This is a genomic window from Aliiroseovarius sp. D2-2, assembly GCF_055809455.1.
In genome coordinates this window covers 1,368,525-1,483,867 of record NZ_CM147913.1, presented here as the reverse complement: position 1 = coordinate 1,483,867, position 115,343 = coordinate 1,368,525, and the positions used below count along the sequence as shown (strand labels likewise).

General features: G+C 55.9%; 102 protein-coding genes and 9 pseudogenes (2 of these 111 cut by a window edge). 40 read left to right on the top strand and 71 right to left on the bottom strand.

What is annotated here, in order from left to right:
• The 3 genes in view from nuoF to AC0L6A_RS07325 are tightly spaced (at most 9 nt apart) and all read right to left on the bottom strand, a layout consistent with a single transcriptional unit that may run on beyond the window.
• Window positions 1-564: the 5' end (the start) of an NADH-quinone oxidoreductase subunit NuoF gene (nuoF, locus tag AC0L6A_RS07335; RefSeq protein WP_473293178.1), read on the bottom strand. The gene continues 732 nt to the left of window position 1, outside the view; only the first 564 of its 1,296 coding nucleotides appear in the window; it begins with the start codon at window positions 562-564; its stop codon lies off the left edge, out of view.
• A gap of 6 nt (window positions 565-570) precedes the next feature.
• Window positions 571-795 carry a DUF5337 domain-containing protein gene (locus AC0L6A_RS07330; protein ID WP_473293176.1) on the bottom strand — a complete coding sequence of 75 codons (225 nt, stop codon included), beginning with the start codon at window positions 793-795 and terminating at the stop codon, window positions 571-573.
• 9 nt (window positions 796-804) lie between these two features.
• A complete protein-coding gene (locus AC0L6A_RS07325) occupies window positions 805-1,071 on the bottom strand; it encodes a hypothetical protein (protein WP_473293175.1) in 267 nt (88 codons plus the stop codon).
• Between the two features lies 1 nt (window position 1,072).
• Between AC0L6A_RS07325 and AC0L6A_RS07320 the strand changes: the two genes are divergently transcribed.
• Window positions 1,073-1,663: a hypothetical protein gene (locus tag AC0L6A_RS07320; RefSeq protein ID WP_473293173.1), complete on the top strand. Its 591-nt coding sequence runs from the start codon at window positions 1,073-1,075 to the stop codon at window positions 1,661-1,663.
• Window positions 1,664-1,938: 275 nt separating this feature from the next.
• On the opposite strand, the gene AC0L6A_RS07315 is transcribed toward AC0L6A_RS07320, so the two are convergent.
• The 19 genes and pseudogenes from AC0L6A_RS07315 to AC0L6A_RS07225 all read right to left on the bottom strand — a co-directional run bounded on the left by AC0L6A_RS07315 (window position 1,939) and on the right by AC0L6A_RS07225 (window position 20,541).
• The gene (locus AC0L6A_RS07315) at window positions 1,939-3,138 is read right to left on the bottom strand and encodes an NADH-quinone oxidoreductase subunit E (protein ID WP_473293172.1); all 1,200 of its coding nucleotides are present in this window, start codon (window positions 3,136-3,138) and stop codon (window positions 1,939-1,941) included.
• A gap of 259 nt (window positions 3,139-3,397) precedes the next feature.
• Window positions 3,398-4,618, bottom strand: a complete 1,221-nt coding sequence (locus AC0L6A_RS07310) for an NADH-quinone oxidoreductase subunit D (RefSeq protein ID WP_473293415.1) — start codon at window positions 4,616-4,618, stop codon at window positions 3,398-3,400.
• Window positions 4,618-5,229, bottom strand: coding sequence for an NADH-quinone oxidoreductase subunit C (locus AC0L6A_RS07305; protein ID WP_473293171.1), 612 nt, complete (start codon window positions 5,227-5,229; stop codon window positions 4,618-4,620). Before AC0L6A_RS07305 ends, AC0L6A_RS07310 begins: the two co-directional genes overlap by 1 nt.
• A gap of 3 nt (window positions 5,230-5,232) precedes the next feature.
• Window positions 5,233-5,767, bottom strand: a pseudogene (locus tag AC0L6A_RS07300) (NuoB/complex I 20 kDa subunit family protein).
• The gene (locus AC0L6A_RS07295; protein ID WP_133489503.1) at window positions 5,758-6,123 is read right to left on the bottom strand and encodes an NADH-quinone oxidoreductase subunit A; all 366 of its coding nucleotides are present in this window, start codon (window positions 6,121-6,123) and stop codon (window positions 5,758-5,760) included. Before AC0L6A_RS07295 ends, AC0L6A_RS07300 begins: the two are co-directional and overlap by 10 nt.
• Before the next feature lie 288 nt (window positions 6,124-6,411).
• The gene (locus tag AC0L6A_RS07290; protein WP_473293169.1) at window positions 6,412-6,801 is read right to left on the bottom strand and encodes a hypothetical protein; all 390 of its coding nucleotides are present in this window, start codon (window positions 6,799-6,801) and stop codon (window positions 6,412-6,414) included.
• A gap of 17 nt (window positions 6,802-6,818) precedes the next feature.
• Complete coding sequence (locus AC0L6A_RS07285; RefSeq protein WP_473293168.1) at window positions 6,819-7,601, bottom strand: crotonase/enoyl-CoA hydratase family protein; 783 nt, start codon at window positions 7,599-7,601, stop codon at window positions 6,819-6,821.
• Window positions 7,602-7,603: 2 nt separating this feature from the next.
• A complete protein-coding gene (locus tag AC0L6A_RS07280) occupies window positions 7,604-8,458 on the bottom strand; it encodes a hydroxymethylglutaryl-CoA lyase (protein ID WP_473293166.1) in 855 nt (284 codons plus the stop codon).
• Window positions 8,459-8,475: 17 nt separating this feature from the next.
• Window positions 8,476-9,153 (bottom strand): glutathione S-transferase family protein, encoded by a 678-nt coding sequence (locus AC0L6A_RS07275; protein ID WP_473293165.1) that lies wholly within the window; start codon window positions 9,151-9,153, stop codon window positions 8,476-8,478.
• Entirely contained in the window at window positions 9,150-11,090 is a 1,941-nt protein-coding gene (locus AC0L6A_RS07270) for an acetyl/propionyl/methylcrotonyl-CoA carboxylase subunit alpha (RefSeq protein WP_473293164.1), read from the bottom strand. The genes AC0L6A_RS07275 and AC0L6A_RS07270 overlap by 4 nt, the downstream gene beginning before the upstream one ends.
• 66 nt (window positions 11,091-11,156) lie before the next feature.
• Window positions 11,157-11,594, bottom strand: coding sequence for a thermonuclease family protein (locus tag AC0L6A_RS07265; RefSeq protein ID WP_473293162.1), 438 nt, complete (start codon window positions 11,592-11,594; stop codon window positions 11,157-11,159).
• A 3-nt stretch (window positions 11,595-11,597) separates the two neighbouring features.
• Window positions 11,598-13,202: a carboxyl transferase domain-containing protein gene (locus AC0L6A_RS07260; RefSeq protein ID WP_473293161.1), complete on the bottom strand. Its 1,605-nt coding sequence runs from the start codon at window positions 13,200-13,202 to the stop codon at window positions 11,598-11,600.
• Window position 13,203: 1 nt separating this feature from the next.
• Window positions 13,204-13,740, bottom strand: a complete 537-nt coding sequence (locus AC0L6A_RS07255; protein WP_473293159.1) for a lysozyme inhibitor LprI family protein — start codon at window positions 13,738-13,740, stop codon at window positions 13,204-13,206.
• Window positions 13,740-14,900: an isovaleryl-CoA dehydrogenase gene (locus AC0L6A_RS07250; RefSeq protein WP_473293157.1), complete on the bottom strand. Its 1,161-nt coding sequence runs from the start codon at window positions 14,898-14,900 to the stop codon at window positions 13,740-13,742. The genes AC0L6A_RS07255 and AC0L6A_RS07250 overlap by 1 nt, the downstream gene beginning before the upstream one ends.
• Window positions 14,901-15,098: 198 nt before the next feature.
• Window positions 15,099-16,262 (bottom strand): MFS transporter, encoded by a 1,164-nt coding sequence (locus tag AC0L6A_RS07245; RefSeq protein ID WP_473293156.1) that lies wholly within the window; start codon window positions 16,260-16,262, stop codon window positions 15,099-15,101.
• A 182-nt stretch (window positions 16,263-16,444) separates the two neighbouring features.
• Window positions 16,445-17,947, bottom strand: coding sequence for an alanine/glycine:cation symporter family protein (locus tag AC0L6A_RS07240; RefSeq protein WP_473293154.1), 1,503 nt, complete (start codon window positions 17,945-17,947; stop codon window positions 16,445-16,447).
• A 30-nt stretch (window positions 17,948-17,977) separates the two neighbouring features.
• Entirely contained in the window at window positions 17,978-18,412 is a 435-nt protein-coding gene (locus tag AC0L6A_RS07235) for a universal stress protein (protein ID WP_473293152.1), read from the bottom strand.
• A 189-nt stretch (window positions 18,413-18,601) separates the two neighbouring features.
• Window positions 18,602-19,804 (bottom strand): DegT/DnrJ/EryC1/StrS family aminotransferase, encoded by a 1,203-nt coding sequence (locus AC0L6A_RS07230; protein WP_473293151.1) that lies wholly within the window; start codon window positions 19,802-19,804, stop codon window positions 18,602-18,604.
• 53 nt (window positions 19,805-19,857) lie between these two features.
• Window positions 19,858-20,541, bottom strand: coding sequence for an HAD-IA family hydrolase (locus AC0L6A_RS07225; RefSeq protein ID WP_473293149.1), 684 nt, complete (start codon window positions 20,539-20,541; stop codon window positions 19,858-19,860).
• Between the two features lie 131 nt (window positions 20,542-20,672).
• On the opposite strand from AC0L6A_RS07225, the gene glmU reads away from it, so the two are divergent.
• The 3 genes from glmU to AC0L6A_RS07210 are packed head-to-tail and all read left to right on the top strand — an operon-like array spanning window position 20,673 to window position 24,639.
• Window positions 20,673-22,028, top strand: a complete 1,356-nt coding sequence (glmU, locus tag AC0L6A_RS07220; protein WP_473293148.1) for a bifunctional UDP-N-acetylglucosamine diphosphorylase/glucosamine-1-phosphate N-acetyltransferase GlmU — start codon at window positions 20,673-20,675, stop codon at window positions 22,026-22,028.
• A gap of 2 nt (window positions 22,029-22,030) precedes the next feature.
• Window positions 22,031-23,851, top strand: a complete 1,821-nt coding sequence (gene glmS, locus AC0L6A_RS07215; protein ID WP_473293146.1) for a glutamine--fructose-6-phosphate transaminase (isomerizing) — start codon at window positions 22,031-22,033, stop codon at window positions 23,849-23,851.
• Window positions 23,848-24,639 (top strand): DNA alkylation repair protein, encoded by a 792-nt coding sequence (locus AC0L6A_RS07210; protein ID WP_473293145.1) that lies wholly within the window; start codon window positions 23,848-23,850, stop codon window positions 24,637-24,639. Before glmS ends, AC0L6A_RS07210 begins: the two co-directional genes overlap by 4 nt.
• Before the next feature lie 61 nt (window positions 24,640-24,700).
• On the opposite strand, the gene AC0L6A_RS07205 is transcribed toward AC0L6A_RS07210, so the two are convergent.
• Both AC0L6A_RS07205 and AC0L6A_RS07200 read right to left on the bottom strand, forming a co-directional pair.
• Window positions 24,701-26,272 carry an AMP-binding protein gene (locus AC0L6A_RS07205; protein WP_473293413.1) on the bottom strand — a complete coding sequence of 524 codons (1,572 nt, stop codon included), beginning with the start codon at window positions 26,270-26,272 and terminating at the stop codon, window positions 24,701-24,703.
• A gap of 99 nt (window positions 26,273-26,371) precedes the next feature.
• Complete coding sequence (locus AC0L6A_RS07200; RefSeq protein ID WP_473293143.1) at window positions 26,372-26,815, bottom strand: D-galactarate dehydratase; 444 nt, start codon at window positions 26,813-26,815, stop codon at window positions 26,372-26,374.
• Window positions 26,816-26,909: 94 nt separating this feature from the next.
• Here AC0L6A_RS07200 and moaA point away from each other — a divergent pair, with 94 nt between their 5' ends.
• Entirely contained in the window at window positions 26,910-27,917 is a 1,008-nt protein-coding gene (gene moaA, locus AC0L6A_RS07195; RefSeq protein WP_473293142.1) for a GTP 3',8-cyclase MoaA, read from the top strand.
• Window positions 27,918-27,989: 72 nt separating this feature from the next.
• On the opposite strand, the gene AC0L6A_RS07190 is transcribed toward moaA, so the two are convergent.
• On the bottom strand, window positions 27,990-29,153 hold the full coding sequence (locus AC0L6A_RS07190) for a M20 aminoacylase family protein (RefSeq protein WP_473293140.1): 1,164 nt from the start codon (window positions 29,151-29,153) through the stop codon (window positions 27,990-27,992).
• A gap of 427 nt (window positions 29,154-29,580) precedes the next feature.
• Here AC0L6A_RS07190 and AC0L6A_RS07185 point away from each other — a divergent pair, with 427 nt between their 5' ends.
• The 4 genes from AC0L6A_RS07185 to AC0L6A_RS07170 all read left to right on the top strand — a co-directional run bounded on the left by AC0L6A_RS07185 (window position 29,581) and on the right by AC0L6A_RS07170 (window position 34,534).
• Entirely contained in the window at window positions 29,581-31,290 is a 1,710-nt protein-coding gene (locus AC0L6A_RS07185) for a peptide ABC transporter substrate-binding protein (RefSeq protein WP_473293139.1), read from the top strand.
• Window positions 31,291-31,356: 66 nt separating this feature from the next.
• Complete coding sequence (locus tag AC0L6A_RS07180) at window positions 31,357-32,367, top strand: ABC transporter permease (RefSeq protein ID WP_473293137.1); 1,011 nt, start codon at window positions 31,357-31,359, stop codon at window positions 32,365-32,367.
• Window positions 32,360-33,274, top strand: coding sequence for an ABC transporter permease (locus AC0L6A_RS07175; protein WP_473293135.1), 915 nt, complete (start codon window positions 32,360-32,362; stop codon window positions 33,272-33,274). The genes AC0L6A_RS07180 and AC0L6A_RS07175 overlap by 8 nt, the downstream gene beginning before the upstream one ends.
• A 162-nt stretch (window positions 33,275-33,436) precedes the next feature.
• Window positions 33,437-34,534: a YeeE/YedE family protein gene (locus tag AC0L6A_RS07170; protein ID WP_473293134.1), complete on the top strand. Its 1,098-nt coding sequence runs from the start codon at window positions 33,437-33,439 to the stop codon at window positions 34,532-34,534.
• On the opposite strand, the gene AC0L6A_RS07165 is transcribed toward AC0L6A_RS07170, so the two are convergent.
• From AC0L6A_RS07165 to AC0L6A_RS07120, 10 genes and pseudogenes are all read right to left on the bottom strand, one after another.
• A complete protein-coding gene (locus tag AC0L6A_RS07165) occupies window positions 34,467-35,753 on the bottom strand; it encodes a DUF3422 family protein (protein ID WP_473293133.1) in 1,287 nt (428 codons plus the stop codon). The two genes, AC0L6A_RS07170 and AC0L6A_RS07165, sit on opposite strands and share 68 nt — an antisense overlap.
• Window positions 35,754-35,862: 109 nt before the next feature.
• Window positions 35,863-37,270: pseudogene (murD, locus tag AC0L6A_RS07160) on the bottom strand (UDP-N-acetylmuramoyl-L-alanine--D-glutamate ligase).
• A gap of 99 nt (window positions 37,271-37,369) precedes the next feature.
• Window positions 37,370-38,452 (bottom strand): phospho-N-acetylmuramoyl-pentapeptide-transferase, encoded by a 1,083-nt coding sequence (mraY, locus tag AC0L6A_RS07155; RefSeq protein ID WP_473293131.1) that lies wholly within the window; start codon window positions 38,450-38,452, stop codon window positions 37,370-37,372.
• A gap of 21 nt (window positions 38,453-38,473) precedes the next feature.
• Window positions 38,474-39,890: pseudogene (locus AC0L6A_RS07150) on the bottom strand (UDP-N-acetylmuramoyl-tripeptide--D-alanyl-D-alanine ligase).
• Complete coding sequence (locus AC0L6A_RS07145) at window positions 39,887-41,377, bottom strand: UDP-N-acetylmuramoyl-L-alanyl-D-glutamate--2,6-diaminopimelate ligase (protein WP_473293130.1); 1,491 nt, start codon at window positions 41,375-41,377, stop codon at window positions 39,887-39,889. Before AC0L6A_RS07145 ends, AC0L6A_RS07150 begins: the two are co-directional and overlap by 4 nt.
• Window positions 41,378-41,393: 16 nt before the next feature.
• Window positions 41,394-43,199, bottom strand: coding sequence for a peptidoglycan D,D-transpeptidase FtsI family protein (locus tag AC0L6A_RS07140; protein ID WP_473293129.1), 1,806 nt, complete (start codon window positions 43,197-43,199; stop codon window positions 41,394-41,396).
• Entirely contained in the window at window positions 43,196-43,537 is a 342-nt protein-coding gene (gene ftsL / locus AC0L6A_RS07135; protein ID WP_473293127.1) for a cell division protein FtsL, read from the bottom strand. Before ftsL ends, AC0L6A_RS07140 begins: the two co-directional genes overlap by 4 nt.
• A complete protein-coding gene (gene rsmH, locus AC0L6A_RS07130; RefSeq protein WP_473293411.1) occupies window positions 43,537-44,535 on the bottom strand; it encodes a 16S rRNA (cytosine(1402)-N(4))-methyltransferase RsmH in 999 nt (332 codons plus the stop codon). The genes ftsL and rsmH overlap by 1 nt, the downstream gene beginning before the upstream one ends.
• A 1-nt stretch (window position 44,536) precedes the next feature.
• Window positions 44,537-45,043, bottom strand: coding sequence for a division/cell wall cluster transcriptional repressor MraZ (gene mraZ, locus AC0L6A_RS07125; protein WP_473293409.1), 507 nt, complete (start codon window positions 45,041-45,043; stop codon window positions 44,537-44,539).
• A 657-nt stretch (window positions 45,044-45,700) separates the two neighbouring features.
• A complete protein-coding gene (locus AC0L6A_RS07120; protein WP_473293125.1) occupies window positions 45,701-46,768 on the bottom strand; it encodes an Mrp/NBP35 family ATP-binding protein in 1,068 nt (355 codons plus the stop codon).
• 459 nt (window positions 46,769-47,227) lie between these two features.
• Here AC0L6A_RS07120 and AC0L6A_RS07115 point away from each other — a divergent pair, with 459 nt between their 5' ends.
• Window positions 47,228-47,443, top strand: coding sequence for a DUF1127 domain-containing protein (locus tag AC0L6A_RS07115; protein ID WP_473293124.1), 216 nt, complete (start codon window positions 47,228-47,230; stop codon window positions 47,441-47,443).
• A gap of 385 nt (window positions 47,444-47,828) precedes the next feature.
• Here the strand turns inward: AC0L6A_RS07115 and AC0L6A_RS07110 are convergent, their stop codons facing one another.
• Together AC0L6A_RS07110 and AC0L6A_RS07105 are read right to left on the bottom strand one after the other, a co-directional pair.
• On the bottom strand, window positions 47,829-48,776 hold the full coding sequence (locus tag AC0L6A_RS07110; protein WP_473293122.1) for a homocysteine S-methyltransferase family protein: 948 nt from the start codon (window positions 48,774-48,776) through the stop codon (window positions 47,829-47,831).
• A 60-nt stretch (window positions 48,777-48,836) separates the two neighbouring features.
• Entirely contained in the window at window positions 48,837-51,251 is a 2,415-nt protein-coding gene (locus tag AC0L6A_RS07105; protein ID WP_473293120.1) for an ATP-dependent helicase, read from the bottom strand.
• A gap of 229 nt (window positions 51,252-51,480) precedes the next feature.
• Between AC0L6A_RS07105 and topA the strand changes: the two genes are divergently transcribed.
• Entirely contained in the window at window positions 51,481-54,030 is a 2,550-nt protein-coding gene (topA, locus tag AC0L6A_RS07100) for a type I DNA topoisomerase (protein WP_473293118.1), read from the top strand.
• Here the strand turns inward: topA and AC0L6A_RS07095 are convergent.
• Window positions 54,023-54,544 (bottom strand): helix-turn-helix transcriptional regulator, encoded by a 522-nt coding sequence (locus tag AC0L6A_RS07095; protein WP_473293116.1) that lies wholly within the window; start codon window positions 54,542-54,544, stop codon window positions 54,023-54,025. The genes topA and AC0L6A_RS07095 overlap by 8 nt on opposite strands.
• A 43-nt stretch (window positions 54,545-54,587) precedes the next feature.
• Entirely contained in the window at window positions 54,588-55,049 is a 462-nt protein-coding gene (locus AC0L6A_RS07090; protein ID WP_473293115.1) for a hypothetical protein, read from the bottom strand.
• 228 nt (window positions 55,050-55,277) lie between these two features.
• On the opposite strand from AC0L6A_RS07090, the gene AC0L6A_RS07085 reads away from it, so the two are divergent.
• The 6 genes from AC0L6A_RS07085 (at window position 55,278) to AC0L6A_RS07060 (ending at window position 61,097) form a co-directional block, all read left to right on the top strand.
• Window positions 55,278-55,973: a CoA transferase subunit A gene (locus tag AC0L6A_RS07085; protein WP_473293113.1), complete on the top strand. Its 696-nt coding sequence runs from the start codon at window positions 55,278-55,280 to the stop codon at window positions 55,971-55,973.
• 3 nt (window positions 55,974-55,976) lie between these two features.
• Complete coding sequence (locus AC0L6A_RS07080) at window positions 55,977-56,606, top strand: 3-oxoacid CoA-transferase subunit B (protein ID WP_473293112.1); 630 nt, start codon at window positions 55,977-55,979, stop codon at window positions 56,604-56,606.
• Window positions 56,607-56,772: 166 nt separating this feature from the next.
• On the top strand, window positions 56,773-57,897 hold the full coding sequence (locus tag AC0L6A_RS07075; RefSeq protein WP_473293111.1) for a PQQ-dependent sugar dehydrogenase: 1,125 nt from the start codon (window positions 56,773-56,775) through the stop codon (window positions 57,895-57,897).
• Window positions 57,898-58,115: 218 nt separating this feature from the next.
• Window positions 58,116-59,048, top strand: a complete 933-nt coding sequence (locus tag AC0L6A_RS07070; protein WP_473293109.1) for a lysylphosphatidylglycerol synthase transmembrane domain-containing protein — start codon at window positions 58,116-58,118, stop codon at window positions 59,046-59,048.
• Window positions 59,032-60,345 (top strand): FAD-binding oxidoreductase, encoded by a 1,314-nt coding sequence (locus AC0L6A_RS07065; RefSeq protein ID WP_473293108.1) that lies wholly within the window; start codon window positions 59,032-59,034, stop codon window positions 60,343-60,345. The genes AC0L6A_RS07070 and AC0L6A_RS07065 overlap by 17 nt, the downstream gene beginning before the upstream one ends.
• Before the next feature lie 5 nt (window positions 60,346-60,350).
• Window positions 60,351-61,097 (top strand): SDR family oxidoreductase, encoded by a 747-nt coding sequence (locus AC0L6A_RS07060; protein ID WP_473293106.1) that lies wholly within the window; start codon window positions 60,351-60,353, stop codon window positions 61,095-61,097.
• Window positions 61,098-61,182: 85 nt separating this feature from the next.
• On the opposite strand, the gene AC0L6A_RS07055 is transcribed toward AC0L6A_RS07060, so the two are convergent.
• Window positions 61,183-62,628, bottom strand: a complete 1,446-nt coding sequence (locus AC0L6A_RS07055; RefSeq protein WP_473293105.1) for a UbiA family prenyltransferase — start codon at window positions 62,626-62,628, stop codon at window positions 61,183-61,185.
• Window positions 62,621-63,460, bottom strand: coding sequence for a lytic transglycosylase domain-containing protein (locus tag AC0L6A_RS07050; protein ID WP_473293104.1), 840 nt, complete (start codon window positions 63,458-63,460; stop codon window positions 62,621-62,623). Before AC0L6A_RS07050 ends, AC0L6A_RS07055 begins: the two co-directional genes overlap by 8 nt.
• A 330-nt stretch (window positions 63,461-63,790) precedes the next feature.
• On the opposite strand from AC0L6A_RS07050, the gene AC0L6A_RS07045 reads away from it, so the two are divergent.
• The 11 genes and pseudogenes from AC0L6A_RS07045 (at window position 63,791) to AC0L6A_RS06995 (ending at window position 74,597) form a co-directional block, all read left to right on the top strand.
• Window positions 63,791-63,976: a Flp family type IVb pilin gene (locus tag AC0L6A_RS07045; RefSeq protein WP_473293102.1), complete on the top strand. Its 186-nt coding sequence runs from the start codon at window positions 63,791-63,793 to the stop codon at window positions 63,974-63,976.
• 305 nt (window positions 63,977-64,281) lie between these two features.
• The gene (cpaB, locus tag AC0L6A_RS07040) at window positions 64,282-65,118 is read left to right on the top strand and encodes a Flp pilus assembly protein CpaB (RefSeq protein WP_473293101.1); all 837 of its coding nucleotides are present in this window, start codon (window positions 64,282-64,284) and stop codon (window positions 65,116-65,118) included.
• A 233-nt stretch (window positions 65,119-65,351) separates the two neighbouring features.
• Entirely contained in the window at window positions 65,352-66,767 is a 1,416-nt protein-coding gene (locus AC0L6A_RS07035; protein ID WP_473293100.1) for a type II and III secretion system protein family protein, read from the top strand.
• A gap of 10 nt (window positions 66,768-66,777) precedes the next feature.
• Window positions 66,778-67,440 carry an OmpA family protein gene (locus AC0L6A_RS07030; protein ID WP_473293099.1) on the top strand — a complete coding sequence of 221 codons (663 nt, stop codon included), beginning with the start codon at window positions 66,778-66,780 and terminating at the stop codon, window positions 67,438-67,440.
• Between the two features lie 413 nt (window positions 67,441-67,853).
• Window positions 67,854-69,099 (top strand): annotated as a pseudogene (locus AC0L6A_RS07025) (CpaE/TadZ family protein).
• 16 nt (window positions 69,100-69,115) lie between these two features.
• Window positions 69,116-70,586: pseudogene (locus tag AC0L6A_RS07020) on the top strand (CpaF family protein).
• Window positions 70,587-70,588: 2 nt separating this feature from the next.
• A pseudogene (locus AC0L6A_RS07015) lies at window positions 70,589-71,558 on the top strand (type II secretion system F family protein).
• Window positions 71,559-71,570: 12 nt separating this feature from the next.
• Window positions 71,571-72,545, top strand: a complete 975-nt coding sequence (locus tag AC0L6A_RS07010) for a type II secretion system F family protein (RefSeq protein ID WP_473293097.1) — start codon at window positions 71,571-71,573, stop codon at window positions 72,543-72,545.
• Between the two features lie 34 nt (window positions 72,546-72,579).
• Entirely contained in the window at window positions 72,580-73,194 is a 615-nt protein-coding gene (locus AC0L6A_RS07005; protein WP_473293095.1) for a tetratricopeptide repeat protein, read from the top strand.
• A gap of 30 nt (window positions 73,195-73,224) precedes the next feature.
• On the top strand, window positions 73,225-74,091 hold the full coding sequence (locus AC0L6A_RS07000) for a tetratricopeptide repeat protein (protein ID WP_473293094.1): 867 nt from the start codon (window positions 73,225-73,227) through the stop codon (window positions 74,089-74,091).
• Between the two features lie 5 nt (window positions 74,092-74,096).
• Window positions 74,097-74,597 carry an A24 family peptidase gene (locus AC0L6A_RS06995; RefSeq protein WP_473293093.1) on the top strand — a complete coding sequence of 167 codons (501 nt, stop codon included), beginning with the start codon at window positions 74,097-74,099 and terminating at the stop codon, window positions 74,595-74,597.
• Window positions 74,598-74,663: 66 nt separating this feature from the next.
• Here AC0L6A_RS06995 and AC0L6A_RS06990 read toward each other — a convergent pair whose 3' ends face one another.
• Window positions 74,664-76,364, bottom strand: coding sequence for a hypothetical protein (locus tag AC0L6A_RS06990; protein ID WP_473293091.1), 1,701 nt, complete (start codon window positions 76,362-76,364; stop codon window positions 74,664-74,666).
• A gap of 117 nt (window positions 76,365-76,481) precedes the next feature.
• Here AC0L6A_RS06990 and AC0L6A_RS06985 point away from each other — a divergent pair, with 117 nt between their 5' ends.
• Complete coding sequence (locus tag AC0L6A_RS06985; RefSeq protein ID WP_473293090.1) at window positions 76,482-77,795, top strand: ATPase; 1,314 nt, start codon at window positions 76,482-76,484, stop codon at window positions 77,793-77,795.
• A gap of 86 nt (window positions 77,796-77,881) precedes the next feature.
• On the opposite strand, the gene AC0L6A_RS06980 is transcribed toward AC0L6A_RS06985, so the two are convergent.
• Window positions 77,882-78,379 (bottom strand): DUF4405 domain-containing protein, encoded by a 498-nt coding sequence (locus tag AC0L6A_RS06980; protein WP_473293089.1) that lies wholly within the window; start codon window positions 78,377-78,379, stop codon window positions 77,882-77,884.
• Window positions 78,380-78,484: 105 nt separating this feature from the next.
• Between AC0L6A_RS06980 and AC0L6A_RS06975 the strand changes: the two are divergent.
• The 5 genes and pseudogenes from AC0L6A_RS06975 (at window position 78,485) to AC0L6A_RS06955 (ending at window position 83,516) form a co-directional block, all read left to right on the top strand.
• A pseudogene (locus tag AC0L6A_RS06975) lies at window positions 78,485-80,916 on the top strand (ligase-associated DNA damage response DEXH box helicase).
• 48 nt (window positions 80,917-80,964) lie between these two features.
• Window positions 80,965-81,628, top strand: a pseudogene (gene pdeM, locus AC0L6A_RS06970) (ligase-associated DNA damage response endonuclease PdeM).
• Between the two features lie 77 nt (window positions 81,629-81,705).
• Entirely contained in the window at window positions 81,706-82,140 is a 435-nt protein-coding gene (locus AC0L6A_RS06965; protein ID WP_473293407.1) for a PaaI family thioesterase, read from the top strand.
• 55 nt (window positions 82,141-82,195) lie between these two features.
• Window positions 82,196-82,990, top strand: coding sequence for a crotonase/enoyl-CoA hydratase family protein (locus AC0L6A_RS06960; RefSeq protein ID WP_473293088.1), 795 nt, complete (start codon window positions 82,196-82,198; stop codon window positions 82,988-82,990).
• Between the two features lie 124 nt (window positions 82,991-83,114).
• A complete protein-coding gene (locus AC0L6A_RS06955) occupies window positions 83,115-83,516 on the top strand; it encodes a hypothetical protein (RefSeq protein ID WP_473293087.1) in 402 nt (133 codons plus the stop codon).
• 202 nt (window positions 83,517-83,718) lie between these two features.
• Here AC0L6A_RS06955 and folD read toward each other — a convergent pair whose 3' ends face one another.
• The 19 genes and pseudogenes from folD to ruvC all read right to left on the bottom strand — a co-directional run bounded on the left by folD (window position 83,719) and on the right by ruvC (window position 100,709).
• Window positions 83,719-84,621, bottom strand: coding sequence for a bifunctional methylenetetrahydrofolate dehydrogenase/methenyltetrahydrofolate cyclohydrolase FolD (folD, locus tag AC0L6A_RS06950; protein WP_473293086.1), 903 nt, complete (start codon window positions 84,619-84,621; stop codon window positions 83,719-83,721).
• 17 nt (window positions 84,622-84,638) lie between these two features.
• Window positions 84,639-85,532 carry a bifunctional 5,10-methylenetetrahydrofolate dehydrogenase/5,10-methenyltetrahydrofolate cyclohydrolase gene (locus tag AC0L6A_RS06945; protein ID WP_473293084.1) on the bottom strand — a complete coding sequence of 298 codons (894 nt, stop codon included), beginning with the start codon at window positions 85,530-85,532 and terminating at the stop codon, window positions 84,639-84,641.
• Window positions 85,533-85,616: 84 nt separating this feature from the next.
• Entirely contained in the window at window positions 85,617-87,293 is a 1,677-nt protein-coding gene (locus tag AC0L6A_RS06940) for a formate--tetrahydrofolate ligase (RefSeq protein ID WP_473293083.1), read from the bottom strand.
• Window positions 87,294-87,500: 207 nt separating this feature from the next.
• Window positions 87,501-88,082: an MOSC domain-containing protein gene (locus tag AC0L6A_RS06935; RefSeq protein ID WP_473293082.1), complete on the bottom strand. Its 582-nt coding sequence runs from the start codon at window positions 88,080-88,082 to the stop codon at window positions 87,501-87,503.
• Between the two features lie 115 nt (window positions 88,083-88,197).
• On the bottom strand, window positions 88,198-90,117 hold the full coding sequence (gene ftsH, locus AC0L6A_RS06930; RefSeq protein ID WP_473293081.1) for an ATP-dependent zinc metalloprotease FtsH: 1,920 nt from the start codon (window positions 90,115-90,117) through the stop codon (window positions 88,198-88,200).
• 88 nt (window positions 90,118-90,205) lie between these two features.
• Window positions 90,206-91,444 carry a tRNA lysidine(34) synthetase TilS gene (tilS, locus tag AC0L6A_RS06925; RefSeq protein ID WP_473293079.1) on the bottom strand — a complete coding sequence of 413 codons (1,239 nt, stop codon included), beginning with the start codon at window positions 91,442-91,444 and terminating at the stop codon, window positions 90,206-90,208.
• Window positions 91,441-92,274 carry a tol-pal system protein YbgF gene (ybgF, locus tag AC0L6A_RS06920; protein WP_473293077.1) on the bottom strand — a complete coding sequence of 278 codons (834 nt, stop codon included), beginning with the start codon at window positions 92,272-92,274 and terminating at the stop codon, window positions 91,441-91,443. The genes tilS and ybgF overlap by 4 nt, the downstream gene beginning before the upstream one ends.
• 27 nt (window positions 92,275-92,301) lie before the next feature.
• Window positions 92,302-92,817, bottom strand: a complete 516-nt coding sequence (gene pal, locus AC0L6A_RS06915) for a peptidoglycan-associated lipoprotein Pal (protein ID WP_473293075.1) — start codon at window positions 92,815-92,817, stop codon at window positions 92,302-92,304.
• 145 nt (window positions 92,818-92,962) lie between these two features.
• On the bottom strand, window positions 92,963-94,258 hold the full coding sequence (gene tolB / locus AC0L6A_RS06910) for a Tol-Pal system beta propeller repeat protein TolB (protein WP_473293073.1): 1,296 nt from the start codon (window positions 94,256-94,258) through the stop codon (window positions 92,963-92,965).
• 205 nt (window positions 94,259-94,463) lie between these two features.
• Window positions 94,464-95,474, bottom strand: a complete 1,011-nt coding sequence (locus AC0L6A_RS06905) for a hypothetical protein (RefSeq protein ID WP_473293072.1) — start codon at window positions 95,472-95,474, stop codon at window positions 94,464-94,466.
• 7 nt (window positions 95,475-95,481) lie between these two features.
• Window positions 95,482-95,964, bottom strand: coding sequence for an ExbD/TolR family protein (locus AC0L6A_RS06900; RefSeq protein ID WP_473293071.1), 483 nt, complete (start codon window positions 95,962-95,964; stop codon window positions 95,482-95,484).
• Window position 95,965: 1 nt separating this feature from the next.
• Window positions 95,966-96,661, bottom strand: a complete 696-nt coding sequence (gene tolQ, locus AC0L6A_RS06895; protein WP_473293070.1) for a protein TolQ — start codon at window positions 96,659-96,661, stop codon at window positions 95,966-95,968.
• 110 nt (window positions 96,662-96,771) lie between these two features.
• Entirely contained in the window at window positions 96,772-97,155 is a 384-nt protein-coding gene (ybgC, locus tag AC0L6A_RS06890; RefSeq protein ID WP_473293069.1) for a tol-pal system-associated acyl-CoA thioesterase, read from the bottom strand.
• 30 nt (window positions 97,156-97,185) lie between these two features.
• A complete protein-coding gene (locus AC0L6A_RS06885) occupies window positions 97,186-97,446 on the bottom strand; it encodes a 2'-5' RNA ligase family protein (RefSeq protein WP_473293067.1) in 261 nt (86 codons plus the stop codon).
• On the bottom strand, window positions 97,371-97,721 hold the full coding sequence (locus tag AC0L6A_RS06880; RefSeq protein WP_473293066.1) for a 2'-5' RNA ligase family protein: 351 nt from the start codon (window positions 97,719-97,721) through the stop codon (window positions 97,371-97,373). Before AC0L6A_RS06880 ends, AC0L6A_RS06885 begins: the two co-directional genes overlap by 76 nt.
• Window positions 97,722-98,387, bottom strand: coding sequence for a hypothetical protein (locus AC0L6A_RS06875; RefSeq protein WP_473293064.1), 666 nt, complete (start codon window positions 98,385-98,387; stop codon window positions 97,722-97,724). It abuts the gene before it with no gap.
• Window positions 98,388-98,441: 54 nt separating this feature from the next.
• Window positions 98,442-99,503, bottom strand: a complete 1,062-nt coding sequence (ruvB, locus tag AC0L6A_RS06870) for a Holliday junction branch migration DNA helicase RuvB (RefSeq protein ID WP_473293063.1) — start codon at window positions 99,501-99,503, stop codon at window positions 98,442-98,444.
• Window positions 99,504-99,521: 18 nt separating this feature from the next.
• A pseudogene (gene ruvA / locus AC0L6A_RS06865) lies at window positions 99,522-100,206 on the bottom strand (Holliday junction branch migration protein RuvA).
• Entirely contained in the window at window positions 100,203-100,709 is a 507-nt protein-coding gene (gene ruvC / locus AC0L6A_RS06860) for a crossover junction endodeoxyribonuclease RuvC (RefSeq protein ID WP_473293062.1), read from the bottom strand. The pseudogene ruvA and the gene ruvC overlap by 4 nt, the downstream one beginning before the upstream one ends.
• 355 nt (window positions 100,710-101,064) lie before the next feature.
• Between ruvC and AC0L6A_RS06855 the strand changes: the two genes are divergently transcribed.
• Window positions 101,065-101,259: a DUF1127 domain-containing protein gene (locus AC0L6A_RS06855; protein ID WP_473293060.1), complete on the top strand. Its 195-nt coding sequence runs from the start codon at window positions 101,065-101,067 to the stop codon at window positions 101,257-101,259.
• 93 nt (window positions 101,260-101,352) lie between these two features.
• Here the strand turns inward: AC0L6A_RS06855 and AC0L6A_RS06850 are convergent, their stop codons facing one another.
• The 6 genes from AC0L6A_RS06850 to rpiA form a co-directional block, all read right to left on the bottom strand.
• Window positions 101,353-102,846 carry a Do family serine endopeptidase gene (locus AC0L6A_RS06850; protein ID WP_473293059.1) on the bottom strand — a complete coding sequence of 498 codons (1,494 nt, stop codon included), beginning with the start codon at window positions 102,844-102,846 and terminating at the stop codon, window positions 101,353-101,355.
• 219 nt (window positions 102,847-103,065) lie between these two features.
• A complete protein-coding gene (locus AC0L6A_RS06845; protein ID WP_473293058.1) occupies window positions 103,066-103,257 on the bottom strand; it encodes a DUF2065 domain-containing protein in 192 nt (63 codons plus the stop codon).
• Window positions 103,257-104,126, bottom strand: a complete 870-nt coding sequence (gene hflC / locus AC0L6A_RS06840) for a protease modulator HflC (RefSeq protein ID WP_473293057.1) — start codon at window positions 104,124-104,126, stop codon at window positions 103,257-103,259. Before hflC ends, AC0L6A_RS06845 begins: the two co-directional genes overlap by 1 nt.
• Window positions 104,126-105,250: an FtsH protease activity modulator HflK gene (hflK, locus tag AC0L6A_RS06835; protein WP_473293055.1), complete on the bottom strand. Its 1,125-nt coding sequence runs from the start codon at window positions 105,248-105,250 to the stop codon at window positions 104,126-104,128. The genes hflC and hflK overlap by 1 nt, the downstream gene beginning before the upstream one ends.
• 129 nt (window positions 105,251-105,379) lie before the next feature.
• Window positions 105,380-106,747, bottom strand: a complete 1,368-nt coding sequence (gene gor, locus AC0L6A_RS06830) for a glutathione-disulfide reductase (protein ID WP_473293054.1) — start codon at window positions 106,745-106,747, stop codon at window positions 105,380-105,382.
• Window positions 106,748-106,884: 137 nt separating this feature from the next.
• Window positions 106,885-107,667, bottom strand: a complete 783-nt coding sequence (rpiA, locus tag AC0L6A_RS06825) for a ribose-5-phosphate isomerase RpiA (RefSeq protein WP_473293053.1) — start codon at window positions 107,665-107,667, stop codon at window positions 106,885-106,887.
• Between the two features lie 98 nt (window positions 107,668-107,765).
• Here rpiA and AC0L6A_RS06820 point away from each other — a divergent pair, with 98 nt between their 5' ends.
• From AC0L6A_RS06820 to AC0L6A_RS06810, 3 genes are all read left to right on the top strand, one after another.
• Window positions 107,766-108,485 (top strand): glutathione S-transferase family protein, encoded by a 720-nt coding sequence (locus tag AC0L6A_RS06820; RefSeq protein WP_473293051.1) that lies wholly within the window; start codon window positions 107,766-107,768, stop codon window positions 108,483-108,485.
• A 95-nt stretch (window positions 108,486-108,580) separates the two neighbouring features.
• Window positions 108,581-108,934, top strand: coding sequence for a YbaN family protein (locus AC0L6A_RS06815; RefSeq protein WP_473293050.1), 354 nt, complete (start codon window positions 108,581-108,583; stop codon window positions 108,932-108,934).
• Window positions 108,935-109,030: 96 nt separating this feature from the next.
• Complete coding sequence (locus AC0L6A_RS06810) at window positions 109,031-110,410, top strand: L-serine ammonia-lyase (protein WP_473293049.1); 1,380 nt, start codon at window positions 109,031-109,033, stop codon at window positions 110,408-110,410.
• A gap of 2 nt (window positions 110,411-110,412) precedes the next feature.
• Here AC0L6A_RS06810 and AC0L6A_RS06805 read toward each other — a convergent pair whose 3' ends face one another.
• Window positions 110,413-111,096 (bottom strand): thiamine diphosphokinase, encoded by a 684-nt coding sequence (locus AC0L6A_RS06805; RefSeq protein WP_473293047.1) that lies wholly within the window; start codon window positions 111,094-111,096, stop codon window positions 110,413-110,415.
• A gap of 142 nt (window positions 111,097-111,238) precedes the next feature.
• Between AC0L6A_RS06805 and AC0L6A_RS06800 the strand changes: the two genes are divergently transcribed.
• The gene (locus tag AC0L6A_RS06800) at window positions 111,239-113,293 is read left to right on the top strand and encodes a hypothetical protein (RefSeq protein ID WP_473293046.1); all 2,055 of its coding nucleotides are present in this window, start codon (window positions 111,239-111,241) and stop codon (window positions 113,291-113,293) included.
• A gap of 50 nt (window positions 113,294-113,343) precedes the next feature.
• Here the strand turns inward: AC0L6A_RS06800 and AC0L6A_RS06795 are convergent, their stop codons facing one another.
• Both AC0L6A_RS06795 and AC0L6A_RS06790 read right to left on the bottom strand, forming a co-directional pair.
• Window positions 113,344-113,622, bottom strand: coding sequence for a DUF2842 domain-containing protein (locus AC0L6A_RS06795; RefSeq protein ID WP_473293045.1), 279 nt, complete (start codon window positions 113,620-113,622; stop codon window positions 113,344-113,346).
• Between the two features lie 4 nt (window positions 113,623-113,626).
• Window positions 113,627-114,940 carry an adenylosuccinate synthase gene (locus AC0L6A_RS06790; protein ID WP_473293044.1) on the bottom strand — a complete coding sequence of 438 codons (1,314 nt, stop codon included), beginning with the start codon at window positions 114,938-114,940 and terminating at the stop codon, window positions 113,627-113,629.
• 183 nt (window positions 114,941-115,123) lie between these two features.
• On the opposite strand from AC0L6A_RS06790, the gene secG reads away from it, so the two are divergent.
• On the top strand, window positions 115,124-115,343 hold the 5' portion of the coding sequence (secG, locus tag AC0L6A_RS06785) for a preprotein translocase subunit SecG (protein ID WP_473293042.1). Its footprint extends 149 nt past the window's final position; the window shows 220 of its 369 coding nt (coding positions 1-220); it begins with the start codon at window positions 115,124-115,126; its stop codon lies beyond the right edge, outside the window.

Below are 115,343 nucleotides of genomic sequence, written 5' to 3'. Positions count from 1 at the left end.
GCCTTTTTTGCCCTCAAGGCTTTCGATCAGCGCGGTTTCTTCACCGCAAATATAAGCGCCCGCCCCGTGATGCAGGAACAGGTCAAAATCCCAGCCGGATTTCGCCGCGTTTTTACCCAAAAGGCCGGCGTCATAGGCTTCATCAATGGCGGCTTGAAGCGCTTCGCGCTCCCGAATGAATTCGCCACGGATGTAGATATAAGCCGTGTTCGCATTCATCGCGAACGACGCGATCACCGCGCCTTCAATCAGAGTATGCGGATCATGGCGCATGATCTCGCGGTCTTTACAGGTACCGGGTTCGGATTCATCTGCGTTGATGACCAGATAGGCCGGACGCCCGTCGCTTTCTTTCGGCATGAAGGACCATTTCAGACCGGTCGGGAAACCCGCACCACCACGACCACGCAGACCCGAGGCTTTCATCTGTTCGATGATCCACTCGCGACCCTTTTTGATGATCCCGGCTGTGCCGTCCCAGTGGCCGCGGCTTTTCGCGCCCGCAAGGGTGCGTTCGTGCATGCCATAGAGGTTGGTAAAGATCCGGTCTTTATCCTGCAGCATTCGCTTCTATCCTTCATCCGTCCGGCGCTGACGCCAGATCCGAAACGTTACGGCCAGTCCGAAACCGAACCCGGCCAGCGCTAGCAAATCCACCAAAGCCATGGTCCGGTTTGACCATCCCAGTGAATTGCCCGCGAAAGTGCCACCGACCCACAGCGCACCGGTCAAAGCGATGACGATAGCCGCCAAACGCCCTTGATTTCCGGTCCTATTTTGTGGGTCGGTTGCCATTCTCATTCCTTAGTAGACCTTGCCCTTTTTGACTTTGGACGAGAATTCAGTCTCTCCGCCGTCAGCCAGAGTCTTGGCCTGTTCTACCCAGCCATCACGTTCGATCCGGCCTTTGAAGCTTAGGTTGTCGTCAACCCAAGAGATCTCGTCTGCGCCCCATTTGGCAACCTGATCGAAATGCCAAAAACCAAGGCCGTTCAAAGTCTGCTCCAGCTTCGGGCCAACACCCTTCAACTGCTTCAGATCATCCGCACCAGACTTGCGCGGCGCTTTCATCGTGCGCGGCTTCTTGGCCTTGCCTGTAGCTGCAGCAGGTGCCGCGGCTTTGGAAGACGTTGCCTTGGCAGCGGATTTGGTCGACTTGGCAGCGGGTTTCTTTGCCGCAGCCTTCGTCGCAGTCGCAGACTTAGTTGCAGTCTTTGCAGCAGTCTTTTTCGCTGCGGGTTTCTTGGCCGCCGTCTTAGTCGTAGCCTTAGTCGCAGTCTTTGCAGCAGGCTTGGCTGCCGCGGACTTAGCCGCAGGTTTCTTAGCTGCCGAAGCTTTGGCTGCGGGCTTCTTAGCCGCAGGTTTCGCAGCAGTCTTTGCAGCTGGTTTGGCCGCCGAAGACTTTGCAGAAGACTTTGCAGCAGGTTTCGCTGCCGATTTGCTTTTTGCTTTCGGTGCCGCAGCTTTCGCAGGCTTCGAAGCCTCGGCCGCCGTACTTGCATCAAGTGCCGAAGCGGGCGTTGTGCTGGCGGCGGCATTGGCCGCTGAAGCAGATGCTGCGCTTGTCGCGGCGGCAGCGCCTGCGCCAACAGCGGCAGCAGCGGTTGTCGAAGCAACTGCTGCGCCCGAGGTCACTTCAACCTCGCTACAGAACAGCTTTTGAAGCAGGAATGCCAAAGCGACAGCTGCAATCAGACCTACAATGAACCCGACGATCCCAGAGATCATCAGCCATAGTGCAAATCCGATTAGACCGCCGACAATCCAGCATGTCCGCTTGCAAGTAAAAAATCCGGTGTTGTTACTCATTGTCCCTTATCCCTGTTGTTGATTTTGGACATCACGAAAGAACGCGCTTGCGCGGAGGCATTTGTCTGCCTTTTCTTGCACTTATGATAATTCGCGTTCTTGAACATACCTGTTTCTCCTTCACGGTGCTTAGTAGACCTTGCCCTTCTTGACCTTGGACGAGAACTCGGTCTCGCCACCATCTGCCAGAACTTTGGCTTGCTCTACCCAACCATCGCGCTCAATCCGTCCTTTGAAGGACAGTTGATCGTCAACCCAGGCAATCTCGTCTGCACCCCATTTGGCAACCTGGTCGAAATGCCAGAAGCCAAGGCCATTCAGGACGCCTTCCAGCTTGGGGCCTACGCCCTTCAGCTGTTTCAGGTCGTCCGCTCCCGACTTGTGGGGGGCCTTCATGGTGCGTGGTTTCTTCGCCTTGCCGGAGGCTGCGGGGGCAGCTGCGGCTTTGGTCGCCTTTGCAGGCGCCTTTGCGGCGGTTTTCTTTTCGGCTGCTTTCTTTGGTGCGGCCGTCTTGGCTGCTGCTTTCTTGGCGGCCGGTTTGGCCTGCTGAGCAGCGGTTTTTCCGGTTGCGCGCGCTTTCGGCGTCGGAGCAGCGGCTTCGCGACCGGCGGCTTTGCCGTCCTTGCCCAGCCAAGGTGTCAACAACGGAACTTCCGTCCCGTCGATACGCTTCACCGTGTCACCAATATCGGTCGCCAGCTGAACCGACGCGTTATACTGCGTCTTGCCGCTGTCATATTCGGTCAACGAGGTCAGGCCCGACAAAGGCTCTGCCGCGTAGCGACCGTTTTGCGGGCCGGGGGTCGGCACATTGCCAGCGCGCAGCTCGTCAATGATCTTGCCAAACGTCTCAGCCGTCAGGTCTTCGTAATAGTCCTTACCGATCTGGGCCATTGGCGCGTTGGTGCAGGAACCAAGGCATTCGACCTCTTCCCAGCTCAGCTTGCCGTCGTCAGATACAACATGCGCTTTGTCGGCGATCTTTTCGCGGCAAATCGCGATTAGATCTTCTGCACCGCAGATCATGCAACCCGTGGTGCCGCAAACCTGAATATGAGCCACAGACCCAACCGGTTGCAGTTGGAACATGAAGTAAAACGAGGCCACTTCCAGCACGCGGATATAGGCCATATCCAGCATGTCCGCGACAGCTTCAATTGCGGGCTTGGTCAGCCAGCCTTCTTGTTCCTGCGCACGCCACAAAAGCGGGATCACCGCAGAGGCCTGACGCCCCTCGGGAAACTTCGTAATCTGCCCTTCCGCCCAAGCAAAGTTGGCGGGCGTGAAAGCAAAGCTTTCGGGCTGTTCATGATGCAAACGGCGTAGCATGTGTCATCCGCTCTTCAAGTTAGTGGGAACCAAACACCTCTGTCCGAGGGGGTACCCATATTTGGAATTACGTGATTTTGATCGAGTTCGCGTACGTCGATATCCGCGTGGATCTTAGCGATTCCAGCACGTATCGAAAGTACGCTTGAAACTAAGTTAACTGCATCCTCTTCATCAATCGCTGTCACTCCTACTCCAATTGAAGCGGACCGCGGTCGCGGTTCGGAGAATTCGAGCCAGTAACGTGTGAGTTCCATTGTCACCTGTCGATCTCCCCAAACACGACGTCCATTGTACCGATGATGGCGGCGACGTCGGCCAGTTGGTGGCCTCCAGCCACGTAGTCCATGGCCTGAAGATGCAAGAATCCCGGCGCGCGGATTTTAGCGCGGTAGGGTTTGTTGGACCCGTCCGACACCAGATACACGCCAAATTCGCCTTTGGGCGCTTCAACGGCGGCGTACACTTCACCCTCAGGCAGTTTGAAGCCTTCGGTGTACAGTTTGAAATGGTGGATCAAGCTTTCCATCGACTGCTTCATGTCGCTGCGCTTGGGCGGGGTCAGCTTGCCACGGGCCAGAATATCGCCCTGCCCTTCAGGGGCGCGCAATTTCTCAACCGCTTGCAGGATGATCGACAGCGACTGGCGCATCTCTTCCATCCGCACAAGGTAACGGTCATAGCAGTCACCGTTTTTGCCAACGGGGATCTGGAATTCAAACTCGTCATAGCATTCGTAAGGCTGCGCACGACGCAAATCCCATGCCAGACCCGAGCCACGGACCATCACGCCCGAGAAACCCCAATCAAGGATGTCTTCTTCGTTCACCACACCGATATCGGCGTTGCGTTGCTTGAAGATACGGTTTTCAGTCAGAAGCTCGTCCAGATCTTTGATCCGCGACGGGAAATGGTGGGCCCAAGTTTCAATGTCATCAATCAGTTCAGGCGGCAGGTCTTGATGCACGCCTCCGGGACGGAAATAGGCCGCGTGCAAACGGGCACCACAGGCGCGTTCGTAAAAGCCCATAAGCGCTTCGCGTTCGACAAAGCCCCATAGCGGCGGAGTCAACGCACCCACGTCCATCGCCTGAGTGGTTATGTTCAGAAGGTGGTTCAGAATACGGCCGATTTCCGAGTACAGTACGCGGATCAACTGCGCCCGACGCGGCACTTCGACACCAGCCAGTTTTTCGATCGCAAGGCACCAAGCGTGCTCTTGGTTCATCGGGGCCACATAGTCCAACCGGTCAAAATACGGCAGGTTCTGCAGATAGGTACGGCTTTCCATCAGCTTCTCGGTGCCGCGGTGAAGCAGTCCGATATGCGGGTCAGCACGTTCAACAATCTCGCCATCCAGCTCAAGCACCATACGCAACACGCCGTGGGCGGCCGGGTGCTGAGGCCCGAAGTTGATGTTGAAATTGCGGATCTTCTGTTCGCCGCTTAGAGCGTCATTGAAATCCTTGGAACCGTCCATCATTTTGCGGCCTCTTCCGTTTTCTCGTCACCCGGAAGGATGTAGTTTGCACCTTCCCATGGGGACATGAAGTCGAACTGGCGATAGTCCTGCGTCAGCGTCACGGGTTCATACACCACGCGCTTTTCAACTTCGTCATAACGCACTTCGGTATATCCGGTGGTTGGGAAATCTTTGCGCAGCGGGAATCCACGGAAACCGTAATCCGTCAGGATACGGCGCAAATCCGGGTGGCCTGAAAACAGGATGCCGAACATGTCGAAGACTTCACGTTCGAACCAATTGGCCAACTTATGAACTTCGGTGATCGATGGAACCATCTCGTCTTCGCGCACGGCAACCTTCACGCGGATGCGCTGGTTCGTGTACATCGACAGAAAATGATAAACCATGTCGAAACGCGCTTCACGTTCGGGATGGTCAACTGCAGTGATGTCCACCAGCGACGAGAACTTGCAGGCGTTGTCATTCTTCAGAAACTCGATGAAAGCAGGAATGCCCGACAGCGGCACATTCACGGTCAGCTCATCAAGGGTCACATCCCAGCTTAGGACGCAATCGGGGCGTTTTGCTTCGATGGTCGCGCCAAGTTCGTTCAGAGCATCGCTCATCGCTTACCTCACAATCGTGCCGGTGCGGCGGATTTTGCGTTGCAGTTGCAGGATGCCATAGAGCAGCGCTTCTGCGGTTGGGGGGCAGCCGGGCACATAGACGTCCACCGGAACAATGCGGTCACAGCCGCGCACAACTGAATAGGAATAGTGATAGTACCCACCGCCATTCGCGCAGGACCCCATCGAAATCACGTAGCGCGGATCCGGCATCTGGTCGTACACTTTGCGCAGCGCAGGGGCCATCTTGTTGGTCAGCGTACCCGCCACGATCATCAGATCCTGACTGTCGCGGGGAGGCGCGCGGTGCGGTGCCGAAACGCTCAAGGTCGTAATGCGCCATCGCCGAGTGCATCATCTCGACCGCACAACAGGCCAGACCAAAGGTCATCCAGTGCAGCGATCCGGTCCGGGCCCAGTTGATGATGTCATCCGTGGTGGTCAGCAAAAAGCCTTTGTCGGCCAATTGATCGTTCAGAAGACGGGTCGCGTGTTCGCGGTCACCGCCTGCCGTGTTGGCTCCGGTCATCACTCCCATTCGAGCGCCCCTTTCTTCCATTCGTAAGCAAAGCCGATCGTCAGAACGGCCAGGAACACCATCATCGACCAGAACCCGACCAACCCGACATCCTTAAAGGCCACGGCCCAAGGGAACAGGAAAGCGATTTCCAGATCGAAAATGATGAACAGGATCGCAACCAGATAAAACCGGCTGTCAAACTTCATCCGCGCATCATCGAAAGCGTTGAAACCGCATTCGTAAGCGCTGAGTTTTTCGGGGTCGGGATTTCGGACTGCCAGCACGACTGCGGCGAGGATCAGCACAAGGCCGATAACAATGGCTAGTCCGAGGAAAATGATTATGGGGAGGTATTCCCTGAGAAGGTCTTCCACGTGTGGCTCCTTTTAAAGCGGTTTACCCGCCTTTCGCTAGCTCATTGCGGTTTACCGTCGCACTGTTGCAGGGTCAACCAACAGGCGTTCGCATTCGCGTTTTTGAATGAGAGCGCGCACATGGATAAAAACCTGTCACGAAAGGCTTAAAAGCAAGGGGTTCTTGATCCAATGGTCTTTTCACAGCCTCCCAAACTACATCACGTGTTAATCTGTTTCATCCAAATTTCTGGAAGATTTCCTTGTGAATATGGCGTCGATTGACCGTTTCTTGCTGTTTCGAGAGACTCACCCACTTGAAAAGCCAGCGCTCTCGCCTAAGGCAATTGTGATTGCAGCGATGCTCAAAACCAATGTGACGGGGCCCCATAACCGGCGTTCAGCGCGCGATGGTGTTGCCCAATTTGCAACAGTTGTCAGAATGGTTAGGCCGAGAGCGACCCAAAATGTCCACTCGGGCCATCCATGCAACAACCCAGCCTGTGTGGTGACGGCGATGCCCATGAAGACAAGAATGCCGCCCTGCCCGATGGCCGCCAGGCGCATGAAAGGTGGAAGCGTTCCACGCCAGCGTCCGCCATTGGCAAGATGCCCCCAAGGCATTCCCATCGCCATACAGAACTGAAAGCACACCAGCACCGCAATGAGGGCTGCATAGATATAACCTGCCATCATCATGTCAGCAGGCTATCAGCTCAGATCCAGCTTGGCTTGCGTTTTTCAAAGAACGCTGCGATGCCCTCTTGCGCTTCGGGACTTTCCCAGCGCGCGACAAGACCTGCGATGGTCTCGTCTATGATCTCTTCCGTGATCGGCGGGCCAAGCCGACGCGCAAGCGCCTTGGCTTCGGCCACGGCACCGGGGGCGACCGATAGATAGGGTTTCACTTCGGCTTCGACGGCAGCGTCCAGATCTTCGGGTGCAACCGCTTTGGCAAGCAATCCCAGCGTCACAGCCTCGTCTGCATCAAAGATACGGGCAGACATGAACACACGCCGCGCCATCGCTTCGCCTAGACGCGCAAGCACATACGGGCCGATGGTCGCCGGGATCAGGCCCAAACGGGTTTCCGTCAGGCCGAACTTCGCGCCAGTGACACCAATGGACACATCCGACACGGACGCCATGCCGACACCGCCGCCAAATGCCTGACCCTGTACACGTGCGATCAGCGGCTTGGGCATCTCGTTCAACGCATTCAGCATCATAGCAAGCCTCTTGGCCTCGACACCCCGTGTCACGGGGTCAGCGGCCATCTGATCTTGCATCCAGCGCAGATCACCACCCGCACAGAAGCTTTTGCCATCGCCTGTCAGGATAACGACCCGAACGCTGTCATCCGCGCCTAACGCGTGGGCGGCCTCGGTCAGTTCCTCGATCATCTTGGCTGACATGGCGTTGTGCTTGTCTGCACGGTCCAAAAGCAGAGTGGCCACGCCCCGGTCATCCACCGTGATCGAAATTGTCTCAAAGCTCATGTTTAGTCCCCTGCCCGCATCTGCCGCGCCATTTCAGCGGCTTTTTCAAGAATGTCCCGATCCAGCCCGGTCGAATATCCCAACGCTGTCACGCGGTCATATACCGCTTCGGTTGCCACGTTGCCTTGCGCACCCGGCGCATAGGGACAACCGCCCAACCCACCAACCGCCGCATCAAACACGCGCAGCCCTTTCGCCAACGACGCCTCGATATTGTCGCAAGCCCGTCCGCTTGTGTCGTGATAGTGGCCTGCGAACTTAGACGCGTCGCCTTCACCCAGCACCGCGTCCAGCATGGTCGAGATGCTGTCCGGCGTGGCTTGACCGATCGTGTCGCCCAGCGAGATTTCATAGCAGCCCATCGCCAACAGTTCCTTCGCAACCCACGCCACCTGCGCGGGATCGGTCGGCCCGTCATAGGGGCAGTCCGTTACACAGGAAATGTAGCCACGCATGGGAAGGTTCGCCGCTTTGGCGGCCTCGGCCACCGGCTGAAACCGCTCAAGGCTTTCGGCGATTGTGCAGTTGATATTGGCCTTGGAAAACCCTTCTGAGGCTGAGCCAAAGATTGCGATCTCGTCGGCTTTCGCGGCCACAGCACCTTCGAACCCGCGCAGGTTTGGGGTCAGCGCTGCGTAGGATATGCCCGCCGCGCGTTTGATACCCGCCAGCACATCAGCGCTGTCTGCCATCTGCGGCACCCATTTCGGACTGACGAAACTGGCCACCTCGATCCGTTTGAACCCGGCGCCTGACAACAGGTCAACCAACGCGATCTTTTCCTCGGTCGGGATCTGACGTTTCTCGTTTTGCAGCCCGTCACGTGGACCGACTTCGAAAATCTCAACGTATTCCATGACTTATTCCACCATCATCATTCAGTGGGAACAGGATAAAAATCCTGCTGATAAAAGCGCTGTTCGCCTTCGCGTTCCACAACCCGTTGATAAGACGGCATCGCCTCGATCCGCGCTTTGTAGGCCAAGATGTTCGGGAACTCGTCCAGCTTGACATAGTAAGGCACCGCAAAAAGGTTGAACCCCAGCATGATATCCGCGCCAGAAAACCCGTAATCCAGCAGCCAGTCACGCCCTGCCAACCGGGCTTCTAACCCCACCAGAGTATGCCGCAGACGCGCGACATTCAGCTTGATCACAATCGGACTTGGCTTGGCAGGTGGCCGCAAGAAAACCAGTTGCAGGTTCAATTGCTCAATCAGACTGGCCATCGTTTCCGAGAAGTGAATCCATTGCAGGTAATCCGTACGCTCGGACTGCCCTGCTGCGATACCTAGCGCGGGGGCGTATTCTTCGATCAGATATTGAACGATGGCGCCACTTTCGCTCATCCGCACATCACCAATTTCCAGCGCAGGCACCCGTGACGCGGTCGAGATCTTGGGCAGATCGCCTTCGTACATCTGTTTCGACCCGATGGTGTATTCGACGATTTCCAGCGCTTGGCCCAGCGTATCTTCCAACCTGATCTCTTCGATCAGCCAGAGCACCCGGATCGAGCGCGCGTATTGAACGTGATGCAGTCGGAAAATCATGCGTCTTCCTCCTCGTCTTCCAAACGGATCAGAGGTGCACCAGCTTCGACCTGATCACCATCGGCGCACAGCACCTCGGCCACCACGCCGTCGCGGGCCGCTTCAAGCGAATGTTCCATCTTCATCGCTTCAAGGATCGCAAGACGGTCGCCTTCCTTCACCTCTTGGCCCGCTTTCGCAAAGACGGATTTCACAAGACCCGGCATGGGGGCTTCGATCACGCCTGCCCCGGCACCAGCACCCGCATCCTGATCCAGTGGATCGGCCACGTGGAACTCAAGACCAGACTGGGCAAACACGGTGACCACGTTGCCCGCTTTCGCAACACGGGCCCCACGGTCTTCACCCATCGTCCACTGCCCGTTCAGGCATGTAGCTTCGATACTGTCGTCGCCAACCGTGATGACATGACGGTCCGCCCCGAATGATGTCACCACCACGTCATAGGTTTCTTCCGCATGGGACAAGGTCACAAAGTGGTTCAACCCACCCCAAATCGTGAAGCCCGTGCCTTTGCGTTTCAAAAGGTCCAGTGCACATAGCGCTGCCGCGCCGATATCTGACATGGTTGGGCCCGGCTCATGGGTCAGCGCCTCAAGGTCACGCTCGATCAAGCCGGTGTCCACGTCGCCATTCGCAAATCCTTCGTGACGGGTCAACGCGCCCAAGAAGGCAAGGTTGGTGACCGAGCCCGCAACTTCGGTTTTTGCCAACGCGGACGATAGCATTCTAAGCGCTGCGGCTCGTGATCCGGCATGCACCGTCAGCTTGGCAATCATCGGATCATAGAAAGGACTAATCGTGTCCCCTGCCCGCACGCCAGTGTCCGCACGCGCCCCTTCGGGGAACTTCAAATGGGTCAACGTGCCGGTCGCGGGCAAGAAGCCTTTGGGCACGTCTTCTGCATACAGGCGGGCCTCAAAGGAATGGCCGTTGATCGACAGCTCGTCTTGTTGCAGCGGCAGGCCCTCGCCCGATGCCACACGCAACTGCCATTCCACCAAATCGACGCCGGTGATTTCTTCCGTGACCGGGTGTTCGACCTGCAAGCGGGTGTTCATTTCCATGAACCAGAACCCATCCGTGCGCAGGCCATTTGCACCGTCCACGATGAACTCGACCGTGCCCGCGCCCTTATATCCAATAGCCTCGGCGGCACGCACACCTGCCATGCCCATCGCCTCGCGAACCTCTTCGGTCATGCCGGGGGCTGGCGCTTCTTCGATGACTTTCTGGTGGCGACGTTGCAGCGAGCAGTCCCGCTCATACAAATGCACCGCTTGAGTGCCATCGCCAAAGACCTGCACTTCAATGTGGCGCGGGGAAAGGATGTATTTCTCAACCAACACGTCCGCATTGCCAAAGGCGGTCTGAGCCTCGCCCTGCGCAGATTTCAACGCATCCGCAAAGTCAGCGGGGTCGTCTACACGACGCATCCCCTTGCCCCCGCCACCCGCCACGGCCTTGATCAGCACCGGATAGCCCATCTTATCAGCCTCGGCGGCCAACAATGCTGGATCCTGATCCTCGCCGTGATAACCGGGCACAACAGGCACGCCTGCCTCGACCATCAGCTTCTTGGCAGCATCCTTCAGACCCATCTTGCGGATCGCGTCTGACGACGGACCGATGAAGGTCAGGCCAGCTTTCTCAACCGCATCCACGAAGTCCGGGTTTTCCGACAAAAAGCCATATCCCGGATGAATGCCCTGCGCGCCAGTATCAAGCGCGACTTGAATGATCCGATCCCCCAGAAGGTAGGACTGTGCCGGTTGCGGTGGACCGATATGAACCGCCTCGTCCGCTAGGCGTACGTGGCGCGCATTCGCGTCCGCGTCCGAATAAACAGCAACCGTGGCCACGCCCAGTTTGCGGGCGGTGTCGATCACGCGGCAGGCAATCTCGCCGCGGTTTGCAATCAGGATTTTCGTGAACATCTCTGTTCCTCCTTCGGGTGGGGCCGTGGCCCGCATTTATGTGTTCGCCCAGCACCGGGCGAGAATTCAATTCAATCGGTCACACCAGTTGACCCGCGAGCCGCCGCGATAGGCCAAGGCCAAGCCTTCACTGATCAGCACATCACCAACGTCGCGCCCATCTGCCGACAAGCGCACCAGCTCACGGCCATATTTGTCGTGACCGTCATGGCGCATTGTGATGTCCGCCCCTTTGACGATCTGGCGCAGACGGGCCGTGGCCCTGTCGCCCAGCGCCTTTTCGGCAGCGCAGCCCGGGTCTTTCGTCTCGGGCGTATCAAAGCCAACCAGCCGCGCAGTGCGCTTTCGATCAGGGCATTTCAATTCGACCGTATCCCCGTCATAGACATAGCCAAGCTGACACCCATCAATCGCACTGACCCGCGGCACAGGCGCGATGCGCTCTGCCAGCGTGTAGAGGATCAAGAGCGCCAGCCCGCAATATATGACGAGGTTCGTATCCACCGATTACATCCGGAACACGCCGAACTTCGTCGGCTCGATCGGGGCGTTCAATGCGGCCAGAAGCGACAAGTACAACACCTCGCGCGATTTGCGCGGGTCGATCACTCCGTCATCCCACAGACGTGCCGAGGCATAGAGCGGATGGCTCTGTTCTTCGAACATGTCGATGGTGGGCTGCTTGAACGCGGCTTCTTCGTCTGCCGACCATTCGCCACCTTTGCGTTCAATCCCATCGCGTTTCACGGTCGCCAGCACGCCCGCGGCTTGTTCCCCGCCCATCACGGAAATCCGCGAGTTGGGCCATGACCACATGAAGCGGGGCTGATAGGCACGACCGGCCATGCCGTAGTTGCCAGCCCCGTAAGAGCCACCCACCACCATCGTTACCTTCGGGACGTTGGTGGTGGCCACGGCTGTCACCATCTTGGCGCCGTGACGTGCAATGCCTTCGTTCTCATACTTACGGCCAACCATGAAGCCGGTGATGTTTTGCAAGAAGACCAGCGGGATATTGCGCTGACTGCAGAGCTCAACAAAATGCGCACCCTTTTGGGCCGCTTCCGAGAAGATCACGCCGTTGTTGGCGATGATCCCGATGGGGCACCCCTTCAGATGGGCAAACCCTGTCACCAGAGTTTCTCCGAAACGCGGCTTGAATTCGTCAAAGCGCGAACCATCGACGATGCGCATGATCACTTCGCGAATGTCGTAGGGTGTTTTCAGGTCAGCGGGGACGACGCCCAGCAGTTCCTCGGCGTCATAAGCGGGTTCTTCCGGTTCCTGCCACTTCACCGTGATCGGTTTTTCACGGTTCAGGCTTTCCACCGCACGACGGGCCAAAGCCAGAGCGTGGGCGTCATCTTCAGCCAGATAATCCGCGACACCAGACAAGCGCGTGTGCACGTCTCCGCCACCAAGGTCTTCAGCTGTCACAACCTCACCCGTTGCGGCCTTCACCAAGGGCGGACCGGCAAGGAAGATGGTCCCCTGCTCTTTCACAATGATCGTCACGTCGGACATGGCGGGCACATAGGCGCCACCAGCCGTACAGGAGCCCATCACAACCGCGATCTGAGGGATTCCCTTGGCAGACATGCGGGCCTGATTGTAGAAAATCCGGCCAAAGTGGTCGCGATCCGGGAACACCTCGTCCTGTTGCGGCAGGTTCGCGCCACCACTGTCGACCAGATAGATGCAGGGAAGATTGCACTCTTCCGCGATCTCTTGGGCGCGCAAGTGTTTCTTCACCGTCATCGGGAAATATGTGCCACCTTTCACGGTCGCGTCGTTGCATACGATCATACATTCCTGACCGTGTACCTGACCGATCCCGGCCACAACGCCCGCCGCTGGGGCCGCGTTGTCATACATGTCATGGGCGGCAGTCGCGCCGACCTCAAGGAAGGGCGAACCCGGATCGAGCAGGTTCGACACCCGATCACGCGGCAACATCTTGCCACGGCTTAAATGGCGGTCACGGGATTTCTGCCCACCGCCGCCAACAGCAGCTTCGGCAGCGTCCGCTACGGTTTTTAGGGCGTCAAGGTGACCCGCTCGATTGGCCTTATAGGCCTCGGAACCGGGCGTGGCTTGGGAAGTTAGTTTCATCTCAGCATCCTTCGTGGTTGCAGATTTGGTCGCCATAACCGTTCAAGTCGCTTTCCAACGACATGGCTTGGCGTGCAGTCAAAAACAGATGGCAGGACACAGCAGCTGGACCGCCGCCTGTTCCCCCGCCCCATTTGGTACGTTCGTAGTCACACGATGTGTCGCGGAAGGTGATCCACGCGCGCTGCATCTCTTTCAGCGCGGGGGCTTGTTTGGGCGCGGCAGAGCCAAGCACCGCCATCTCTTCGTCCTGGGCCTTTAGGCGGGTCATAAGGATGCCATAGGCCCTGTTCAGGCGACGATCCCAATCTTCAAGCTCTCGCCCTAAACAAGTCGACATACCAACAGTGGACATTCCACCTTCTGTCGCTTCCATGCAGTAGTTGGCGGCAGAGCCCACACAACGCATTTTATCATCATCCTCGCCCATCGCGGATAAGCAATCAGTCGTTGGATAGAAGCTGTAAGTCACGTCCTGCGCCATGGCCGAATTGGCCATGACTAAGAGAGCGAAAAGAGCGGTTGGCGCTGCACGCATCACTGCGCGCCCATCAGCTCGCGACCGATCAGCATGCGGCGGATTTCCGAGGTGCCTGCGCCGATCTCCATCAGCTTGGCGTCACGGAAGATGCGGCTAACGGGGCTTTCGTTCATGAAGCCCGACCCACCCATCGCCTGCACCGCTTGGTGTGCCTGCTTCATCGCCTCTTCGGACGCATAAAGCACACAGGCAGCGGCATCCTGACGGGTCACCTCGCCGCGGTCACAGGCCTTGGCGACCTCGTACACATAGGCACGGGCCGAATTCATCGCGGTATACATATCTGCAATCTTCGCCTGCATCAGTTGGAACTCCCCAATGGGGCGACCAAACTGCTTGCGCTCTTTCATATAGGGCATGATTTCATCCAGGCAGGCGGCCATGATGCCCGTGCCAATGCCCGACAGAACCACACGTTCGTAGTCAAGGCCCGACATCAGCACGTTCACGCCTTTGCCTTCCTCGCCCAGAATATTTTCAAACGGCACTTCCACGTCTTCAAAGATCAGCTCGGCGGTGTTTGATCCACGCATCCCCATCTTGTCGAAATGCTCGGACGTCGAGAACCCCTTCATGCCTTTCTCGATGATGAAGGTGGTGATGCCCTTAGCGCCCGCTTCAGGATCAGTTTTGGCGTAGACGACCAGAGTGTCCGCGTCGGGGCCGTTGGTGATCCAGAACTTGGTGCCGTTCAGAACGTAATACCCGTTGCGCTTTTCTGCGCGCAGTTTCATCGACACGACGTCTGAACCGGCGCCCGCTTCCGACATGGCCAACGCGCCAACATGTTCACCCGAGCACAGCTTCGGCAGATATTTCGCTTTCTGCTCATCCGTCGCATTGCGGCGAATTTGGTTCACGCAGAGGTTCGAATGCGCGCCATAAGACAGCGAGACCGAGGCCGAGGCCCGCGCGATCTCTTCCACCGCCACAACATGCGCCAGATAGGACAGGTCAGACCCGCCGTATTCCTCGGGCGTGGTCACACCCAAAAGGCCAAGTTCGCCGAACTCTTTCCACAGCTCGTTGGGAAACTCGTTTTTTTGGTCGACCTCGCCTGCAATTGGCTTGATCCGGTCTTGCGCATAACGGTGCACCATCTCGCGGATTGCATTGACGTCTTCGCCCAGGTCGAAATTCATGGAGTTGTTGAACATGTGCCGCTTCCTTCCGGATCAGATCATTAAGATCGCATTATTGAACGCTCGTTCAGTTAATGCGCCGAAAGCACGATTCGCGTCAATAACGACGCAACGTCGCAGGGTGAAAGTCGGGGATGGGCATCACTGTCTAAGTCGCACCTAAACGGTTTCAGAGCCGCAATGCTGACTGTGACTTCCACAAGAATCCGAATGTCAGTTTTGCGAAATCTTTAGCCGGTTCGCCAAGGCAAATGCCATGACAGCGAGTGCCGCGAGGATCAGAAACGAAAGGCGCATACCCACTATTTGGGCGGCGAACCCAATGATGGGCGGCCCAAGAAGCATGCCACCATATCCGAGTGTCGCAACACTGGCGATGGCAGGTCCTGAGGAGGTATTTGGGTCGGCAGCCGCACGCGAGAACACAAGCGGCATGACAACAGCATAACCAATTCCCATCATGGCAAACCCAATAAGGACAGTTACAAAAGAAGCGCCAAGGATAGCAGTCATGAGGCCGATGAATGCAATGCTGGCACTGGCGCGCGTAGTGACAACAGGTCCAAACTGTTCAACGACAATGCCTCCGAGAAGTCTTGCAAGCACCATCAGGACACTGAAAACCGCATAGCCAAGTGCTGCTCGTGCCTCATCGACTTCTGTGACCACCCTCAGGAACACCGCGCTCCAATCTGCCATGGCACCCTCACCCATCGAGACAGAAAAGGCTATTAAACCCACTAGGAAAAGCGATCCTGAGGGAAGCGAGAGAAAGGGCTTTCTAGCGGACGAGTTTTGCTTTTCGGCACTTGAGAATCCAGAGTTATTCATCACTGCGATAGCCGCCATGCCGCCAAGTACCGCGACAAGCAAAAAATGCCAAAGTGTTGAGACTTCGAACCGCGCTGCTACATAACCACTGGCAGCACCAATTCCTGCACCCAGACTGAACATCGCATGGAATATCGACATTGTGCTGCGCCCCAGCCTTACCTCAACCTTAGCGCCCCAACCATTCATCGCCACATCCATCGCACCATGAAATCCGCCAAAAATGAACAAGGCAACTCCCAAAGAGAACACCGAAGGAGCAATCGCTAAAAGAACAAGCGCCGGTGCATAGCCCCAGGCGCACCAGTAGGTCAGCCGGTCTGCCCCCCATTTTTCGGACAACCCACCAGCAAAGGGAAAGGACACGATTGCCCCGCCCGCAAGCGCCAGAAGCAACACGCCAAGTACCGCAGACTCTAACCCGAAACTGTCTTTGAATGCGGGCACGCGAGACGCCCAAGCGCCGAACAAAAGACCATTAAGAAGGAATGCCGCTGCGACAGAACGCCAGTTTTGACTTTTCCATAAAGGGTCACGTTCCGACATTAATCACCTCAATCCTCTGCGTGTTTATGTATGCATATGCAAAACCACGCAATTCTCTGCCTTCTTCGAGCTGACATTCGCGATCAGCGATGCGACTTTAAGAAACGGCTCCTTCCTATCTTTCCCCAACAAAAAAGGCCCCCGCTTTCCAACGAGGGCCTTCTTACTTTCTTCAGGAAAGATCAGTGTTTGAACTTCTTGATCTCACCGCTGTCCAGCTTGGCCTGATACTTCTGCATCTCGCGCTTCACGATGGGCGCTAGGAAGTAGAGCCCAAGGATGTTCGGCACACAGATCAGGAAGACCAACGCATCCGAGATGTCCAAGATCGGACCAAGTTGAACAACACAGCCCAGAGCCACGAAGGCACAGAAAATCAGCTTATAGACCGTCTGCAAGGTTTGATCTTCACCGAACAGATAGGTCCAACCCTTCAACCCGTAGTATGACCACGAGATCATGGTCGAGAAGGCAAAGAGCAGCGCTCCGAAGGCCAAGGGCACTGGGAACCAGCTGATTTGACGCTCAAACGCAGCTGACGTCATGGCGACGCCTGTTGCATCCCCTGCAAAGTTGGGATCAGCAACTTGGCTTGTCCCAATCACCAAAGCGGTGATGGTACAGATCACGATGGTATCAATGAACGGCTCAAGCAGCGAAACATAACCTTCGGTAACAGGCTCGTCCGTGCGCACAGCGGCGTGGGCGATCGACGCAGAACCAATACCAGCTTCATTCGAGAAGACCGCACGCTGGAAGCCAATGATCAGGGCACCCAGGGCACCACCGGTCACGCCCTCGCCGGTGAACGCACCGGTGAAGATGTTGCTGACAGCCATTGGGATCGAGGAAAAGTTCATCAAAATCACGATGATCGCGAACACACAGTAGAAGACAGCCATGAACGGCACGACTTTTTCAGTCACACGGGCGATGGATTTGATACCGCCGATGATGACCGAGAATACGACAGCCGCAAGGATCAGTCCGACCAACCAGCCATAGCCGTCCAAAGAACCTCCGGCGACGGTGTTCAGCTGAACATAGGCTTGGTTCGACTGGAACATGTTGCCGATGCCCAAGGCACCGATGAAGATACCGATGGCATAGAAGGTGCCCATAAACTTGCCGAAGCCTACCATCCCACGCTCTTCAAAGCCTTTGCTCAGGTAATACATCGGGCCACCAGAAACAGAACCATCCGGGTTCTCGTTTCGGTATTTTACACCCAAGGTACATTCGACGAACTTGGTGGACATGCCCAGAAAGCCCGCGACGATCAGCCAGAATGTCGCTCCGGCCCCACCGACGGTCACCGCAACCGCGACCCCACCGATGTTACCAATACCGACGGTACCGGATACAGCCGTTGCCAGCGCTTGGAAGTGCGAAACCTCACCTGCGCTGTTGGGATCCGCATAGTCGCCTTTGACCAGCGAGATGGCATGTTTGAAACCACGCAGGTTTACAAACCCCATATAGATGGTGAAGAACACCGCGCCGATTACCAGCCAAAGCACGACCAAGGGAAGATTTGCCCCAGCAATTGGCACTTTAAAGAATACTACATTGCCGATGAACGTGGCGATCGGAGCCGTAATATTGTTGATGGTTTCGTCAATGCCAGCTTGGGCCGGTCCGGCAAACAAAATTGCCGCGAATAGAAAAAGCAGGATGCGTTTCATAATGCACCTCCGGAAACTGAGTTTCAAAGATCAGGGAACGACGACGACCGGCACAGGGGCCGTCTGAATCAGGTTCCCTGCGACACTGCCAAACAGAAGCGACTTCAGGCCGCTATTGCCTCGGCGGCCGATCAGGATTTGCGCCGCACCACATTCTTTGGCGATGTCGATCAAGGTTTCTGCTGGCGGGCCGTGACGAACGATGCCTTCACAAACCAAGCCTTCGCCCTCGACGCGCGCAAGCGCTGGCGCAACAATATCAGAGTTTGCGCGTTCGATTTCAAATTCCCGACGGCTATGCCGTTGGGCGTTTTCTTCTGGAGTATTGAATGAATAAGGCGACCATTCGATCACATAAGCGACGACCACTTTGGCCCCACCTTGTTTGGCTCTGGCAATTGCATGATCAAGCGCACGGCTTGAACCGTCACTGCCGTCTACTGCCAAAAGTACGGTGTTTTCCATAACTTGAGTCCCTATTTGGTTCTACATTCAGTCGTTCCCGGTCTTCCGCCGCTCTCGCCTGAATTGAGTTACCCTAGGTCAGCAAAATAGCCCTCAATAGGGCCAGTTATCTCTTCGGATATATCCAAACAGCAAAAACCAAGCCAATACAAACCTTTGTAAAAAGGATTTCCCTGCTGCAGACCCACATCATTTCTTGTGAAATGAAATCGCCACCTCGTCGCGAATAATACGCGCAATCAACTTGCAGTCGTCGACTGTAAAGGTCAGCGGCAGACGCAGGTCCAACACAGCTTTCAATATCCGGTCCGTCTTGGGCAATACCGGCGTATCAGCATAGCGCCAACTGTCATAACGGCTTGTAAACCCTTGGGGTTCTGCGCCGCCGAACCATTTCAGCTCTACACCCCGATCTGCACATCGTGCGATCACATTGGCCACCGCTTCCTCGCGCCAATCCAACAACAGGAATTGGAAAGAGGACATAACATAATCTTCGGCTTCGGGGCGGTCGATCACCGTCAGGCCGGGCGTGTTTCGCAACCCTTCCTCAACCGCCCGATAGCGCGCATTCCAAGCCGCGCATTGGCTGTCCAGATTCGCAAGTTGCGGACGCAAGATTGCGGCCCGCAGATTGTCCATTCGGCCCGAGATATTGGGCGTGATGTATTTGATCTTCTCAAAGGCCTCGGGCGGTGGCCCAGCCAAGTGGCGTTCGTACAGCATATAGCTGCCTGACAAGATGATGGCGCGCGCCATGAGGTCCGGGTCGTCCGAGATCAGCAACCCACCCTCGCCCGAATTCGCGTGCTTATAGGTTTGCGTGGAATAAGCAGCCATCACGCCATGGCGGCCAGACAGGGTGCCATTCCAACGCGCGCCCATGGTATGGGCGCAATCTTCGATCACTTTAACACCTGCCGCATCACAGATTTGCATAAGCCGGTCCATGTCGCAGATATGACCCCGCATGTGGGACAGCAGTAGAATGCGTGGTGCGTTTTGCTCTGCCAAAATCTTGGCCAGATGATCCAAATCGATGGTCAGCGCCTCGGTCACCTCGACAAAAACGGGGGTCGCGCCGATGGAAGCAATCGCACCCGGCACAGGGGCCAGCGTGAACGCATTTGTTAGAACCCGATCCCCCGGCCCCACGCCGACAGCCCGCAACCCCGTCGCAATCGCATATCCGCCAGAGGATACAGCAAGCGCATAATTTGAGCCCATAAACGCTGCAAATTCCTGCTCTAGCAGGGCGGCATGCGAAACCTCGCCATCAGCCACATTATATCGATGCAGTCTGCCGTGGTTTAATACGTCCAGCGCAGCTTTGATCCCCTCATCCGGGATGGCTTCTTGCTGGGTGAAATTTCCGGTGAATCGTTCTTTCATTGGCTGACACTGCGCGCGTGGTGCTTTGGCGTCAATGGGCTGCAATCGCCGGCCTATCCGATCAGCTGCGCCACCGTTGCGTCCAACCCGTCATAGTGATCCAGCATCGCTTCGGGGGCCAACCTTGCGACGCCAGCGCCTTCGGGGCCAAATCCGACAAGGATGCAAGGCACTCCGGCGGCTTTGGCCGTATCGCGATCCGTCACCGTATCCCCGACCAGAAGCGCCCGGTTGGGATCACCGCCCGCCTGACGCGCTGCCGCCACAAACGGGGCCGGGTCGGGTTTTCGCGTGGGCAAAGTATCCGCTCCGATCAAAGACGTGAAGCTTTCTAGAATGCCCAGTCGTGACAACAGCAACCGCGCCAAACCTTCGGGCTTGTTCGTACAGATACCCACCGCATAGCCTGCGCCATGCAACCGCCCGACCGCATCCATCGCACCGGGGTAAAGCACCGTATGGCGATCTATGTCGGCCTCATATGCCTTCAGAAGGTTCGGAAACTCCCGATCTACAGCCGCTTCGTCGGCTTCACCGTTCAGGCGCTCGAAACCCAAGCGCAACATGGCCCGCCCGCCATGAAATGCGGTCAGCGCATCCGCGATCGGGTCCAAAGGCCTACCCTGCCCCAAAGCATGAAAACACGCATTCGCTGAGGCGATCAGATCCCCCGACGTATCCGCCAGAGTGCCATCCAGATCAAAAATCACTGTGCGTTTGCCGTTACTATGCGTCATGCTGATGATCCTTTTTGGCAATTCCTCGCCGAAGTCTGTAACCTCGCGTAAGGTTAATTGAACGTCTTTTACTTGCGAGCCGCGCCCCAAGGGGTAAAACGGGCCAAAAGAAATTGAAAGAGCAGATCGATATGGCGACAGCCCTAATTGTCCTTGCCGCTGGCAAGGGAACACGGATGAATTCAGATCTTCCCAAGGTTATGCACGAGGTGGCCGGCGCGCCGCTTTTTGCACATGCGCTTGCATCCGGGGCTTCGTTAGCACCAGACCGTGCTGTGCTGGTGGTCGGCCACGGGGCCGAATTGGTGCAGAAGGCTGCGACCGATCTGGACCCTGAAATTATGATTGCCGTGCAAGAAGAACAATTGGGCACTGGGCATGCGGTTGCGCAAGCCCGATCCGCGCTGGATGGGTTCGATGGGGACGCGATCGTTCTTTATGGCGATACACCTTTCATTCGCCCTGAAACGCTTGAAGCTATGGCCGCCGAGCGCGCTGCAGGCGCTGACGTTGTGGTGTTGGGGTTTGAAGCCGCAGACCCGGGGCGTTATGGCCGGTTGATCGTCAACGATGGGGCGCTTGAACGCATCGTTGAATTTAAAGATGCGTCGGATGAGGAGCGCACCGTAACGCTCTGCAATAGCGGTGTAATTGCCGCTAGAGCGAGCGACCTGTTCAACCTAATTGACGGGGTCGGAAACGACAATGCCTCGGGCGAGTACTATCTGACAGACATCATCGAAGTGGCCCGAAACAAGGGACTGACCGCACGCGTCGTCACCTGTGAAGAGGCCGAAACACTGGGCATCAACTCACGCCCGGAACTCGCAGCCGCAGAGCAGATTTTCCAAAGGCACGCCCGCGCCGAGGCGCTTGAAAACGGTGTAACGTTGATCGCAGCCGACACCGTCTATTTCGCGCATGATACAGTGATTGGACGTGACGCAATCGTCGAACCAAATGTGGTCTTTGGCCCCGGTGTGACGGTCGAAAGCGAAGCACGTATCCGCGCGTTCTCGCACCTTGAAGGGTGCCACGTTTCGCGTGGCGGTGTGGTGGGGCCTTATGCGCGCCTGCGCCCCGGAGCAGAGCTGGCCGAGCACGCCAAGGTCGGTAATTTTGTCGAGATCAAAAACGCTCAGATCGAAGAAGGCGCCAAGGTGAACCACCTGTCCTATGTCGGTGATGCGCGTGTTGGAGAAGGCGCGAATATCGGCGCAGGCACCATCACGTGTAACTATGATGGCGTGATGAAACACCACACAGACATCGGTGCGCGTACATTTATCGGGTCGAACACATGTCTGGTGGCTCCTGTCTCGGTCGGTGATGATGCCATGACCGCAACAGGTACGGTTGTCACCAAAGACATCCCGGCCGAAGCTATGGCCATCGCCCGCCCCAAATTAGAGATCAAACCCGGTCTTGCTGTTAAATTGTTCGAAAAGTTAAAGGCTGTTAAGGCCAAACGTCAGAAAGGATCCTGAAAATGTGTGGTATTGTAGGGGTCTTAGGCAGTCACGAAGCTGCGCCCATTCTGGTCGAGGCGCTGAAACGGCTGGAATATCGCGGTTATGACAGCGCGGGGATCGCAACGATCAACGATGCAGGACGATTGGGCCGTCGGCGGGCTGTTGGCAAGCTGGTGAACCTGTCGGACAAGCTTGTGCATGAACCGTTGGCCGGCAAATCCGGCATCGGACATACCCGCTGGGCCACCCATGGTGCGCCGACAGCAGACAACGCCCACCCGCATCGCGCGGGTTCAGTTGCGGTGGTTCATAATGGGATCATCGAAAACTTCCGCGAATTGCGCGAAGAGATGGCGAATGAGGGTCTTGAGTTCGAAACCGAGACCGACACAGAAACTGTTGCGTTGCTTGCACAGCACTTTGTCGCGCAAGGCAAATCCCCCAAAGACGCGGTCGAGGCGACTTTGGCAAAACTGGACGGAGCCTTCGCGCTGTGTTTCCTTTTTGACGGCGAAGATGATCTGATGATCGCGGCACGCAAAGGCAGCCCCTTGGCGATTGGTCATGGTGAAGGCGAGATGTTTGTGGGATCGGACGCTATTGCTCTGGCCCCAATGACTGACAAGATCACCTATTTGGAAGAGGGTGATTGGGCTGTTGTAACCCGCTCAGGCGCAGAGATTTTTGACGGTGCGGGCCGTCGCGCCAATCGTCAAATGAAGCAAGTGAAACTTGACGCAGCCCGGATCGAAAAAGACGGGTACAAGCACTATATGGCCAAAGAAATCGCCCAACAGCCCACTGTTGTCGGCGATGTGATCGAGACCTACATCGAGGGCGACAAGATCACCATGGAATTGGACGGGATCGATTTCACGAAAGTGGATCGCCTGTCCATCGTGGCCTGCGGCACGGCCTATTACGCGGGACTTGTGGCGAAATATTGGTTCGAACGCTATGCGCGCCTACCCGTCGACATCGATGTCGCGTCCGAATTCCGCTATCGCGAGGCCCCTTTTGCCCCCAACACTCTGGGTGTCTTCGTCAGCCAATCGGGCGAGACCGCGGATACCCTTGCAGCACTTCGCTATACTGCGGGGAAGGCTGACAAGATCCTGTCACTGATCAATGTGCCCGAAAGCTCGATCGCGCGTGAAAGCGATGTTGCGGTTGAAATCCTTGCCGGCATCGAAGTGTCCGTTGCATCGACAAAAGCCTTCACCTGTCAGCTGACTTGCTTTGCAATCATGGCGTTGAAAGCCGCGCATGAGCGTGGCCATCTGGATGATGCTGAACTGGCCCAGCACTTGTCGGAACTGCGTCAGCTTCCGGGATTGATGAGCCATGCTCTGACCATCGACACAGCCACGAAAGCGATCGCTGACAAGCTGGCCGAAGCACGTGACGTGCTGTTCCTTGGACGCGGTCAAATGTTCCCATTGGCGCTTGAAGGTGCATTAAAGCTGAAGGAAATCAGCTATATACACGCTGAAGGCTATGCCTCGGGCGAGCTAAAGCACGGCCCCATTGCACTGGTCGACAAGTTCACGCCCGTCGTGGTAATGGCACCGCATGACGGGCTGTTCGATAAGACGGTTTCTAACATGCAAGAGGTCATGGCACGCGGTGGGCGCGTTGTTCTGGTCTCGGACTCTCGTGCTGCAAACGACGCCGGAGACGGCGTGTGGCAAACTCTTTCCCTGCCGGAAGCCCCTGAATTGATCCAGCCCATCCTTTACGCTGTTCCAGCCCAACTGTTGGCCTATCACACAGCGATTGCCAAAGGCACCGATGTGGATCAACCTCGCAATCTGGCCAAATCGGTGACGGTAGAATGACATTAGATAATGCGCTGGCCGCGCTTAAGGCTCAGATCGAACCTGGCCGCGCCGAAGGGCAAAAGGACTATCACAAACAAACGCGCGAGGTTTTGGGCATCCCAAACCCTGCGATCAACGATTTGACCAAAGCCTGGCGTCAGGACTTGACCGTTGAAGAACGCGTTAGTCTGGCCGACCAGCTTTGGAAAACCGATATTTTCGAGGCGCGTATCGCAGCTGCGAAGCTGCTGACACAGGCCCGCATACGTCCTGATCAGGCCGTATGGGACCTGATCCAAAGCTGGGTGCCCGATTTCGACAGCTGGGCAATTGCGGATCACGTTTGTATGGCGGGGCAGAAACGGTTGATGGCTGATCCGTCGCGCATAGACGCGGTCGAGGCGTGGACGCGCTCGGATCACATGTGGACGCGTCGTGCGGCCCTTGTCATCACCCTGCCCTGGACCAAACAAAACAATCCCAAACCTCAGGACATCGCGATCCGCGATCGTGTTCTGGGCTGGGCGAATGGCTATGTATCAGACCCAGAATGGTTCATTCAGAAAGCCATCGCTTGGTGGGTGCGTGATCTGTCGAAACATGATCCTGATCGGGCACGAGCGTTCCTGAAGCCACACGCGAAAACGCTACAACCCTTTGCCTTGAAAGAGGCGCGCAAGCATCTGCCCCCACCCGCCCAGCTTCAGAAAGAAGCCAAGGACAAGTGGAGAGCCGAGAAGCGGAAGTTGCGCGAGGAAAGCTGGGGCCCAAAGCGGGACGATCCCCCACAAACAGACGAAGATTGACCAAGCGGACCTCGGTCGACCCGATTTAGCTTGTACAAGTGACTTTGGTCGGGCGCCTTGGTTACCGGTCCCGCAGCTCTCGTCGCATGATCTTGCCCGTTGCCGTCATCGGCAACGCGTCAACAAATTCGACGATGCGCGGCGCCACATGTGGGCTGATCCGGTCGCGGACCAGCTGCTTTAAGGCATCTGCCAGACCCTCTTGCGGCACGCCTGTGCGCAAAACCACCACAGCCTTCACAGCTTCGGTGCGCAAAGGGTCTGGCACGCCAATCACGGCCGCGCTGACCACATCAGGATGGGTCATCAAGCAGTTTTCGATCTCGGTCGGGCCAATCCGATACCCGGCCGAGGTGATGACATCATCATCACGGCTGGCAAAGGTGAAATACCCATCCGCGTCCTGCGTCGCCAAATCACCGGTACGCAGCCAGCCGCCCGCTGTTTTCTGGGCGGTTTTTTCGGGCAGGTTCCAATAGTGCAAGAACATCACCGGGTCGCCAACGCGCACGGCGATCTCTCCCATCTCACCGGGGTCGCATTCGCGCCCGTCCGCTTTCAAAAGCGTGACCTCATGGCCCGGAATGGCTTGCCCCATACTACCGGGCTTAACGTGCATGGCCCCAGCGACCGAGGACAAAACCAGATTGCATTCAGTCTGGCCGTAAAACTCGTTTATTTTAACACCTAATACATTGTCGGCCCAATCGAGCAGTCCAGACCCAAGGCTTTCGCCGCCTGATCCGATTGACCGGATGCTTACATCAACTGGAAGCGCGTCTGACTGGCGCAAAAATTTCAACGCGGTGGGCGGCATGAATAGATTGCGAACCTTATGTTCCGCCATCAGGCGATAAGCTGCCTCCGCCTCGAACTTGCGCATCCTGTGGCTTATTATTGGAACACCGAAATAGAGAAACGGCAGCGCCAAATCCATCAAGCCCCCGATCCACGCCCAGTCCGCTGGTGTCCAGCCCTTGTCGCCTGCTTGCGGGAAATCTTCGTTGTAAGTCTCGACGCAAGGCAGATGGCCCAGCAAGAAACGATGGGCATGAAGCACACCTTTCGGGGGACCTGTCGTGCCGGACGTGTAGATCATCACGGCTGGATCTTCTGCTGCAGTATCAACGGGTTCAGGCAACGGTGTCGCAGCTTCCAGCAAATCCCAGAAAGGCAATGCCCCTTCACTGGGTTGGAGCGAGAACACAGCCTCAAGCCCCGGAAGTTCGGATCGGATGTCAGCCAGCTTGGCTGAATTTTCTTGGTCCGTGACCACAATCTTGGCACCACTGTCCGACAAGCGATACGCCAAGGCATCAGCACCAAATAAGGTGAACAGGGGCAGCACAACAGCGCCCAGTTTGTAGGCCGCGAAATGGGTGATCAACACTTCTGGCCCTTGCCCCAGAAGAACAGCGACCCTGTCCCCTTTGCCCAGTCCAGCATCGCGCAGAACAGATGCAAACCGGTCCGAGGCATCTTTCAACGCCCCAAAGCTCCAATCACGTGCAGAGCCATCCTGCGCCACATGGGTCAGGGCGATGCGCGCGGGATCGACCGAGGCCCAGCTGTCACAACAGCGTTCGGCGATGTTAAACTGATTGGGGATATTCCATTTGAACGCGGCCTGCATGTCCCGCCATGACGCCCATGGCGAGACCAGCTTGCGTTTGCGGCCAAGTGACAGCCACTCCGCGTCCGAAGTGGTCTTCACGATTCGAAGACCACCAATTCATGCAACCCGGACAGGTCCAAATCCAACAGCTGTAGGGCCGAGATTGAGAATCCGGCTGCCGCCAGTTGTTGTAGGTTTCAACGTCACTTTAACGGTTCTTCCGGTGGCTTTAGATTGAACCCGGCCTTCGGTAACGCTGGTAACCAAAGGTGTTTCGACCCAAAAGCCCGGCACCGTTGGGTCACCCAGATTTGCAACCGTTGTGCCCAGAGCACCAGCCGGGGTTGGCGCCACCGACAAGGCAGCCACCTTTTCACCTTCGCTGGCCGTATCGAATTCATCGACCGTGGTCGCATTGGCCGGAGGCGCATTGGGGGCCACGGCCGGCGCGGCTGGTGCCTCGCGCAGATGGGGTGGCGATGGCAGGATGTTGTTCATGTCCACACCGGCACAACCTGTGACGGCAAGACAAGCAGCGGAGAATAAGATTATCTGTTTCATACCAGCAAACTGGCGCAAATCCGGTCTGCTTTCAACGGTTGAAATGACACGAGCGTGTCTTGCGCGTTCTCTTGCCCCGCATTAGGCTCGCCACATGGAAACGCCCAAGCTTGTTGACCCCTTTCACCGCCCCGTAACCTATCTGCGCTTGTCCGTGACGGATCGGTGCGATTTTCGCTGCACATATTGCATGTCTGAAAACATGACTTTTCTGCCCAAGAAGGATCTTCTGACGCTGGAAGAGCTGGATCGTCTGTGTAGTGCCTTTATCGGGCTTGGGGTGCGCAAACTGCGCATTACGGGCGGCGAGCCCTTGGTGCGCAAAGGCATCATGGGCTTTTTCAATGCCATGGGTCGCCACCTTGAAAGTGGCGACTTAGACGAGCTGACACTGACCACAAACGGGTCGCAATTGCATCGCTTTGCCTCTGATCTGTATGCGGCGGGTGTACGTCGGGTGAATGTGTCACTGGACACGTTGGACGAGGAAAAATTTGCCGAGATCACGCGCTGGGGACGGTTACCGCAGGTGTTGCGTGGAATTGAAGCGGCCCTTGAGGCTGGTCTGCGCGTCAAGATCAATGCCGTGGCGTTGAAGGGTTTCAATGATGATGAACTTTTCACCCTTGCCGAGTGGTGCGCAGGCAAAGACATAGACCTGACCTTTATCGAGGTCATGCCGATGGGCGATATGGGGACCGAAAATCGGTTGGATCAATACTGGCCGCTGACAGAGCTTCGCAGCCAGCTTGAAACCCGCCTGACCCTGTCAGATCTGGATGAAAGCACCGGTGGCCCTGCCAGATATGTCCGCGTTGCGGAAACCGGCCAGAAAATCGGCTTCATCACCCCGATGACGCACAATTTCTGTGAAAGCTGCAATCGCGTCCGGATGAGCTGCACTGGTCAGTTTTACACCTGTTTGGGACATGACGGCATGTCGGACCTACGCGATCCACTTCGGGCCTCTGAAAGTGATGCAGTGTTGATCGATGCTATCCACGCAGCAATCGCACGCAAGCCAAAAGGGCATGATTTCGATTATAGCCGTCAGGAAATTCGTGGGCAGACTGAACGGCATATGAACCACACCGGCGGGTGATGTCCAGTTAACCAGATAGTCGACTAAAGCGCTTCCCAACTTAAACAAATTGGGAAACGCTTTCGCCTGTTCTTAGCCAATCGGCATGCGGCTTTCCGCCATTTCTGCCCACCATGAACAACCCTGCGGGATCAGTTCATCATTGAAGTTGTATTCCGGGTGGTGGACCATCGCAGTATCGCCGTTACCGACAAGAATGTAAGCGCCGGGGCGTTCTTCAAGCATAAATGCGAAGTCCTCTCCGCCCATGACAAATGGGGCATCGGCGCAATCCCCGCTGACGGAACGCGCGGCTGAGGCGGCGAATTCGGTGTGTTCGTCGTGGTTTACCATAACCGGATAATTCCGCTTGTATGTCACCTCTGTCGTGCCACCGAAGGTCATTGCAATGCCATTGCAGATTTCAGAAATGCGCTCCTCAGCAAGGTCGCGTAGTTCTGGCGACAGGGTGCGCACGGTTCCTTTCAACTGAACCGATTGCGGGATGACGTTGAAGGTTGTCGATGACGTTTCAACGGATGTAATCGACACAACCACCTGCAATGTCGGGTCCGCGTTCCGGGATGCAATGGTCTGCAATGCCGTCACCGCTTGGGCGGCCATCACAACGGGGTCGATCGTCTCGTGCGGTTTTGCGGCGTGGCCTCCGCGCCCTTCGAACGTGATGTCCAACAGATCAGCTGCAGCAAAAAACGGCCCGGGCCGGATCGCAAATGCCCCTAAAGGCTGTCCGGGCCAATTGTGCATGCCATAGACTTCTTGCACACCGAACCGCTCCATCAGGCCATCATCGCACATGACTTTGCCACCTCCGCCACCTTCTTCGGCGGGTTGAAAGATGACAACGCAAGTTCCATCGAAGTTGCGCGTTTCAGATAGGTATTGGGCCGCTCCAAGCAACATGGCTGTGTGCCCGTCATGGCCACAAGCATGCATCTTCCCAGGTTCGACTGATGCATAATCCAACCCGGTTGCTTCATTGATCGGCAAAGCATCCATATCGGCCCGCAGCCCGACCACTTTGCCGGACCCAGTTTTGCGGCCATGAATGACCCCAACAACGCCAGTGCGCCCCAAGCCTTCGACAACTTCATCGCATCCAAACGCACGCAGTTTTTCGGCAACGATGCCAGAGGTGCGATGGGTATCGAAAAGGAGTTCCGGATGCTTGTGAAAATCCTGCCGCCACTCCGTTATGTCTTTGTGAAGTTCGGCAAATCTGTTTCGGATTGGCATGGGATCATCCTTTCGAGATGAGTGAAACGTAGGGTGCAACGAAGGCAATTTGCTCCGCACCTTGCCGGGAAACTGCATGGTGCTCAAGTAGCTGATATTGAGAAACTGCTGCATTTCCTTTGATAACAACGTGATCTGAGCAGCGCCGCCCACGCGGCGTTCCCGCTTACAAGCTGTCAGGTATCCTTCTGTATATATTGCACTTTCCACTAAAATTAGAAATGCAACAGCTTAGGTGATTTGGCATTCACAATTGCTACCGCTATTGCAACAAACCCGGAAATAAGCTGTCCTTCCACATACCCGAAGGGCGGCGCGCGAAACCAGTAATCCAGTTTGATTTCTGCCAAAGGCAAATGAAACATCGTCTGAACTTTACCAGGGGCTGGTAAAGCTTGGGCACAATTACATGTAAGGACGGACCAAAATGTCTGTGAATCTCAGACCTGTTGGCTTTTTGACACTGGGCATTTTTGCTCTGAATTCCACTGCATTTGCCGACCGCGGCGATCAGGGAAAGCTCAGTTTGCTCTACTGGCAGGCCCCGACCCTTCTGAACCCCTATCTGGCATCGGCCCCGAAGGATTCAGAGCCTGCTTCGTTGGTTCTAGAGCCATTGGCGCGCTATGATGAAAATGGGAATATGTTGCCTTGGCTTGCAGAGGCAATCCCGACCTTGGAAAACGGCGGGATCGATCCGGAAATGGGATCGATCACATGGAAACTGAAACAGGGGATCAGATGGTCCGACGGCACCAATTTTACCGCTGATGACGTGGTGTTCACGGCGAATTACTGCATGAGCGCAGACAGCGGCTGCCAGATGACCGCAAAGTTCACAGATGTATCACAGGTCGAAGCCCTAGACGGCCACACAGTAAAGATCAGTTTCGAGAAACCCAAACCGTACCCTTATGGACCCTTCGTCGGTCTGGAAGTTCCTGTCTTGCAGGCCAGCCAGTTCGCGGATTGCATGGGGCCAGCTGCAGTAAACTGCTCGGCTCAAAATCTCGCTCCGATTGGGACGGGCCCGTATCAGATTACAGAGTTCAAACCCGGCGACGTGGTAAGCTATGACCTCAACCCGCACTATCGTGACGCTTCAAAACCCGGGTTTGCTTCGGTGGTAGTAAAAGGTGGCGGCGATGCGCTTGGCGCGGCGCGTGCTGTGCTTGAAACGGGTGAATTTGATTATGCCTGGAACATGCAGCTTGACCCGGAAGTTCTGGCCAAGATGAAAGCCGCCAACAAAGGACAGGTTGTAACCTCGTTCGGGACGGCGGTCGAACGGTTGCAGGTCAACATGACGAATCCCGCGATAGATTTGGCTGACACGCGCTCAACCCGTAACGGCGGCGCACATCCGTTTCTTGCAGACCCCCGCGTCACCAAAGCACTGTCGCTGGCCATCGACCGCAGCACATTGGTCCAGATTGCCTATGGTGAGGCAGGTCGTCCGACCTGTGATGTATTGGCCGCCCCTGCCATCTATGCCTCTGGCGCAAATGATGACTGCCTGACGCAAGATTTGGACCGTGCCCGTGCTTTACTGGACGAGGCCGGATGGATCGATAGCGATGGGGATAGCATCCGCGACAAAGACGGTGTCCCGATGGCCCTTCTTTATCAAACGTCGGTCAATCCTGTGCGACAGACCACTCAGGATCTACTGAAAGCCTGGTGGGCCGAGATTGGTGTCGCCACGGAACTGCGGGCCATTGTGCCTTCGGTATTCTTCGGCGGCGATCAATCCAGTCCGGATACATTTCAGAAATTCTATGCAGATCTCGAGATGTTCACGAATTTCTTCCCCGGCTCTGACCCCGAACCGTATCTGAACAACTGGACCTGCACGGCCATTCCGACCCCTGAAAACGGTTGGGCGGGTATGAACGTGCCCCGGTATTGCAACGCGGACTACGACGCGTTGATCACCAAGCTTGGCAACACCGTAGATCTTAAGCAGCGCATCGAGATCTCGAAAGAGGCCAATAACATGCTGATGCAGGCCGGCGCGCTGATCCCTCTGGTGCATCGTGGCGAAGTTTCAGCCCATGCAACGTCGCTTCAGGGTGTACGCATGAATGTTTGGGACAGTGAACTTTGGAACATCGCGGACTGGACCCGCGCTAAGTAAGACCGCTAGACTGTAGGCGTGGTCCAATCATGGACCACGTCACGGAACCGAAGGCTGTCTTCCGCCATGTTGACCTATAGTTTGCGCAGGCTTGCTTTTTCAGTTCCGATACTGTTTTTCATCAGCTTTGCCATTTTCCTTTTGATGGATATGGCCCCCAATGATCCGACAGCCAATCTGCCGATGACCATTCCCGCCGAGACCCGCGCCCAACTGCGCGAGGCTCTTGGAATGGATGATCCGCTTCTGACCCGCTACCTTCTTTGGTGTAAACAGTTCTTCATCCACGAACCCAAGCACTTGTTCGCCCAATGGACCGGGCAATCGATCGGAGACCCCGATCAGCTTCGTGTCCTAAGCTGGTCGTCACGAGCACCCGTTGTTGACCTGATTGCAGACCGCCTTCCGCAAACCTTGTGGGTCGTTGGGCTGTCATATCTTCTTGGCATCGCGATCGCCCTTCCGGTCGGCATCTATTCCGCTTACCGCCAACACAGCTGGGTCGATCATTTGGGCACATTTGTCTCGATGATTGGGTACTCAGTACCCAGCTTCTTCCTTGGTGTCGTGCTGATCGTCGTCTTTGCGGTGAAACTGAACTGGTTTCCGTCCGTATATGACACGACCCATCAGGTGACAGATTTCACCAGCCTTGGCACCCAACTGCGTCAGATGGCAATGCCTGTCATGATCTTGGCCCTTTATAATGCCGCACAGATTAGCCGTTACATGCGGGCGGCCATGCTTGAGAACCTGCATCAGGACTATGTGCGCACCGCGCGTGCCAAAGGCGCATCAGAAACCCGTGTGATCTGCGCCCATGCAGCCCGAAACTCGCTTCTTCCCGTGGTGACGGTGATTGCACTGGGTGCTCCGCAGGTTCTGGGGGGCGCCATCGTGACGGAACAGATTTTCAAGATCAACGGGATCGGAGAGCTTCTGATCTCGTCCATTCAAAGCGGCGACCTGCCTGTTGTGCAGTCACTGACCTTCCTTTTCGCCGTGCTGATTGTCCTGTTTAACCTCTTGGCGGACATCGCCTATGGCGCGCTAAACCCGAGGATCCGGTATGACTGAGATGACAATGTCCCGGTCCGCGGTTGTTCACCCACGGCGAAACACATTCTGGCTAAGGTTTCGGCGTCACAAAGGCGCAGTGATCGGTGGAGCTCTTCTTGGGCTTATCATGATCGCTGTTCTTCTGGGTCCTACACTTTGGCCCCATTCCGCGGGCCAGATAAACATCACCGACCGTAATTTGGGCGCAAGCCTGTCCCATCCGATGGGCACAGATCACTTAGGTCGCGATCTGTTTGCCTCGGTTCTGAAGGGCGGACGGGTCACCGTTCTGGTCGGGTTGGTCGCCATGATGTTGTCCTTACTGATTGGGACGGCTGTTGGCGTGATGGCGGGAATGATCCGCTGGCTTGATGCCCCCTTGATGCGGCTAACCGATCTGTTCCTTGCCCTGCCAGTCCTTCCCCTGCTGCTGGTTACAATCATGTTGTGGCGCGACAGCTTACGCGGCGTGTTCGGGGCCGAGGCAGGCATCTTCCTGTTGATCGTTACGATGATTGGCCTGACAAGCTGGATGCAAACCGCCCGCATTTTACGCGCCGAGGTTTTGGCCCTGAAGGAGCGCGAGTTTGTCACGGCTGCAACCGCGCTTGGGCTACACCCGTTCGGCATAATAAAACGGCACATACTTCCAAACGTCATGGGGTTGATCGTTGTTTCAGCAACGCTTGGTCTGGCCAATGCGATTGTAACTGAAAGCGCACTTAGCTTTCTGGGCTTAGGCTTCCCACCGGATCACCCCACTTGGGGGCGGCTTTTGTTTGACGGGACCGATTACTTGTCTCTGACACCGGGACGTGCGCTGTGGCCCGGGCTGATGATCACCCTGACGGTCCTAAGCGCGAACTACCTTGGTGAGGGGTTGCGGGATGCCTTCGATCCGCGCGGCACCACAAAACGCAAATAAGGACAATGCTTAGGGCGCCTTTCGCCACGCAGCTTCAGCGTTCTGCATTTTCAGAAGATCAGGCCTGATTTCCCACGCCAATCGTGCAGCCGGAATAATTTCCCGTTCAGCCCACCCCGCCCACCATCAAATCCGCTTGCAACATGCAATCCTCCGCGCCAGATGGAACATATTCCCAAATGCGGAGACGTGAAGATGTTCGAGACACTCGGTTTTGAAACCCTAACCCCACGCACAGCCTCGATCCTGTTCGGATTAGGGCTTGGCGCAGCTTTTGGCGTATTGGCCGAAATAACGCGGTTTTGTCTTCGTCGCGGGATCATTGGGTCCAACCCTGACAATCGCTCCGCATTGGCCATTTGGGTCACGGCACTGGCTGTCGCGGTGATTGGCACACAGGCCGCAGTGTCGGCAGAGCTGATCGCCTTTGGTGAACACCGTTTCCACGCCCCCGCTCTGCCGATCCTATCCCTATTGATCGGCGGCATTATGTTTGGCGCGGGCATGGTTATGACGCGCGGCTGTTTGTCCCGTCTGATGGTCCTGGGCGCGTCTGGCAACCTTCGTGCCGGTGTTGTCCTTGGCGTGGCAGCACTTGCTGCCTTGGCGACCCTGAAGGGCATATTTGCCCCCCTTAAAATCTCCCTGGAAGCGGTCGAGATCGCTTCCCCCACCCTACCAGTCTGGAGCGCTATTGTGCCCGTACTGCTGGCCGGCGTCTTCATTGTGCAGTTTCGTCCCAAGTTGCACAGCTTGTTGCTTGCCGGTCTTCTGGGGGCGCTTGTGCCTCTGGGCTGGTTGGGAACCGGATTGGTCCTGTTTGACGAATTCGATCCCATCACAATGGAAAGCCTGTCTTTCACGGCGCCGCTGGCTGACACACTTTTCTGGACCGCGGCGTCCAGTGCTGTGGGCGGAAACTTCGGCACAGGGTTGATTGGTGGCGTCGTTCTTGGCGCGCTGATCTCGGCCTTGATCGCTGGACGGTTCGCGTTTCAAGGCTTTGAAGGCCCGGCACAGATGGGTCGCTACCTGTCTGGTGGCGTATTGATGGGCGTCGGCGGCGTGTTGGCTGGTGGTTGCACCATTGGGGCCGGACTGTCGGGCGTCGCAACGCTTTCAAGCGCTTCTGTGATCGCACTTCTGTCAATCATCGCAGGCGCTTGGCTTGCTGCGCGGTTAGATACGCGCTTCAGTGCCCCAAAGACTTCCGTATCCGCCGAACAGCCAACCACACAAGAAGCACCACTGGCAGCGTAAGCGCCGCTGTCAGTGTCCCCTTGGACACGCCAAACGTGTCGGTGAGCGGGTAGAACAAATAACCCGCCAGCGAGACCGCATAGTAGCTGATGGCGACAACGGACAAGCCTTCGACGGTTTCCTGCAGGCGAAGCTGCATTTGCGCCCGTTTGTCCATGCTTTCCAGAAGCGCCTGATTTTGTTCTGCGCGTTCCACATCAACCCGCGTGCGAAGCAGCTCCCCCGCCCGCGCGGCACGGCCCGTCATGTTTTCCAACTGCGCCGCTGCGCTTTTTGTTGTGCGCATGGCCGGGTCATAGCGGCGCATCATGAACTCGCTTAGGGTTTGCCGACCCCGGAAGCGCTCTTCCCGCAAAGCACCGATGCGCTGGTTCAGGATCGCCTCATATGCCCGCGTGGCGCCCATCCGAAATGATGTTGAGGCCATCAGCTCTTCCAGCTCAGACGAGATGGTCAAAAGCTCGCGAAGCGTGGCTTCCGGAGGTTCATCCCCGCGCGTCATCGCCCCGACCAGATGTGTCAGCTCTCCGTCCACATTTCGAAGCTTTCTGTGGATATCGCGCGCCACCGTAAACCCCAGCATCGACATTGTTTTATAAGTCTCGATCTCGCACAGGCGCTGCACAATGCGCCCAATGCGTCGCTTCCCCGTGCCTTCCGTGATGAAAGCCACAAAGCGCATGTGACCCGCAGGATCGATGCGAAAATCACCAGCGACCATCGCCGCGCGATCCAGAACCCAGGTCGAAGCGATGCTTTCGGACACGAACCAATCGCGCACCAGCTCATCCATTTCCTTCTCAGTGCCGGGCATCTGTTGAACACGGATATGGGCAGATGTGATACGCGCGCCGGGCGCGTCTGCCAGCCATTCATCAGGGAATACATCAAACGCCGCCGGATCAAACGCACGTGACGAGATACCGTCGTTGAAAACGGTGTAGCTAACGAACTCGTTGTGCTGTTCCCACTTCAAATAGTGCCGGCCGATTTCGCCGAAATAGTGGTTGGCCCCAGGGCTTGGATGTGGCGCGCCAAAACGATCCAGCAGTGCGATCAGATGCGCACGGTCAGCCTCGCGGTCGCGATTGGCGGCATGATCTGGACGCTTGATTGCCAGATAGACAGCCGTTCCGGGCGCGGACAGAGCCGGTGATGGGCGGGCATGAAGCTCGTTCGCCAATTCATATCGGCCGGGATGATCAGCTAGGTTCATCATTTCGCGGGTCTCCTCCGCGCAAAGACGTAACAGAGACGTGACACATTGCAACCCCTTATAAACAAGGGGTTTTCACGGGGTTCAGCATACCGCGGGATACCGGTAACGCTCACATATCCTGAAGTTGAGCTTCAACCAGCTGGGTGAAGTCCTCGCCCCGCTTCTCAAAGTCAGGGTATTGGTCAAAGCTGGCCGCCGCGGGGGCCAACAACACCGTGTCACCCGGTTCAGCATCTTTGGCGGCGGCAACGACAGCATTTTCCATCGTCTCGCAAATCTCGTAAGGCACAGTGCCCAACTGAAGCGCAAACTCACGCGCCGAATGTCCGATCAGATAGGCTTTGGTGACATGCTCAAGCGCCTCTGACAGGGCTTCAATCCCGCCATCCTTGCCAAGACCGCCGGCAATCCAGCGGACATTTGTGAACGCGCTCAACGCGGCGCGCGCGCTGTCCACATTGGTTGCTTTCGAGTCGTTCACAAAGCTCACGCCGTTCGCCTCGCCCACCAATTGCGAGCGATGCGGCAGGCCCTTAAAGGCGTGAAACGCAGCTTCAATCACTTTAGGTGCAAGGCCCAGCGTCCGGCACACGGCATATGCCGAACAAGCGTTCTGATGGTTGTGACTGCCCGGTAGGCCTTTGATCGCGCGCAGATCTCACGGATCCGATTTGCCGCCCTTTTCGATACTCGGACAGGAAGCCCTTTCGGGAAAAGACCTGCCACCCCGGCCCGGTCAGCTTGCGATCAACGGATACACGGATCACCCGGTCGTCAGCCGCCCCTTCGGACAGTTGCCCGGCCAAGTAATTTCCTTCAGCCTCGTCCACACCGATAATGGCGCGATCGGGACCACCTTCCGCAAATAGACGGCGTTTGGCTGCAAAATACCCGCCCATGCCACCATGACGATCAAGGTGATCGGGCGACAGATTGGTAAACACGGCGATATCCGGTGTCAGAGACCGCGCGAGGTCGGTCTGGTAGCTGCTAAGTTCCAGCACCACCACCTCTCCGTCATGCGCGGGATCGATATCAAGAACACCCCGCCCGATATTGCCAGCAAGTTGCGTCGGGCGACCTGCATGCTCCAGAACATGGTGGATCAGGGCGGAGGTGGTCGATTTTCCGTTCGATCCTGTGACCGCAACAATTTGCGGCAACGTTTCAAAACTGTCCCAATCGTGGTCTGCAAAACTGCGAAAGAAAAGCCCGATGTCATTGTCGATCGGAACACCTTCGGCCATTGCACGCGCGATCAGCTTGTTGGGTTCGGGGTAGAGATGCGGAATGCCGGGGCTGACGATCAGAGCGGCAACATCTTCCCACGCATTACCTTTATTCAGGTCGTGCAAGGTCAGTCCCTGCCCTTCTGCGCGTTCTCTCGCCTCTTGCCCGTCATCCCAGCACAATGCAGTTGCACCGCCAGCTTCCAGCGCATGGGCCGTTGCCAGTCCAGAACGACCCAGCCCCAAGACTGCAACTTTGCGACCATCAAAACCTTTGACCGGGATCATACGTGCCTCCTTCAGCTTCCACATCATCGCTAGCGGGTTTGATCACAAAACAAAAGCCCCACCGAATGGGCGGGGCTTTTCGAATTGATGTGCGCGGAGTTAGCGTACCTTCAGTGTCGCCAGACCGATCAAAGCAAGGATCAACGAGATGATCCAGAAGCGGATCACGATCTGCGGTTCCTGCCATCCTTTGTGTTCGAAATGGTGATGGATCGGGGCCATCAGGAACACCCGTTTGCCCGTCTTCTTATAATAAAGCACCTGAATGATGACCGACAGCGCCTCGACCACAAACAGGCCACCGACAATGGCCAGAACGATCTCGTGCTTGGTGGCAACGGCAATCGCGCCCAAGGCTCCGCCAAGCGCCAAAGACCCTGTGTCGCCCATGAATACGGCTGCGGGCGGGGCGTTGTACCAAAGGAACCCAAGCCCCCCCCCGATAAGGGCCGAGGTGAAGACGAAAAGCTCGCCCGTGCCCGGCACGTAGTGCACGTCCAGATATTCGGTAAAGTCGACCCGGCCCACCGCATAGGCGATCACGCCTAGCGTTCCAGCGGCGATCATCACCGGCATGATGGCCAAACCGTCCAGCCCGTCGGTCAGGTTCACGGCGTTGGCAGAGCCAACAATCACAATCATCACGAAGGGTATGAAAAGGAAGCCCATGTTCAAAAGCGTGTCCTTAAAGACCGGAAACGCAAGCCGGTACTGAAGGGCTTCTGGATGAATGCTGGACGCCCAGACGCCCGCAATCCCGGCGATTGCCAGCCCGGCAGCCAACCTGATTTTACCTGAAACGCCTGCCGTGTTGTTCTTGGAAACTTTCGCGAAATCATCCGCGAACCCAATCAAACCAAAGCCATAGGTGACAAACAATGTGATCCACACATAGTGGTTATCCAGTCGCGCCCAAAGAAGCGTCGCCACCAACATCGCCGACAGGATCAAAAGCCCGCCCATGGTTGGTGTGCCCTGCTTTTCCTTATGGCTTTCAGGACCATCTTCGCGGATTGGCTGACCTTTTCCCTGCTTACGACGCAGGATATTGATCAACGGCTGACCAAACATAAAACCAAAAATCAACGCTGTGAAGAAAGCCCCGCCCGAGCGGAAGGTGATGTAACGAAACAGGTTGAAGACGTCGCCACCGTCCGAAAACTCGGTTAACCAATACAACATATAGTGGGTCCCTTCTTGGAATTACGACAGCGATTGGCTCATTTTACGGATGGCGTCAACAGCTTTGGAGACATAGCTGCCCTTAGATCCCTTGACCAAAACCACGTCACCCGCGTCGATAAGTCGATGGATTTGCGCCGCCATTTCATCCGCTGTTTCGGCAAAAACGCCCTGTTGTTCACCTTCGAGCCGCGCCCAAAGCGCCTGCATCATCGGACCGCAACAATGCACCACATCAATATCGGACACATAAGGTAGATCCGCAATTTCTGCATGCAGCTGAACCTCGTCCGAGCCAAGCTCAAGCATGTCACCCAGAACAGCGATGCGTCGACCCGTGTTGATCCGGCCCACCCCATCTTTGGGGGTCATCGTCGCCAATACCTCTAGCGAGGCGGCCATCGAAGTTGGGTTGGCGTTGAACGCGTCGTCAATCAAGGTCAGCGTCAGCCCCTCGGGCGCATCCAGCGTGATCTCTTCCCGGGTTCCGCGTCCCTCTGGCGGCTGCCAAAGTTCCATATCGCGGGCGGCCAAAGTCTCATCCCCGCCAAGTGCTTTCACGGCGACCAAAACAGCCAGCGCATTGCTTGCAAAATGTCGGCCTGGAGTTGCGATTTTAAACAACTGCCCCTGACCAGAGATGTCGGCTTTGCAGATCGTGGCTTCAGGTGTCAGCGACACATGGGTGAGCCTGTGATCGTTGCCTTCATGCGCACCAAAGCTTTGCGTTTCAAACCCTTCAGCGGCGCTGCGCAGCACCGGCGTCGTGTCCAAGTCGCCATTAATCAGCGCAACGCCATCAGGCTCCAACCCTTTGAAGATAGTATCCTTTTTCACGCGCGATGCCGTTCAAATCATCGAAGGCTTCCAAATGGGCCGCAGCCACTGTGGTGACCATTGCCACATCTGGACGTGCCATACGGGCAAGCGGTTCAATTTCACCGGGATTGCTCATGCCGATCTCGATCACAGCGTAATCGGTGTCAGCCGGCATGCGAGCCAGCGTCAGCGGCACACCCCAATGGTTGTTATAGCTGGCCTCGGCCGCGTGGGTCTTACCTTGACGCGCCAAAACCGTACGTAGCATTTCCTTGGTCGAGGTCTTGCCAACCGACCCAGTGACGGCCACGACACGAGCCTTGGTGCGGGCCCGCGCGGCAATGCCAAGGGCTTCCAAGGCTGGCAGGACGTCATCAACGATCAAAAGAGGTGCGTCAGGGGAAATTCCTTCAGGGATATGGCTGACCAGCGCAGCCCCCGCCCCTTTTTCCAGTGCTTGGGCGACAAACTCATGTCCGTCGCGCGCCGCCTTCAAGGCGACAAACAGATCGCCCGGCTGAACTGTGCGCGTATCGATTGAGACACCAGAGACAGTCCAACTGCCCTGCGCTTTGCCGTTCGTGGCCTGTGCGGCCTCTTCTGCGGTCCAAAGGCTCATGCCAGTCGCCCTTCCAATGCGGCAACAGCAACCGAAGCTTGTTCGACATCATCAAACGGCAACACGTCCCCGCCAACAGTCTGTCCCGTCTCATGCCCTTTTCCGGCAATCAACAGTGCGTCCCCCGGGCCAAGCGCATCGACACCGCGTAAGATCGCTTCGGCGCGGTCGCCGACATTCACGGCCTCTGGGCATCCCTCCATCACCATCGCGCGGATCAGGGCTGGGTCTTCGGTACGCGGGTTGTCATCCGTGACGAACGCCACGTCCGCATTCTGGGCAGCGGCTTGCCCCATCAGCTTGCGCTTTGTCGTGTCGCGATCCCCGCCCGCTCCGAACACCACAACCAGACGGCCCAGCACATGTGGGCGCATGGCACGAAGTGCGGTTTTTAAAGCATCAGGAGTGTGGGCATAGTCGACAAATACAGCAGCCCCATTGTCGCGCGTGGCGGCCAATTGCATCCGACCGCGAACAGTTTCAAGGTCTTTAAAGGTATCAAAAACATGCTCGGGTTCGGCCCCGCATCCAATTGCCAAACCTGCCGCCGCCAATACATTCTCTGCCTGGAAGCCGCCGATCAGGTTCAACCGCGCCATAAAGGGCGCGCCGAGCCATGTGAACATCAGTTCCTGCCCGGTTGCATCATAGCGGCGCGATTTCAGTCGCAGCTCGCAGTCCTCAGCCTGCCCAACCCGGATCAGCTTTTGGCCGCGAGCCTCAGCAATGATCGCCATTTCAGACCCTTTGGGATCATCGATATTGATCACGGCCGTTCCGCCTTCGGGCAAAACCCGAGCAAACAGACCAGCTTTGGCGGCAAAATATTCCTCGAAGGTTTCGTGATAATCCAGATGATCCTGCGTGAAATTCGTAAACGCAGCGGCGGACAAACGAACACCATCCAAACGCCGCTGTGCAAGACCGTGCGACGAGGCTTCCATCGCTGCATGCGTCACGCCCGCACCTGCCATATCGGCAAGGACTTTGTGCAAGGTGATCGGCTCGGGTGTTGTATGCGACAAAGGCGTCGTGAACGCGCCCTCTACGCCGGTTGTGCCAAGATTTGCAGCTTTTATGCCCAGCAAGGTCCAAATCTGTCGCGTAAAACTTGCGACTGATGTTTTCCCGTTGGTGCCCGTCGCCGCGACCATATGTTCGGGCTGCGCCCCAAACCAAAGTGCAGCAGCATAGGCCAACGCCATGCGCGGGTCTTCGGTCACAACAACCGCAGCGTCGGACGCCGCCAATTCGGCCTCTGCAATACGTGCACCTTCTGGATCTGTCAGGATCGCCGATGCCCCCATACGAAGCGCATATTGAATGAACTCACCACCGTGAATTTTTGCGCCGGGCAAAGCGGCAAATAAATGGCCGGGCTTGACCAAACGGCTGTCGACGGAAAGGCCTGTCACCTGCGCATTACGACCAGCCCGGGCGCTGAGCCCCAGTTCGCCTAGGGATTTCGTTACCATCTCAGCACCCATCTGTAGTCAATCCGCTTTAGTTCGAGGTGAGTGTTACCCCAGTTGCCGCCAAAGGTTCAACGTGGCTTTCACGCGGCTTCATGCCCAGCAAAGGGGCGATACGCTCGATGATCGTTGCAGCGACTGGCACGGCGGTCCAACCAGCGGTCCTGCGCGGCTTGGTCCCCGATGTTTCAACCGGCTCGTCCAGCGTCACAATCAACACGTATTTTGGATTGTCCGTCGGGAACATACTGGCAAAGGTGTTGATCACCTTGTCATCATAGTAGCCGCCACGCGGTTTGGGCTTGTCCGCGGTTCCGGTCTTGCCACCCACCAGATATCCCTCGACCTCGCCAAAGCTGGCGGTGCCTTCGGTGACAACTTTGCGCAACATGTCGCGTGCAGCCGCTGCCGAAGCATCACTGATTACGCGTGGGCCACGTTCGACATGACCACGTTTCAGCACAGTCGGCGTCACAGCATAACCGCCATTGGCGATGGCAGCATAAGCCGCTGCCAGATGCATTGGGGAGTTGGAAATACCGTGACCGTACGAGATCGTGACAGAGCTAAGCTTGCCCCATTTCTTCGGCACAAGCGGCGTTGATCCAGTGGCTTCGACAATCTCAAACGGTGTGCGGTCCAGAAGGCCCAAAGTCTTCAGGAATTCCTGCTGACGTTCCGAACCGATTTGCAGCGCCATACGCCCAGTTCCCCGGTTCGAGCTTTTGACAATGATATCTGAGACCGAGAGCTTGCCATAGTTCTTGTTGCGGAACTCGCCAATACGGAAGCCCGAGATTTTCATCGGCTTGCCGGTGTCGATCACAGTATTCGGGTTTACCAACCCAAGATCCATCGCCTGAATCGCAGTAAAAATCTTGAAGGTCGACCCAAGTTCGTACACGCCCTGAACAGCGCGATTGAACAGCGGGCTGTCAGACTGATCTTTGCCCTTATCCGCCACTGTCAACGGGCGTGGGCGATTGTTGGGATCGAAATCAGGAAGCGACGCGACCGAGATGACCTCGCCCGTGTGCACGTCCATCAAAACTGCGGCAGCACCTTTGGCATTCATCATTTTCATGCCGCCATAGAGCACCCGTTCGATCGCATCTTGAATGGTCAAATCCAATGACAGCTGAAGGGGGGCACCACCATTTGCCGGGTCACGTAAAAAGTCGTCGAACTGCTTTTCAACGCCAGCAACGCCAATCACCTCGGCCGCCGAGACACCCTCGCGACCGAAACTCGCTCCGCCAAGGACATGAGCCGCCAGTTTGCCATTCGGATACAGGCGCATTTCTCGCGGGCCAAACAGAAGGCCAGGCTCGCCGATATCAAACACCGCCTGCTTCTGCTCTGGGCTGATTTTCTTTTTGATCCACAAGAACTTACGCGATCCCGTGAAGTCTTTGATCAAGCGTTCGCGCTTCAAATCTGGGAAAATCTGAACCAGTTCATCGGCTGCACGTTCCGGGTCGACCATCTGATGCGGTTGGGCATAAAGCGCATGTGTGACAAGGTTCGTCGCAAGAATGCGGCCCTGTCGATCCAAAATATCCGCGCGTGCTGTTGCGATAGACGCGCCGGACGCCTGCGCACGAGGTTCTTGTGCCTCGGATGCCGACAAAGTAGCCATGCGCGCGCCGACCGTTACGAAGGCACACAGAAAGAATCCCGCCAACACCAAAAGACGCCCTTCCGAACGGAGACGGGATTGGTCTCGAATTTGGTCATGGCGATGGCGCAGATTTTCATGCTCGATCGCGTCGGGGTTTTCCCCTTTTGCGCGGGCTTCCAGAATTCGGGCAAGTGGGCGTAGTGGGACACGGGTCATTGCGTAATCTCCCCGATGACATCAATCGCACCTGTGATCTCTGGCAGTTCGTCTTCAGCAAAGGCGACCTGATCAACACGGCCAAACTGGCCCGGTTCCAACACGTTCAGCTCAAGCTTGCCATAGTTCATCCGCGCCAGATCACGCAGACGGTCTGGCCGGTTCAGATACGCCCATTCGGCGCGCAGAACGGTCAGTTCTTCTTGCATGCGGCCAATCTCGCTCTGCAATGCCTGCGAGCGATCAAGCGACGCCTGCGTTTTGTAGTTCTCGGAATAAGCCCAGTAAGCCAGCATCATCACGGCCAGAGCGGAAACTATATAAAGCAAACTACGCATTACGATTTGTCCTTAAATACAAGGGGCGGCAATCCAAGCTTTTTGCGATCCGACGGACCTGCGGGGGCTTCGGTACGGGTGGCGACACGCAAACGCGCCGACCGGGAACGCGGGTTTTGCTTTAGCTCTTCCGCATCCGGCCCAATAGCTTTCTTGGGCGTCAGTTTGAAACGTGGGGTTTCGGCCTGGGCTTCGGGCGCATATCGCGACCCCCCACCGCCTGACGAGGCACGCGCCTGCAAGAAGCGCTTTACCACGCGATCTTCCATCGAATGGAACGTCACAACCGCCAGCTTTCCACCGGGTTTTAACGCACGCTCTGCGGCCTCAAGCCCTTCAATCAATTGACCAAATTCATCATTCACCGCAATACGGATCGCTTGAAAGCTGCGTGTCGCCGGATGACTTTGACCGGGCTTTGAGCGCGGCAAACATTTCTCGATCACGCCCGCCAATTGCAATGTTGTTTCAAATGGAGCCTCTTCGCGGGCCTTTACAATTGCACGCGCAATCCGACGCGAGGCGCGCTCTTCCCCATAGTGGTAAAGAATATCTGCCAGCGTATCGGCGTCCGCTTCGTTCACGATATCAGCCGCAGAGGGTCCGGATTGGCTCATCCGCATATCCAGGGGGCCATCCTTCATGAAGGAAAAGCCGCGCTCGGCCAGATCAAGCTGCATCGAGCTGACGCCAAGGTCCAAAACCACGCCATCCAGCAGCTTGCCAGCCAGTTCATCCATTTCCGAAAATGTGCCTTCGCGCAAAGCCAACCGGTCACCGTAGTCACCCGCCCAATTAGCGGCCATCTCGAACACCATCGGATCGCGGTCTATGCCGAAAACCAGATCTGCGCCTGCGTCCAGAAGACCCCGAGTGTATCCGCCCGCACCGAACGTCCCATCCGCCCAGTCGCCAGAAACAGGCGCGACCGCTTCTAAAAGCGGCCGTAGCAATACCGGGATATGAGGACGTTTTTCGGTGGCAGCCGGGTCAGACATCTCAGCCATCCCCTCCGTTGCCACCCAAAAGGGTCAACGGATCGAAATCTTCGTCCTGCTCATCCAGCCACGCTTCCGTCTTTGCCATCTCGACCTCATCATAGGTCTCGGGCTTCCAGATCTGGAACGTGTCGCCGGTCGCTATAAAGAACGCTTCTTTGTCCAAACCGATTTTCTGACGCAGCTTTGCTGGCAGAACCAATCGGCCTGTTTCGTCTACAGTAGTAGGGAAGGATTGACCGTTAAACAGACGCTCAAGCATGCGACGTTCCATCGAGCCGCGCGGAAGCTTGGCGATTTGGTCATCAACTTCGTCGATAGCCTCGACTGTGTAGGCTTCCAAATAGCTGCGGCGATGATCGCCATATACAATAACAAGGTTGGGGGTCAGACCGTCGGTCCAATCGGGGTCGCCTGCCTCAAGCACACGGCGAAACAGGGCTGGGATCGAAACCCTGCCCTTCGTGTCCACCTTGTGGTGGCTTTCACCTCTGAACCTGCGTGCCACTTGCGCGGCCCCCTTATTATCAACTGTCCCACCAGCCATGACAGAGGCTGGAATTAGAAACGGCGGATTGATCTGCTGCCACTGACCAATCCGCCGCCTGTCCCGTTTCCGGGTGTCCAGCTACGCGCGCCACCTGGGGGGATGTCTGCTCGCGTACGCGCCGGATTCTCTTTCATTCGATGAAAAGCGGGGCCTGTATGAAACCTGACTTGGGAGTGTCGTGAGGTCTTAGCGCCTCTTTCTGTCCCGTCCTCATCTTGAATACAGGGATAGCTTGGGAAATCATGGGAAGCAATAGTTTTTTGAGGGAAACAGTGTCCACGAGCTCTGCGAATGAGCTGCTCCTCAGGTGCGATTGCAGAAAAAATTGATGCATAAATAGCGGATATCGGCGCAACTCAATTCTGAACCACTACATATAGCGCTGCATGCGCAGCATTATTGCAGCCCATCATTTCCCAAAATAATTTCAATTTTGGACCGGCTTACGTTAAGTCCCAGCACTTCAGCGCAAGAATCAGCTGAAAAAACACGCTACAACCAGCCATACCCACAAAGATTACAGCTTTGCCCATCATTTCCCAGACAGCCTATTATCCACAAAAAACGCCCGGCGCTTATGCGAGCACCGGGCGTTTGGACTGCCGGAAATAGATGTCAGGCGATACCGCGGGCCACCATATCGGCTGCGAGCTTTTGATATGCTTCCGCCACGGGCCCGTCTCCCAATGCAGCGGGCGTTCCGCTATCACCAGCCAAACGCACGTCCAAAGACAATGGGATCTCGCCAAGGAATGGTGCGCCCAGCTCAGTTGCTTCATCGCGAACACCACCATGACCGAAAAGGTGCGCCTCGTGCCCACAGCTTGGGCAGACATAGGTGGACATGTTTTCAACCAAGCCAAGGATCGGCACATTTACTTTGCCGAACATATCAATGGCCTTGCGTGCATCCAACAGCGCCACATCCTGTGGCGTTGAGACGACAATCGCGCCGGTGATCTGGGATTTCTGCGCCAGCGTCAGCTGAACATCCCCGGTGCCCGGCGGCAAATCGATGATCAAAACATCAAGCGGGGCCCAATCAACCTGAAACAGCATTTGCTGCAAAGCTCCCATCAACATGGGGCCACGCCAAATCACAGCCTCGCGGTCGGATTTCAGCATCAAGCCAATGGACATCATCTTGACCCCATGCGCCACGACCGGGACAAGCATGTCCCCGTCAGGCGAACTTGGTCGTTGAGTGGTTCCCATCATACGCGGCTGCGAGGGTCCAAGAATATCCGCGTCCAGCAAGCCCACTTTGCGACCCTGTTTTGCCAGCGCCACCGCAAGGTTCGAGCTAAGAGTAGACTTCCCTACCCCACCTTTACCCGACGCAATTGCAATCACATTTGTTACGCCCTTCACCGGCAACGGCCCCGCCTGAGGCTTCGGATGCCCCCCAACCTTTAGGCTTGGCGGCGCTTTCGCCGGTTGCGCGGGTCCATGTGCTGTTAGAATAACCGAAACTGTCTCGACACCATCAAGTGCGGCAATCGCGGCCTCGGCCGCACGTCGCTGAGGCTCCATACTGGCTGCTTGTTCGGGCGTTTCAGCCTCGATTACGAAACTGACATTGCCGCCCTCAATGACCAACGCACGGATCATATCGCGTGATGCAAGGTCACCCCCATCCGGCAGCGCCACCGAGGACAACGTCCCCATGATCTTATCCCGCATTTGATCGCTCCTGTTTCCTGTGCGCGTTTCCTTAGATTGGACGGTTTCACAGCGGGCGCAAGAGGCAAAGAGCCACGGAATGAGGGCGGCCTGATAAAAATCACGTCATAGGATAAGTGAACCACTTTCTCTAAAGACAATCCGCACAGCCCCTTAGGCACTCTGAACGCACCTTGCAGCGAATACGATTGCCGTAGCGTAACCCCAGCCCCCTCAAAATGCTGCACTGCAGCTTACGGGGAAAAATTAGGTAGAACTCCCCTCATAGTGTTATTTTATAAGCATTTTTACCTATGCACCCATTGCATGACGGCTTTGATGAAGTGGGGTATTGTGCAATTGCAGCATCACCCCCATTTTGAACTCGAAGCGCAAATGTGAGCGCCAACGAAATGTAACTGGGTCTTGTTGATGACCAACTTAATGGTTCGCTGAACCGAACAAGAGTGAGTGAGTAAAATGGCACACGCTACCGAAATTCTGATGGCCCGCGCAGGCATCATCGACCGTATCACTGCACAATTTGCTGATTGGAAAGAGCGCTATGACCTGCGCACTGAGTACCGCAAAACCGTGCGCGAACTGGATACCCTAAACGACAACGAACTATGGGATCTGGGTCTGACCCGCAGTTCCATTCGTCACGTGGCAAAAATGGCCACCTACGGCAAATAAAGTTTCAGCCACCGCCCTCCTCCTCCCTGGTGGTGGCTTTGATTGGCGGCGGGGTCTTCCTCCTCCCTGACCCCGCCGACCAATCACAAGTCTTCGGATCTTCTACCTCCTCCCAGAAGATCCATGGGTCGCAGCGATGTTCACCTCCTCCCGAACATCGCTGCACCCCCTAAGGTCCGGGACGTTGCTACCTCCTCCCAGCAACCATCCCGATACGGCAAACGGTCTACCTCCTCCCAGACCTGATGCCAGCTGAAGTCGGACCTCACCTCCTCCCGAGGTTCGCATCAGACATGAACGGCGGCGCCCACCTCCTCCCGGGCGTCGCCGTTTTTTATTTTTATTGAAGTTCGTTTGGACTGACGTTTATGCGTCTGAACCAGGGTTACGGAGCCAGTTTTCCACCCTGAAACGCTGTCGCAATTTCCGCCATATGCCGCATATCCGTGCCACAGCATCCACCAAGCACGCGAAAGTTCGGATATTTGCGGTGAAGGGCCGCCAATTGCTGCCCAAGCTCAACGGGGTCTCCGTCATCCAGCTTTGTCGATTGATCTAGTTCGGCGTGACTACAACGAGAGGCATTGACCACCAGACCTTTCAGCCGCGTCATCCACGGCGCATGCGATAGAACATGCTGGAAGTGATCAGGATGCGCGCAATTAATCATGAAATACGCGGCATATCCGTCCGTCGCGTCGTCGACAGCTTCGATGGCCTTGCCAAGCGAAACTCCTGTGGGAAGACGGCCATCGGTTTCCACCGTGAAGGCCACAACAATAGGCACACTACATTGCCGCGCAGCGGTTACGATCCCGATTGCTTCGTCCGTATAGGCGATGGTGTAAGCGCTGATCAGATCAATGCCAGCCTGCGCAAGCACGTTCACCTGCTCAATGTGATAAGCCCCGGCTTCGGCCGCATTCATCTGCTCAGTTGGTGCATAGGCATCCGCGCGCGGCCCCACATTGCCGCTTGTCAGCACAGGAACATCATCAAAGCCCGCGCAAATCTCAGAAAGAAACGCGACCGCCTGAGTGTTCCTTTCACTAAGCGTGGCTGGTTCGTACCCAATCTGCGCCCCGCGATCTCGGTTCGCAACCCAGGTCGGGGCCTCTAAAATTGCGCCGACGTCTTTGTCGCGTGCAAGGGCGATCAGATCCTCATAATACGTCCGCAACTGTCGCCGCCCTGCCTTTGTCTCAAGCAAAGGGTAGCTTGCAAATCCGGGCAGATCGAAGCCTTGCGTGAACAACAGATCAGTTTCCATCCCGGTATAGGTTATGAAAACTGTCTCATCCGTTTGCGTGCGTATGTCGCAGGTTGGAGCCACGATGATCCCCTTTGGTCTATCGAACCACCTTTGCAGGTTCGGGGGATTGAGGCAAATTTCCTAAAACGGAACGTCGCCCGCCTGTGCCGCTGGCACGATAAACTTGGATATGACTTTCTTCGCACCAGCCTTATCGAACTCGATATCCAGCTTGTCACCTTCAATGCCCATCACGGTGCCGTAGCCAAATTTCGAATGAAAAACGCGGTCGCCTTGGGTGAAAGACGACACCGCAGTGGCATCAATCACCAGCCCGCGCGATTCATTCGGACTGGGCTTGGCGCGCAGGTTTCCTTGCGACTGCATCCGCTTCCAACCCGGAGAGTTATAGGCGTCAGCGCGGCTGGCCTTATCCTCAAGCGGTGAGTTACCCCCGAAGTCCCCGGACATACCGCCATAGCCGCCGCCATAAAGGCCGGGCGCAGTCAGCACCTCGACATGTTCTTCGGGCAGCTCATCCACGAAACGAGACGGCAGTTGCGACTGCCATTGGCCGTACACGCGCCGGTTTGCGGCGAAGGAAATCGTACAGACTTCCTCGGCCCGCGTAATGCCCACATAGGCCAATCGGCGCTCTTCTTCGAGGCCTTTCAGACCGCTTTCATCCATCGAACGTTGAGACGGGAACAGCCCATCTTCCCAGCCCGGCAGGAACACCGCAGGGAACTCCAACCCCTTGGCTCCATGCAGGGTCATGATGGTGACCTTTTCCTCGGCATCATCCGTGTCATTGTCCATAATCAGGCTGACATGTTCCAGGAAACCCTGAAGGTTTTCAAAGTTTTCCAGCGCCTCCACAAGTTCCTTGAGGTTTTCAAGCCGCCCCGGAGAATCTGGGTTTTTGTCGTTCAGCCAGAAGTCGGTGTAGCCCAATTCCTCAAGGATCACTTCAGCCATTTCGATATGAGTGTCGTCTTCAGCACGTAGCTGATTGAACCAACGATCCAGCCCCGCAACCAGCCCGGCCAGCCCCTTGCCGCCTTTGCCTTTGATGGCACCCGTCTCGACCGCGATACGCGCACCTTCGACCAGTGACACGCCGTTGGTCCGTGCAAGCATCTGGATCGTTTGCACCGCCTTGTCACCCAAACCCCGGCGGGGGGTATTTACGATACGCTCAAACGCCAGATCGTCGTCTTGGCTGACCGCCAGCCGGAAATAGGCCATCGCGTCACGAATCTCGAGCCGTTCATAGAAACGCGGACCGCCAATCACGCGGTAGGGCAGACCGATGGTCAGAAAGCGATCTTCGAACGCGCGCATCTGGTGCGAGGCCCGTACAAGGATGGCCATGTCATCGAGCGACATCCCCTCTCTGCCCCGCGTGCCGGATTGCATCGCCTCGATCTCTTCCCCGACCCAGCGGGCTTCTTCATCGCCGTCCCAATGGCCGATCAGACGAACCTTTTCGCCACCTTCTGCGTCCGTCCACAGCTCTTTGCCCAAACGGCCTTCATTGCCTGCAATCACGCCGGACGCAGCGGCCAGAATATGCGCGGTCGAGCGGTAGTTCTGCTCTAACCGGACCACCTTCGCGCCGGGAAAATCCTTTTCAAACCGTAAGATATTACCCACTTCGGCCCCGCGCCAGCCATAGATCGATTGGTCGTCATCACCCACGCAGCAGATGTTTTTATGCCCCGCCGCCAGAAGGCGCAGCCACAGATATTGGGCGACGTTGGTATCTTGGTATTCGTCGACAAGGATGAATTTGAACCAGCTTTGATACTTCGCCAGAATGTCATCGTGTGTCTGGAAAATCGTGACCACGTGCAGCAGAAGATCGCCAAAATCACAGGCGTTCAGCGTCTTCAAGCGGTCTTGGTACTGGGCGTACAGCTCTGGTCCGCGATCGTTAAATGCTTGCGCCTCGGAGGCGGGAAGGGTTTCGGGCGTCCAAGCGCGGTTTTTCCAATTGTCGATGACGCCCGCCAGAAGCCGCGCGGGCCAGCGTTTTTCGTCAATATTGTTGGCCGCGATCAGTTGCTTCAGCAGCCGGATTTGATCATCCGTATCGAGGATTGTGAAGTTGGTTTTCAGCCCAACCAGCTCTGCATGACGCCGCAGAAGCTTCACGCAGATCGAATGGAAGGTGCCCATCCACGGCATGCCCTCAACAGTCTGGCCCAACAGCCCGGCGACACGCTCTTTCATCTCGCGCGCAGCCTTATTCGTAAAGGTTACGGCAAGAATCTCGTTGGTCCGCGCGGACCCGGTGGTCAAGAGATGCGCGATCCGCGTGGTCAAGGCTTTCGTCTTACCTGTGCCGGCGCCCGCCAGCATCAGGACAGGGCCATTCAGCGTTTCGACCGCCTCGCGCTGCGCCGGGTTCAAACCGTCCATATAGGGCGCAGACCGCGCGCCCAAAGCCGCCCCCATCGCACGCTGCGACAGTGGGACTTGGGGGGGCACTTTCGGAGTGCTCATCCCGTCATCGGAATCATCAATCAAGTTGTCATCATCAATGCTGCTCATCCGATCTTCTTAGCAATGCGAAGCCCACAGGGGAAGAGTATGTTCCACATCTGTTCCTTACGCAGCCCCAAAAATCCCCCGAAACTTTCCGCCCCCTAAAGGGGGCGCGGCGAAATGCGCCCCTATATATAGAGAGTGCCCATTGACAAGACGCCCCTTCACGACACATCTAACGCCTCCAGAAAGACTGCCATTATTTCATGGTGTATCTGAGTTCGAAAGGAAGTTCATGCCAGTCGTCGTCGTCGAAAGCCCGGCCAAAGCCAAGACCATCAACAAGTATCTTGGATCTGATTATACGGTGTTGGCCTCGTACGGTCACGTACGTGACCTGCCTGCCAAAGATGGCTCGGTTGATACGGACAACGAATTTGCCATGACTTGGGAAGTCGGCCGCGATAACGCCAAACATGTGCGTGCCATCGCCGACGCCCTGAAAGACGACAACAACCTAATCCTCGCAACCGACCCCGATCGCGAAGGGGAAGCGATCTCGTGGCATTTGGAAGAGGCGCTTCGCAAGCGTCGTGCCGTGAAGAAAGACACGCCAGTCAGCCGCGTGGTTTTCAACGCCATCACCAAATCCGCCGTGACGGAAGCAATGCAGAACCCCCGCGATGTGGACAGCGATCTGGTCGAGGCCTATCTGGCCCGCCGTGCGCTGGACTATCTGGTGGGGTTCAACCTGTCCCCTGTTTTGTGGCGCAAACTGCCCGGCGCGCGGTCAGCTGGTCGTGTTCAGTCGGTCTGCCTGCGTCTGATCGTCGAGCGTGAAGAAGAGATCGAGGCGTTTAATGCCCGTGAATACTGGTCAGTGAAAGCGCTGCTTTCGACGCCACGCGGACAGGAATTCGAGGCGCGTTTGACGGTTCTGGGCGGTCAAAAGCTCGACCGGTACGACCTTGAGAATGAAACCGCGGCCGAACTGGCTGTGCAGGCGATTTCGTCGCGCGACCTGTCCGTTCAGTCGGTCGAAGCAAAACCTGCGACCCGCAACCCCTCGCCGCCCTTCATGACGTCGACCTTGCAGCAGGAAGCCAGCCGTAAGTTCGGCTTCGGCGCGCGTCAGACCATGTCGACCGCCCAGCGCCTGTATGAGGCCGGGTACATCACTTACATGCGAACCGACGGGATCGATATGGCGCCAGAAGCCGTGGCAGCGGCCCGTGACGCAATCACCGATCGCTACGGCAAGGAATTCATTCCGGCCAGCCCGCGCATCTACAAAAACAAAGCCAAGAACGCCCAAGAGGCACACGAATGTATCCGCCCGACGGATATGACCGTGTCTGGTAGCGATTTGGCGAAATTGGAGCCCGATCAGCGCAAGCTTTATGACCTGATCTGGAAGCGGACGCTGGCCAGCCAGATGGAAAGCGCAAAGTTTGAACGCACATCTGTGGATGTAGGCTCGTCTGACGGTCAAGTCGTGCTGCGCGCGACCGGTCAGGTTGTGGTCTTTGACGGCTTCATGAAGGTCTATGAAGAAGGCCGCGACGACCAAGTGGTCGATGACGACGACAAACGCCTGCCCCAGATCATGGAAGGCGAAAACGCCGAGAAAAAAGGCATCACGCCCGAACAGCATCACACCCAGCCCCCGCCCCGTTACACAGAGGCGACGCTGGTCAAACGCATGGAAGAGCTGGGCATCGGTCGCCCGTCGACCTATGCGTCGGTGATCACCACGATCCAAGACCGCGAGTACGTTCGCAAGGACAAGAACCGCCTGTTCCCAGAAGATAAGGGCCGGATCGTCACGATCTTCTTGATGAACTTTTTCCGCCAGTATGTCGGGTACGAATTCACGGCCAATCTGGAAGAAGAACTGGATCAGGTCTCTGCGGGAGATGCGGATTACAAAGAAGTGCTCGCGCGCTTCTGGCGTGATTTTTCGGCCGCGATTGCCGAGACGTCAGAGCTGCGGATTTCCGAAGTGCTGGACAAGCTCGACGCAGCACTGGCCCCGCAACTATATCCGCCCCGCGAAGACGGAACAGACCCGCGCATCTGCCCGAAATGTGGCCAAGGCTCATTGCACCTGAAAACCTCGCGCACTGGTGGGTTCGTGGGCTGCGGCAACTATCCCGAATGTACGTACACCCGCCCCATCGCTGGTGAAGGCGCTGAAGGCGATGAACGTCTGCTGGGCGAAGACGGTGGTGATGAGATCTGGCTGAAAGCTGGTCGTTTCGGACCCTACGTGCAGCGCGGAGAGCCGACGCCGGAAAACAAGAAACCGCCACGTGCGTCCCTGCCCAAAGGCTGGGACAAAGACGACATCACGCTTGAGAAAGCGCTGGTTCTGCTGTCCCTGCCTCGCATTGTGGGCGAGCACCCCGATGGTGGCGAAGTGAAGTCAAACTTCGGTCGTTTCGGCCCCTACATTATGCACCAGGCCGAAGGCGAGGCGAAGCCCGTCTATGTCAACGTGAAAGACCCTCAGGACGTGTTCGAGATCGGCATGAACCGCGCGGTTGAAATGCTGGCCGAGAAGCGCGCCAACCCCGGTGGCCGCGGTCGCACAGCGGCCAAGCCCTTGAAAGAACTGGGTGAACATCCCGAAGATGGTGGCCCGGTGAACGTCATGGAAGGCCGCTATGGTCCTTACGTGAAGTGGGAAAAGGTCAACGCGACCATTCCCAAGGACGTGGAACCTGCTGACGTCACCATGGAAATGGCCGTGGGTTGGATTGCTGAAAAAGCAGCCAAGAAAAAGCCTGCAAAAAAGAAAGCGGCGGCCAAGAAGAAGGCTGCACCGAAGAAGAAGGCTAGCTAAGCTTTTCTGTGGTTTCTGGTGTGCTTACGGTTGACGGCTCGATCAAGAGCTCGTCAATCAAAGCACCCAGCAACTGAGTTCGGCTTTTCACACCTGCTTTTCGATAAATCGCATTATTTTGCGATTTCACCGTGCCCTGACTGGTTTTTCGGATGTCCGAGATTTCGGCGACCGTGAACCCTTTCATGGTCAGGTACGCAATCTCTTGCTCGGCGTCACTTAACCCCCAGCTTGAGAACTGCGCCTGAACCATCGCGCTGAACTGCCCTTGCGCTGCGCGCAATAGCTTCTCAACTTCATCATTGCGTTGGCGGAGCATTCTTTGGCTGTGGTAAATGAATGCCCCACCAATGATGAAACCGAAAAGCGTGGCAAGCTCTGTGAGTTCGTGGATGAACCAATCGAAGCCCAACAGCCAAATCCCAGTAACCTCACCGAACAGTTCAATGAGAAAGGCAATTGCTGAAAGCGCAAAAAGCCCTGCTCCGATTTTGCTGTAGGTTCTGGCGCGCATTGTTGGGCTCCGATTGAGTTTCAGGACGCTTTAGTGGGAACGATCAATCGTCTTTGTCATCGTCTTTGTCATCATCGTCGTCGTCATCGTCCTTGTCATCATCGTCGTCATCATCGTCGCGATCATCATCGTCATCGTCATCGTCGCGATCTTCACGATCTTCACGATCATCATCGTCATCATCATCGTCGCGATCTTTACGATCGTCGTCGTCGTCATCGTCATCACGATCATCTTCGTCATCGTCATCACGATCATCTTCGTCATCTTTCTCAAAACGATCCCGCAACACGGTCCCGTCTTTTCCCAGAACCAGCTTACGCTCGCCCAAGGGGCCTTCTGCTTCGATCTTGTAGTTGCCGAACAGGGTTTTGCGAATTTTGATCTCTGTATACCCCTGTTCTGTCAATTCTTGAATCAGGGCTTCTTTGGTGGTTTGCGCAAAAACGGGGGCCGCCAAGGCGGCTACAACTGCAGTCACAGCAAGTGTTTTCATAGGTTTCATCTGCTTACTCCGTATGGATTGGATCACAATGTAAGAATGATCAGGCAAACCGTAACTTTGATATTGGACTTACGATGGTTCGAAAGAAAACCATCCAAAGTTATACGCACATGCCAGTTCAATTTGTCCTACGTAGAAATACCTTCACGCCTTAAATCACGCCAGTTTCGTTGACTCAGCACCGCCCGCGCGCCAGAACAGGCGCGAAACTGACGAGAGGGCATTTTCATGAACAAGGTATATGGCAGCGCTGCGGAGGCCCTTGATGGGCTTTTGACCGACGGCATGCTGATTGCTGCTGGCGGCTTTGGTCTGTGCGGCATTCCAGAACTGCTGATCGACGCGCTGGTCGAAAGCGGCGTCAATGACATCACGATCGCGTCGAACAACTGCGGCGTTGACGGCTTCGGGCTTGGCAAATTGCTGGACACAAAGCAGATCAAGAAAATGATGTCGTCCTATGTTGGCGAAAACGCTGAATTCATGCGCCAGTACCTTTCGGGCGAGCTGGAACTGGAGTTCAATCCCCAAGGCACCTTGGCCGAGCGCATGCGCGCTGCCGGTCACGGCATCCCCGGGTTTTACACCAAGACCGGCGTGGGCACCGTGATTGCCGAGGGCAAAGAGGTGAAGAACTTCAATGGCGAAGATTACATCCTTGAAGAAGGCATCTTTGCAGACCTTTCGATCGTGAAAGCTTGGAAAGCAGACGAGACGGGTAACCTTGTGTTCCGCAAGACGGCGCGCAACTTCAACCCGCCAGCTGCCATGTGCGGCAAGACCTGCGTGGTCGAGGTGGAAGAGATTGTACCAACCGGCTCGCTTGACCCGGACTCGATCCATCTGCCTGGCATTTACGTGCACCGCCTGATCCAAGGTGAGCACGAGAAGCGCATCGAACAACGCACCATCCGGGAGGCTTAAGACATGGCTTGGGATAGAAACCAAATGGCCGCCCGCGCGGCACAGGAACTGCAAGACGGTTGGTATGTGAACCTTGGCATCGGTATCCCGACGCTGGTGTCCAACTTCATCCCCGAAGGTGTGAACGTAACCCTGCAGTCGGAAAACGGCATGCTGGGCATGGGCCCCTTCCCGACTGAAAATGAGATCGACGCCGATCTGATCAACGCTGGCAAGCAGACCATTACGGAACTGCCGCAAACCGCCTATTTCGACAGCTCGATGAGCTTCGGGATGATCCGTGGCGGCAAGATTGCCATGGCCATTCTGGGCGCGATGGAGGTTGACGAAAAAGGTGACCTTGCCAACTGGATGATCCCCGGCAAGCTTGTCAAAGGCATGGGCGGCGCGATGGATCTTGTGGCCGGTGTTGGCCGCGTGGTGGTTGTGATGGATCACACCAACAAGCATGGCGACAGCAAAGTGCTGAAAGAGTGCACCCTGCCCCTGACCGGTAAGTCAGTTGTTGATCGCATCATTACCAATCTGGGTGTTCTGGATGTGGTCGAAGGTGGTCTGAAGATCGTCGAGACCGCAGATGGCGTGACCGAAGATGAACTGCGCGCCGCGACAGAGGCGACAATCATCAACTGATTTCTTTGCGGATATTCGTAGAAAGGCCCCGGCGACGGGGCCTTTTTCTTTGGGCGCATGTCCCCACAATCACAAGATTGTTTGGTCTGTATATTTGATGCAGCCTAGCATTGATGCTCTACTATCTGGGTCAATTGTCGCTTCTCTCACCCGGATCGAGGGCACCATGAAACTACTCACCTCCGCGCTTTTCCTTGCCATCACGGCTTTGGTTGCTTCGCTGAGCATGGCAAACGCGTTCACCATCAAAGGCACCAAAGGCAGCTCGTTTGAGGCAACGTCGATTGCTGAATTTGACAGCCCGTGGGCGATGACCTTCGTGGATAGTGACCACCTGCTGGTCACCACAAAGCTCGGCAAGCTTTGGCTGGTTGGCACCGACGGAAAAAAGGAGCTGGTTCTCGGTCTTCCAGATGCGCTTGTTGGCGGACAAGGCGGTTTGGGTGACGTCATTTTGCACCCGAATTTCTCGGACAATCGGCTTGTCTACGTGTCCATGGTGGCAAAAGGCGACACAGACGGCACCCGCCGCGCGATTGTACTGCAAGGGGTGCTCGAGCCTTCAAACCCTCCAAGCCTGTCCAGTGTGAAACTGATCTGGCAACAGGAACCTGCACTAGAAGGGAAAGGTCACTTTTCACACAGGATCGCCTTTGGCCCTAATGAGAAACTGTTCATCACGTCAGGTGACCGGCAAGAACAAACCCCTGCACAACGTTGGGATATGGCGCTTGGCAAAATCATTCGTCTGAACGACGACGGGACGGTCCCGCCCGACAATCCGTTTCAGGAAAAAGGCGAGTTGGCCAAAAGCTTCTGGACCACGGGGCACCGCAATTTACTTGGGATCGCGTTTGATGCGGATGGTCGTCTTTGGGCGCATGAGATGGGGCCACTTCATGGGGACGAGCTGAACCTGATCACGCCCGGATTGAACTATGGCTGGCCGGTGGTGTCGAATGGCGACAACTACAATGGAAGCGAAATTCCTGACCACCCCACTCGTCCAGAATTCGAAGCGCCCAAAGCATTCTGGGTGCCCAGCATCGCACCATCTGGTCTGGTCATCTATTCCGGCATGCAGTTTCCAGAATGGACCGGTAATGCCTTCATTGGCGGCCTTGTCAGCCGTGCCCTGATCCGGGTCGATCTTTCCGGGAACACCGCGGCCGAGGCCGAGCGTTATCGCTGGGGCAAGCGGGTTCGCGAAGTGGAACAAGGGCCGGATGGAAACCTGTGGGTTTTGGAAGACCGTGATAGTGGGCGCTTGTTGAAGCTGACCGCGCCATAACCGGAAAGCAATTTTCGACTTATCCGTTGATGGGAAAAGCTGGTGGTTTCTCCCCTCTTTTCTCTCGCTATTGCTGCCGAGCTTTCTTATTCTCGCCTCAATCCCCAGCCATAAGCCGGGCAATGACAATGAGCAGCACCGATCCCATATCGTCAACCACGGGGAAACAATCCGTGGACCGGCCTTCGAACAAGAGGCTGCGGGATACTCTTATTTTGTTGGGTTTGTTTGCGCTGGTGCTGGCGGGGCTTATCGGGCTTGCAGCGGCAACCGGTTGGGAAGAAACCCGTGAACAGCTGATGAAACTTAGCTGGATGCAGTTTGCGGCTCTGCTGGCCCTTAGCCTTGTGAACTATGTCTTCCGCGGCCTTCGCTGGCACATCTTTGCCCGCAAACTTGGCCTGACAACCGGTTTGTTCCAGAACCTACGCCATTTTCTGGGCGGCTTTGCAATGTCCGTGACCCCCGGTCGTGTGGGCGAGCTTGTGCGCATGCGCTGGCTGCGCCGTGAAACCGGCTGGAGCTTCGAACGTACAGCCCCACTGGTCTTGGTTGACCGCGCATCAGATTTGACGGCAATGGCTTTGATCCTTGGGTTGGCTTTGGCCTTTTCCACCACTGGGATCGCGGGCGGCCTGCCTGTCACCATCCTTGCCTTGATCGCGGCCTTTGCTGCCACACGCCCGCGCCTTCTGGCGTGGTTCGCCACAATGGGGCACCGCGTTACCGGGCGTTTTGCGCGCCTGTGGGCCAAGGTCCGTCGTGCTGCACATTCGCTGTCCGCTTTCACATCGCCCACATTGATGGCCATCGCGGCCATCGTCGGCGTGATCGGCTGGATCGCAGAAGGCTATGCCTTCCACCTTCTTTTGATGTGGATGGGCGCGGATATTGGTTTTGCCAAAGCCGTCGCCATCTTCGTCTTTTCAACACTTGCCGGTGGCCTGACAGGTGCGCCCGGAGGCGTCGGCGGGGCCGAAGCTGCCATGGTCGCCCTGTTGGCACTGGAAGGCGTCCCGCTTGAGGTTAGCCTGCCTGCCACCGCCATCATCCGCATAACAACCCTTTGGTTCGCAATCGGGCTTGGTCTTCTGATCTTCCCCGTGGCCGAACGTAAATCACTGAGACATACACATGGTTTGGAAAACTAGCGATTATGCCGGCTGGGGCCGGGTTCTAACTGCAAGCGGAGAGCTTGCCCGACCAGAACGCGCCCGAAGCCTGAAGGCCATTGTGGCCGACGCGCCCTGCCCTGCGATTGGCAATTGCCGGTCCTATGGGGATGCTTCGTTGAATGACGGTGGTCGCGCCATCGACATGACGCGGATGAACCGCATCATCGATTTTGACGCGAAAACAGGCATCGTTACGGTCGAGCCCGGGATCACCATCGGCGAGTTGGCCAAAATCTTCGCGCCTCAAGGCTGGCTGCCTGCCGTTATGCCCGGCACTGGGTTTGCCACGATTGGTGGCTGCATCGCGCAAGATGTGCATGGCAAGAACCATCACAACGAAGGCAGCTTTGGCCAGCATGTCCTGTCCGTAACCCTGCTGAATGGCGAAAAGCGTACGGTGGCAACGCCGGATCGCAACGCGGGACTGTTCCGCGCCACCATGGGCGGTATCGGCCAGACCGGCGTGATTGCCGAGGCGAAGCTGCAGCTCAAACCCTGCCCCGGCGATGTGATGATGGTCACCGAACGTCGCGCAGCGGATTGGGATGAGCACCTCGCGCATCTCGACGGGAGCAAAGCCACCTATTGTGTAGGCTGGATTGATGCCACCGCGACGGGTGCAAACCTTGGACGCGGTATTGTCGAGGAAGCCGAGCTGGCCGCTGGCTTGTTGCCCAAAGCCAAGCCGTCGAAATCGGTTCCCTTGAACGCCCCCAATTTTGCGCTGTCTGGTCCGATCGTGCGCACGTTTAACAACGCCTACTATCGTCGCGTGCCCACCTCTGGCCGCTCGTCGGTCAAACGTATCGACGATTTCTTCTTCCCTCTGGACAAGATCCACGACTGGAACCGGCTCTATGGCAAACGCGGCTTCTATCAGTTCCAGAACGTGGTGCCACTGGATCAGGCGGATGCACTGAAAGAGATGTTGAAAGAGATCGCAAGCGCGGGTCTTGCCTCGCCTTTGGCTGTGCTCAAACGCATGGGCGCAGGCCGTGCAGGGCACATGAGCTTCCCGATGGAGGGCTACACGCTTGCCGTCGACTTCCCCGCGCGTGACGCCGCGCCGGATTTGATTGCAATGCTTGAGGACATGACCGTTGACGCGGGCGGGCGGCTTTATTTGGCTAAAGATGCCTTGGCCACTGGCCCCGCCGTCAAGGCGATGTATTCCGAACATGCAGACTGGGTGAAGGCCGTGAACAAGGCTGATCCGGATCACGCGCTTGAAACCGACATGGTGCGGCGCCTGAACCTTCGCGAGGCGGGGTAAGAGATATGACAACAGAACAAAACCAATGCTGGATCATTCTGGGTGCCACATCGGCCATGGCACGCGCCTTTGCACAAGCCGTGGCAGACCAAGGTGCAAGCGTCATCCTAGCAGGTCGCGATATGGACGACCTGAAACGGACAGCCACAGACCTAACCGTGCGCGGTGTCGAAGCTGTTGCGATGAAATTCGATGCGCGTGACAGCGCCACATTCAAACCGATCATCGCGAAGGCCGAAAAGATGGAAGGCGTCATCAACGCCGCAGTCTTTGTGGGCTCCATGCCTCCTCAGGAAGATATCGACGCCAACCCCGATCTGATTGAGGGCGTTGTGAAAGACAGCCACACTGGCCCCGCAACCTTCTTGTCGATGCTCGCCCCTATCATGGAAGAGCGCGGCGCAGGCACGGTTGTCGGCGTCGGCTCGGTTGCAGGCGACCGCGGTCGTATCGGCAACTATGTCTACGGCTCGGCGAAAGCGGGCTTTGCCACGTATTTGTCAGGTCTGCGTAACCGCCTGACCCGCTCGGGTGGGCATGTGGTGACAGTCAAACCGGGCTTTGTTGATACGGCAATGACCTGGGGAATTGAGGGGATGTTTCTTGTGGCGTCGCCTCAGAAAGTCTCGCAGGATATTTTGAACGCGGTGGAGAAGCAGAAGAACGTGATCTACACGCCGTTCTTTTGGCGCTACATCATGCTGATCATCCGGAACGTTCCAGAGTTCATCTTCAAAAAGATGTCGATCTGATTGAAGCCGTTCGTTGGCCCACCACGCATGGGCCAACGAACGCGGGCTAAGGCTGCTTTCTATCTTAGGCTTGCCTAAAGTCGCTTTAGAGCGCGCTAAACCATGTCTGCCATAGCCCTGCAGCATAGAACATAATGGCAAGCGTCATCAGGATCAGCCCGATGCCACGCTTGTCCTTCATGGCAAAAACGATTGGGTCATAGTCCTGCTTGCCATGCCATCCCAGCGACACCATGCGGATCATCCACCAAGCCAGCGGGATTTCCGCCACCCAGATCAACCAACGGGTTTTATAAAGCCCAATGGCTTGATCGGTGAAGGAATACAGGAAAAAGGCAACCAGTGCTGCCACGACCCCTAAGGCGGCGACATTCAGAAGGTCCGGCCGATCCGGGCGACCATACCCCCTGCCCGGCAAACGTTCATCAGACGTTGCCAATGTCAGTTCGGTCAACCGCTTCACGCACCCAAGTGCAAAGAATACGGGGAAGATAAACACCAGCAGATATCCCGACACATGAATCTCGGTTGCAGCAGCACCAGCCACGACCCGCAAGGTATAAAGGGATGCAAGCACGGCGATATCAATCCAACGCATGCGCTTGAGTTTCAGCGAATAGGCCAGCGACAATACCATATAAAAAGCAACCACACCAAGGAACGTCCAGGACAACGCGGCGGCCACCCCAAGGGCGATGGCTGACAAGCCAACAAAACTGACCATGCCAATCTGAATTGGAACCGCACCAGACGCGAAGGGGCGGTTTTTCTTTTTGACGTGTAGGCGATCTGCTTCAAGGTCGAGCAAGTCATTCACCAGATAAATCGAAGATGCCGCGGCCGAGAACGCAATAATTCCGAGTACTGCGGCGACCAGCGTCGCCCCATCAAAAGCATGTGCCGCGATCATTGGAAGCAAAAGCAGGATGTTCTTAACCCATTGATGCGGACGGAAGCTGCGCAGAACGTCACGAACGCTCCAGCCACCTTGCACGGGGGTCAACGCTTGCCCACGCGCCTCGATCTGACGGGCGGATGCATCATCCCCCACGACGATGGCGCTGTCGGCTTTTTCCCAGACAGCCCGATCAATCGGTGCATTCCCCGCATAATCAAACGCCGCCTCACCGAACTCTTCCACCAATGCTGCCGCTTTGCGCGATCCTTTAAGGTTCGTTTCGCCGTCCGAGGCGAAGACCCGAGGTGACAGATTATGGTCCTGCGCCAGTTTCTCGACCAAAGGACGGTGTGATGCGGAGGCAAGGATAACTTCACGCCCTTCAGATTGAGCCTGACGGGCGATTTCCACCACCTCAGGTTCGACAGGAAGCAAGTCGGAGCGCAATTGCGCAATCTCAGCCAGCTCTGCCTTAAGCTTGGCGGGGTTGTTTAGATTCAGAAAACTGGTCTTGAGTGCACGGATTGGGTCCTTTCCCAAACTGGCCCAGAAACACTCGAATAGTATGTCGGTACGCAAAAACGTTCCATCGACATCCAAAACCAAAGGTTTGCTTAGTGGTTTTTCACCCATTCGACGGGGATCCCATAACAGTAAATACACATCCATCTGTTAATAGCTCGGGCGGTGTCAGGCACAAACCACGTGCAACGTGCCAAGCCGCCAATACTTTAGGGACGTACGCGCGGGTTTCCGGATAAGGTGGAATGCCACCATGTTCTCCAACCGCATTTTCACCTGCGTTGTAGCCCGCTAAAGCAAATATCGGGTCGCCTTGGAAGTGCTTGATCAACCATTCCAGATAGGCCACCCCTCCACGGATGTTTTGTGACGGGTCCGTGCTGTCTGTGACGCCGAACCGTTCTGCTGTTGCTGGAATAAGCTGCATCAGACCCTGAGCGCCGGCTTCCGACAAGGCCTGCCCATTACCCGCGCTTTCCACAGAGATCAGCGCGAGAACAAGTGCCGGCGACACCGGCGTTCCAACAGTTACGCTTAATATATCTGTGCCATGTACACGTGCGATATCCTGCAAATGCTGCAGTCTTGGTTGCGGCAGACCATCGCGTTCGGTAATTGCTTTGATAGCTTTTTGGATATTCAATGGACCTGTGTCTTCAAGCTTTGGAGACACTTCTTTCCAGAACCAATCCCAAGGCGTTGGTGCAGGTAACGCGAAATCGCCCTCTTGTTCCGGCTCTGCCGCAGGTTTTTCAGGAACGGCGAGCGCAGCGGCCTGCGCTGCGGGGTCGATCTGGACATTCAATCGGTTGCTTGTTCCAGCCTGAGGCACTCCCACACGTTTGAAAGTGAACTCCGGATATGGAGGTGGCGTTTCCTGCCCAAAGGCAGAACTCACTGAGACACACGCCCAGAATGCTCCAATTTGTATGAATCGCCGCATTGTGCGGTTCTCTGCTTTGCCTCTAAAACTGATTCACTTCTCGCAGATTGGGGAAAAAATCGCTAGTTTTTCCTGTAAAATTGCCTATTACGCTAGGTAAGCAAATACTGAATTAGCCAAAATACAACAGCCCAGAACGATTTTTTATAAACATTAACAATACGTTAACAAATTTTACAAAAAAAACACATGCAAAGCGAGAAATCGTACTAAACCCGCCCAATTCTTGCCCCAATCAAAAGGCTTATTGTACCCATCAAACGCGTAACAGCAGGAATGATCTTGCAAAGCGCCAACCAAGTACTGAACGCCCTAGTAAAGGATATCAAAATGAAACTGTTCGAAATGTTCAAAACTTTTAAAGCCGACGAAGACGGCGCTGTAACTGTTGACTGGGTTGTACTGACCGCAGCCATCGTTGGCCTGGGTCTGGCTGTTATGCTGTCGGTCCGCGGCGGAACCGAAGGTCTGGCAAACAAGATTTCTGCTAGCCTGGCCAGCATGAGCGTCCAGTAAATCTCTTTTACGAGATTGGAATTATGGAAGGCCGCACAAAAGTGCGGCCTTCTTGATTTGGGACGTACGTCAAATATTTGCCCTTAAGAACGTCTTAAACCCCCAAAGTGAGCGCGTAAAACCTGCCCGCAGAGTTTGCCGCACATGACAATGAAATGATAAATTCAGCTTTGCTCGGAAAATAAGGCTGGATATGGGAAACAAATCCCGTGTAAATCATGAAAATCCTGCGTAGCGCTCAACTGTACAAATCTTAAGCAGCACATCAAAACGCACGGAAAGCTTTATAAGTGAGAGGGATTCTGATGCGCTTGATTTTCGGACTGGTCTTGGTGATCGGCATTGGTCTGGCAGGCTTCGCCGTTTACATGGCACGCGATTTCATCGGTGGTTATCAGGCGCAACTGGCAGCTGAACGGGCCGCACGCAGCGCGATTGTGCCCACAGTGGACGTTTTTGTTGTTAACAAATCGGTTCGTTACGGCGAGCAGCTCACCGAAAAAGATATTCGTGCGGTGAAATGGCCCGAAAATGCGATCCCTGAAGGTACATACCGTAAATTAGAAGACGTTTTCCCGGATGGTGAGCGTAAGTTCCGAACTGTGATCCGCGCCATGGAAAAGGACGAGGCCCTGATGGCCATCAAGGTTTCGAAACCCGGCGCAGATGCAGGTGTTTCATCGCGACTGGCACAAGGCATGCGCGCCTTCGCCATTCGCGTCGACGTCAGCTCGGGTGTTTCTGGCTTCCTTCGTCCTGGCGATAAAGTAGACGTCTATTGGACGGGCCGCGGTCGCAATGATGTTGGTGAAGCCGAGGCGGTGACCAAGCTTATCCAAGCCAATGTCCCGCTGATTGCGGTTGACCAAACCGCAGACAATGACCGCACCGGTCCAAATGTTGCACGAACAGTAACTGTCGAAGTCACTCCTCGTCAGGTGGCCGCCTTGGCGCAGGCGCAAAGCAGCGGACGGTTGACGCTTTCCCTTGTTGGCGCGCGCGACGACTCCACGACCGACGCGATTGAAGTTGGTCAGGGTGAAATCATCGGTGAAGTCAACGCGCCTGTGAAAGAGAGCTGTTCAGTGCGCACTCGCCGCGGGGCAGAAATCATCGTGACACCCATTCCCTGCCCAGAATAAGGCAAGACTTGCTGTGATGCGCCGAGCGTATTCAGAATAAGTGTTGCGCTAGGCACACATAACACCCGGCCTTAAGGTTATTGAATGTTGCATTTTGCGCAGAACCTGCGCAATCTTGCGACCAATAGGTGAAGTATGCCCCGAAAAGAGGGCGGCTTGACCAACGAGCAAAGGGGATAATCCGGGTTTAACCGGGAATCCCGAAAGAAAAGTGATCAGAGAGGCAGGATCACATGAAAATCGATCGTTTTATCAAGGCAGCCCTATTGGGTTTGACCATGGGAGTTGGTACCACACCTGTAACTGGTGTGGCTGAAACCCTACGTGTGACGGACACTGGTCCATCGCGGGCGTTGAAGGTTCCGATGAACCGCGCAGTCGTGGTTGAGAGCGAAAATCCATTCGCAGAACTTTCCATTGCAAATCCGGGTATTGCAGACATCTCGACATTGTCTGACCGCACGATTTATGTGCTGGGAAAGACACCAGGCCGTACTACGCTGACCCTTCTAGGTGCAGATGGTTCGCTGATGAGCAATGTTGAAGTGCACGTCACGCCTGACATCAGCGAATTCAAAGAGCGCCTGCGCCAAATCCTTCCTGGTGAAGGGATTGAGGTGCGTACAGCAAATGACGGAATCGTTCTGTCTGGCGTCGTTAGCTCTCCTGATCGGATGACGCTGGCGTTGGATCTTGCTCAACGATATGCACCCGAACGCGTGTCAAATATGATGAGCGTCGGCGGGACACAGCAAGTTATGCTGAAAGTTCGCTTCGCTGAAATGGGTCGCTCGGTTCGTAAAGCTCTATCAAGCTCGCTCGCCTTTTCTGGTGGGAACCTTGGCACAAGCCCACAGGGCGCCACAGGCGTCGGCATCAGCCAAGGTGGCTCTCTGCTTGATACAAGAAACACAACAACAGTTTCAGATGCTGAAGGCGCATTCAAAATCGGATTTGGCGCTGGAAGTTTCCAAGTTGGCATTCTTTTGGAAGCCCTTGAAAGCAAAGGTGTTGTACGTACTCTTGCAGAACCAAACCTAACTGCTTTGTCCGGACAGGAAGCCTCGTTCCTAGCTGGTGGGGAATTCCCCATCCCGACGGCACAAGATGAGGGTAAGATTGCGGTTGAGTACAAGCCTTTCGGTGTTGAGCTTACTTTCACTCCGACAGTCCTGACCGACGATGTCATCAACCTGCAAATGAAGGCCGCTGTATCCGGCTTGGACAGCTCGGTGAGCTACCAGAACGGCGGGTTGGTGCTGAACTCATTCCGTCGCCGCGAGACTTCGACCACTGTCGAACTCCGTGATGGCGAAAGCTTTGCCATCGCTGGCCTGATCGAAGACGATTTTCAGGACACTGTTGGTGCGGTTCCATGGCTTGGCGATCTGCCAGTACTTGGCGCCCTCTTCCGCTCAACCGAATATGAGCGCCGTCAGTCGGAGCTTGTGATTATCGTGTCGGCCCACTTGGTTACGCCCACCCGCGGCGAATTCCTGGCCATTCCGACCGACCGCATTCGCCCGCCGTCCGAAAAAGACTTGTTCCTGTTTGGTAAAACGGCTGCACCCGCTGCACCGAAAGCCGGCGCCGCTGCAGAAGTGGCAAAGCAGGACTTTTCGGGCTCTTATGGCTACGTGATGGAATAAGGATCGCGACATGAAACGGATCAAACCTCTTCTCGCTGCCACATCGATCATTGCCCTTCTTGCGGGCTGTGCGGATAATAAACAGGCGCTTCACTTCTGGACCAATGAAGCTGGTGGCAGCTTGGACGAAGGCGGCTTCGGAGCCCCAACTGCGCACAACATTGGCGTACAAACTGGTGAAATCGACGTTGTTCAGGCTCTTGGCGAACGCTTTAGCCGCGAAGTCCCTGATACGGTGAACTTTGCGTTCAACAGCGCTGAGCTTAGCCCCGAGGCACGGACAATTCTGAGCAGGCAAGCCACTTGGATCCTGCAGTTCCCGGAAATTCGCTTCCGCGTTTATGGTCACACGGATCTTGTGGGTTCGTCGGGATACAACAAACGTCTTGGAATGCGCCGTGCACGCGCTGCTGTGAGCTATCTTGTTTCACAAGGCATTAGTCGCAGCCGACTTGAGGCTGTCGTGAGCTACGGCGAAAGCCGCCCACTGATCAAGACCGATCAACGTGACCTGCGCAATCGTCGTACAGTTACCGAGGTCTCTGGCTTTGCCAACAATCGCAAAGCTACACTTCTGAATGGTAAGTACGCCGAGATTATCAACCGGGAATACATCGCGAGCGCGGTCCCGCGCCCAATAATCTCGAACGGCGGAACAGGCACAGTGGAGTAATCCACAAATCTATCGGATTGAAATGGGGCGCAACACTGTTGCGCCCCTTTCTGTTATGAAGCACGGGTTTGGTCAGGAAACCACAGTGTTAACTCTACAGACCATTACCCACACATTCAGTTTATTTCTTTTTTTATCAGTGATATAGTATGTTGGATTGAGGTGAGAATGGCGTCTGTATGTGTAATTTAGTTCGTTCTCGATGACGGGACAGACCAAATAAACAGGGTCTATCGTTCTTAAAGTTCGAACAATTTGGCCTTTATGGCCGTATTATTGCCCAGATTACCTGCAAGGGTTCACTCTGGCAGGAAGCCAATTTTTTTTGTGTGTGTTTGCGATTCGCAATTAACGAGAGACCCGGACGCCTTACGAACAAGTGTGGCAAACCCGGATACGAAAGGAACGAGGAAATGAGTGGTCGCGCAGCGCTGCAAAATGACCCGGAACCGATTACCGCGTGCACAGTCTCGCGGGATGTCCAGAATTTTGACCTTCTGATCGAGGATATGGAAGCCGAACTAGGTGAAGCCTGGGGTGACCTGCCGATCGAAGATGCGGTTGCATTTTTTGAGCAACCTGATGCCAAGGATCTTGAATTCATTGCTATGGCTTTGGATGATCAGGACGAAGCAGATCTAAGCACCATTGCGACAGTGATCAAAGCCGCACTTGAGCGTGACATCAAAGTGATTGTCATTGCCGAAGAGGTCAGCCCGATCGCTTTGCACCAGCTTCTTAAGCTGGGTGCAGAGGAGTTTGTCCCCTACCCGCTTCCCGATGGCGCGCTGCATGACGCAATAAAGCGTATGCGTGAGAAAGAAATCGCTCCGGTCGCTAACCAAGCACCAGAACGAACTGCGACAAAGAACACTGGGAACCACGAAGCCGTCATATTTGCTGTTCAGCCAATGGCTGGCGGAACCGGGGCGACCACTCTCGCCGTCAATCTGGCTTGGGAGCTCACTCAAATGAAGGGCAAAACGCCACCGCGTGTTTGCCTGTTGGATTTCGGGCTTCAGTTCGGGTCGACTGCGACATACCTCGACCTTCAACGCCGCGACGTGGTCTACGAGCTGCTTTCAGATACTGAAATGATGGATCAAGAAATCTTCATGCAGGCATTGTTGCCCTATGACGATAATCTTCATGTGCTGACGGCTCCGCCCGATATGCTGCCATTGGATATGGTAACATCCGAAGACGTTGAGCGGATCGTCGAGATGGCGCGAACCAATTTTGACTATGTTATCATAGACATGCCCAACACATTGGTGCAGTGGACTGAAACTGTTCTTCAAGCAGCTCATGTCTATTTCGTAACTCTGGAACTCGACTTGCGCTCGGCTCAGAACACTCTTCGCATGATCAAGGCTTTGAAAGCTGAAGAGCTTCCTGTCGAAAAACTGCGTTACGTTTTGAACCGTGCTCCGAAGTTTACGGATTCTCTCAGGGAAATCTCGCGTGAAACGCCTGGCCGAAAGCCTGGATATCTCGATCGAACTGATGCTTCCCGATGGGGGCAAACAAGTCTCGGAAGCTGGGGATCACGGCGCACCTTTGGCCAGCTCCGCACCTAAAAATGTTCTGCGTAAAGAACTTCAAAAGCTTGCCAAATCAGTACACGATTTGAACCAGGCTGACGTCGCAGCGCAATAACGATTCCGGAGGCAACATGTTCTCACGTTACAAAAAGCCAGCCACGCCACAAGGCAAAGCGACTCCACAGCTGTCAGCTGTGGATACTGGACGGATTGAAGACGGCATAATCTCTGCCCCTCCAAAAAAGGACACGAAGCCGAAGGTTCAAGCCAAAGCGCCAGCGCCACAGCCTGCACCTGCAGCTCCTGTAACATCCGACAAGGAACGCAAGCGCAAGGAACGTCTGTCTGAGATCAAGACAGAGTTGCACAAAGAGCTTCTGGACAACTTGAACCTTAGCGCACTTGAATCCGCGACTGAAAAAGACCTTCGCTCGGAAATCACTGATATTTCATCAGAGTTCCTGACCACTCGTGATGTTGTTCTGACCCGTGATGAACGCCTGATGTTGAACCAAGAGCTCTATGACGAAGTCAAAGGTCTTGGTCCGCTGGAACCGCTTTTGCAGGATGAGACAGTCAACGATATTCTGGTCAACGGACCTCAACAGGTCTTTGTTGAACGGGACGGTAAGCTTCAATTGACCGATGTGTCCTTCAAGGACGAACGTCACCTGCTGCGCATCATCGATAAGATCGTTTCGGCCGTTGGTCGCCGTGTGGATGAACAAAACCCGCACGTCGATGCCCGATTGGCCGATGGATCGCGCTTTAACGCGATGGTTCCGCCGATTGCGGTGGATGGATCCTCTGGTGTCGATCCGGAAATTTAAGAAAGACAAGCTGGGCATTGATGAGCTTGTTAATTTCGGCGCGTTCTCTGAGGAGATGGCAGCCTTCCTACAAGCAGCTGTTGCCACCCGCCTGAACGTCATCGTGTCTGGCGGTACTGGCTCTGGTAAAACGACCACTTTGAACGCTCTGTCGTCTTTTATTGATGACAGCGAGCGCATTCTGACGATCGAGGATACTGCGGAACTTCAGCTTCAGCAGACCCATGTTGGTCGGATGGAAAGCCGCCCGGCAAACGTCGAAGGCAAGGGTGCTGTCAGCCAGCGTGATTGTCTGAAAAACGCCCTTCGTATGCGTCCAGACCGGATCATCGTGGGTGAGACGCGTGGTGAAGAAGTCATCGACATGCTTCAAGCCATGAACACTGGCCACGACGGATCAATGACCACAATCCACGCCAACTCGGCGCGCGATGCTGTATCACGACTTGAAAACATGGTTGCTATGGCTGGCATCGAAATGCCGCTTAAGGCCGTTCGTAGCCAAGTTGCCTCGGCTGTGAACCTGTTGGTGCAGGCCAGCCGTCTACAAGACGGGTCGCGCCGCATGGTTTCGATCACCGAGATCACAGGTATGGAGGGCGAAGTCATCTCGATGCAAGAGGTGTTCCGCTACGAGCGATTGGGACTGGCCCCTGATGGCAAAATCATCGGGCGTTTCAACGCGACAGGTGTGCGTTCTCACTATGCTGAGCGTTTCCGTCAGTGGGGTTATGACCTGCCCGCATCCATCTATGAGCCCTGGAGCGACTAAACATGACGATCTCAGCCGAACCAATTATCTACGGTTTGATCTTCATCGCCGTTCTGCTTTTGGTGGAAGGGATCTTATCTTACGCTTTTCGGCAAATCCATTAGCTTGAACAGCCGCGTCAACCGACGCCTGGATATGCTGGAAAAGGGTGCTGCACGCGAAGAGGTTCTGGAAAAGCTCCGCAAGGAAATGGGCCAACACGTCCGCGCCCAAGGCATTCCCTTCTATTCTCTTCTGGCGACCAAAGCCCAGAAAGCAGCGATCGCCTTCACGCCAGGCCAGCTGGTGCTGATCATGGTCGCCCTGTCTATCTTTTCCTATTTCGGGCTAAGCGTCGCGACGAGTGCTGGCCTGCCCGTTCGAATTGGCGCGTCCATCGTGATGGGTATTGGAGGCGTGTTCGTTTGGGTCAACAACAAAGCTAAGAAGCGCATGTCGATGATCGAGGAACAGCTTCCTGACGCGGTTGAATTGATGGTCCGGTCGTTGCGCGTTGGTCACCCGTTTAACTCTGCTGTTCAAATCGTCGCGAAAGAAGTTCCCGACCCCTTGGGAACTGAAATGGGCCTGATTGCTGACGAAAGCTCATATGGGCGCGACGTGGGCGAAGCACTGTCCAGCATGGCTGAAAGAATGGACAATCAAGACATGCGGTTTTTGGCAGTGGCCGTGACGATTCAGCAGACCTCCGGTGGTAACCTTGCCGAGATTCTGGACGGATTGGCTAAGGTGATCCGGTCGCGCTTTCGCCTGTTCCGCCGTGTTCGCGCCATCACTGCCGAGGCAAAATGGTCAGGCAATTTCTTGTCTGGATTTCCACTGATCGCATTGGTGATGATCAACTTGATCCAGCCCAATTACTACGACGACGTCCGTGAAACACAATTCTTCATCCCAGCCTGTCTGATTGTTGCAGGCTTTCTTGTCGCCAATGTTTTCATCATGCGTGCGCTCGTGAACATCAAAGTCTAGGTCTGAAAAACCATGCAAGCCATTATCGACCTTCTGACCGAACTGCTGGGCCCTGCAGGGCCAATTCTCGCCTTGGGTGGCGCGGGCATCGTGCTTGTAGTCATCACTTTACCTTTTGTTCTGCGAAAGCAAATTGATCCGCTGGACAAGGTGAAAGCACTACGAGAAGGCAATGCTAAGAAAACGAAAAAGGCGGACTTGCGCGTCGCTCAGGGCTCGAACAAGCTAGAAAAATATTCAGCCTTTCTTGAGCCCCAAGACGCTGCGGAATACTCCGCCACTCAGCTTAAGCTGCTTCAAGCAGGCTATCCCGGCAAAAATGCCGTTCAAACCTACCACTTTTCGCAGTTTGCGCTTGGCATCACGCTGCTTATTTTTGGTATATTCATCACCTTCCTGAAAACTGCCAACGGGCAAGAGCTTTCAGCACAAGGCCGTATTCTTTGGATATTGCTTCCCGGTGCGGTTGGCTACATGTTCCCGAAATACTGGGTCACACGGCGTATGGAGGAGCGGAAAGAGGAAATCATCAATGGATTTCCCGACGCATTGGATATGATGTTGGTCTGTGTGGAAGCGGGTCAATCTCTGGATCAGGCTATCTTGCGGGTCTCAAAAGAAATTCGCCCGTCCTTTCCCGCCCTTGCGGATGAGTTCACCATCGTTTCAAACGAGATGAAGGCAGGTAAGGACCGCGTTCAGGTTCTGCGCGATATGTCTGAGCGCTCGGGCGTCCCAGACGTAGCCAGCTTTGTAACCGTGATGATTCAATCCGCGACCTTTGGTACTTCTATTGCGGAAGCGCTGCGCGTCTATGCCGGCGAGATGCGAGACAAACGTGTTATGCGCGCAGAAGAAAAAGCAAACCAGTTGCCTACGAAAATGACACTGGCCACAATGATGCTGACCGTTCCCCCTTTGTTGATCATTCTTATCGGCCCCTCTGTTTACGAGGTTTATGTGACACTCAACAATATTCGCTTCTAGTACTCGCCTGATTTCAACAGGAGCATCTCAGCCTATGACCTCTGCCCTCCCCCTGTATAAGCAACAGCGCGTGGGCTTCGGTCGTGTCGGCGCTGTCGTGATACTTGCATCACTTCTCGGTTTATCCGCCTGCAAGAAAGCCAATTCTGGGTTCGAAAACCTCGACGGAAGTCCCTATGCGCCGGGAACACTCGATGCGATAGACGGGTCTGTCGATGGCTTGACCGTCGGACACAGGCTTACCGCCGCTGGTGAGCACGAGCTGGCACTGAAGGCCTACACACGTGCGGCTGCAGAACATGGCATCACTGTCGATGTGATGTCAGCGATCGGCTCTGCCAACCTTCAGCTTGGCCGTTTGGGACAAGCCGAAAAACTGCTGCGCAAGGCTACTCAACTCGATGTAAACTTCGCACCTGCCTGGAACAATCTGGGCGTTGTGCTGATGGAAACGGGCCAAGTCGGTGAAGCCGCCCGGGTTTTCCGCATCGCATTTGGACTGGATCGTGGCCAATCTGCCGAAATTCGAGAGAATTTGCGCCTAGCGCTCGCAAATTTAGACAACCCTGACTATGATCCAACCAATAATGATACATTTTCGCTGGTTCGCAGGGGCTCAGGTGACTATCTGCTTCTGTCCGAAATCTAGACGAAAAGACGAGCAGTAGAGGACGCAAAAATGCGCCAATCCATTCTTCTTGCGTTGTGCGTAAGCAGCGCCTTGGCCGTATCGGCCTGCCAGAAACCCAAGGACGAAGGCGAAGACGTCGAACGTGCCTTGGCTGACTTGAACGTCATCGACGAAAGTAATCTGAACGACATTATGCTGACCGTCGGGGACGCTGACGAAGCCGCCGCCTATTTCCAAGGCGCGGTTAAATCTCATCCTGACCGGATCGATCTACAACGCGGACTTGGCCAATCCTTGGTCCGTGCCAAACGACCGGCTGAAGCGGTTGGTGTCTGGAAGAAAGTTGTGTCCCTTCCGGGTGCGACCAACGCAGATCGCGTTTCTCTTGCCGACGCTTTGATCCGCGCAGGTGATTGGGATCAGGCGAAGGTCGAACTGGACAAGGTTCCACCGACACATGAAACATTCCGCCGCTATCGGTTGGAGGCCATGATCGCTGACAGCAAGGAAGACTGGAAGAAAGCTGACAGCTTCTATGAGACTGCCGTTGGCCTGACCACAAATCCGGCAACTGTGCTGAACAACTGGGGTTACTCCAAACTAACCCGCGCCGATTACAAAGGCGCAGAGGATTTGTTCAGCCAATCGCTTGGGTATGACTCCACGCGTTTCACCACGAAAAACAACCTTGTTTTGGCACGTGGCGCGCAGCGGAAATATGATCTTCCTGTCATCAAGATGACCCAGATCGAACGTGCACAGCTTCTTCACACAATGGCTCTGTCCGCAATCAAACAGGGCGACGTGACGACCGGAAAAGGCTTGCTGCAAGAGGCAATCGACACACATCCACAGCATTTCGAAGCCGCTTCGCGCGCGCTTGAGGCTCTGGAAAGCAACGTCTCTAACGGATAAGGCACATGCAGATTACCCTAACACAATGGGCAGCACTGCTGTTTCTACCGCTCGCTATTCCGATTTCCGTTTGGGTGATCCATTCTGATTTGTCCCGAATGAAAATTCCCAACAAGGCTGTTGTGGCCTTGTTGATTGGGTTTGCTGTACTTGGCTTCTTCGCATTGGAAACGAATGAGTATCTTTGGCGCTGGTCGCATTTTGCGATCATTTTGACCGCAGGTTTCCTTCTGAACATTGCTGGTATGCTGGGTGCAGGAGATGCAAAATTTGCCGCTGCCGTCGCACCCTTCATTGCATTGTCGGATACATTTCTAGTGCTTACGATCTTTGCGTTGATGATTGTTATCGGCTTTGTTGCGCACAGGCTTCTTCGACGAATTAAATCAATCCGCGCACGCACACCAGATTGGGAAAGTTGGTCAAGACGTGATTACCCAATGGGGCTTAGCATCTGCATGACTTTCCTTACATATCTGGTTTTAGGGGTCATATACGGGGCATAAACGCCCCAGCGCTCAAACTAAAAAGCCCGCAAAAAATTGCGGGCTTTTTGCTTTCTATAGTCAGGGTCAGCTGGCGTCTGAAGTTTCCTGCTCTTCGGTCGCAGTCTTGGGTTCCACCGGCTCACCTTTTTCACCGGGAAGAGCATAGAGGGTGTATTGATCAGTACGACGCACCTCAGTCACCCGGCCCACCCAGCTCTGCGCTGAAATCTCATCGAGAATCGCTTTGCGTGTCGGGGCTGAAAGCGGACAACGCGGCACCAAAAGATAATCTGCATTCTCAATCCCAGACAACTCACCATAATACCAAGGCGCACCGCGTTTCAGGGGGGACAGATCGGCATACAGCCAATAGCTTGAAAGCAAATCTGCAGTGAAGATCGCAGCACCTTCTCCACCATCCCAATTGGAAATGTCATTGGCCATGGCCTCGAACCAGCCCACAATCCCTACATCCAACGTGCAATAGGTCAGATCCTCACCTTTGAACGTGACCTCAACACTGGCGCGATCAACTTGCTCGGCAAACCGCGCGAAAAGCTTGTCCTTGTCATCGATAGCAACACGAAAATCCATCTGATAAGCGCGAGGAGTTGTTGTCAGAATATCTTCATGCGATCCGGAGTTCGGCAGCACCGGAACATATTCCTCAACATCTGTCGCAAAGTGGCGAACAGGACTCGCTGTCAAATTCATAAAACTGGGGGTCGCCAAAGCGAATGCGGCGATAGCACAAACGGTCACGGACTGTCTGAGATCCCAACCGAACCCGTTGCGTCGCCCTGCCTGTGGAAGGCGCGCAAAAAGCAAAAGCCCTAAAAGCCATAGCCATTGAGGATCGTTGCCAAAATTCTGATAGGTGACGTAGAAAAATGCCGGCGCTAAAAGCAGAAGCATTAAGCCCTCGGGTTTACGGTCCGCTTGCCGCATCAAGACCACGGCAGCAAGAATGATCAAGGATCCACCAAGGTAGGCCGGCGCGCTTACCACATAGGTGAAATCATGACCGGGATGTGGGCGCACATTTGATCCCGCAACATTCAACAGGTCCTGCAAATACGCCAACCAATATATTGGTGTTCCAACCGCCACAGTGGCCAAAACAGCGGCAACAATCCCTCCGACAAACGCCCAAAGCACAGTGCGCCCTGCCCTACGCGCGAGTAATCCAATCAACACTGGAATGAAAAATGCGGCGAAATAAGTCACTTTGATCAACGCCATGATGACCATCATGACACCAACCGTAACACCATCCGCCATTGGGGAAGAGCGCCCATCAAGCGGGGGCAACATCGCGACTGACACAGCCATGAAAGCCGCCGCCCATGCCCAGCGGTTGTAGTGCATCGAGATTGAAATCGCATCCACAGCTTCGCCATGTACCAAGGCCACGGACAAAATCAGGATGGTTGCTGCAAACAAATAGGCCCAACCACCATTGAACCGACTTCGTGCGACCCACCATGCAAAGGGAAAAAGTGCAATCGCAACAGCGAATTGACCTGCCAATATCGCTTGACCTGCCCCGAAACCAGCCTTCAAGAATACGACCATCGGCGCAAACGCTAGGATGCCAATCGGCGTTACGAAATCAAGATGAGGCCAATCCCCTCCCTGCATCCGGAACAGGATTTGCAGCAGGTGCAGCGTGTCCCCTTCATGCTTACCAATGTAGAAACCACCCTTTGCAAGGGTCAGTCCGGCGTAGCCAGCCAGCAACACGGCCATGAAGGCCGCCAAAATCTTACCACTATTTGTGCTCATCCCTGCCCTCATTCTTTTGTAGCCAAATTAGCGTCAATGCATTCTCAGGCAAGACTTTGTAAGCTGAACGAGTATATATATAAACGACCCAACAGAACCAAGGATCGGGCAAACAATATGAATGTGCAACCATCTGACCTGATTGCGCCTCCGGGCCTGAAGACAGCTAGTGACCTTGGGCTGACCACAGTCATGATGCGGGATATCCTGCTGAAAACCATGTTCCGCACCAATCTTGAGCGAATTACGGATTTGGAACGTGTGCTTTGCGTGCCAGCCCGTGTTGTCCAGGAATTGATCGATATGGGCCGGGAGTTAGGGCTTGTGGAAGCCATGGGGACCATGCAAGCGGGCGCCCAAAGCACGGAAATGGGGTATCGGCTGTCTGACACCGGCAAAGCGCGGGCACTGGATGCCCTGTCGCAGTCGGAGTATTTTGGCGCCATGCCCATTCCGATGGAGATCTACGCCAAACAGGTAAAGCGGCAATCTATCCGAAACATTACCATGACACGGCAGCAGTTGACCGGCGCTATGGGCCACCTGATTTTGCCCAACGACCTTCTGGACCAGCTTGGGCCAGCAGTTGGCTCTGGCCGTTCGATCCTGATGTACGGCCCTCCGGGTAATGGTAAGTCTTCAATCTCGAACGGTATCCGGGATGCCCTTGGTGACAAAATTTACGTTCCCAAGGCAATCGAGTATTCGGGCCAGATTATCACCGTGTATGACCCGATTGTTCATACTTCTGCAGAGGAAGACTTTGAGGATCCTAAATCACTGCGCCGCAAAGCCAAGAAATATGATCGTCGCTATGTCCTGTGCGATCGCCCGACCGTAATCACCGGTGGTGAGCTTACGCTGGACATGCTGGATCTGGTCTACAATCCAACAGCGCGGACCTATACGGCGTCTCTTCAGTTGAAATCCGCCGGTGGCGTCTTCATCGTGGATGACCTTGGACGTCAGTCTGAACCTCCGCAGGCTTTGGTCAACCGGTGGATTGTTCCACTGGAAGAAAACAAAGATATCTTGGCCCTGCAATCGGGTGAAAAATTCGAAGTGCCCTTCGATACGCTGGTCATTTTCTCGACCAACTTCCATCCCAACAAGATCTTCGATAAGGCGGCTTTGCGCCGGATTTTCTACAAGATCAAAATTGATGGGCCGGATCAGGAAGACTTTTTGAAAATCTTCGCCATGGTCGCGAAAAAACGGAAAATGCCGTTGTCGCAAGACGCGTTGATCCACTTGCTGAAAAACAAGTACCCGACGATTGATAACGTCTACGCGAACTATCAGCCGATCTTCTTGATCGATCAGATGATCTCGATCTGTGAATTTGAGGGCATTCCCTATCAGATGTCGCCAGAACTGGTCGACCGCGCATGGGAAAACATGTTCGTGAAAGAAGAAGACATCGTTCACTAAGCAAGTGTCTCAAATCCGGGCGAGGTTATTGATAGGCCCGCCCGGGTTTTTTTGCCAGTGAGGGACGTAACCGGCAAATTCTGATCTTAGTGGTTATCGGCAACCGGTGTGAAAAGCGCCGACATGGCTGCGGACTGAAGTCCAAAATCTCCGGCAGTTGCATCGACCAAGTTTTGCCCTGCCTGCAAATCGACACCGGCCTTGGACAGAAGTGCACGGCCTTCTTGCAGGTCGTGCCCTGACAAGGCCATCAACGTCGCTTCGTCCGCCTGAACCACAGCCATTACCATGCTGCGAACGGGCGGCTCGCTGGCTCCTCCGATGGGAAGTAGTGTTGCCAACGTCAAAACCGCACCCAACCCCATGATCCACTGCGCCAGCGGACGTTTGAAATAGGTGGTCAGCGGCCGCCAATTCAACACGATATGCGCCCCGACACCGATCAGCATCAGCCATCCAGCCCATTCGTGGATCACCTTCCCAAGCATTGTGTTCAGGTGAAAAAACATCAGTGTGCCCGTTACAGCCATCAGTAGAAATGAACCCACCGTCAATGGCGTGGCCCAGTTGCGCAAAGTCGACATAGTATTACTCCTTAGATCTTCCTATGTGATACGAATACCCACCGATTTTCCGTTGTTCGAAAATGAACAATTTCACCCGGCCATAGAATTATCTATTCTAATTCCATGACAGCCCTTCCCGCTTTGTTCGAAAACTGGTTCTCCGATCGCGATTGGGCACCCCATCCGCATCAGGTTGAGATGCTGGAGCGGTCAGCTGACCCGGCGCTTATGCTAATTGCCCCAACGGGAGGCGGCAAAACTCTGGCGGGCTTCCTACCCAGTTTGGTCGAGCTGGGCCCAACCCCAGACAACGGCCTTCACACATTGTACATCTCGCCGCTTAAGGCATTGGCAGCTGATATGCGGCGTAATCTTATGTCCCCCATCAGTGACATGGGATTAAACATCCGGGTCGAAGATCGCTCGGGCGACACAACACAGACGCGCAAGAAAGCACAGCGCGCCTATCCGCCGCATATCCTGCTGACAACCCCAGAAAGCCTTGCCCTTCTGCTTAGCTACGAAGACGCGCCGCGAATGTTTGCCGGGTTGAAACGGGTGGTCGTCGATGAACTACATGCGCTGGCTGAAAGCAAACGGGGCGATCAGCTGATGCTGTGCCTGTCGCGGCTTCAGGCCATGTGCCCAGACCTGCGACGGGTTGGATTGTCGGCAACGGTCGAAGACCCTCCTGAACTGGCACGTTTCGTCGCCCCACACCCTGCGCCCTGTCATATTGTACAAGCTGATCCCGGGCCTGATCCGGACATCGGCATGCTGACGACGGACACCCCGCCCCCGTGGTCAGGAGGCGGGGGGCGCTATGCCATTCCTGAAGTCCTTGAACAGGTGGCCAAACACAAAACAACGCTGATCTTCCACAACACACGTGCTCAGGCCGAGATCTTCTTTCATGAACTCTGGCTGGCCAACGAAGCAAGCTTACCCATTGGCATCCATCATGGATTCTTCGGCGCTTGAACAGCGCAAGAAGGTCGAAGCGGCCATGGTTGCAGGACAACTTCGCGCTGTGGTCTGCACAGGCAGTTTGGATCTGGGGCTTGATTGGGGTGACGTAGATCTTGTCATTCAGGTGGGTGCGCCCAAAAATGTGAAGCGTTTGGTGCAAAGGATTGGTCGCGCCAATCACCGGTATAACGCCCCTTCGAAAGCGCTGATCCTGCCTGCCAACAGATGGGAAGTTATTGAATGCCACGCCGCGATTGAGGCCGTTCTGGCCCATGACCTTGATGGTGACCCGCGTGGGCCCGGACCTTTGGACGTTCTGTGCCAGCACATACTGATCACCGCCTGTGCAAGTCCGTTTGATGCGGTATCTGCTGTTCGGTGGGGTGAAGAAAGCAGGCCCCTACCACAGTTTGTCACGTGCAGCGTTTGACAACTGCTTGGATTTCGTCGCGACCGGGGGTTATGCTCTACAAGCCTATGATCGTTGGCAGCGATTGATGCTGCGACCAGATGGGCTTTGGCATCTGCGTGATCCGCGATCGGCACAACAAGTGCGCATGAATGTCGGTACGATCATCGACACAGACACGTTGAAAGTCCGGATGAAGGGACGTTCCAGAGCATCCGCAGGAAAACCCTTGGGCGAGGTCGAAGAAAGCTTTGCGGCGTCACTTGTACCGGGGGATACCTTTCTGATGGGCGGCAAGATCGTTCGATTTGAAAGCCTGCGAGAGATGGAGGTGCAAGTTAGCCCTGATCGCGGGCGAAAACCTAAGCTGGCGGTCTTCTCGGGCACAAAGTTTGCAACATCAACACAGCTTTCTGTGCGCATATTAGAGCTTTTGCACCGCCCTACCCTTCCCGATCTTCCCAGTCACACGCTGGACTGGATCAAACTGCAGGCTGCGCTTAGCCAATTGCCCCGCCCCGGCCGTATCCTTGTGGAAAGCTTCCCGCACGAAGACCGTGCGCATAGCTGTATTTACGGCTTTGCGGGAAAGAATGCACAACAGACTTTGGGCTTGATGGTAACCCGACAAATGGAGGAACTCGGCCTTGGACCTCTTGGTTTTGTGGCCACTGACTACGCCACGCTGATATGGTCTATCGCTCCGATTACCGATCCCACGCAGGTGCTGAACGCAGATCAGCTACACGATGGGCTTGAAGGATGGCTTGCTGAGAACGCCCTGATGAAACGTAGCTTCAAAGGGGCTGCGACAATTGCCGGATTGATCACCCGCAACCTGCCCGGCAAACGCTCGTCTGGTCGTCAGGCCACGTTTTCATCCGACATCCTGTACGACACATTGCGCAAATACGATCCCGATCATCTATTGCTGCAAATCACGCGCTCCGAGGCGATGCGCGGCCTCATCGGGTTCGGTCGCATCGACGAGATGATGGAGCGCACCCAAGGCCAGATCGACCACGTCGTAACCGATCAGGTCACCCCTTTTTCCGCCCCGCTTTTCCTTGAAGTCGGCAAAGTTCCGGTAGACGGCGCGGGACGCGAAACACTGCTACAGGCCGAAGCGGATCGCCTGATGGAGCAATCTGGCCTGTCGACACTTCTTCCCAAGTGACAGCGGCACAACCGCATGCCACACTCGCATTCGGGAAGGGTGTATTTGATGCAGGATTTTAAGTTCGACTTTGCGGGTGCAAAACTGTCCTTGCTTCCGTCAGGGGCATTGTGGTGGTCAGATAAGTCATTGCTATGTGTTTCGGATCTCCATCTAGGGAAATCCGAACGCGCCGCGCGGCGCTTAGGCCGACTGCTGCCCCCGTACGAGACACGGGATACGCTTCAACAGCTTGAAGAAGATTTGCGCCAAACCGACGCCTCGATCGTTGTGTGTTTGGGTGACAGCTTCGACGATCTGGAGTCTTCTCTACAACTTGCCCGAGGCGGAAACGCTCTGGATTACACGACTGATGGCTGGTCGGCGCTGGGTGTGGATCGAAGGAAACCACGATCCGGGTCCGGTGGAATTTGGAGGCACTCATCTGGCTGAACTGTTCGAACCGCCACTTTATTTTCGGCATATTGCGCGCGACGGGGCCAGTGCCGAGGTGTCAGGGCACTACCATCCGAAGGCACGCATTCACTTGCGAACCGGGCCCGTCAGTCGCCCCTGTATGCTTTTTGACACTGACCGCGTAATTCTACCCGCCTACGGCACCTATACAGGCGGGCTTCGATCTGATGATGCCGCATTGTCCGACCTCTTGCGCGAAGAAGCTATTGCGGTTCTAACCGGCAGCCCACCCCGTCCCATTCCTATGCCCAGATAAACCAGTGACGCGGCGTTTCGGTTCCTCGGGGCTGGCTTGGCCCTATGCTTGATCCGAGAGGACATTCCATGACCGACCTGACTGCTGAAACCGAACAACGCCTGCAAGGTAGCTTTGCGTCGCAAAGCCTGATGCGGTTTGCTGGCGCGCGTATCGAGCGCTGCGCGGCGGGACTGTTCAGGATCACCAGTCCCATCCCTGATGACATGCGCCAACAGCATGGGTTCGGCCACGCGGCCCTGACCTTTGCGTTGGGGGACACCGCCGCAGGCTATGCCGCGCTATCTGTCATGCGACCGGATCAGGAAGTTCTGACCGCCGAGATGAAGATCCAATTGTTGGCCCCTGCAAAAGGCGACCGGCTGGTGGCCGAGGGTCGCGTGATCCGCGCGGGTCGCAGGCTGGTACCGGTCGAGGCCGACGTTTGGGCACAAGACGGCACACAGTCTATTCACATTGCCAAATTGATGGGAACCATGGTCCCCGTCGACATCCCGGTTGCCGCAACGTGACACTTGCCTGTGTGGCGTCGCCAAGCGCAAACTCCCATGAACCAAGGGGAACAACATGTCACAACGCGTTACAATCACGGAAGAAAACCAAGTTGCCACGGTCACCCTGACGCGCGCGGACAAACGCAATGCGTTGGATCTGGACATGATCCGCGCGATTGTGGACGCGGGCGAAACTTTGGCAGCCCGAAAAGACATCCGCGCCGTTGTCCTTACAGGCGACGGACCGGCCTTTTCTGCGGGGCTTGATCTGGCCGCCATGCCACAGATCGCCCAGTACGCGATGCAAGGTGACGTCTTTCTGGATCGCACCCACGGCAATTCGAACCTGTTTCAAGCCGCCAGCATGGTTTGGGCCGAGATGCCCCAACCCGTGATTGCCGCGGTGCATGGTTATGCCTTCGGCGGCGCGTTCCAAATCATGCTGGGCGCAGACATGCGCATTGCCGCCCCAGACACTCGTTTTTCCATCATGGAAGGCCGTTGGGGCATCATACCCGACATGGGCGGGATGGTTTTAATGCGGCGTCTGGCGCGAGGTGACGTAATCCGCAAGCTTACCTATTCTGCCGAACAGTTCGAGGCGTCGCAGGCACTTGAATGGGGATTTGTCACTGAACTTACGGATGACCCACTTGTGAGGGCGCAGGCTTTGGCCACCGAGATTGCTGAGAAATCACCCGACGCCATTCGTTCGGCCAAAGCACTCATTCGAAAAACCGAACTCATGGGGTGGGAAGATACTTTGATTGCCGAAAGTCGAGCGCAGGAAAAGCTGATGGGCCAGCCCAATCAGATGGAAGCAGTCATGGCTGGTATGCAAAAGCGGAAGGCGGAGTTTAAGGATTGAAGGTTTGAAGGTTTGAAGGGTATTGCCGTTGGATAATGTCGGCATTGAACCCAAAGTTCGAGTTGTTGAGAGATAATTGAATGACTCCTTTTCATTTGCTGACCTGCGAGAGTAGATTTGACGAATGAGAAATGACGGACTCTTTTACCCCAATGACCCAATCGCGGCCGCCGCACACGCTGTTTCGTTTCTGAATGAAATGAACGGGCTATATAACGTGGATCCAGAGCTTCCTGAAGTTGCGGCAACGGAAACATGGAACTCAATTTTGCAGATCTCCAATGGGCATAAACAACTAAGAAGTGCGGTTGATGATTTCCTAAGTAGTGCTGGTTCGCGGGCATTCAGCTACGATGAAGACGTGCTAAGATACCGGTTAATCGGCATTGCCATGGGGATTTCGCAATCTATCGAACTTGGAGAATTGGATGTTGCCCTGGAATGCTACGAGGATTTCCTAGCAAGACTTGCCGGAACGAGAATTGATACACGCGAAATTTGGCGACGGTACTTTTGGCCAAAGTAAGCGCGTTGCCAAGCGCAAATAAGTGAATGCTCAAAATCCAGAGCGTTATTCCATGGCAATACTGTTCTCGTCTGTTGATCCCCGAAAGCGTCCGTTGGCACAGCAAAGACCAATGTCACCTCTATCCCGCATAGCCGTCGTCTAACACAAAGAACGGCGCTAAGTTCCCCTGACGCCGCCTCGATTCTCCTAAGCCTCAAGCTTACGCCGTCAGCCCCTCGGGCTCAGCCAAAGCATTCGCACGACAGCACGCTGTCAGTGTATTTGCCAAGAGGCACGCGATGGTCATGGGACCAACACCGCCTGGAACCGGCGTGATAGCTCCGGCCACGGCGGCTGCGCTTTCGAAATGAACATCGCCCACGAGACGTGTCTTTCCTTCGCCTTTTTCGGGCGCATCGATCCGGTTGATGCCCACGTCGATCACGGTTGCACCTTCTTTGATCCAATCACCCGGCAACATTTCGGGGCGTCCTACAGCGGCCACCACGATATCAGCACCGCGCACCACGTCCGGCAGGTCTTTCGTGCGGCTGTGCGCTATGGTCACGGTGCAGCTGTCGCCCAGCAACAGTTGCGCCATCGGCTTGCCGACGATATTCGAGCGGCCGATGACGACGGCATTCAGCCCCGACAGCGATCCGTGGTGGTCGCGCAGCATCATCAGACAGCCCAGCGGGGTGCAGGGCACCATCGATTTCTGGCCGGTGCCCAGAAGGCCCACGTTCGAGATGTGGAACCCGTCCACATCCTTGGCCGGATCGATCGAGTTGATCACAAGGTCTTCGTTCAGGTGACCGGGCAGCGGCAGCTGCACCAGAATGCCATGCACGGCGGGGTCATTGTTCAGCTTGTCGATCAGCGCCAGCAGATCCTCTTCCGAGGTGTCCACGTCCAGCTTGTGCTCGTAGCTGTTCATCCCCACTTCAACGGTCTGCTTGCCCTTCGAGCGCACATAGACCTGAGACGCCGGGTCTTCGCCAACCAGCACCACAGCAAGGCCGGGCGTGATGTCATTTTCTTCTTTCACACGGGTCACATGTGCTGCAACTTTTGCACGGACTTCCGCCGCAAATGCCTTGCCGTCAATAATCTGAGCTGTCATCGCGCTCTCCTTACCTGTCAGTCAAATTCGGCACGCGCATAGGCGTCCCGATAGTGATTCATCTGCATTTCAGTTGCCAATACCGCGTTCGACATCAATGTCGCAACAGTCACGGGGCCGACGCCGCCGGGAACGGGGGTGATCCAACCGGCCACTTGGCTACAGCTTTCAAAATCCGCGTCGCCTACGGTCTTGCCGTCAACGCGGTTGATACCAATGTCGATCACCGCACAGCCGGGTTTCAACATCTCACCCGTCACCAGACCGGGCACACCCACTGCAACAAATACTGCATCTGCAGCGCGTGAATGCATCGCGACCGAGCGGGTCATGTGGTGACACACGGTCACCGTCGCGCCCAACCCCATCAAAAGGAAGGCGATGGGTTTGCCAACGATCTCGGAATGGCCAATCACGGTGACGTTCAGCCCTTCCATATCAAGCGGCAATGTCTTGAGGATTTCGACCGCAGCCACGGCGGTACATGGACCCAATGCGAGATCGTTATAGACGATATTGCCGATCGAAGCCGGGTGCATGCCTTCCACATCTTTCAGCGGATGTACGAGCTTTTGAAGTGTCTTCACCGGGATATGATCCGGCAATGGGCGCTGAATGATGATCCCGTTTACACGTGGGTCGGCGTTCAGGCCTTGGATGATGCCGGTCAACTGCTCCAGCGAGGTCTCGGTGGGATAGTTGCGTGCCTCGAACTCAACCCTGGCGCTTTCTGCCGACTTTTGCTGATTGCGCACATAAAGCTCTGCCGCTGCGACATCGCCAACAGACAACGAAACCAGTTTTGGGGACCACCCCTTTTCGGTCAGTTCGGCTGCGCGTACAGCCACGTCTTTGCGCATGTCGGCGGCGATGGCCTTGCCATCAATTAGTGTGGCGCTGGTGCCATTCATGGCCCCTCTCCTTCTTTGCGGGAATTTGGGTGAGGACTTCTTGAAATGCAAAGGGCGGGTTTGACCCGCCCTTTGTTGTTTAGATCAGAAAAGACCTTCGATCTCGCCTTCTGGGTTCAGGCCGATCGAAAGCGCCGCGGGTTTGCGCGGCAAGCCCGGCATGGTCATGATCTCGCCGCAGACAACGACGATGAAACCAGCGCCCGCCGACAGGCGGACCTCACGTACCGGCACCGAATGGCCCGTCGGCGCACCGCGCAGGTTCGGATCGGTCGAGAAGCTGTACTGCGTTTTCGCCATACAGACCGGCAGGTCGCCGTATCCAGCCTCTTCCCAGTCTTTCAACTGGTTGCGGATTTTGGCGTCTGCCAGAACCTCGTCAGCACGGTAGATACGCTTGGCGACAGTTTCGATCTTCTCAAAGAGCGGCATTTCATCCGGGTAGATCGGAGCGAAGGCTGACACATCAGCGTCTGCAATCTCGGCCACACGTTTGGCCAGATTTTCCGATCCTTCCGAACCCAATTCCCAGTGACGCGACAAGATGGCTTCCGACCCGTGACCTTCCACGTAGTCGCTAACCGCCTGCACCTCTGCGTCGGTGTCTGTTACGAAGTGGTTGATCGCAACCACCACGGGTACACCGAAGGATTTCAGGTTTTCGATATGGCGACCAAGGTTGGCGCAGCCATTTTCGACCGCTCCTACATTCTCGGCGCCCAGATCAGCCTTGGCGACGCCGCCGTTCATCTTCATGGCGCGCACGGTGGCAACCAGCACCACAACCGACGGGGCAAGACCCGCTTTGCGGCACTTGATGTTCATGAACTTCTCGGCACCAAGGTCGGCACCGAAACCGGCTTCGGTCACAACATAGTCAGCCAGCTTCAACGCTGTGGTCGTCGCGATGACCGAGTTACAGCCATGCGCGATGTTGGCAAACGGGCCGCCGTGAACGAAGGCCGGGTTGTTTTCCAGCGTTTGAACAAGGTTCGGCTGCATTGCGTCCTTCAGAAGAACGGTCATCGCGCCGTCAGCACCGATGTCGCGGCAATAGATCGCTTTGCGCTCACGGGTGTAGGCTACGATGATGTCGCCCAGACGTTTCTGCAGGTCCTGCAGGTTGTTGGCCAGACACAGGATCGCCATAACTTCTGACGCCACAGTGATGTCATATCCTGTTTGACGCGGGAAGCCGTTGGCCACACCGCCCAGCGAACATACGATGTCACGCAGTGCACGGTCGTTCATGTCGACCACACGACGCCACGCCACACGACGTTCGTCGATCTCAAGCTCGTTGCCCCAATAGATGTGGTTGTCGATCATCGCCGACAGAAGCGAATGCGCCGAGGTGATCGCGTGGAAGTCACCTGTGAAATGGAGGTTCATTTCCTCCATCGGAACAACCTGAGCGTAACCGCCACCAGCGGCACCACCCTTCATACCGAAGTTCGGACCAAGCGATGCTTCGCGGATACAAACCATGGCTTTTTTGCCAATACGGTTCAGACCATCGCCCAGACCCACAGTGGTTGTGGTCTTACCTTCGCCCGCAGGCGTCGGGTTGATCGCGGTCACAAGGATCAGCTTGCCGTCCTCTTTGGACTGGACCGAGTTGATGAATTCCTGGCTTACCTTCGCCTTATCATGGCCGTATGGCAGCAGGTGATCGGTCGGAATGCCCAGTTTGTCGCCGATCTCTTGAATCGGGCGCTTTTTGGCTTCGCGGGCAATTTCGATGTCAGATTTATAGCTCATGGCAGATCCTTCAGAAACGAGAGCATGTTCAATTCGGACGCGCCCCTGTTAGCGCTACGACCGATTATCCACTTCTGAATAGCGGGTTGGAAACCGTCAGACAGGGTGAAATCCGACATGTTTGCCGCCGATTTCGTCGAATTGGCTTGCACGGGTTTCCCATAGGACAGGAAGGGCGCAAAAAGACGCCCAAATCGCGCTGAGAGCTTAGGCAGCGCTCCAACCAGGCTGCGCTGGAACGAACAGACGCAAACGGTCGCCCGTTCTAAGGTGACCCGTGTGTTCGACCCAAGCCGTCACGCCACGTTTACCTTGCGAAGCTTGCTTGTAACGAATCCCGTGACCGGGTCGCGCGCGTTCAACCTCGCGTCCCGTGATGTTACAGGGACGATTTTCCATATCAATAACCAGACAAGTGCCATTATCCGCCAGCAATCGCGACGACGGTGGGACATGAGTGAAATCGGGGATGCCCTCGACAATCATCGAAGCGCCCAGCCATGCTGGATCGATCTGATCAAGCTCAAGCGTCTTGGCAACGTGGGCCAGTTCTTCGGCTGAAAGAATCGACACCTGCCGCACATTTCTAATTTCCGTGCCCTGCGCGTATTGGTTTGAAACACGGGGGCAAGACAATCGCGTCATACCAGAACGCGCCTCTTCGCGAATACCCTCATAGGTCAGATCCACCGCATCCCGGGCTTCACTGCGCATTGTTTGGCCTCGATCAGGGGTGACCCCAAGCCAGGTGATCGTTGCGTAAAATTCCGTCTGGACAAGTGCGGGCATTGCGGTTCCTATCGATACTCGCGCATCCTGCCCTGCGACGACCGAGGGCGCAAATCAAACCCTGTGTCATCCTGTAAGAAAAACCCCAAGGCAGGGCCCTGAGGTTTTTTTAGATTTATGAAGTGGGTTCCGGTTCCATTTCCCCACCATCGTCAGACGGCTTTTTGCGGGGCTTGGTCTTGGGAATTGCGGCGACCGAGGGCGCATTGCCATCGTCTCCGTCATCCTCGTCTTCCGGTGCATGGGGTGAATCACCCTTCATCACACGTTCAAGTTCAGCACCAGACAGGGTTTCGTATTCCAACAGGCCTTGCGCGATGCGTTCGAACTCTTTCGAATTTTCCTTGATCGTGCTGAAGGCAAGGTTATAGCCCTCGTCAAGAATACGCTTCACTTCGCTTTCGATGATTTCCTTGGTCTTTGCAGAAACCGAGAACCCGCCGGTGTTGCCGCTGTAACCTTGGGCGGCTTCAGAATAGTCGATGTTACCGACCTTCTTCGACATGCCCCAGTTCATCACCATGGCACGTGCGATCTGGCTGACTTGCTGGATGTCGCTTTGCGCACCGCTGGACACATTGTCCTCGCCCCATTTAAAGATCTCGGCGGCTTTACCTGCGAGGCCCATGGCGATCTTCTGTTCCATTTCGTCTTTGTGCCAGCTCAGCTTGTCCATTTCCGGCAAAGGCTGAACCATACCAAGGGCCTGACCGCGCGGGATGATTGTAGCCTTGTGGATCGGATCGTGTTTAGGCAGCAATATTCCAAGCAGGGCGTGTCCCGCTTCGTGATAAGCTGTCATTTCTTTTTCATTGTCCGACATGACCATCGAGCGCCGCTCTGGTCCCATCATGACCTTGTCGCGCGCGCTATCGAAATCATCGGCTGTTACGAAACGGCGTCCAATGCGCGCCGCCATCAAGGCGGCTTCGTTTACAAGGTTGGCCAGATCAGCACCCGAGAATCCCGGCGTACCACGCGCAACTGTACGCAGGTCAACATCCGGCCCCAAAGGCACCTTACGGGCATGCACACCCAGAATCTTTTCACGGCCCTTAATATCAGGGTTGGATACGGTGACCTGACGGTCAAAACGGCCCGGACGCAGAAGCGCGGGGTCCAGCACGTCACGACGGTTGGTCGCAGCCAGAATGATCACGCCTTCGTTGGCCTCAAAACCGTCCATTTCGACCAGCAATTGGTTGAGCGTTTGTTCGCGCTCATCATTCCCACCACCATAGCCGGCGCCACGCGAGCGGCCCACGGCGTCAATCTCGTCGATGAAAACGATACATGGCGCGTTTTTCTTGGCCTGTTCGAACATGTCACGGACACGGCTTGCGCCGACGCCTACAAACATTTCCACAAAATCTGAACCCGAGATGGTGAAGAAAGGAACACCTGCCTCGCCCGCAATCGCGCGTGCCAGCAGCGTCTTACCTGTACCCGGAGGGCCAACAAGCAACGCACCTTTGGGGATCTGGCCGCCCAAACGGCTGAATTTCTGTGGATTGCGCAGGAATTCTACGATCTCTTCCAGCTCTTCCTTGGCTTCATCAATGCCCGCTACGTCGTCAAAGGTCACACGCCCTTCACGCTCTGTCAGCATCTTGGCTTTCGACTTGCCAAAACCCATGGCACCGCCGCCCCCGCGGCCTTGCATCCGGTTCATCATAAAGAACCAAAAGCCGATCAGCAGAACAACTGGCAGAAGCAGAGTTATAATGCTCATGAACCCAGATTGTTGCTGCGGCTCTGCGGTCACTTCGATCCCATCAGCAACCAAACGATCCGTCACTTTCGCGTCACGCGGCACAACAGTTTGATAAATCTTGCCGTCGCCAGCCTGATAAATCAGCTTCTCACCATCAAGAGTGACAGACTTCACGTTGTCGCCTTCCACGGCGGCAATGAATTCTGAATAGGTTGCCTGAGACGATGCAAGCCCTGACTGACCGTTCGAAAACAAGTTAAACAAGGCCAGAATCAGTACAAACAGTACAATCCAGAAGGCGAAATTTCTCGCGTTGCCCAAGGGGGATCTCCTTTGAATGCCATGACGACTGGGCGCCAAGCTGAGAGCTTAACACCGTTTCCTTAAAATAGGGATGATTGGCAAAGGTTCAATGCGATAAAATGGCTTTCAGGAAATCAGCTTCTTTTGGGCCGGATAACGTGGTGCCAGCACACATAAATCCTGCCAATGGCGCAGCCAGAACGGTGTCACCGTCGAAAAGCGCAGGCGTGGTCATCAAGCGATCGCGTGAATGACCCGTCGCGCGCCAGTCCTCACAGTCCGAAATGGCCTCACCTAAAGCGCGAACCTGTTTCCCTTTTGGGCCGGTCAGCATCCAGCGCCCGTCCCAAACCTGACCAGGGTTTGCGCTTGTGGACCGCACCGCCTGTAGCTCGCGACCAACAACAAGCTGACCATCTTTCATGAACATCACGCACCCTGACAGAGTGCGCCGTTGTCCTGAAAGCGCTTGCTGCTCAACTTCTTTAAGCGCGTCATAGCGGGGCCTGTATGGAGCACCCGAAACGAAACCTATTGCAGCTGTCAAAAGACGATGGCGGGTTTCGGTGGGCAATTTCGTGTATCCCTTTACCGGAAACTCCACATCGCCCAAGTGAACCTCTGCCAGATTTTCAGCCGCTTGATAGGCTGTATAAGTCAAAGCCTCGCGGGCATCCGACATTCTTTGCGCGGTGCTTACCAACCTGTTTTGGTCCAACCCAAGCTTTGCAAGGTCATCCATGGCTTGGCGAACACGAACACGTTCGAAATGCGTGTCTTCGTTTGATGGATCATCGACCCATGTCATGCCGCGACTTGATAGTGCGCTGCGCAGGTCCTCGCGACCGCAGCTCAGGACCGGACGCAACCAGCGGACGCCTTGCGCATCCCAATCGGCGCGCATCGCGGCCAACCCGTCCACGCCAGACCCTCGTGCCAGTCGCATAATGAAGGTTTCAGCTTGATCATCGGACGTGTGTGCCAATGCAACAGCATGAAGCGCGTGATGCTGTGCCCATTTGGACAGCAGTTCATAACGCGCAGTTCGCGCGGCGCTTTGCACATTTCCGCGGGGGGCATTCGTCCAGCTTAACGTCGCATGCGGAAGGCCCAACGCGTCGCACTGCGCCGCAACCCAATCCGCTTCCTGTCTGGCCTCTGGTCTAAGACCATGATCCACAGTTGCGACGCGTAACTCTACGGTGCGCGTTTTCGCCCAGTCATGCGCTAGGACAAGCATCGCCATGCTGTCGCTGCCGCCTGACACCGCCAGCCCAAGACGCGAAACGGGCCCGCGCTGGCGGGCCCGGTCAAGAGCATCGGTAAATGTCTGATCAGACGTCACGGACAACCCAAAGCTTGGCGTGACGCTGTAGCATCCGCGACAGCCGGAGCGCCGGGGAAACGCTTTGCGACCTCACCCAATGTGGCGCAGGCCTCAGACACCTGACCAAGACCGCCCAGAGAGTGGCCAAGGCGATAGAGAGCATCAGGCGCACGTTCACCGTTCGGAGCACCCGAGAACGCCTTCAGATAGGCGCGAGCGGCGTTTTTGATATCTCCGCTACCCGTTAATGCCTCACCACGTTGGAAATGCGCTTCAGAGGTCAGCGGGCTGCCCGGATAGTTTTCGACAAACTGGGTGTACAGCGTTGCAGCTTGTTCGAAATCGCCAGCCTCAAGCGCAGCCCCCGCGGCGTCGTAATCCTGCTTTTCACCCACAGCCAGTTCTGTCCCGGCAGGTGTTGTCGGCTCAGGAGCCGTCACCGGTCCTTCAGGAACCGCACCACCACCAAGCGTCGATGTCTCACCCAGCTTCGAAATATCGCCGCCTTCCAGCTCGACCAGACGGAATTCCAGATCACCAATCGTGTTGGTCCCATCTTTCACGATCGAGTTGATCCGATGCTCCAACTGCTCGGTTTTCGAGGTCAGCCGCGACATCTCTCCCTCAATGGCAGACATGCGCTGCGATAGACTTCCCACGCCGGAATTCACATTGGCACTGCCAGTGGTCGAAAGCTCGGTCTTCAGTTTCTGAATTTCGACATAAAGAACAGTCAGTTCCTGCCGGATATCCGCCAAGGACTGCGCGCGGTCTTGCGCCATCCCCAGAACGGGAGCGCCAACCAGAACCGCGCCAAGCAGTAAGGCTTTCAAGGATCTTGCAACCATATCTCAGGCTCCTTCAATGCACGCGGATCAGCTGGTGATCGCACCGGCTGCAAGCACAGTCACAGCACGGCGGTTTTTCGAATAGCATTGCTCGTCCGAACAAATTTCAAGCGGGCGTTCCTTACCATAGCTCACCGTTTGCAAACGGTTCGGGGCAACGCCGCGATCAATCAAGAAGTTCTGTACGGCTGACGCACGGCGCGCACCCAGCGCAAGGTTGTATTCACGTGTGCCCTGCTCATCCGCGTGACCTTCGACCACGGCGGTGTAGCTGGTATTTTCGATCAACCATGTGGCTTGTTGGGTCAGAACTTGAACCGCTTCAGGGCTTAATGTGGACTGATCCACGGCAAATAGAATGCGGTCACCAACGGTTTGGTTGAAATAGGCCGGCGATCGTGGGTCCGAGGCGCTTCCGGCCACGTAGTCCCCACCAGCGCCGCCAGCACCATTCCCGTATCCGTCACTGCCAAAGCGGTCTTTCGAACAGGCCGACAAGGCCAATGCGCCCACGAACAGCGCAGTCATCGCAAAATGTTTCATGGTCTTTCCTGTATCTTTCTGCCCTTTTTGGGCGTGCTCTTTCATATTCTTGCCGGAAGATTAGCATTTCACCGGCTATTTGAAAACGGAGGGCTACCAGACTGTGCGGCAAGGCCGCTTTATGCCGGGCTAACCCACCCACGTATCAGTTTAACAACGGCGACCAAGCCGGATCTGATGCCGCACCTTCTGTCACCACACGGCGAAGGTTGCGGCCCGAAATATCCACCGAATAGAGCGCCGCTTCGCCCGCTGCACCCTGACTTTCACGCGTAAACATGATCACGCGCCCATTCGGCGACCAGGTTGGACCTTCATCCAGGAACGACGCTGTCAGCAAACGCTCTTCCGACCCATCAGTGCGCATGACACCAATGTGGAAACGGCCAGCATTCTGCTTGGTAAACGCGATCAGATCACCACGGGGGGACCATACTGGCGTGCCATAACGCCCCTGCCCAAAGCTGATCCGGGTGGCTTCCCCACCGGTTGCGGGCATTACATAAAGCTGCTGATTGCCAGAACGATCGCTTTCGAACACGATCTTCGACCCATCCGGCGAAAAGCTCGGCGCGGTTTCAATGGACGGAGCTTGCGTTAAGCGCCGCGATTGGCCGCTTCCGATGTCCATTGTGTACAGATCGGTATTGCCCCCCGCCGACAGCGAATAAACAACCGTGCGGCCATCCGGCGAAAACCGCGGCGCAAACGTCATAGTGCCCTTTTGGCTGGACAAAGCGCGGCGCCCTACTGTGGCAACGTCCAAAACGTAGACCTGAGGGAAGCCGGTTTCATAGCTGGTATAAAGCACTCGATCCCCCTGGGGCGAGAACCTTGGCGCTAGAACCAGCGCTGAACTGTCCGTCAGATACTGAACATTCGCGCCATCGTAATCCATGATCGCCAAGCGTTTACGGCGTGCGTTCTTGGGACCGCTTTCAGACACAAACACCACACGGCTGTCGAAGTATCCGCTTTCGCCGGTGATCCGGCTGTAAACGATGTCTGCAACTTTGTGGGCCATACGGCGCCAACCCGCAGCCGACCCTGAGAACTGCAATCCTTCACCCAGAGGCTGGCCTGAAAACACGTCGTACACGCGGAACTTCAAGTTTACATTTCCACCCGCACTGGTCACTGCGCCAGAGATCAAAGCCTGTGCATTGATGGCTTTCCAATCCGCATAGGCCACAGGGCTTGCGAAGTTAGAGATGCCCGAAACGAACGCGTCCTGTGGGATCTCACGAAACAGGCCGGTGCTGGCCAAATCGGCGGCAATCACGCGCGAGATTGATCGCGCTATGTCGCTTGATCCGCCATCTTCAGCCACGAAATCCGGGATTGCAAAAGGCAAAGGCTCAATCACACCGTCGGTAATTTCGATCCGCAATGGACCGGACGATTGCGCAACGGCCGTGGACACAGCGCCCCCCGCAAGCATTGTGCATGCGGCGATAAGGCATGTGATCTTTCTAAACTTGAAAACCATCTGATTTGATGTCCTCTTCATTGGACTTTTGCCCCTTTTGTCACTGACACCATAGGCATAGTTGGTGCTTCCCCGCCATCGACAGGGGAAAAATCTGCGAAAACTGGCCTATTCGGCGCTCGTTTCATGTTGCGTTCCCGGATGGAAATAAGCTGCATCACTTGATCCTCATCTTTTCAGGATTGAAGGTCATTTCGATCTCGCGCCACTGGCCGTATTTATCTGCGGGCAAATCAAAGCCTTTCGCACCGCAACGGATAACCGCGCGACGGGCCGCTTGGAACGCGGTGTCAGCTGCGGCCTTATTTGGGCCTTCCCAGCTGTCCAGCTTGATGCCCTCCGGTTTGCCATCGCGGCTCATGGTGACCAGAACAACAACTGTTGTGGACAACGCGTCGGTCGACGACGATCCAAGGTTCCAGCATCGGCTGACAGCAACGCGCAGCCCATCCTTTTCACCCCGTGTCAGCGGTGGTCCCACCGGCACGTCTTGCGCAGGTGCGTCTTGCGTACCCCCTGCAACTTCGTTGGCAACAGCCGCCGCAACGGCATTTGCATCTGCAGGCTTGGGTGCCTCAGGCTCAGCAACTTGCGGTGCGGGACGCGCGGGACGAGACTTTGGGCGTTGAGAGGTCGCAGGCGCTGCTGAAGGCTGCTCTGCAGGCTCTTCCGCTTCCGTCACGATTTCGGTCGTCGCCTCAGGGGGGGCCGCAGGTGCAACCTCTTCTGGTTCAGGCGCAGGTTCTGGCGACGGTTCTGGCGTGATAGCCTCGACCGGTTCGGGTGCTTCTTCGACAGGCGTTTCGGGTTCGGGTGCCGCTTCAGGCGCGACACGCGGCGCTGGTGCGGGCGGAGCGGTTTCGGGTTCAGGAGCGGGTTCGGGGTCTTGAACGGGTTCCGGCTCAGGCTCTGGTTCGGGCTCTGGTTCCGGAGCAGGTGTTGGCTCGGGTTCGGGCTCGGGTTCGGGGGCTGGGGCCGGAGGGTTCTCGGGCGCGTTCGCCTCGCCTGCTGGCGCGCTTAGCGCTGCGAATTCATCTTCGGAAATGAACGATACATCGGATACGCGCACGAATTCTTCGTCGCGGTCCCACTTGAAGACCCCGCCGAAAAACACCCACAGGATCAAGACCCCATGAGCGGCTGTCGAGATATACAGCCCCTTACGCATCTCAGCTCTAGTTCCCTTGCCCGGTCAGGGTCGGTCCACCACCTTCGGTCACAAACCCGATTTTTGAGAAACCAGCGGCATTCAAAGCACCCATGATCTGGGCCGTCGTGTTCCAAGCCACCTGTCCGTCGATACGCAGGAAGATCTTGTCGTCCGACCGCTCTGCAGCAATGGCACGCAGACGCGGAATAAGATCATCACGCGCAATTTCAGTTGTTTGCAGGAACACATTTCCGTCTTCGGTGATGGTGATTGCAAGCGGCTCTTCTTCTGGCGCATCAAGCGATTTGGCCGCTGTTTGGGACAGCTCTACCGGGACGCCAACAACAGACAAGGGCGCTGCCACCATGAAGATGATCAGAAGAACCAACATGACGTCCACGAAAGGCGTCACGTTAATCTCGGCCATCACGCGGCGATGCTTGCCCCGACGGCGTCCACGACGAGCGCGCCGATCGGCACCCCCGCTGCTTTGCACATTCGCGCCCATATCAACTGTCCAACTGACGGCTGAGGATGGTGGCGAATTCGTCAGCGAAGGCCTCATAGCCTGCCAAGATGTTGTCGCTGTCCACGCTTAGCTTGTTGTAAAACACCGCAGCCGGGATCGCGGCCAAAAGACCAAGGCCCGTGGCCAGAAGGGCCTCGGCGATGCCGGGGGCCACAACGGCGAGGTTAGTGTTTTGCTGCTGTGCAATCTCGATGAAGGCATTCATGATGCCCCAGACGGTGCCGAACAGACCCACAAAGGGGGCAGTCGATGCGACCGTCGCCAGAAAGCTAAGGCCCTTGTTCAGCTCTTCGCCTTCTTTCGCGATGGCAACATCCATCGACCGGTCGATGCGCGATTGCGCGTTGGCGATCAGTCCGCCATCGGCACGATGCGACCGACGCCATTCCAACATCCCTGCCGAAAACACTTTTTCGGCGGACGCTGTTGGGCTGGGTCCGATCTGATCGAACAATTCGTCCAATGGATCACCCGACCAAAACTTGCGGTCGAAGTCCTCGGCTTCAGCGCGCGTGCGCCGGAAAGCCATGAATTTTGTGATGATGATTGCCCATGACCAAATCGACGCAACGATCAGCAAAAGCATCACCAGCTTCACTGTAAAAGTCGCACGAAGAAATAGGGCTAAGAAGGAGAAATCAATCTCCGCCGCTGCCGAAAGCGCTTCCGTTTCCATGTCTCTGCCTCTGTACCGCCGCCTCTTTGGGCCGCTTTTCTGCACTAAGAATAACGTATGAGCATCACAATGGCTATCAAAACCGCGTCATCGGCGACTTCGGCGGGAATTCAGTGAACCAACCGGCGGATATTTGCCGGAAGTCGTGCAGGTTGGCCGGTGTCGGACACGCAGACAATTGTGACAACCGCTTCAAACAAAGGCTGCTCGCCTCGCTTGACCACCTGCCCCATGACAAGTCGGGCCCCCGTCACCTGTTGAACAGATGTTTCAACCTGTAACTCATCGTCAAATTTGGCAGGAGCCACATAGTCCGCTTCAACCCGGCGCACTGCAAAGACCAGACCTTCATCGCGCATGGCATTCTGATCAATTCCAATCTCGCGCACCCAATCGGATCGCGCCCGTTCAATATAGCGCAGGTAATTGGCGTAATAGACGATCCCGGCCATATCGGTGTCTTCATAGTAAACGCGGATGGGGAAGTGGTGCATTTTTTGCCTCTATCTCTGCTCAGTCCGACCCTAGCCGGAGAGGGGATAATCTGCCAAGCGCTCGTATCGCGCACCATCGGGGCGCAGCTCCGAGCTGTAAAGCGACAGGGTCGTCAGGCTTTGCGGCGGAAACCTTACGGCGCCATGTACCTCTAATGCGTGCCCCAAAGCGGACATGTCATCGATCGTAGGTTTGCGAGGCAAGCGGGCAAGCGTCACATGCGCGCGAAATCGGCGATGTGGAAGCTGAAATCCCGATCGCAAGAGAGACGCTTTGACCTGTCTTTGCATCCCATCCACGCCCGACACGGACAAAGCCAGCACCGACGGATCTTACCCCCCAAAGGCTGAAGCCCAGAAAACTCGGCCTGTACGGCTTGAAATACACTATCCGACAGGCCTTCGTGCACATCTTGCAAAACATGATCTGGCTGGTCGTCTAGAAATGCCAAAGTGATGTGAAAATTGTCAGCGTCAACCTGGCGGCCAACCTTCAAACGCGCCGCGAACCGGGCAAGGTCGTCGGACATTTCGTCGGGCAAAGGCAGGGCGATGAAACTTCGCATTCAGTGCTTGGGTTCCCCATCCGGCACAACCACCTGCATCCGCGCATAAAGGCGCAGTGCATGCGAGGCATCATCGGCGGCAACAGGCAGCATTGGATCATAAGCAGCCTTAACCAGCGCCGCAATTTCCGGCCGCAGAATGGTTTGTCCATCCGGCAAAAGCGCCAGAGGGCTTTTGGTGGCGAAAATCTCGTCGCTCCACAACAGCACCGCTTGAACGGCTTGGGTCAGGGCAATAGCCTCGGCGGGTTGCGCCGCCATGTCGTCGGTCATGCAAACAAAGGTAAAACAGGCCTGAATGGCGTTTTGGTCGTCAAAGCGGAACGCGCGATACTGGCTTGCCCCTGCCGTTTTCAGGCGCGCCACAGTTGCAGCCAGATCTGGGATCAGCTCATCCAGTTTTGGCACTTCAAGTAACTCGTCCCAGTCGCGGAAAAAGAAAACCATCAGATTTGCGCCAAGCTCTGGGTCGGTTTCGGCCATCTTATGATCTGCAAGGACAGCAACCGCCTCGACCGCGCCTTTCACCACTTCAAGCGTCTGTTCTTCAACGCCAAACACCACCGGCACGATGGGACGGCCCCATCGGGCGAAGGTGAAATTCCCATTCGAGCGGGTAAAATGTGCGGTCACATCTGCAGGGGTCATAAGCGGCGCGTCGGTCATCAGTCTCTCCTTGATCGCGCCGGGTGTCCCTTAAACGGGCGCGCGTTTCAAGAGTTATCCGTCAAAGAGCTGTCCCTGCCCCGGCTTTTGAGGCTCAGGTGCGGTGAGGCCAAGATGTCTCCACGCCCGTTGCCCCAACATGCGCCCGCGCGGGGTGCGTTGGATCAGACCTTGTTGCAGCAGGTAGGGTTCAATCACCTCTTCGAGCGCATCGCGGCTTTCCGACAAGGCAGCCGACAGGGTTTCGATCCCAACAGGTCCGCCGCCGTAATGTTCGGCCATCAGGCCCATATAGCGACGGTCCGCGCCATCAAGGCCCAGGTTGTCCACGCCAAGCCGGGTCAGTGCACTGTCCGCTAGTTCGCGGCTGATACGCCCGTCGCCTTCGACCACAGCGAAATCCACCACGCGGCGCAACAGACGGCCTGCGATACGCGGCGTGCCGCGGGCGCGTTTGGCGATCTCGTGTGCGCCGTCATCATCTGCAGGCGCCCCCAGCTTACGGGCATTGCGCGAGACGATTTCGTGCAGTTCGTCGACGGTATAGAATTGCAAACGCGTTGGGATACCGAACCGGTCGCGAAGCGGCGTGGTCAGAAGACCCAGTCGGGTGGTGGCCCCAACCAGAGTAAAGGGCTGAAGTTCGATCCGCACGGTACGGGCCGCGGGGCCTTCACCGATCACCAAATCAAGTTCGAAATCCTCCATCGCCGGATAGAGAATTTCTTCCACGACGGGGTTCAGGCGGTGGATCTCGTCGATGAACAAGACGTCATTGGCTTCAAGATTGGTCAGGATCGCGGCCAGATCGCCCGCCTTAGCCAGTACCGGGCCCGAGGTCATTCGGAAATTCACCCCCAGCTCGCGCGCCATAATCTGCGCAAGCGTGGTTTTCCCAAGACCTGGAGGGCCATGGAACAGCACATGGTCCATCGCCTCGTTCCGTTTGCGTGCACTTTCGATAAAGACGCGCAGATTGGCACGGGCTTCGGCCTGACCGATGAAATCTCCCAAAGCTTGCGGACGCAAGGCGCGGTCGACCTCAACCCGTTCTTCTGGGGTCGGCGTAGGACGAAGAGTAGGGTCAGGGCTGTGCGCAGGATCGTTTATGGACATGGACTATACCTCGCCCCCTTAGCCTTTCGGCGCAAGCAGTTTCAGCGCGGCTCGAATAAGCCCAGCAGTGTTCAACGCGGGATCATCCCCCATCGCCTGCGCAACGGCCGATGCCGCGTCGCCGGGACCATATCCAAGATTGGTCAACGCAGACAGTGCTTCGGCCTGCGCTGCCGGATCGGCAGTCGAAGCTGATGGAGCAGCGGCAGTTGGTGCAGTGGTTGGCGTCTCGATCACCGGCTCATCAAGGTCAGGTGATGGGGTAGATGCCCCTGCCCCGGAATCCCGCCAAAGCCATGACGCTTGCCGCTTTGTCTTTCAATTCGTTCACCACCCGTTGCCCGGTTTTGGGACCAATTCCTTTGGCTGCTTTCACCGCATTCCAATCGCCCAAAGCAATCGCGCGGCTGACTCCATCCGCGCCCAGCGTGCCCAGAATGGCCATCGAGGCTTTCGCGCCCACGCCCTGTACGCTCATCAGCAGGCGATGCCACTCTTTCTCAACCAACGAAGTGAAGCCGAAGAGCTGCAGATTGTCCTCTCGCACAAGAAGATCGGTGTACAAAGCGACCGCTTCGCCTGTGGCAGGCAGCGCCGTCATGGTGCGATCCGAGACATACACCAGATAGCCAACGCCCCTCACATCGATCAGCACATGATCATCTGCGCGGTAGTCAATTCGTCCTGCGATCCGTCCAATCATGCTGTTGCCTTTTTCACTGCGGCCTCTAACCGTCCTGCACTTTGCGCATGGAAGGAATGGCAAATTGCGATTGCCAGAGCATCTGCTGCGTCGGGACCCGTGATTTGAACCCCCGGCAGCTGCATGCGTACCATATGATCTACTTGTTGCTTGTCTGCATGCCCAACACCAACCACAGCTTTCTTCACTGCGTTGGGGGCATATTCGCCAATCGCCAGCCCAGCCTGTGCGGGAACCAGCAGCGCAATCCCACGCGCCTGACCCAGCTTCAGCGTGCCCACAGCATCCTTGTTCACGAAGGTCTGTTCCACAGCGGCCGTATCCGGCTGAAAGCATGACATCACGTCGGTAAGTTGTTCATGTAAGGACAGAAGTCGTGAGGCAAGATCACCCGTGCGCGACATGCAGACCCCGTTGGCCACATGCGACAGACGTGAACCTGCCGTGTCAACGACCCCCCAACCCATGTTTCTAAGTCCTGGATCGATGCCAATGATGCGCATTTCCTGCCCTGCTCTGCGGTTTTGCGGCCTTTTCGGCGCATATTCGTTATGCTTTCATGGTTAGCACGAAACAAGAACATAGACCAGCGTGATCTGCCAGCATCCAAAGCCGAACGGTTTAAATGACTCGTAGCTCCAGAAACTTAATCCGAAAATTTTATCTTTCATTGGGTGGCCAGCTCGAAAAAGCGCCTGTTTCCGACCAATTTCGACCTCGTAACATCTGAAAGCGACCCGTTGCAAAAAACGCATATGGGACATGCAAAAACCATGCTTGTCGGACCATGAATTCGGGCCTAGATGGCCAATCAGAGCAATAAAGCTCTTCAAACTATTTTTTGTGAAGGACACGAAAATGGCTGCTTTCGAAACAATGACTCCCGTAACCCGCGGCGTCTTCGGGGGCCGTCTGTCCGACGCCATGCGCGGTATTTTTTCCGCTGTGGTCGCCTGGAATGACGCTCGCGAGGCCCGTAACGCTCTGTCGAAACTGACGGATCGCGAGCTTGAGGATATTGGTCTATGTCGCGCTGACATCGCCAAGTACTAAGACCTCACCACTCACGAAAAAACCCGCGCATTTAGCGCGGGTTTTTTTATGCCCCGCCAGATCAGATCTGGCGGGGTATTTTTATGGCTGACGCTACTTGTCCAGCGACAAGGCGACAAACCGCGGGTTTCCGTCACGACGCACCAACAGAAGAACCGACTTGCGGCCACCATCACGGGCGACTTGCAGGCTTGCTTCCAGATCCTCGATCGAGGTGACAGGCTGCTGACCAGCTTCCGAGATGACGTCCCCAGCGCGAACCCCTTTTTCAAAGGCCTCGCTGTCTTCGTCGATGTCCAGAACGGCCAGACCTTCGTCACCGGGGTTCAAGCCCAGCGCTTCACGCCCTGTATCATCCAAAGGCGCAAGGGACATTCCAAGAAGCTTGCTGGGTTCAGCAGGCTCGGTCGGGTCTTCTTCGCTGTCGTTTGATGCAGAAACGGCATCTTCACGGCGGCCAAGGGTCACCTTCAGTGTCTCGGTCTTGCCATCACGCAAAATCATTACACGGACGGCTTTGCCCACCGGCGCATTGCCCACGGTGCGTACCAGTTCACCCGAGTCCATGACGTCGACGCCATCAAAGGACAGGATCACGTCGTTGACCTGTAGACCTGCCTCTTTGGCGGGACCTTCCGGTACGTCCGTGATGAGTGCACCATTCGTGCTTTCCAGCCCCAGAGCTTCAGCAATGTCGTCCGTGATGTCCTGAATGCGCACACCCAGCCAACCACGGCGTGTTTCGCCAAATTCTTTCAGCTGAGCGATCACGCGATTGACCACAGCCGAGGACATCGCAAAGCCGATACCGATCGACCCGCCATTTGGGCTGAGGATTGCGGTGTTTACGCCAATAACTTCGGCTTCCATGTTAAATAATGGGCCACCAGAGTTGCCCCTGTTGATCGCCGCATCCGTCTGGATGTAGTCGTCATAGTTGCCCGAAAGCTCGCGGTTGCGCTGTGATACGATCCCGGCAGAAACCGAAAAGCCCTGCCCCAACGGGTTGCCCACGGCCATCACCCAATCGCCAACGCGCATGATATCACTGTCACCAAAGTTGACATAGTCCAAAGGCTGATCGCTTTCGACCTTCAAAAGTGCAATATCCGTGTTGGGATCGGTGCCGATCACGGTGGCTTCCAACTTGTCCTCTTTGTCGAAAAACTCGATCAGGATCTCGTCAGCGCCTTCGATGACGTGGTTGTTTGTGACGATGAAACCATCCTCAGAAATCACGAAACCCGACCCAAGCGCCTGACTGCGGCGCTGGCGTGGCTCTGATTGATTTCCATTTGGTTCATTCTGGTTACGTTCCAGAAAATCACGGAAGAACTCCTCGAAAGGGCTGCCTTCCGGGATCATGGGTTCTGGGCCACCTTCACGGCTCGCCACGATTGTCGAGGTTGTGATGTTCACCACAGCCGGGCTGACCTTTTCCGCTAGATCGGCAAAGCTATCCGGTGCACCGCGCGCATCTGCGCGCATTGATGTCGCCAACAAAGTGGCCACCGTCAGCAAAAGGGCCAAAAATCCTCGATAATAATCCGTCTGCACCTGCCTTAGGGCGTATGCCTGCGCTCTCACACTACTCTCCTTTTCGATACCTGCCGGATGATATGTCCGTTTGAATGATAGTTTCTAGATAGGATCGCAAAAGCGCAACGCAAAGTTTGGAAGGCAACCTCACCGCTATGTGAATATCCGTAAGTACGCGTGAGTTGTTCGAAAGGCCCCGATATTTGGGGCCAAAGCCCACTAATCCAGCGTTTGAAATAAGCAGCAGTCCGCTGAATCACCACAGCACTAAAGCCGGACGCCCGAGATCCAAACTGCAAGAATACCCAGCGCCAATGCTGCAATTCCAATTAGGCGACGTTGATCGCGGCTCATCGCAGCCATCATGGCGACCAGATCGTCCAAACGCGAAGGGGCCAGTGCGAACACCAGCCCCTCGATCACGAGCACAAGCCCGATGCCAAACAAGATTGTCGACATCACCGGACCGCATCCGATTTCAGATACTCAAAGAATTCGCTGTCTGGCGTGATGACCAGCGACGAATTCCCGCCGGTCAGCGATTTCTCGTACGCTTCCAACGAACGCAGGAAGGCAAAGAACTCTGCATCACGGCCCAGCGCATCGGCCAAGATCGCGTTACGGCGGGCGTCGGCCTCACCACGAATGATCTGAGCTTCTTTGCGGGCTTCCGAAACGGTTTCGACCACAGTTCTGTCTGCCGTTGCACGAAGACGCTGAGCAGCCTCGTTACCGCGGGCGATCTCGTCTGCGGCAAGACGCTGACGTTCCGCGCGCATACGTTCAAACGTGGCTTCAAGGTTTTGCTGAGGCAGGTCGGCGCTTTTGATCCGCACGTCGACGATGTCAACACCAAGCGACAACGCTTGGCTGCGGGCCTGATCACGGATCTGGTTCATCAAAACAACACGATCTGCCGACAGCACAACGCCCGAGTTCACTTTACCCAAGACCTCACGCAGCTCTGCGTTCAGGATCCGCTCAAGACGCGGTGCAGCACCAGCGATTGAACTTGCACCCACAGCACGGCGGAACTGCTTGGCATCCGCAATCCGCCAGCGGGCGAACGCATCAACTTCAAGACGGCGACCATCGGCCGGCGTGACTTCAAGTTTGCGCGTGTCCAAAGGCAAGATCCGGTCATCATATTTGACGATCTCGTGCAAGAACGGGATTTTGAAGTAAAGACCCGGATTCCGAGACTCGGCCTGCACTTCACCAAACCACAGACGCAGAGCCTTTTGGCGCTCATCTACGATGTAAACAGCCTGCAACGCGCCAAGCACGATGGCGACCAGGACAAAAAGTAATATTTGAGTACGTTTCATTACTTCGTCTCCTCGGTGCGTTTGTTCAACTCGTTCAGCGGCAGATAAGGCACGACGCCACCATCGCCACCAACGGATTCATCAAGGATGATTTTGTCAACGTTGGACAAGACTTTCTCGAGCGTTTCCAGGTACAGACGCTTACGGGTGACATCTTGCGCCTTGGCGTATTCCTCGTAGACCGAGATGAAGCGCGCGGCCTCACCTTCAGCGTTGTTTACGACTTGCGCACGATACCCTTCGGCTTGTTCAAGCTGTTGGGCTGCTTCACCACGGGCGGCTGCAACAACACGGTTCGCATAAGCGTCCGCTTGTTTTTGCAGCGTGTCGCGGGTCTGTTCAGCGGCCTGAACTTCACGGAAGCTGTCGATCACTTCGGCTGGCGGGTCAGCACGGTCAAAGTTCACACGCACGATGTTCACACCAGATTCGTATCCGTCCAAAGTCGATTGGATCAACTCTTCCAAGTCTTGTTGAATGACACCACGATCAGACGTCAGAACTGGGGCAAGACGCGAACGCGCGATAATCTCGCGCATGGCGGATTCCGACACGGCCTGAATGGTGTTTTCCGGCGCTGCCAGGTTGAACACGAAGGCTTCGATGTCCGAGATGTTCCAAACAACCTGGAAATCGATGTCGACGATGTTTTCGTCCCCGGTCAGCATCAGGCCTGCGGATACTCCGTCGCCGATGTTGATGACGTTTTCTCGGGTCACCGGGTAGATCTCTTTGGTCACGATGGGCCATGGGGCGAAGTTCAAACCCTCCTGCCCTACGCCGTAACGTTCGCCGAACAGCAGCTCGACCGATTGTTCGGACGTGTCGACGCGGTAGAAGCTGGCAAAGACCCAAACCGCAGCCGCCACAAGTGCGATCAGCAAGATCGAGCCACGCCCGATACCGGGACCGCCCGAGCCTTGGCCTCCACCTTTACGACCATCTCCGCGGCCGCCCATGAGCACGCGAAGCTGCTCTTGGCCCTTTTTCATAAGTTCATCAATTTCGGGCATCTGCGGCGGCTCGTTGCCGCCACGATTACCGCCACCATTCGAGGGGGGACGCCCACCAGAGCCGCCACGGTTTCCACCGCCGCCCCAGGGACCGCCATTATCACTGGCCATCTGGTCCAATTCCTTCCGTCTTAAAACAGGGTTTCGCGCTCATAACTGGCCCTTTAGGCCACGAATTTCAAGGCAAAGGGGACGCAACACGCCCCCTTTTCATATGTTTATGGCGATCTAAGGCCTCAATCAGTCGCTTCGGGCGGGCGACTTCATCAATACGATCTCTTCCGACATGGTTGGATGCACAGCAACAGTACGGTCGAAATCGGCCTTCGTTGCCCCCATTTTCACTGCAACTGCCGCCAGCTGGATCATCTCGCCCGCGCCATCGCCGACGATATGCACGCCCAGCACTTTTTGCGTGGACTGGGAAACGATCAACTTGAACAACACGCGTTCATTCGACCCGATAAAGCTTTTCTGCATCGGACGGAACGCGGCTGAATAGACGTCGATCTTTTCTTGCGCGCGTGCATCTTCCTCGGAAAGGCCAACTGTTCCATATTCCGGCTGCGTGAACACAGCAGAGGCCACGTTTTCGTGGTCAGGCTTCGTCGGGTTTCCATTAAACACAGTTTCCACAAAGGCCATGCCCTCGCGGATCGCGACAGGGGTCAGAGTAATACGGTTCGTGACATCGCCCACCGCATAGATCGATGGGACCGAGGTTTGGCTGTAGTCATCCACAACCACCTCGCCGCCACGTCCAAGCTTCACGCCGACCTCTTCCAGTCCCAGCCCATCCGTGTTGGGCACGCGGCCGGTGGCGAAAAGCACCTGATCAAAAATCTCTTCGCGCCCATCGGTGCCTTTGACCCAAATCGCACCGTCGCGACGCTCCATGCGCTCGACCTCAAGACCAACATGCAGATCTACACCACGCTCGCGAATATGCTCGGCAAGGAAGCCACGCACCTCGTCATCAAAGCCGCGCAGAATCTGCGCGCCGCGATACCATTGCGCCACGTGACTGCCCAGTCCGTTGAAAATGCAGGCGAATTCAGTGGCGATATAGCCGCCACCAACGATCAACATGCGCTTCGGGAAGTCTTCAAGATTGAAGACCTCGTTCGAGGTGATGCCCAATTCTGCCGCACCCGGCGTGTCGGGAATGAAGGGCCGTCCACCTGTTGCGACAAGGATATGTTTCGCAGTGAAGGTTTCACCAGTGGAGAGTTCAACTGTGTGGGCATCCTTCACCACTGCGCGGGCGCTGAAGATATCCGCGCCAGAATTGCCAAGGTTGCGGGTGTAGATCGCTTCAAGCCGCTCAAGCTCGGCGTGAAGTGCTGGGCGGAACGTGCCTGCCCAGTCAAATTCACCGCGCGCGTTGCCCTTCCAACCATAAGCAGCGGCATCCGTCGCGGCGGGCCCGTGCTGCGATGCAAAGACCATCAGCTTTTTTGGAACGCAGCCGCGAATGACGCAGGTGCCGCCCATACGGAATTCTTCGGCCAGGGCAACCTTAGCCCCCCCTTCAGCAGCGACACGGCCCGCGCGCACGCCGCCAGATCCACCACCAATTACGAAGAGATCATAGTCAAATCCGCTCATATCCATTTGCCTTTCAAGCCCCACCCGCTTGGGTGTGCATCACTACGAGTTTGCTTTGGCTGAAAGCTAGGCGTTTGGATCAGGGCTTTCCACCCCCTGCGGTGACACAAACATCACGTTTCCGCGCAGATGCGGGATCAGATGTCAGCAAAGATGTTCGCGTCCAGATCGGGTTCGATAAAAACTTGTTCAATAGACCCGGCAGTCAAATCGATCACTTCGATACGGCCATCCCCTTGCCCAGCAATAACCATGTCGCAAATATCAATGAATAATCCATTCTCGACAACGCCGGGAATCTGATTCAATGCAAGCGACAAGTGGCGCGGATCGCCGATGCGTTTCAGGTGCAAGTCGATGATGTGATTGCCTTCATCTGTCACGAAGGGCTGTTCTTCATACATGCGAAGTTTGGCATCCCATCCCAAGACATCCATCCCATCCAACAACGCCTCGACCGTGGCACGCGTGGTTTGCAGACCGAATGGAACGACCTCGATCGGCAAAGGAAATGCTCCTAGATGAGCGACCGATTTAGAATCATCCGCGATCACGATCATCCGATCTGATGCTGAAGCCACGATCTTTTCTTGCAACAACGCACCACCGCCACCTTTGATCAAGGTTAGCTCGGCGTCATATTCGTCTGCGCCATCAATGGTTAAGTCCAACCACTTGGCTTCATCCAAAGTGGTCACCCGCAATCCGGCCTTTTGAGCCAGCTCAGCTGTGCGGAAACTGGTCGGAACACCAATAATGCTCAGCCCTTCCTGTTTCACACGCTCGCCCAGGTATTTCACCATCCAGACCGCAGTCGACCCAGTGCCAAGCCCGACGCGCATTCCATCTTCGACGAACTGAACGGCGTATTTGGCGGCATTACTTTTGGCCATATCAATAGGCGAAAGTTCTGCGGACATGGCTTCGAATCCCTTATTTTGCCTAAGCAACTGTTGTGCAGATTATAATAGGCGTTCCCTGCAATGGCGAGAGCATGCATCAACCCGTCGGTTTTTTAATGGTTTTTCCGCCGATAGTCTGGTTGGCTTTCCGAATGTTGAAGCTTCACTACGCCCCCGACAATGCATCACTGATTATTCGCTTAATTCTTGAGGAACTGGGCGAACCCTATGAAACCGTTTTGGTGGACCGCGCCAGCAATGCCCAGCGCAGTGCTGCGTACATGCAGGTCAATCCGATGGGCACCATTCCCGCGCTGGAAACGCCGGATGGCGTTGTTTTTGAAACCGCCGCTATCATTCTTTGGCTGACCGATCGCGCGGCAAGGCTTGCGCCGACCAGAGACCATCCCGAACGCGGGCCGTTTCTGTCTTGGTTGATGGTGGCATCGAATGGGTTGCAGACGGATCTGCGACAGCATTTTTATGCCGATCGATATGCAGCGGGCCCCGAGGATGCGTTTCGAACACTGGTTTCAATACGCCTGCGCGAACACCTTGATCGTTTCGAAGATCTTTTAAGCCAGGGTCACAGCTGGTTTGGAGCAGAGCCCCCAACCGCTCTCGACTTCTATGTCGCGGTGCCTTTGCGATGGTTCGCGCTTTATCTAAAGGGCGAAAACTGGTTTTCGCTGACAGACTGGCCCCACCTGCACGCGCTTGCCGAACGGATCGAGCAACGCCCCTCAATGCAGGTCGCCATTCGCGCCGAGGGCTTGGGGGCAACACCACTGACGACACCTTCGCCCGCGCATCCACCTGAAGGTGCGGCTTTGTAGCCGCCATATGTATCTGGACATTTCGACAACGACGCCGGATGGTTACAACCAACACAGACGCGCCCCGCGTGTTGTGATGGCACTGGGCGTACGTCATGGGAAAACTCTTCTATATAATACTGGGCTGGGGCGCCGTTGCGTTGGGACTACTTGGTGTTATTTTGCCTGTCTTGCCGACGACACCTTTCTTACTGGTTGCAGCCTTTGCCTTTGGGAAAAGCAGCCCGCGGGCACGTGCTTGGTTGATTGAACATGCACATTTCGGCCCCGCCATTCAGGACTGGGAAGAACGCGGTGCGATATCGAGACGGGCCAAGACGCTTGCGGTCACTATGATGACGCTTGTGTTTGTCGCCTCCCTTATCCTGGACGCGTCATGGTGGGTGCTGCTGGCACAAGCCAGCCTTATGGGGGCCGGCGCCGCCTTCGTGCTGACGCGCCCAGATTAGACACGAACGCGATTGGCGTAAAAACCGTCGCTTTTTCGCACGCGCCTAACCCCTATAAAAAGCACAATGCTCTGACGGTATTTAAGTGAGGTCAAAATGTTCCTGTCCGTGTTCGACATGTTCAAAGTTGGGGTTGGCCCCAGCTCGTCCCATACAATGGGACCAATGGTTGCGGGCGCGCGCTTTCTTGATCTGCTGCGCGAACAACCCTTCGAAGTGCATGGGTTGAAAGCTTCGCTTCATGGATCGCTGGCTTTCACTGGTGTGGGGCACGCAACAGATCGTGCAACCATTCTGGGTCTCGCCGGTTTTCTGCCTGACAGCTATGAGCACGCCAAGGCTGAAGCCGCCCTTGCGGATATTGAGAAGACCGGAACGGTAGAGCCTGAAGGGCTTGGGACACTTAAGTTTGCACCAAAGACAGATTTGATTTTCGACTATGAACACGACCTGCCCGGCCATGCCAACGGCATGCAGCTGATGGCAACGGATGCCCAAGGTGACGTTGTTGTTCGCGAAACCTACTACTCGATCGGTGGCGGGTTCGTTGTTACTGAAGCGGAGCAGGCGCAAGAGGCTATTTTGGACGTTGTGGATGCCAAGACGCACCCCTATCCGTTCGAAAACGCGGTTCAGATGCTCGAGATGGCCAAGGCTTCCGGCAAAAGCATCGCTGACATGAAGCGGGCCAACGAGTTGGTGCATATGGGACCGGCAACACTGGCCGAGGACCTGGACCGTATCTGGGAGGTCATGCAAACCTGCATTGAGCGTGGATTGAAAAACGAAGGCATTCTGCCCGGTGGCCTTCTGGTCAAACGTCGTGCCAAAGCGATCCATGAAAGTCTTATCGCAGAACAAGGGCTGAACCTGACTGCACCGCACACAATCAATGACTGGATGAGCGTCTACGCCATGGCGGTGAACGAAGAGAACGCCGCTGGGGGTCAAGTTGTCACCAGCCCGACAAACGGTGCCGCAGGTGTGTTGCCTGCCGTGGTCTTCTACTGGCTGAACCACGTACCGGGGGCTGTGCCTTCGCGCATTCATGATTTTCTACTTACCGCGTCGGCAATTGGCGCGATCGTAAAGCACAATGCGTCGATCTCAGGGGCTGAAGCCGGGTGTCAGGCCGAAGTTGGGTCCGCCAGCGCAATGGCGGCTGCGGGTCTATGTGCCGTCATGGGCGGTTCGCCTGAGCAGATTGAAAACGCGGCTGAAATCGCACTTGAACATCATTTGGGACTGACCTGCGATCCCGTCCGCGGGCTGGTTCAAGTTCCTTGCATCGAACGCAACGGGTTGGGCGCGATTAAGGCTGTATCGGCGGCCTCGTTGGCGCTGCGCGGTGATGGCACACACCTGGTTCCACTGGATGCCTGCATCAAAACGATGTTCGAAACCGGTCAGGATATGATGGCAAAGTACAAGGAAACGTCACTTGGCGGCTTGGCCGTCAACGTTCCGAACTGCTGAGCTTACGGGCAGAGCGCAGGGTCCCCCTGCCACAACACGCGCACGGCTTGATGCAAATGTGCACGGGGCAGGATTACTAACAGCCCGTCACTTTCCGCAGAAAGGGTGACGGGACCCTCAGTCACTTCGTTTGAGGTGCCGATCTGTCCCCAGGGCGCGAACTCCAATCCATCGACCAGCCAGCGCAACCCAGTTGCATGCGCCACAACCTGTGCCATTGGAAAAAGCGACAACCGGGTGCCTTCAGGCAAATCTAAAGTCACGTCATGGGACAGGTGAAAGCAGACGTCTTCGTCTCCGATCAGGATTGCGGGCTTCTTTGCCTGACGCACCATAACAGAGTAGCAAGCCAGCTGATGATCCATGCGCTTGCCAGTAAACCCAACACACAGGATCACCGGAGCATCCGCCAGATCAAGCGCCTTATCAAAGTCGGTGCGGTTTTGGTCTGGGGTCTCAATCAGAATGCCCGGGTTAAGGCCAGCGCGCGTGGCGTCCGAAATTGAGTCAAAATCACCGGACACCAGTTTCAAAGGCAGCCCCAGCTCGAACGCACGGTCTGCCCCCCCGTCTACACCGAGCAAATTGGGGGCCAGAGTTAGTGATTCTTCAATATCTTGCGCGCAAGACTTTCCGCCACCAAGTAACGTAACACCGGCCGAAAACCGCGTTTTTTGACTACTCATGGTAGATATTGACCTTATTCCATACTGCTGCCACATTTCAGCCCCAAAAAAACACCACCCGCTTCGTGGTTTTGCGCAATTTTAACAGCATACTTATTGAAATGTACCTTGTCGTCGTTCTGGTTCAGAAAGTGAGTTTTAAATGGTAGATAACAAGATCCTCACGGTCTCGTATGGCACTTTTTCCTGCACGCTGGAAGGGTTTGATGACCCGTTCGGTGCCATGAAATCTATTGCCGAATACTTTCGTGGATTGGCCGAAACGGACCGGTCCTTCGGTGCGGAACCCATGCAACCGGATGCAGCGGTTCTTCACAAAATCGCCGAACGTGAATCACACAAACAGGTCGATGCGCAGATCGAGGACCAAAAGGTCATCCTGCGTCAAAGCAATGACGATCTGGAAAGCCGCGACAAGGTTGAACGGCCAAAAATCGAAAAGCCCGCCCCTGCGGTTGAGGCTTTGCGTGACATTGCTTCGACAGCTGAACCGATGAGCAAAGTTACGCAGCTCAAGACCGCTTTTGATGAGGAGCCCGCCGAAGACGACGCATTGGCGAAACTCAGCCTGTTGCGCGCTGCCGCGTCTGAGAACTCTGATTCTTCAGATGAGTTTTTGGAAGACGAACATGCAGCCAACACGGCAGATGAATTCCTGAATAGCGAAGATGATCTGGACAGCTTTGATGATCTGATCAGCAATCATGGTCGCGAGGCTTCGACTGACGAAGTTACCGAAGAACATGTTGCACGCCAAGCCAAGCGCCAGCGTGTAAAAGATCAGCTTGTACAAAACGACGTCGAGCCTTCAGAGATTTCTGAAGAAGATGCTCCGATTGAAGAAGTCGCTCAGTCTGATGATGAGACACAGGCAGAACTGTCTGATACAGCCAGCGAAGTTGCAAAATCAGTAGCGCCCGTTCTGGCGGCTGCTACGTTAAGTACCGTTGCGGAAAACGAAACCGTTGACGAAAGCGCAGAAGACGCTGCGCCTGTGACGCGTGTCCTTCGTGTAAGACGCCAGCGTCGTGAAGATGGACAGGACGCTGTAGTCATCGAACAAACCAGCACGCCTGGCTCAGAAACCAACACCGTGGTTGCGGATGAAAGCAACGACACCGACGAGCAAACTGAGGTTGCATCGCAAACAGCCGCATCTGGCCTGAGCGACGCAGAAGAAGCCGCCCTGATCGCTGAATTGGCACAGGTCGAAGCCGAAACCCGTGCGGAAGTTGAAGAACAAGTCGCCGAGTCGGAAGACGTTGCCGCACTACCGCCGCTCGCACTTGATGGTGCGTTCCGTATTGCTGATGAAAAGCAAGCGGAAGAGGCCTCTGATGAAGATCACGCCCCTGAAAGCGAATTGCACGAAGAAATCGAATCCTTGCTGTCGACCATGGAAGCGGAAAGCCGGATGGACGCCCGTCGCGAACGTCGTGCTCAGGTATTTGATGATCAGGAATCTGCTCAAGATGATACCGCGCTTGAACGCATTCTTGCTGAAACCAACACACATATGGACAGTCAGGAAGCATCGCGTCGTCGCAGTTCGATCGGCCACATGAAAGCTGCTGTTCAAGCCACTCGTGCAGACCTGACTGATGGGGATGAGCATGGTGAAAGCCCTGAAGAAATTCAGGAAACTGCTTACCGTAGCGATCTTGCGCAGGCCGTTAAAACGCCTGATCCAGAGCCGACACCAGACCAGAATCACGAAGCGCGTCGCGCCTCTCCGCTGGTATTGGTGTCTGAACAGCGTGTTTCAGAAGCAGAAGTGCAGCCTGAAACTGCAGTCAAGTCGTTGCGTGATCGCATCATTCGCCCGCGCCGGGTGAACACAGGTGCTTCGCGCCAACGCTCCGGCGCAACGGAAGCAGACTCCGATGTTGAGCCTGCCGACGCAAAAAATCCCGAGCTGAGCGAATTCGAAGCCCTTATTGCCCAAATGGACGCTGCCGACACGGCAGGCCATATGCGCGCGGCTGCAAGTTTCTTGACTGAGAAATCCGGCCTGCCGCATTTCAACCGCCCACAGGTGGTAAAACTGGTTACTCATCTTGATGGGGATTATAGTATCTCGCGCGAAGATGCTTTGCGTGCCTTTGGTCGTCTTTTGCGCGACGGTGACATCATTAAAGTCGCACAAGGGTGCTATTCGCTGACTGGGATCGAACATAGCGATCTTCAATCAGCCTAACGCGGCCAGTACACACAGAATAAAAAAGGCCCCGATTTCGGGGCCTTTTTCTATTTGGGGTCTTTGTCTTTCAGGGCATATTTCCCTGCGGGATCATGAGGATAGCTTGCCTCGTCTTCGTCGGGATCAGCTTTTCCGACCCCAAGAAACACCTTTTTCAGGGGCAGCATCCATAGAAAGCCTAGCACCGCATAGATAATAAACTCGGCCCAGATGGGCGGGCGGTTAAACAGACTAACCACCCAAACGGCCGCAATGATGTAAAGCGGCAATCCAACGACAAGCACCAGAATGGCCAGACGTTTACGTGCTTTATAACCCAACGCCATCCGATCAATCCGCGAAGGGATCGGTCACCAAAATGGTGTCATCCCGTTCTGGGCTGGTGGACAGAAGCGCCACGGGGCAGTCGATCAGCTCTTCCACCCGTTTGACGTATTTGATGGCATTGGCAGGCAGATCATTCCAGCTGCGCGCGCCTTCAGTCGTTTCCGACCAGCCGGGCATTTCTTCGTAGATGGGTTTGCAGCGTGCTTGCTGGTCCGCCGCAATCGGAAGATAGTCCAGTGTCTTGCCGTCCAGATCGTATCCGACGCAGATCTTCAGCGTTTCGAACCCATCCAGCACATCCAACTTGGTCAGCGAAATGCCTGTGACGCCCGACGTGGCACATGTCTGACGCACCAAAGCCGCATCAAACCAACCACAGCGACGCTGTCGACCGGTGGTGGTGCCAAATTCATGACCGCGCGTGCCCAGACGTTCACCATCCACATCAGGGGTGCCATCTGCGTTCAGAAGCTCGGTCGGGAACGGGCCTTCGCCCACGCGGGTTGTATAGGCTTTCACAATGCCCAGAACATAATCAATCGAGCCCGGCCCAATGCCGACGCCCGTCGCGGCCTGTCCGGCAATCACGTTCGACGATGTCACAAAGGGATAGGTGCCAAAATCGACATCTAGAAGTGCGCCTTGCGCGCCTTCAAACAAGATACGCTTGCCTGCTTTTCGCTTTTCATTCAGCACTTTCCAAACGGGTGCGGCGTATTTCAGGATCGACGGCGCGACCTCTTTCAACTGTGCGATCAACGCATCGCGGTCGATCGCCTCGATTCCCAGACCTTTTCGCAAAGGATCGTGGTGTTGAAGCGCGCGATCAATACGCGCCTCAAGCGTCGCATGATCTGCCAGATCTGCCACGCGGATTGCCCGGCGGCCAACTTTGTCCTCGTAACACGGTCCAATGCCGCGCCCGGTGGTCCCAATCTTGGTCCCCTTCGAGGCAGCTTCTTCACGCGCACGGTCAAGTTCGCCGTGGAACGGAAGGATCAGCGGAGTATTCTCTGCGATCATCAGCGTCTGTGGTGAAATATCGACACCCTGCTTAGAAATCGTCTCGATCTCTTTCAGCAGGTTCCACGGGTCCAGTACGACCCCGTTGCCGATTACCGACAGTTTGCCTCCACGCACAACACCCGAAGGCAGCGCATGCAGCTTATAAACCTCGCCATCCACCACAAGAGTGTGGCCCGCATTGTGCCCCCCTTGGAAGCGCGCGATCACATCGGCACGTTCGCTGAGCCAGTCAACGATCTTGCCTTTTCCTTCATCGCCCCACTGGGCGCCTACAACGACGACATTTGCCATGGTCTTTTTCCTATCTCAAAGAAAACCCGGCCCGGTATAGCCTCACATCTTCCCCAGCGAAAGGTGAAATCGCCGCGAATGTAGAAAGGGCGCAATCAGGGTCTGCGCGGCTTGCACCCAGCGTTCTTTTCGCCTACATACCCCGGCAGATCGAACGAACCCAAATCACGGGAAACGCCCCATATGGAAAACGTCATCCTCGTCATTCACCTGATCTTGGCCCTTGGGCTGATCGGGATCGTGCTTTTGCAGCGCTCTGAGGGCGGCGGCCTTGGTATTGGCGGCGGCGGCGGCGGCGGTGTTATGTCGTCTCGTAGTGCGGCCACGGCGTTGGGCAAGCTGACCTGGGCTTTCGCGATTGCCTTTTTGGTAACCTCGATCTCGCTAACTATCATTTCCGCCA

Coding starts and splice junctions, on each gene's coding strand:
- AC0L6A_RS07330 (WP_473293176.1), bottom strand. CDS start 795: ATGGCAACCGACCCACAAAATAGGACCGGAAATCAAGGGCGTTTGGCG.
- AC0L6A_RS07325 (WP_473293175.1), bottom strand. CDS start 1,071: ATGAAAGCGCCGCGCAAGTCTGGTGCGGATGATCTGAAGCAGTTGAAG.
- AC0L6A_RS07315 (WP_473293172.1), bottom strand. CDS start 3,138: ATGCTACGCCGTTTGCATCATGAACAGCCCGAAAGCTTTGCTTTCACG.
- AC0L6A_RS07310 (WP_473293415.1), bottom strand. CDS start 4,618: ATGGACGGTTCCAAGGATTTCAATGACGCTCTAAGCGGCGAACAGAAG.
- AC0L6A_RS07305 (WP_473293171.1), bottom strand. CDS start 5,229: ATGAGCGATGCTCTGAACGAACTTGGCGCGACCATCGAAGCAAAACGC.
- AC0L6A_RS07290 (WP_473293169.1), bottom strand. CDS start 6,801: ATGATGATGGCAGGTTATATCTATGCAGCCCTCATTGCGGTGCTGGTG.
- AC0L6A_RS07285 (WP_473293168.1), bottom strand. CDS start 7,601: ATGAGCTTTGAGACAATTTCGATCACGGTGGATGACCGGGGCGTGGCC.
- AC0L6A_RS07280 (WP_473293166.1), bottom strand. CDS start 8,458: ATGGAATACGTTGAGATTTTCGAAGTCGGTCCACGTGACGGGCTGCAA.
- AC0L6A_RS07275 (WP_473293165.1), bottom strand. CDS start 9,153: ATGATTTTCCGACTGCATCACGTTCAATACGCGCGCTCGATCCGGGTG.
- AC0L6A_RS07270 (WP_473293164.1), bottom strand. CDS start 11,090: ATGTTCACGAAAATCCTGATTGCAAACCGCGGCGAGATTGCCTGCCGC.
- AC0L6A_RS07260 (WP_473293161.1), bottom strand. CDS start 13,202: ATGAAACTAACTTCCCAAGCCACGCCCGGTTCCGAGGCCTATAAGGCC.
- AC0L6A_RS07255 (WP_473293159.1), bottom strand. CDS start 13,740: ATGCGTGCAGCGCCAACCGCTCTTTTCGCTCTCTTAGTCATGGCCAAT.
- AC0L6A_RS07250 (WP_473293157.1), bottom strand. CDS start 14,900: ATGTTCAACAACTCCATGAATTTCGACCTGGGCGAAGACGTCAATGCA.
- AC0L6A_RS07245 (WP_473293156.1), bottom strand. CDS start 16,262: ATGTCGGAACGTGACCCTTTATGGAAAAGTCAAAACTGGCGTTCTGTC.
- AC0L6A_RS07240 (WP_473293154.1), bottom strand. CDS start 17,947: ATGAAACGCATCCTGCTTTTTCTATTCGCGGCAATTTTGTTTGCCGGA.
- AC0L6A_RS07235 (WP_473293152.1), bottom strand. CDS start 18,412: ATGGAAAACACCGTACTTTTGGCAGTAGACGGCAGTGACGGTTCAAGC.
- AC0L6A_RS07230 (WP_473293151.1), bottom strand. CDS start 19,804: ATGAAAGAACGATTCACCGGAAATTTCACCCAGCAAGAAGCCATCCCG.
- AC0L6A_RS07225 (WP_473293149.1), bottom strand. CDS start 20,541: ATGACGCATAGTAACGGCAAACGCACAGTGATTTTTGATCTGGATGGC.
- glmU (WP_473293148.1), top strand. CDS start 20,673: ATGGCGACAGCCCTAATTGTCCTTGCCGCTGGCAAGGGAACACGGATG.
- glmS (WP_473293146.1), top strand. CDS start 22,031: ATGTGTGGTATTGTAGGGGTCTTAGGCAGTCACGAAGCTGCGCCCATT.
- AC0L6A_RS07210 (WP_473293145.1), top strand. CDS start 23,848: ATGACATTAGATAATGCGCTGGCCGCGCTTAAGGCTCAGATCGAACCT.
- AC0L6A_RS07205 (WP_473293413.1), bottom strand. CDS start 26,272: ATGCAGGCCGCGTTCAAATGGAATATCCCCAATCAGTTTAACATCGCC.
- AC0L6A_RS07200 (WP_473293143.1), bottom strand. CDS start 26,815: ATGAAACAGATAATCTTATTCTCCGCTGCTTGTCTTGCCGTCACAGGT.
- moaA (WP_473293142.1), top strand. CDS start 26,910: ATGGAAACGCCCAAGCTTGTTGACCCCTTTCACCGCCCCGTAACCTAT.
- AC0L6A_RS07190 (WP_473293140.1), bottom strand. CDS start 29,153: ATGCCAATCCGAAACAGATTTGCCGAACTTCACAAAGACATAACGGAG.
- AC0L6A_RS07185 (WP_473293139.1), top strand. CDS start 29,581: ATGTCTGTGAATCTCAGACCTGTTGGCTTTTTGACACTGGGCATTTTT.
- AC0L6A_RS07180 (WP_473293137.1), top strand. CDS start 31,357: ATGTTGACCTATAGTTTGCGCAGGCTTGCTTTTTCAGTTCCGATACTG.
- AC0L6A_RS07175 (WP_473293135.1), top strand. CDS start 32,360: ATGACTGAGATGACAATGTCCCGGTCCGCGGTTGTTCACCCACGGCGA.
- AC0L6A_RS07170 (WP_473293134.1), top strand. CDS start 33,437: ATGGAACATATTCCCAAATGCGGAGACGTGAAGATGTTCGAGACACTC.
- AC0L6A_RS07165 (WP_473293133.1), bottom strand. CDS start 35,753: ATGATGAACCTAGCTGATCATCCCGGCCGATATGAATTGGCGAACGAG.
- mraY (WP_473293131.1), bottom strand. CDS start 38,452: ATGTTGTATTGGTTAACCGAGTTTTCGGACGGTGGCGACGTCTTCAAC.
- AC0L6A_RS07145 (WP_473293130.1), bottom strand. CDS start 41,377: ATGGGTGCTGAGATGGTAACGAAATCCCTAGGCGAACTGGGGCTCAGC.
- AC0L6A_RS07140 (WP_473293129.1), bottom strand. CDS start 43,199: ATGACCCGTGTCCCACTACGCCCACTTGCCCGAATTCTGGAAGCCCGC.
- ftsL (WP_473293127.1), bottom strand. CDS start 43,537: ATGCGTAGTTTGCTTTATATAGTTTCCGCTCTGGCCGTGATGATGCTG.
- rsmH (WP_473293411.1), bottom strand. CDS start 44,535: ATGTCTGACCCGGCTGCCACCGAAAAACGTCCTCATATCCCGGTATTG.
- AC0L6A_RS07120 (WP_473293125.1), bottom strand. CDS start 46,768: ATGCGGGATAAGATCATGGGGACGTTGTCCTCGGTGGCGCTGCCGGAT.
- AC0L6A_RS07115 (WP_473293124.1), top strand. CDS start 47,228: ATGGCACACGCTACCGAAATTCTGATGGCCCGCGCAGGCATCATCGAC.
- AC0L6A_RS07105 (WP_473293120.1), bottom strand. CDS start 51,251: ATGAGCAGCATTGATGATGACAACTTGATTGATGATTCCGATGACGGG.
- topA (WP_473293118.1), top strand. CDS start 51,481: ATGCCAGTCGTCGTCGTCGAAAGCCCGGCCAAAGCCAAGACCATCAAC.
- AC0L6A_RS07095 (WP_473293116.1), bottom strand. CDS start 54,544: ATGCGCGCCAGAACCTACAGCAAAATCGGAGCAGGGCTTTTTGCGCTT.
- AC0L6A_RS07090 (WP_473293115.1), bottom strand. CDS start 55,049: ATGAAACCTATGAAAACACTTGCTGTGACTGCAGTTGTAGCCGCCTTG.
- AC0L6A_RS07085 (WP_473293113.1), top strand. CDS start 55,278: ATGAACAAGGTATATGGCAGCGCTGCGGAGGCCCTTGATGGGCTTTTG.
- AC0L6A_RS07080 (WP_473293112.1), top strand. CDS start 55,977: ATGGCTTGGGATAGAAACCAAATGGCCGCCCGCGCGGCACAGGAACTG.
- AC0L6A_RS07075 (WP_473293111.1), top strand. CDS start 56,773: ATGAAACTACTCACCTCCGCGCTTTTCCTTGCCATCACGGCTTTGGTT.
- AC0L6A_RS07065 (WP_473293108.1), top strand. CDS start 59,032: ATGGTTTGGAAAACTAGCGATTATGCCGGCTGGGGCCGGGTTCTAACT.
- AC0L6A_RS07060 (WP_473293106.1), top strand. CDS start 60,351: ATGACAACAGAACAAAACCAATGCTGGATCATTCTGGGTGCCACATCG.
- AC0L6A_RS07055 (WP_473293105.1), bottom strand. CDS start 62,628: ATGGGTGAAAAACCACTAAGCAAACCTTTGGTTTTGGATGTCGATGGA.
- AC0L6A_RS07050 (WP_473293104.1), bottom strand. CDS start 63,460: ATGCGGCGATTCATACAAATTGGAGCATTCTGGGCGTGTGTCTCAGTG.
- AC0L6A_RS07045 (WP_473293102.1), top strand. CDS start 63,791: ATGAAACTGTTCGAAATGTTCAAAACTTTTAAAGCCGACGAAGACGGC.
- cpaB (WP_473293101.1), top strand. CDS start 64,282: ATGCGCTTGATTTTCGGACTGGTCTTGGTGATCGGCATTGGTCTGGCA.
- AC0L6A_RS07035 (WP_473293100.1), top strand. CDS start 65,352: ATGAAAATCGATCGTTTTATCAAGGCAGCCCTATTGGGTTTGACCATG.
- AC0L6A_RS07030 (WP_473293099.1), top strand. CDS start 66,778: ATGAAACGGATCAAACCTCTTCTCGCTGCCACATCGATCATTGCCCTT.
- AC0L6A_RS07010 (WP_473293097.1), top strand. CDS start 71,571: ATGCAAGCCATTATCGACCTTCTGACCGAACTGCTGGGCCCTGCAGGG.
- AC0L6A_RS07005 (WP_473293095.1), top strand. CDS start 72,580: ATGACCTCTGCCCTCCCCCTGTATAAGCAACAGCGCGTGGGCTTCGGT.
- AC0L6A_RS07000 (WP_473293094.1), top strand. CDS start 73,225: ATGCGCCAATCCATTCTTCTTGCGTTGTGCGTAAGCAGCGCCTTGGCC.
- AC0L6A_RS06995 (WP_473293093.1), top strand. CDS start 74,097: ATGCAGATTACCCTAACACAATGGGCAGCACTGCTGTTTCTACCGCTC.
- AC0L6A_RS06990 (WP_473293091.1), bottom strand. CDS start 76,364: ATGAGCACAAATAGTGGTAAGATTTTGGCGGCCTTCATGGCCGTGTTG.
- AC0L6A_RS06985 (WP_473293090.1), top strand. CDS start 76,482: ATGAATGTGCAACCATCTGACCTGATTGCGCCTCCGGGCCTGAAGACA.
- AC0L6A_RS06980 (WP_473293089.1), bottom strand. CDS start 78,379: ATGTCGACTTTGCGCAACTGGGCCACGCCATTGACGGTGGGTTCATTT.
- AC0L6A_RS06960 (WP_473293088.1), top strand. CDS start 82,196: ATGTCACAACGCGTTACAATCACGGAAGAAAACCAAGTTGCCACGGTC.
- AC0L6A_RS06955 (WP_473293087.1), top strand. CDS start 83,115: ATGAGAAATGACGGACTCTTTTACCCCAATGACCCAATCGCGGCCGCC.
- folD (WP_473293086.1), bottom strand. CDS start 84,621: ATGACAGCTCAGATTATTGACGGCAAGGCATTTGCGGCGGAAGTCCGT.
- AC0L6A_RS06945 (WP_473293084.1), bottom strand. CDS start 85,532: ATGAATGGCACCAGCGCCACACTAATTGATGGCAAGGCCATCGCCGCC.
- AC0L6A_RS06940 (WP_473293083.1), bottom strand. CDS start 87,293: ATGAGCTATAAATCTGACATCGAAATTGCCCGCGAAGCCAAAAAGCGC.
- AC0L6A_RS06935 (WP_473293082.1), bottom strand. CDS start 88,082: ATGCCCGCACTTGTCCAGACGGAATTTTACGCAACGATCACCTGGCTT.
- ybgF (WP_473293077.1), bottom strand. CDS start 92,274: ATGGTTGCAAGATCCTTGAAAGCCTTACTGCTTGGCGCGGTTCTGGTT.
- pal (WP_473293075.1), bottom strand. CDS start 92,817: ATGAAACATTTTGCGATGACTGCGCTGTTCGTGGGCGCATTGGCCTTG.
- tolB (WP_473293073.1), bottom strand. CDS start 94,258: ATGCTTGCGGGGGGCGCTGTGTCCACGGCCGTTGCGCAATCGTCCGGT.
- AC0L6A_RS06905 (WP_473293072.1), bottom strand. CDS start 95,474: ATGCGTAAGGGGCTGTATATCTCGACAGCCGCTCATGGGGTCTTGATC.
- AC0L6A_RS06900 (WP_473293071.1), bottom strand. CDS start 95,964: ATGGGCGCGAATGTGCAAAGCAGCGGGGGTGCCGATCGGCGCGCTCGT.
- tolQ (WP_473293070.1), bottom strand. CDS start 96,661: ATGGAAACGGAAGCGCTTTCGGCAGCGGCGGAGATTGATTTCTCCTTC.
- ybgC (WP_473293069.1), bottom strand. CDS start 97,155: ATGCACCACTTCCCCATCCGCGTTTACTATGAAGACACCGATATGGCC.
- AC0L6A_RS06885 (WP_473293067.1), bottom strand. CDS start 97,446: ATGCAAAGACAGGTCAAAGCGTCTCTCTTGCGATCGGGATTTCAGCTT.
- AC0L6A_RS06880 (WP_473293066.1), bottom strand. CDS start 97,721: ATGCGAAGTTTCATCGCCCTGCCTTTGCCCGACGAAATGTCCGACGAC.
- AC0L6A_RS06875 (WP_473293064.1), bottom strand. CDS start 98,387: ATGACCGACGCGCCGCTTATGACCCCTGCAGATGTGACCGCACATTTT.
- ruvB (WP_473293063.1), bottom strand. CDS start 99,503: ATGTCCATAAACGATCCTGCGCACAGCCCTGACCCTACTCTTCGTCCT.
- ruvC (WP_473293062.1), bottom strand. CDS start 100,709: ATGCGCATCATTGGCATCGATCCAGGACTTAGAAACATGGGTTGGGGG.
- AC0L6A_RS06855 (WP_473293060.1), top strand. CDS start 101,065: ATGGCTGCTTTCGAAACAATGACTCCCGTAACCCGCGGCGTCTTCGGG.
- AC0L6A_RS06845 (WP_473293058.1), bottom strand. CDS start 103,257: ATGTCGACAATCTTGTTTGGCATCGGGCTTGTGCTCGTGATCGAGGGG.
- hflC (WP_473293057.1), bottom strand. CDS start 104,126: ATGAAACGTACTCAAATATTACTTTTTGTCCTGGTCGCCATCGTGCTT.
- hflK (WP_473293055.1), bottom strand. CDS start 105,250: ATGGCCAGTGATAATGGCGGTCCCTGGGGCGGCGGTGGAAACCGTGGC.
- gor (WP_473293054.1), bottom strand. CDS start 106,747: ATGAGCGGATTTGACTATGATCTCTTCGTAATTGGTGGTGGATCTGGC.
- rpiA (WP_473293053.1), bottom strand. CDS start 107,667: ATGTCCGCAGAACTTTCGCCTATTGATATGGCCAAAAGTAATGCCGCC.
- AC0L6A_RS06820 (WP_473293051.1), top strand. CDS start 107,766: ATGGTTTTTCCGCCGATAGTCTGGTTGGCTTTCCGAATGTTGAAGCTT.
- AC0L6A_RS06815 (WP_473293050.1), top strand. CDS start 108,581: ATGGGAAAACTCTTCTATATAATACTGGGCTGGGGCGCCGTTGCGTTG.
- AC0L6A_RS06810 (WP_473293049.1), top strand. CDS start 109,031: ATGTTCCTGTCCGTGTTCGACATGTTCAAAGTTGGGGTTGGCCCCAGC.
- AC0L6A_RS06805 (WP_473293047.1), bottom strand. CDS start 111,096: ATGAGTAGTCAAAAAACGCGGTTTTCGGCCGGTGTTACGTTACTTGGT.
- AC0L6A_RS06800 (WP_473293046.1), top strand. CDS start 111,239: ATGGTAGATAACAAGATCCTCACGGTCTCGTATGGCACTTTTTCCTGC.
- AC0L6A_RS06795 (WP_473293045.1), bottom strand. CDS start 113,622: ATGGCGTTGGGTTATAAAGCACGTAAACGTCTGGCCATTCTGGTGCTT.
- AC0L6A_RS06790 (WP_473293044.1), bottom strand. CDS start 114,940: ATGGCAAATGTCGTCGTTGTAGGCGCCCAGTGGGGCGATGAAGGAAAA.